At 57.4% G+C, this 114,481-nt stretch carries 108 protein-coding genes, 2 tRNA genes and 1 pseudogene (2 of these 111 only partly in view); 83 read left to right on the top strand and 28 right to left on the bottom strand.

From position 1 onward, the window contains the following. Window positions 1–80: the 5' portion of a phospholipase A2 family protein gene (locus DXZ77_RS01665; protein ID WP_115029466.1), read on the bottom strand. Its footprint begins 502 nt before the window's first position; the window shows 80 of its 582 coding nt (coding positions 1–80); it begins with the start codon at window positions 78–80; its stop codon lies beyond the left edge, outside the window. Between the two features lie 170 nt (window positions 81–250). Next, the gene (locus DXZ77_RS01670) at window positions 251–508 is read right to left on the bottom strand and encodes a hypothetical protein (RefSeq protein ID WP_147279153.1); all 258 of its coding nucleotides are present in this window, start codon (window positions 506–508) and stop codon (window positions 251–253) included. Window positions 509–861: 353 nt separating this feature from the next. Between DXZ77_RS01670 and DXZ77_RS01675 the strand changes: the two genes are divergently transcribed. The 6 genes from DXZ77_RS01675 to DXZ77_RS11650 all read left to right on the top strand — a co-directional run bounded on the left by DXZ77_RS01675 (window position 862) and on the right by DXZ77_RS11650 (window position 7,408). After that, entirely contained in the window at window positions 862–2,664 is a 1,803-nt protein-coding gene (locus tag DXZ77_RS01675; RefSeq protein WP_371666984.1) for an acetolactate synthase large subunit, read from the top strand. Between the two features lie 26 nt (window positions 2,665–2,690). Next, on the top strand, window positions 2,691–3,200 hold the full coding sequence (gene ilvN / locus DXZ77_RS01680; protein ID WP_115029471.1) for an acetolactate synthase small subunit: 510 nt from the start codon (window positions 2,691–2,693) through the stop codon (window positions 3,198–3,200). Between the two features lie 105 nt (window positions 3,201–3,305). Continuing rightward, window positions 3,306–4,313 (top strand): ketol-acid reductoisomerase, encoded by a 1,008-nt coding sequence (ilvC, locus tag DXZ77_RS01685; protein ID WP_115029473.1) that lies wholly within the window; start codon window positions 3,306–3,308, stop codon window positions 4,311–4,313. A gap of 249 nt (window positions 4,314–4,562) precedes the next feature. Next, complete coding sequence (locus DXZ77_RS01690; protein ID WP_115029475.1) at window positions 4,563–6,008, top strand: glycine hydroxymethyltransferase; 1,446 nt, start codon at window positions 4,563–4,565, stop codon at window positions 6,006–6,008. 111 nt (window positions 6,009–6,119) lie between these two features. Next, a complete protein-coding gene (locus tag DXZ77_RS01695) occupies window positions 6,120–7,208 on the top strand; it encodes a branched-chain amino acid aminotransferase (protein ID WP_115029477.1) in 1,089 nt (362 codons plus the stop codon). Next, on the top strand, window positions 7,187–7,408 hold the full coding sequence (locus DXZ77_RS11650) for a hypothetical protein (RefSeq protein WP_147279154.1): 222 nt from the start codon (window positions 7,187–7,189) through the stop codon (window positions 7,406–7,408). Before DXZ77_RS01695 ends, DXZ77_RS11650 begins: the two co-directional genes overlap by 22 nt. Before the next feature lie 15 nt (window positions 7,409–7,423). Here DXZ77_RS11650 and DXZ77_RS01700 read toward each other — a convergent pair whose 3' ends face one another. Beyond that, on the bottom strand, window positions 7,424–8,305 hold the full coding sequence (locus tag DXZ77_RS01700; RefSeq protein ID WP_258553069.1) for a 3-methyladenine DNA glycosylase: 882 nt from the start codon (window positions 8,303–8,305) through the stop codon (window positions 7,424–7,426). A 198-nt stretch (window positions 8,306–8,503) separates the two neighbouring features. Between DXZ77_RS01700 and DXZ77_RS01705 the strand changes: the two genes are divergently transcribed. The 3 genes from DXZ77_RS01705 to DXZ77_RS01715 all read left to right on the top strand — a co-directional run bounded on the left by DXZ77_RS01705 (window position 8,504) and on the right by DXZ77_RS01715 (window position 11,531). Next, window positions 8,504–9,286: a fumarylacetoacetate hydrolase family protein gene (locus DXZ77_RS01705; RefSeq protein ID WP_115029479.1), complete on the top strand. Its 783-nt coding sequence runs from the start codon at window positions 8,504–8,506 to the stop codon at window positions 9,284–9,286. Between the two features lie 122 nt (window positions 9,287–9,408). Further along, window positions 9,409–10,125: a purine-nucleoside phosphorylase gene (gene deoD, locus DXZ77_RS01710; protein ID WP_181815990.1), complete on the top strand. Its 717-nt coding sequence runs from the start codon at window positions 9,409–9,411 to the stop codon at window positions 10,123–10,125. Beyond that, window positions 10,122–11,531: an MFS transporter gene (locus DXZ77_RS01715; RefSeq protein WP_115029483.1), complete on the top strand. Its 1,410-nt coding sequence runs from the start codon at window positions 10,122–10,124 to the stop codon at window positions 11,529–11,531. The genes deoD and DXZ77_RS01715 overlap by 4 nt, the downstream gene beginning before the upstream one ends. A 65-nt stretch (window positions 11,532–11,596) precedes the next feature. On the opposite strand, the gene DXZ77_RS01720 is transcribed toward DXZ77_RS01715, so the two are convergent. The 3 genes from DXZ77_RS01720 to DXZ77_RS01730 form a co-directional block, all read right to left on the bottom strand. Beyond that, window positions 11,597–12,535: a sugar-binding transcriptional regulator gene (locus DXZ77_RS01720; protein WP_115029485.1), complete on the bottom strand. Its 939-nt coding sequence runs from the start codon at window positions 12,533–12,535 to the stop codon at window positions 11,597–11,599. Window positions 12,536–12,620: 85 nt separating this feature from the next. Beyond that, window positions 12,621–13,838, bottom strand: a complete 1,218-nt coding sequence (locus tag DXZ77_RS01725) for a NupC/NupG family nucleoside CNT transporter (protein WP_115029487.1) — start codon at window positions 13,836–13,838, stop codon at window positions 12,621–12,623. After that, on the bottom strand, window positions 13,838–14,290 hold the full coding sequence (locus tag DXZ77_RS01730) for a cytidine deaminase (RefSeq protein WP_028327041.1): 453 nt from the start codon (window positions 14,288–14,290) through the stop codon (window positions 13,838–13,840). The genes DXZ77_RS01725 and DXZ77_RS01730 overlap by 1 nt, the downstream gene beginning before the upstream one ends. A 292-nt stretch (window positions 14,291–14,582) precedes the next feature. Between DXZ77_RS01730 and DXZ77_RS01735 the strand changes: the two genes are divergently transcribed. The 6 genes from DXZ77_RS01735 (at window position 14,583) to DXZ77_RS01760 (ending at window position 22,835) form a co-directional block, all read left to right on the top strand. Continuing rightward, window positions 14,583–15,896 carry a thymidine phosphorylase gene (locus tag DXZ77_RS01735; protein WP_115029489.1) on the top strand — a complete coding sequence of 438 codons (1,314 nt, stop codon included), beginning with the start codon at window positions 14,583–14,585 and terminating at the stop codon, window positions 15,894–15,896. A gap of 51 nt (window positions 15,897–15,947) precedes the next feature. After that, complete coding sequence (gene deoC, locus DXZ77_RS01740) at window positions 15,948–16,616, top strand: deoxyribose-phosphate aldolase (RefSeq protein ID WP_115029491.1); 669 nt, start codon at window positions 15,948–15,950, stop codon at window positions 16,614–16,616. A 108-nt stretch (window positions 16,617–16,724) separates the two neighbouring features. Further along, the gene (locus DXZ77_RS01745; RefSeq protein ID WP_115032394.1) at window positions 16,725–18,407 is read left to right on the top strand and encodes a phospho-sugar mutase; all 1,683 of its coding nucleotides are present in this window, start codon (window positions 16,725–16,727) and stop codon (window positions 18,405–18,407) included. A 125-nt stretch (window positions 18,408–18,532) separates the two neighbouring features. Then, entirely contained in the window at window positions 18,533–20,047 is a 1,515-nt protein-coding gene (gltX, locus tag DXZ77_RS01750; protein ID WP_115029494.1) for a glutamate--tRNA ligase, read from the top strand. Beyond that, window positions 20,044–20,790 carry an HAD family hydrolase gene (locus DXZ77_RS01755; RefSeq protein ID WP_258553070.1) on the top strand — a complete coding sequence of 249 codons (747 nt, stop codon included), beginning with the start codon at window positions 20,044–20,046 and terminating at the stop codon, window positions 20,788–20,790. The genes gltX and DXZ77_RS01755 overlap by 4 nt, the downstream gene beginning before the upstream one ends. 284 nt (window positions 20,791–21,074) lie before the next feature. Next, entirely contained in the window at window positions 21,075–22,835 is a 1,761-nt protein-coding gene (locus DXZ77_RS01760) for an alpha/beta hydrolase (RefSeq protein WP_147279155.1), read from the top strand. Between the two features lie 65 nt (window positions 22,836–22,900). On the opposite strand, the gene DXZ77_RS01765 is transcribed toward DXZ77_RS01760, so the two are convergent. Beyond that, window positions 22,901–24,601 (bottom strand): glutamine--tRNA ligase/YqeY domain fusion protein, encoded by a 1,701-nt coding sequence (locus tag DXZ77_RS01765; RefSeq protein WP_115029500.1) that lies wholly within the window; start codon window positions 24,599–24,601, stop codon window positions 22,901–22,903. A 173-nt stretch (window positions 24,602–24,774) separates the two neighbouring features. On the opposite strand from DXZ77_RS01765, the gene DXZ77_RS01770 reads away from it, so the two are divergent. Then, window positions 24,775–24,846 (top strand) — tRNA-Gln (locus DXZ77_RS01770). Between the two features lie 126 nt (window positions 24,847–24,972). After that, window positions 24,973–25,045 (top strand) — tRNA-Glu (locus DXZ77_RS01775). A gap of 152 nt (window positions 25,046–25,197) precedes the next feature. Here DXZ77_RS01775 and DXZ77_RS01780 read toward each other — a convergent pair. The 3 genes from DXZ77_RS01780 to DXZ77_RS01790 all read right to left on the bottom strand — a co-directional run bounded on the left by DXZ77_RS01780 (window position 25,198) and on the right by DXZ77_RS01790 (window position 31,800). After that, window positions 25,198–28,581, bottom strand: coding sequence for a pyruvate carboxylase (locus DXZ77_RS01780; protein ID WP_115029502.1), 3,384 nt, complete (start codon window positions 28,579–28,581; stop codon window positions 25,198–25,200). A 241-nt stretch (window positions 28,582–28,822) separates the two neighbouring features. Then, window positions 28,823–30,823, bottom strand: coding sequence for a glucose PTS transporter subunit IIA (locus DXZ77_RS01785; RefSeq protein WP_115029504.1), 2,001 nt, complete (start codon window positions 30,821–30,823; stop codon window positions 28,823–28,825). A 215-nt stretch (window positions 30,824–31,038) separates the two neighbouring features. Continuing rightward, window positions 31,039–31,800, bottom strand: a complete 762-nt coding sequence (locus DXZ77_RS01790; RefSeq protein ID WP_084441015.1) for an IclR family transcriptional regulator — start codon at window positions 31,798–31,800, stop codon at window positions 31,039–31,041. A 401-nt stretch (window positions 31,801–32,201) separates the two neighbouring features. On the opposite strand from DXZ77_RS01790, the gene DXZ77_RS01795 reads away from it, so the two are divergent. The 4 genes from DXZ77_RS01795 (at window position 32,202) to DXZ77_RS01810 (ending at window position 35,846) form a co-directional block, all read left to right on the top strand. Beyond that, on the top strand, window positions 32,202–32,531 hold the full coding sequence (locus tag DXZ77_RS01795) for a DUF6457 domain-containing protein (RefSeq protein ID WP_208303055.1): 330 nt from the start codon (window positions 32,202–32,204) through the stop codon (window positions 32,529–32,531). A 341-nt stretch (window positions 32,532–32,872) separates the two neighbouring features. Further along, window positions 32,873–33,274, top strand: coding sequence for an HU family DNA-binding protein (locus DXZ77_RS01800; RefSeq protein ID WP_028327031.1), 402 nt, complete (start codon window positions 32,873–32,875; stop codon window positions 33,272–33,274). Between the two features lie 306 nt (window positions 33,275–33,580). Continuing rightward, on the top strand, window positions 33,581–34,600 hold the full coding sequence (locus DXZ77_RS01805; protein ID WP_115029508.1) for an NAD(P)H-dependent glycerol-3-phosphate dehydrogenase: 1,020 nt from the start codon (window positions 33,581–33,583) through the stop codon (window positions 34,598–34,600). 70 nt (window positions 34,601–34,670) lie between these two features. Then, window positions 34,671–35,846 (top strand): D-alanine--D-alanine ligase family protein, encoded by a 1,176-nt coding sequence (locus DXZ77_RS01810; protein WP_115029510.1) that lies wholly within the window; start codon window positions 34,671–34,673, stop codon window positions 35,844–35,846. 80 nt (window positions 35,847–35,926) lie between these two features. Here DXZ77_RS01810 and DXZ77_RS01815 read toward each other — a convergent pair whose 3' ends face one another. Next, complete coding sequence (locus tag DXZ77_RS01815; RefSeq protein ID WP_115029512.1) at window positions 35,927–36,334, bottom strand: HsmA family protein; 408 nt, start codon at window positions 36,332–36,334, stop codon at window positions 35,927–35,929. A 167-nt stretch (window positions 36,335–36,501) separates the two neighbouring features. Here DXZ77_RS01815 and DXZ77_RS01820 point away from each other — a divergent pair, with 167 nt between their 5' ends. From DXZ77_RS01820 to DXZ77_RS01825, 3 genes are read left to right on the top strand one after another with little or no spacing between them, the layout of a single operon-like run. After that, complete coding sequence (locus DXZ77_RS01820) at window positions 36,502–37,365, top strand: sensor histidine kinase (RefSeq protein ID WP_220181577.1); 864 nt, start codon at window positions 36,502–36,504, stop codon at window positions 37,363–37,365. Then, window positions 37,326–37,637 carry an ATP-binding protein gene (locus DXZ77_RS12160; RefSeq protein ID WP_220181578.1) on the top strand — a complete coding sequence of 104 codons (312 nt, stop codon included), beginning with the start codon at window positions 37,326–37,328 and terminating at the stop codon, window positions 37,635–37,637. The genes DXZ77_RS01820 and DXZ77_RS12160 overlap by 40 nt, the downstream gene beginning before the upstream one ends. Then, complete coding sequence (locus DXZ77_RS01825) at window positions 37,630–38,289, top strand: response regulator transcription factor (RefSeq protein WP_258553071.1); 660 nt, start codon at window positions 37,630–37,632, stop codon at window positions 38,287–38,289. The genes DXZ77_RS12160 and DXZ77_RS01825 overlap by 8 nt, the downstream gene beginning before the upstream one ends. Window positions 38,290–38,295: 6 nt before the next feature. On the opposite strand, the gene DXZ77_RS01830 is transcribed toward DXZ77_RS01825, so the two are convergent. Beyond that, window positions 38,296–38,793, bottom strand: a complete 498-nt coding sequence (locus DXZ77_RS01830) for a DUF3515 family protein (protein ID WP_115029513.1) — start codon at window positions 38,791–38,793, stop codon at window positions 38,296–38,298. A gap of 57 nt (window positions 38,794–38,850) precedes the next feature. Here DXZ77_RS01830 and thiL point away from each other — a divergent pair, with 57 nt between their 5' ends. Next, window positions 38,851–39,861, top strand: a complete 1,011-nt coding sequence (gene thiL / locus DXZ77_RS01835; protein WP_115029515.1) for a thiamine-phosphate kinase — start codon at window positions 38,851–38,853, stop codon at window positions 39,859–39,861. A gap of 70 nt (window positions 39,862–39,931) precedes the next feature. Here the strand turns inward: thiL and rpmB are convergent, their stop codons facing one another. After that, window positions 39,932–40,126 (bottom strand): 50S ribosomal protein L28, encoded by a 195-nt coding sequence (gene rpmB / locus DXZ77_RS01840; RefSeq protein ID WP_115029517.1) that lies wholly within the window; start codon window positions 40,124–40,126, stop codon window positions 39,932–39,934. 356 nt (window positions 40,127–40,482) lie between these two features. Here rpmB and DXZ77_RS01845 point away from each other — a divergent pair, with 356 nt between their 5' ends. The 13 genes from DXZ77_RS01845 (at window position 40,483) to mutM (ending at window position 54,105) form a co-directional block, all read left to right on the top strand. After that, a complete protein-coding gene (locus tag DXZ77_RS01845) occupies window positions 40,483–42,174 on the top strand; it encodes a DAK2 domain-containing protein (protein ID WP_147279156.1) in 1,692 nt (563 codons plus the stop codon). Window positions 42,175–42,203: 29 nt separating this feature from the next. Beyond that, window positions 42,204–44,471, top strand: coding sequence for an ATP-dependent DNA helicase RecG (locus DXZ77_RS01850; RefSeq protein WP_115032398.1), 2,268 nt, complete (start codon window positions 42,204–42,206; stop codon window positions 44,469–44,471). A 5-nt stretch (window positions 44,472–44,476) separates the two neighbouring features. Continuing rightward, a complete protein-coding gene (rsmD, locus tag DXZ77_RS01855; RefSeq protein WP_115032400.1) occupies window positions 44,477–45,064 on the top strand; it encodes a 16S rRNA (guanine(966)-N(2))-methyltransferase RsmD in 588 nt (195 codons plus the stop codon). A 34-nt stretch (window positions 45,065–45,098) separates the two neighbouring features. Continuing rightward, the gene (locus DXZ77_RS01860; protein WP_147279157.1) at window positions 45,099–46,427 is read left to right on the top strand and encodes a sensor histidine kinase; all 1,329 of its coding nucleotides are present in this window, start codon (window positions 45,099–45,101) and stop codon (window positions 46,425–46,427) included. Further along, window positions 46,424–47,119: a response regulator gene (locus DXZ77_RS01865; RefSeq protein ID WP_115029523.1), complete on the top strand. Its 696-nt coding sequence runs from the start codon at window positions 46,424–46,426 to the stop codon at window positions 47,117–47,119. The genes DXZ77_RS01860 and DXZ77_RS01865 overlap by 4 nt, the downstream gene beginning before the upstream one ends. Window positions 47,120–47,330: 211 nt before the next feature. Continuing rightward, window positions 47,331–48,110: an ABC transporter ATP-binding protein gene (locus tag DXZ77_RS01870; protein ID WP_371666994.1), complete on the top strand. Its 780-nt coding sequence runs from the start codon at window positions 47,331–47,333 to the stop codon at window positions 48,108–48,110. 2 nt (window positions 48,111–48,112) lie between these two features. Beyond that, a complete protein-coding gene (locus DXZ77_RS01875; protein WP_115029525.1) occupies window positions 48,113–50,581 on the top strand; it encodes an ABC transporter permease in 2,469 nt (822 codons plus the stop codon). 186 nt (window positions 50,582–50,767) lie between these two features. Further along, window positions 50,768–51,271: a pantetheine-phosphate adenylyltransferase gene (coaD, locus tag DXZ77_RS01880; protein ID WP_115029527.1), complete on the top strand. Its 504-nt coding sequence runs from the start codon at window positions 50,768–50,770 to the stop codon at window positions 51,269–51,271. Between the two features lie 243 nt (window positions 51,272–51,514). Next, on the top strand, window positions 51,515–52,108 hold the full coding sequence (locus DXZ77_RS01885; RefSeq protein ID WP_115032404.1) for a YceD family protein: 594 nt from the start codon (window positions 51,515–51,517) through the stop codon (window positions 52,106–52,108). Between the two features lies 1 nt (window position 52,109). Continuing rightward, window positions 52,110–52,304: a 50S ribosomal protein L32 gene (gene rpmF, locus DXZ77_RS01890; RefSeq protein ID WP_115029529.1), complete on the top strand. Its 195-nt coding sequence runs from the start codon at window positions 52,110–52,112 to the stop codon at window positions 52,302–52,304. Window positions 52,305–52,318: 14 nt separating this feature from the next. Further along, entirely contained in the window at window positions 52,319–53,131 is an 813-nt protein-coding gene (gene rnc / locus DXZ77_RS01895; protein WP_028327012.1) for a ribonuclease III, read from the top strand. A gap of 37 nt (window positions 53,132–53,168) precedes the next feature. Then, on the top strand, window positions 53,169–53,324 hold the full coding sequence (locus DXZ77_RS12585; RefSeq protein WP_306747274.1) for a hypothetical protein: 156 nt from the start codon (window positions 53,169–53,171) through the stop codon (window positions 53,322–53,324). Continuing rightward, window positions 53,308–54,105, top strand: a complete 798-nt coding sequence (mutM, locus tag DXZ77_RS01900) for a bifunctional DNA-formamidopyrimidine glycosylase/DNA-(apurinic or apyrimidinic site) lyase (RefSeq protein WP_306746414.1) — start codon at window positions 53,308–53,310, stop codon at window positions 54,103–54,105. The genes DXZ77_RS12585 and mutM overlap by 17 nt, the downstream gene beginning before the upstream one ends. 240 nt (window positions 54,106–54,345) lie before the next feature. Here the strand turns inward: mutM and DXZ77_RS12325 are convergent, their stop codons facing one another. Further along, a complete protein-coding gene (locus DXZ77_RS12325; RefSeq protein ID WP_258553073.1) occupies window positions 54,346–54,657 on the bottom strand; it encodes a helix-turn-helix domain-containing protein in 312 nt (103 codons plus the stop codon). Between the two features lie 94 nt (window positions 54,658–54,751). On the opposite strand from DXZ77_RS12325, the gene DXZ77_RS01910 reads away from it, so the two are divergent. Together DXZ77_RS01910 and DXZ77_RS12650 are read left to right on the top strand one after the other, a co-directional pair. Further along, complete coding sequence (locus DXZ77_RS01910) at window positions 54,752–54,934, top strand: DUF2938 family protein (protein ID WP_115029531.1); 183 nt, start codon at window positions 54,752–54,754, stop codon at window positions 54,932–54,934. After that, window positions 54,922–55,110 carry a DUF2938 family protein gene (locus DXZ77_RS12650; protein ID WP_371666998.1) on the top strand — a complete coding sequence of 63 codons (189 nt, stop codon included), beginning with the start codon at window positions 54,922–54,924 and terminating at the stop codon, window positions 55,108–55,110. The genes DXZ77_RS01910 and DXZ77_RS12650 overlap by 13 nt, the downstream gene beginning before the upstream one ends. Before the next feature lie 9 nt (window positions 55,111–55,119). Here the strand turns inward: DXZ77_RS12650 and DXZ77_RS11980 are convergent, their stop codons facing one another. After that, on the bottom strand, window positions 55,120–55,629 hold the full coding sequence (locus tag DXZ77_RS11980) for a DUF3152 domain-containing protein (protein ID WP_181815991.1): 510 nt from the start codon (window positions 55,627–55,629) through the stop codon (window positions 55,120–55,122). 467 nt (window positions 55,630–56,096) lie between these two features. Here DXZ77_RS11980 and DXZ77_RS01925 point away from each other — a divergent pair, with 467 nt between their 5' ends. Then, a complete protein-coding gene (locus DXZ77_RS01925) occupies window positions 56,097–56,384 on the top strand; it encodes an acylphosphatase (RefSeq protein WP_371667000.1) in 288 nt (95 codons plus the stop codon). Between the two features lie 77 nt (window positions 56,385–56,461). On the opposite strand, the gene DXZ77_RS01930 is transcribed toward DXZ77_RS01925, so the two are convergent. Continuing rightward, entirely contained in the window at window positions 56,462–57,319 is an 858-nt protein-coding gene (locus DXZ77_RS01930; protein ID WP_115029538.1) for a hypothetical protein, read from the bottom strand. A gap of 187 nt (window positions 57,320–57,506) precedes the next feature. Here DXZ77_RS01930 and smc point away from each other — a divergent pair, with 187 nt between their 5' ends. The 5 genes from smc (at window position 57,507) to ffh (ending at window position 66,109) form a co-directional block, all read left to right on the top strand. Next, a complete protein-coding gene (gene smc, locus DXZ77_RS01935; protein ID WP_181815992.1) occupies window positions 57,507–61,181 on the top strand; it encodes a chromosome segregation protein SMC in 3,675 nt (1,224 codons plus the stop codon). 539 nt (window positions 61,182–61,720) lie between these two features. Then, on the top strand, window positions 61,721–62,080 hold the full coding sequence (locus DXZ77_RS01940) for a hypothetical protein (protein ID WP_115029542.1): 360 nt from the start codon (window positions 61,721–61,723) through the stop codon (window positions 62,078–62,080). A gap of 26 nt (window positions 62,081–62,106) precedes the next feature. Further along, entirely contained in the window at window positions 62,107–63,264 is a 1,158-nt protein-coding gene (gene ftsY, locus DXZ77_RS01945) for a signal recognition particle-docking protein FtsY (RefSeq protein WP_258553074.1), read from the top strand. A 341-nt stretch (window positions 63,265–63,605) separates the two neighbouring features. After that, complete coding sequence (locus DXZ77_RS01950) at window positions 63,606–64,379, top strand: hypothetical protein (RefSeq protein WP_147279159.1); 774 nt, start codon at window positions 63,606–63,608, stop codon at window positions 64,377–64,379. A gap of 47 nt (window positions 64,380–64,426) precedes the next feature. Next, window positions 64,427–66,109 carry a signal recognition particle protein gene (gene ffh, locus DXZ77_RS01955; RefSeq protein WP_115029548.1) on the top strand — a complete coding sequence of 561 codons (1,683 nt, stop codon included), beginning with the start codon at window positions 64,427–64,429 and terminating at the stop codon, window positions 66,107–66,109. A 63-nt stretch (window positions 66,110–66,172) separates the two neighbouring features. Here the strand turns inward: ffh and DXZ77_RS01960 are convergent, their stop codons facing one another. Together DXZ77_RS01960 and DXZ77_RS01965 are read right to left on the bottom strand one after the other, a co-directional pair. Continuing rightward, on the bottom strand, window positions 66,173–67,108 hold the full coding sequence (locus tag DXZ77_RS01960) for an NAD(P)H-binding protein (RefSeq protein WP_115029550.1): 936 nt from the start codon (window positions 67,106–67,108) through the stop codon (window positions 66,173–66,175). Window positions 67,109–67,113: 5 nt separating this feature from the next. Next, complete coding sequence (locus DXZ77_RS01965) at window positions 67,114–67,821, bottom strand: CPBP family intramembrane glutamic endopeptidase (RefSeq protein ID WP_115029552.1); 708 nt, start codon at window positions 67,819–67,821, stop codon at window positions 67,114–67,116. A 164-nt stretch (window positions 67,822–67,985) separates the two neighbouring features. Between DXZ77_RS01965 and DXZ77_RS01970 the strand changes: the two genes are divergently transcribed. From DXZ77_RS01970 to trmD, 7 genes are all read left to right on the top strand, one after another. Next, window positions 67,986–69,362 (top strand): cryptochrome/photolyase family protein, encoded by a 1,377-nt coding sequence (locus DXZ77_RS01970; protein ID WP_115029554.1) that lies wholly within the window; start codon window positions 67,986–67,988, stop codon window positions 69,360–69,362. A 37-nt stretch (window positions 69,363–69,399) separates the two neighbouring features. Next, the gene (locus DXZ77_RS01975; RefSeq protein ID WP_258553075.1) at window positions 69,400–70,509 is read left to right on the top strand and encodes an amidohydrolase family protein; all 1,110 of its coding nucleotides are present in this window, start codon (window positions 69,400–69,402) and stop codon (window positions 70,507–70,509) included. Beyond that, window positions 70,509–71,516, top strand: a complete 1,008-nt coding sequence (locus DXZ77_RS01980) for a GNAT family N-acetyltransferase (RefSeq protein WP_115032408.1) — start codon at window positions 70,509–70,511, stop codon at window positions 71,514–71,516. Before DXZ77_RS01975 ends, DXZ77_RS01980 begins: the two co-directional genes overlap by 1 nt. A 231-nt stretch (window positions 71,517–71,747) precedes the next feature. Continuing rightward, a complete protein-coding gene (rpsP, locus tag DXZ77_RS01985; protein WP_115029556.1) occupies window positions 71,748–72,224 on the top strand; it encodes a 30S ribosomal protein S16 in 477 nt (158 codons plus the stop codon). A gap of 2 nt (window positions 72,225–72,226) precedes the next feature. Continuing rightward, complete coding sequence (locus DXZ77_RS01990) at window positions 72,227–72,469, top strand: RNA-binding protein (protein ID WP_028326998.1); 243 nt, start codon at window positions 72,227–72,229, stop codon at window positions 72,467–72,469. A gap of 89 nt (window positions 72,470–72,558) precedes the next feature. Beyond that, window positions 72,559–73,101: a ribosome maturation factor RimM gene (gene rimM, locus DXZ77_RS01995; RefSeq protein ID WP_115029558.1), complete on the top strand. Its 543-nt coding sequence runs from the start codon at window positions 72,559–72,561 to the stop codon at window positions 73,099–73,101. 2 nt (window positions 73,102–73,103) lie between these two features. Further along, window positions 73,104–74,255: a tRNA (guanosine(37)-N1)-methyltransferase TrmD gene (trmD, locus tag DXZ77_RS02000; protein ID WP_115029560.1), complete on the top strand. Its 1,152-nt coding sequence runs from the start codon at window positions 73,104–73,106 to the stop codon at window positions 74,253–74,255. A 56-nt stretch (window positions 74,256–74,311) separates the two neighbouring features. Here trmD and DXZ77_RS02005 read toward each other — a convergent pair whose 3' ends face one another. Further along, window positions 74,312–75,217: an SDR family oxidoreductase gene (locus tag DXZ77_RS02005; protein ID WP_115029562.1), complete on the bottom strand. Its 906-nt coding sequence runs from the start codon at window positions 75,215–75,217 to the stop codon at window positions 74,312–74,314. 79 nt (window positions 75,218–75,296) lie between these two features. Then, the gene (locus tag DXZ77_RS02010) at window positions 75,297–75,941 is read right to left on the bottom strand and encodes a response regulator transcription factor (protein ID WP_258553076.1); all 645 of its coding nucleotides are present in this window, start codon (window positions 75,939–75,941) and stop codon (window positions 75,297–75,299) included. Window positions 75,942–76,083: 142 nt separating this feature from the next. Here DXZ77_RS02010 and DXZ77_RS02015 point away from each other — a divergent pair, with 142 nt between their 5' ends. From DXZ77_RS02015 to DXZ77_RS02065, 11 genes are all read left to right on the top strand, one after another. Continuing rightward, complete coding sequence (locus DXZ77_RS02015; protein ID WP_147279160.1) at window positions 76,084–76,851, top strand: hypothetical protein; 768 nt, start codon at window positions 76,084–76,086, stop codon at window positions 76,849–76,851. Between the two features lie 51 nt (window positions 76,852–76,902). Beyond that, a complete protein-coding gene (locus DXZ77_RS02020; protein ID WP_115029568.1) occupies window positions 76,903–77,577 on the top strand; it encodes a copper chaperone PCu(A)C in 675 nt (224 codons plus the stop codon). Continuing rightward, complete coding sequence (locus tag DXZ77_RS02025; protein WP_258553077.1) at window positions 77,574–78,833, top strand: Dyp-type peroxidase; 1,260 nt, start codon at window positions 77,574–77,576, stop codon at window positions 78,831–78,833. Before DXZ77_RS02020 ends, DXZ77_RS02025 begins: the two co-directional genes overlap by 4 nt. A 207-nt stretch (window positions 78,834–79,040) precedes the next feature. Then, a complete protein-coding gene (gene rplS, locus DXZ77_RS02030) occupies window positions 79,041–79,382 on the top strand; it encodes a 50S ribosomal protein L19 (RefSeq protein ID WP_115029570.1) in 342 nt (113 codons plus the stop codon). 366 nt (window positions 79,383–79,748) lie between these two features. Beyond that, a complete protein-coding gene (gene lepB, locus DXZ77_RS02035) occupies window positions 79,749–80,498 on the top strand; it encodes a signal peptidase I (protein ID WP_258553078.1) in 750 nt (249 codons plus the stop codon). Window positions 80,499–80,503: 5 nt separating this feature from the next. Beyond that, complete coding sequence (rnhB, locus tag DXZ77_RS02040; RefSeq protein ID WP_371667478.1) at window positions 80,504–81,298, top strand: ribonuclease HII; 795 nt, start codon at window positions 80,504–80,506, stop codon at window positions 81,296–81,298. A 16-nt stretch (window positions 81,299–81,314) separates the two neighbouring features. Then, a complete protein-coding gene (locus DXZ77_RS02045) occupies window positions 81,315–81,635 on the top strand; it encodes a DUF2469 domain-containing protein (protein WP_028326990.1) in 321 nt (106 codons plus the stop codon). Between the two features lie 111 nt (window positions 81,636–81,746). Continuing rightward, window positions 81,747–82,136, top strand: coding sequence for a YraN family protein (locus DXZ77_RS02050; protein WP_115029574.1), 390 nt, complete (start codon window positions 81,747–81,749; stop codon window positions 82,134–82,136). Continuing rightward, window positions 82,133–83,692 carry a YifB family Mg chelatase-like AAA ATPase gene (locus DXZ77_RS02055; protein ID WP_115029576.1) on the top strand — a complete coding sequence of 520 codons (1,560 nt, stop codon included), beginning with the start codon at window positions 82,133–82,135 and terminating at the stop codon, window positions 83,690–83,692. Before DXZ77_RS02050 ends, DXZ77_RS02055 begins: the two co-directional genes overlap by 4 nt. Continuing rightward, window positions 83,689–84,912: a DNA-processing protein DprA gene (gene dprA / locus DXZ77_RS02060; RefSeq protein ID WP_258553079.1), complete on the top strand. Its 1,224-nt coding sequence runs from the start codon at window positions 83,689–83,691 to the stop codon at window positions 84,910–84,912. The genes DXZ77_RS02055 and dprA overlap by 4 nt, the downstream gene beginning before the upstream one ends. A 76-nt stretch (window positions 84,913–84,988) precedes the next feature. Beyond that, window positions 84,989–85,966, top strand: coding sequence for a tyrosine recombinase XerC (locus tag DXZ77_RS02065; protein WP_306746435.1), 978 nt, complete (start codon window positions 84,989–84,991; stop codon window positions 85,964–85,966). 11 nt (window positions 85,967–85,977) lie between these two features. On the opposite strand, the gene DXZ77_RS02070 is transcribed toward DXZ77_RS02065, so the two are convergent. Then, window positions 85,978–86,763 (bottom strand): M23 family metallopeptidase, encoded by a 786-nt coding sequence (locus DXZ77_RS02070; RefSeq protein ID WP_115029579.1) that lies wholly within the window; start codon window positions 86,761–86,763, stop codon window positions 85,978–85,980. A 341-nt stretch (window positions 86,764–87,104) separates the two neighbouring features. Between DXZ77_RS02070 and rpsB the strand changes: the two genes are divergently transcribed. The 5 genes from rpsB to DXZ77_RS02095 all read left to right on the top strand — a co-directional run bounded on the left by rpsB (window position 87,105) and on the right by DXZ77_RS02095 (window position 91,382). Further along, complete coding sequence (gene rpsB / locus DXZ77_RS02075) at window positions 87,105–87,932, top strand: 30S ribosomal protein S2 (RefSeq protein WP_115029581.1); 828 nt, start codon at window positions 87,105–87,107, stop codon at window positions 87,930–87,932. 146 nt (window positions 87,933–88,078) lie between these two features. Next, entirely contained in the window at window positions 88,079–88,906 is an 828-nt protein-coding gene (gene tsf / locus DXZ77_RS02080) for a translation elongation factor Ts (RefSeq protein WP_115029583.1), read from the top strand. Window positions 88,907–89,139: 233 nt separating this feature from the next. After that, window positions 89,140–89,859: a UMP kinase gene (pyrH, locus tag DXZ77_RS02085; RefSeq protein ID WP_147279161.1), complete on the top strand. Its 720-nt coding sequence runs from the start codon at window positions 89,140–89,142 to the stop codon at window positions 89,857–89,859. 106 nt (window positions 89,860–89,965) lie between these two features. Next, window positions 89,966–90,523 (top strand): ribosome recycling factor, encoded by a 558-nt coding sequence (gene frr, locus DXZ77_RS02090; protein WP_115032416.1) that lies wholly within the window; start codon window positions 89,966–89,968, stop codon window positions 90,521–90,523. A 4-nt stretch (window positions 90,524–90,527) separates the two neighbouring features. Next, window positions 90,528–91,382: a phosphatidate cytidylyltransferase gene (locus tag DXZ77_RS02095; protein WP_115029587.1), complete on the top strand. Its 855-nt coding sequence runs from the start codon at window positions 90,528–90,530 to the stop codon at window positions 91,380–91,382. Window positions 91,383–91,402: 20 nt separating this feature from the next. Here the strand turns inward: DXZ77_RS02095 and DXZ77_RS02100 are convergent, their stop codons facing one another. After that, window positions 91,403–92,296: a hypothetical protein gene (locus DXZ77_RS02100; protein WP_115029589.1), complete on the bottom strand. Its 894-nt coding sequence runs from the start codon at window positions 92,294–92,296 to the stop codon at window positions 91,403–91,405. Window positions 92,297–92,494: 198 nt separating this feature from the next. On the opposite strand from DXZ77_RS02100, the gene rlmN reads away from it, so the two are divergent. Then, the gene (rlmN, locus tag DXZ77_RS02105; protein WP_115029591.1) at window positions 92,495–93,790 is read left to right on the top strand and encodes a 23S rRNA (adenine(2503)-C(2))-methyltransferase RlmN; all 1,296 of its coding nucleotides are present in this window, start codon (window positions 92,495–92,497) and stop codon (window positions 93,788–93,790) included. A 19-nt stretch (window positions 93,791–93,809) separates the two neighbouring features. Here the strand turns inward: rlmN and DXZ77_RS02110 are convergent, their stop codons facing one another. Continuing rightward, window positions 93,810–94,565: a FadR/GntR family transcriptional regulator gene (locus tag DXZ77_RS02110; protein WP_115032418.1), complete on the bottom strand. Its 756-nt coding sequence runs from the start codon at window positions 94,563–94,565 to the stop codon at window positions 93,810–93,812. Window positions 94,566–94,782: 217 nt separating this feature from the next. Between DXZ77_RS02110 and DXZ77_RS02115 the strand changes: the two genes are divergently transcribed. The 4 genes from DXZ77_RS02115 to DXZ77_RS02130 all read left to right on the top strand — a co-directional run bounded on the left by DXZ77_RS02115 (window position 94,783) and on the right by DXZ77_RS02130 (window position 99,730). Beyond that, window positions 94,783–96,447 carry an L-lactate permease gene (locus tag DXZ77_RS02115; RefSeq protein WP_115032420.1) on the top strand — a complete coding sequence of 555 codons (1,665 nt, stop codon included), beginning with the start codon at window positions 94,783–94,785 and terminating at the stop codon, window positions 96,445–96,447. A 63-nt stretch (window positions 96,448–96,510) separates the two neighbouring features. Then, the gene (locus tag DXZ77_RS02120; protein ID WP_115029593.1) at window positions 96,511–97,344 is read left to right on the top strand and encodes a (Fe-S)-binding protein; all 834 of its coding nucleotides are present in this window, start codon (window positions 96,511–96,513) and stop codon (window positions 97,342–97,344) included. After that, complete coding sequence (locus DXZ77_RS02125) at window positions 97,341–99,008, top strand: lactate utilization protein B (protein WP_051277466.1); 1,668 nt, start codon at window positions 97,341–97,343, stop codon at window positions 99,006–99,008. The genes DXZ77_RS02120 and DXZ77_RS02125 overlap by 4 nt, the downstream gene beginning before the upstream one ends. Next, the gene (locus DXZ77_RS02130) at window positions 99,008–99,730 is read left to right on the top strand and encodes a LutC/YkgG family protein (RefSeq protein WP_243888638.1); all 723 of its coding nucleotides are present in this window, start codon (window positions 99,008–99,010) and stop codon (window positions 99,728–99,730) included. The genes DXZ77_RS02125 and DXZ77_RS02130 overlap by 1 nt, the downstream gene beginning before the upstream one ends. 180 nt (window positions 99,731–99,910) lie before the next feature. Here the strand turns inward: DXZ77_RS02130 and DXZ77_RS11985 are convergent, their stop codons facing one another. Next, window positions 99,911–100,078, bottom strand: coding sequence for a hypothetical protein (locus tag DXZ77_RS11985; protein WP_181815993.1), 168 nt, complete (start codon window positions 100,076–100,078; stop codon window positions 99,911–99,913). A gap of 117 nt (window positions 100,079–100,195) precedes the next feature. On the opposite strand from DXZ77_RS11985, the gene dxr reads away from it, so the two are divergent. Next, window positions 100,196–101,389 carry a 1-deoxy-D-xylulose-5-phosphate reductoisomerase gene (gene dxr, locus DXZ77_RS02135; RefSeq protein ID WP_115029594.1) on the top strand — a complete coding sequence of 398 codons (1,194 nt, stop codon included), beginning with the start codon at window positions 100,196–100,198 and terminating at the stop codon, window positions 101,387–101,389. Window positions 101,390–101,484: 95 nt separating this feature from the next. Continuing rightward, window positions 101,485–102,912 carry a M50 family metallopeptidase gene (locus DXZ77_RS02140; RefSeq protein WP_115029597.1) on the top strand — a complete coding sequence of 476 codons (1,428 nt, stop codon included), beginning with the start codon at window positions 101,485–101,487 and terminating at the stop codon, window positions 102,910–102,912. Here the strand turns inward: DXZ77_RS02140 and DXZ77_RS02145 are convergent. Beyond that, window positions 102,854–103,600 (bottom strand): TetR/AcrR family transcriptional regulator, encoded by a 747-nt coding sequence (locus tag DXZ77_RS02145; protein WP_181815994.1) that lies wholly within the window; start codon window positions 103,598–103,600, stop codon window positions 102,854–102,856. The genes DXZ77_RS02140 and DXZ77_RS02145 overlap by 59 nt on opposite strands. Before the next feature lie 192 nt (window positions 103,601–103,792). Between DXZ77_RS02145 and DXZ77_RS02150 the strand changes: the two genes are divergently transcribed. From DXZ77_RS02150 to DXZ77_RS02175, 6 genes are all read left to right on the top strand, one after another. Continuing rightward, window positions 103,793–105,865: an MDR family MFS transporter gene (locus tag DXZ77_RS02150; protein ID WP_115029601.1), complete on the top strand. Its 2,073-nt coding sequence runs from the start codon at window positions 103,793–103,795 to the stop codon at window positions 105,863–105,865. A gap of 155 nt (window positions 105,866–106,020) precedes the next feature. Next, the gene (gene ispG, locus DXZ77_RS02155; RefSeq protein ID WP_115032423.1) at window positions 106,021–107,190 is read left to right on the top strand and encodes a flavodoxin-dependent (E)-4-hydroxy-3-methylbut-2-enyl-diphosphate synthase; all 1,170 of its coding nucleotides are present in this window, start codon (window positions 106,021–106,023) and stop codon (window positions 107,188–107,190) included. Window positions 107,191–107,250: 60 nt separating this feature from the next. After that, window positions 107,251–108,060 carry a TSUP family transporter gene (locus DXZ77_RS02160; RefSeq protein WP_258553080.1) on the top strand — a complete coding sequence of 270 codons (810 nt, stop codon included), beginning with the start codon at window positions 107,251–107,253 and terminating at the stop codon, window positions 108,058–108,060. Between the two features lie 51 nt (window positions 108,061–108,111). After that, window positions 108,112–108,960 carry a GNAT family N-acetyltransferase gene (locus DXZ77_RS02165; RefSeq protein WP_115029603.1) on the top strand — a complete coding sequence of 283 codons (849 nt, stop codon included), beginning with the start codon at window positions 108,112–108,114 and terminating at the stop codon, window positions 108,958–108,960. A gap of 145 nt (window positions 108,961–109,105) precedes the next feature. Continuing rightward, a complete protein-coding gene (locus DXZ77_RS02170; protein WP_115029604.1) occupies window positions 109,106–110,893 on the top strand; it encodes a proline--tRNA ligase in 1,788 nt (595 codons plus the stop codon). An 84-nt stretch (window positions 110,894–110,977) separates the two neighbouring features. Continuing rightward, complete coding sequence (locus DXZ77_RS02175; RefSeq protein ID WP_258553081.1) at window positions 110,978–111,847, top strand: ribonuclease HI family protein; 870 nt, start codon at window positions 110,978–110,980, stop codon at window positions 111,845–111,847. Window positions 111,848–111,927: 80 nt separating this feature from the next. On the opposite strand, the gene DXZ77_RS02180 is transcribed toward DXZ77_RS02175, so the two are convergent. After that, the gene (locus tag DXZ77_RS02180) at window positions 111,928–112,773 is read right to left on the bottom strand and encodes a VOC family protein (RefSeq protein WP_115029606.1); all 846 of its coding nucleotides are present in this window, start codon (window positions 112,771–112,773) and stop codon (window positions 111,928–111,930) included. Between the two features lie 254 nt (window positions 112,774–113,027). Here DXZ77_RS02180 and DXZ77_RS02190 point away from each other — a divergent pair. Further along, window positions 113,028–113,503: pseudogene (locus DXZ77_RS02190) on the top strand (1-acyl-sn-glycerol-3-phosphate acyltransferase). A gap of 5 nt (window positions 113,504–113,508) precedes the next feature. Here DXZ77_RS02190 and argR read toward each other — a convergent pair. Together argR and arcC are read right to left on the bottom strand one after the other, a co-directional pair. Next, window positions 113,509–114,123 carry an arginine repressor gene (gene argR / locus DXZ77_RS02195; protein WP_258553082.1) on the bottom strand — a complete coding sequence of 205 codons (615 nt, stop codon included), beginning with the start codon at window positions 114,121–114,123 and terminating at the stop codon, window positions 113,509–113,511. A gap of 10 nt (window positions 114,124–114,133) precedes the next feature. Next, window positions 114,134–114,481 carry the final stretch of a carbamate kinase gene (arcC, locus tag DXZ77_RS02200; protein ID WP_115029609.1) on the bottom strand. Its footprint extends 579 nt past the window's final position, so the window shows 348 of its 927 coding nt (coding positions 580–927); its start codon lies off the right edge, out of view — the gene reads right to left on this strand; it ends in the stop codon at window positions 114,134–114,136.

Raw genomic sequence — 114,481 nt, forward strand, 5'->3', positions numbered from 1 at the left:
CTAGCGAGTGTGAGTACTAGGGCGCTGGCTGAAAGGGCTGATAGGCAGACTCGTGCCAGGCGGGTGATATTGGTTTTCATAAAGATGCTCTTTCGGTGATTCCGGCGACAGACATGGTCGTCGAATCGCGGAGTGGCGAATGTGCAGTGAAGTATGCGTTGCCACTGGCGTGTGGTACTTGCCTGGTGTGGGTATTAGAGCTGCTAAGTGGTCAAAAGGAATTGCGCTGTTTTTAGATGTGTGAGTGGGTTTAGATGCCGTGAAGTAGGTAGGCCAGGGTGACGATGAGGGGAATGCCGGTCAATGTTAGGGCGGTGTTGAGCGCGGTGAGGGGAATGTTTTTAGCGCGCAGTCCCAGGATCGTGCCAGTGATGCCGATGAGCATGACCATGCCGAAGATGAACCAGGTGAGCCATACGAAGTGGGTGCCGCGGGAGACGGTCACGATGATGATGATCGCGTTAGCGATGAGGCACATCCAAGCAGCCTGCGAAGCGGATGGGCGCATTGAGGCTCCTTCAGGGGGAATCGCTGTTCTTGCCAAGGAACGGTAAACGGTATTGAGAGGTTCCGGTAGGTCTTCGTTATTAACGTCGAGTGAAAACTCCTGCGCAAGAGCAGGATGCGCTGATTGTTGCGGAAGTTTTTGTGACATGGATTTCGTGGGTGCGTGGCTGTGGTCAGTAATTACGCCTAGCGCTGCGGACCCGCAGGAAAAGAATGTGAAATCTATCACATATTTTGTTGCGTGGTGAGGGGTGATAAGTGACATGACAGATGAGACGTATCTGTCCGAACTTTGACAGGCTGTAGTGCCCATATGAAGGTTGTGAATTACACCCGAGGAAAGTGGGCACACCCGTGGCAAATTCACGAGCACCTCGCCCTTCGCCCCCGAAGGTGGCGAAGAACGCCGAACTGCGTAGCGACAGCAGTAAAGTCCACGCCGTCACGGGCGCTGAAAGTGTCGTCAAATCCCTTGAAGCAGTAGGCGCAGACGTCATCTTCGGGATACCTGGCGACGCCATCTTGCCTGTCTATGAGCCGCTACTAAACTCCACCACCTTGCGACACATCCTGGTGCGTCATGAACAGGCAGCTGGTCACGCAGCGCAAGGCTACGCCTGCGTCACCGGCAAGGTCGGCGTATGCATAGCTACCTCTGGCCCCGGAGCAACCAACCTGGTTACCGCAATCGCTGACGCCCACATGGACTCCGTCCCACTGGTAGCAATCACCGGGCAAGTCGCCAGTTCAGCCATCGGTACAGACGCTTTCCAAGAAGCAGATATTCGCGGCATCACCATGCCGATTACAAAACACAACTTCCTCGTCACCAATCCCAGTGACATCCCCGCAGTCATCGCATCCGCGTTCCATATCGCTTCCACAGGCAGGCCAGGCCCAGTCCTTATCGACATCACCAAAGACGCCCAGACATCACACACCGAATTCTCCTGGCCACCTAAAATCGACCTCCCTGGGTATAGACCAGCAACCAAACCTCACCAGCGACAGATCCGAGAAGCAGCCAAAATTATCGGCTCGGCACAACGCCCTGTTTTCTACTTCGGCGGCGGCGCCGTCCGTGCTGGTGCCGCGTACCATCTGCGCCGACTCATTGACCTGACCCAAATCCCCTGCGTCGCCACTCTCATGGGGCGCGGCGTTGTCCCCGATTCTCACCCTCTCCATCTAGGGATGCCAGGAATGCACGGCTGCGCCGCGGCAGTCATAGCCCTGCAAAAGTGTGATCTTCTTATTGCTATCGGTGCCCGCTTCGACGACTGCGTCACCGGAAAGCCAGCCACTTTCGCCCCTGCCGCCACAGTGATCCATGCCGACATCGATGCAGCAGAGATCGGCAAAAACCGAGCCGCAGATGTCCCCATCGTTGGTGATGCAAAAGCCGTCGCCATCGAACTATTAAGCGCACTAGGACACGAGGGTGCACTGGGTAATTACGCCCCCTGGCGTGAGGAAACCCACCAAATCGCGCAGCAATACCCTCTCGGATACAGCGTCACCGATGGTCAGCTAGCAGCACAATTCGTACTCGAACGGCTCTCTACCCTCGTTGGCCCCGAAGCCACATATGTTTCTGGTGTTGGCCAGCATCAAATGTGGGCTGCGCAGTTCATCACCTATGAACGTCCAGCCTCATGGTTGAACTCCGGGGGACTAGGGACGATGGGATATGCAGTCCCTGCTGCGATGGGCGCCAAAGTCGCCGAACCAGATCGCACAGTGTGGGCCATCGACGGCGACGGCTGTTTCCAAATGACCAACCAAGAACTCGCCACCTGCCTGGTCAACAACATCCCCATCAAAGTCGCCATCCTCAACAACTCCTCGCTGGGCATGCTGAGCACACGGCAGGGCCTGATTTATGGCCAACACGCCGCACCCGAAGCTGGAGCAGTGGGCGTGCCTGACTTCGTCAAACTCGCCGAGGCATATGGCTGCGCTGGCTTTAGATGTGAACACCCCAGTGAGGTAGATGCCACCATCACCGCAGCTATGGCTATCAATGACCGCCCCGTCGTTATTGATTTTGTCGTCGCACGTCAAGCCATGCAGTGGCCTATGGTCCCAGATGAGCTTTCGGACGAGGAACTGCGCTACGTCCGTGAATCTTCACCAGTGTGGGATCGTCTCGTCTGAGCTCGGAATGGAAGAAGGCTGCCCCCATGAAACGCCATATCTTGTCCGTGCTAGTCCAAAACCATCCGGGTGTTCTTGCTCGGGTGGCTGGGTTATTTTCCCGCCGCGGCTTCAATATCGATTCCCTTGCTGTTGGCCCAACAGAAGACCCAAAGGTTTCACGGATGACCGTGGTGGTCGATGTGGAAGACCTTCCGCTAGAACAGTTCACCAAGCAGCTCAATAAACTTGTCGAAGTACTGAAAGTGATTGAGCTCGATCTTGACAACACAGTCACCCGGCGCATCTTGCTCGTAAAAGTTCGTGTCGACAGCACCTGCCGTGCTGACGTGGTGCAGATTGCTGAGCTGTTCCGCGCTCGCATTGTTGATGTCGCTTCGGACTCGGTCACGATCGAAGCCACTGGCCGTCTAACGAAGTTGGATGCCTTGCTGGCACTGCTAGAGCCCTACGGTGTGAAAGAACTCGTGCAGTCCGGGATGGTTGCGATTGGGCGAGGATCCAAGGCGATTACAGACCGTTCCGGTAGGAACTGACTGTTTGCGGCGCCCACGACGGGCCGTGTCCTGCAACACTTTCCCCATACCCTCCCGGCGTTGCTCGGGACTGAGAGCTATTGAAAACGATGTGAGGAGCCAGACATGGCCGAACTGCTTTACGACGACGCCGACCTGACAATCATCCAGGGCCGCAAGGTCGCCGTCATCGGTTACGGCGAGCAAGGTCAGGCTCACAGCCTCAACCTGCGCGACTCTGGTGTCGATGTCCGCGTTGGTTTGCGGGAAGGGTCGGCCTCAATTGAGAAGGCGCAAGAAGAAGGACTTCGCGTGGTGCCGGTAGCGCAGGCAGCACAAGAAGCCGATGTCATCGTGCTGATGGTCCCTGACCACGAGCAGCAAGCGCTTTTCATGCAAGAGATCGCTCCTTACCTGCAAGCAGGTAACGCGCTCGTCTTTGCGCACGGGTTCGCTATTCGATACGGCTACATCCAAGCCCCCGCAGACGTGGACGTGTTCTTGGTTTCTGCCAAAGGGGCAGGAGATCTTGTTCGCCGTGAGTACGAGGACGGCCGTGGCGTGCCGGTGCTCCTAGCAGTTGAGCAGGACGCCACCGGGCAGGCCTGGGAGCTGGTGGCTTCCTACGCCATGGCTATGGGTGGATTGCGTGCAAGCGGCATGAAAACCACATTCGCAGAAGAGGCCGAGGCACACCTGTTCGCTGCCCAGGCCGTTTGTGGTGGAGGGCTTTCGCACCTGGTGAAAGCTGGTTTTGAAACTTTGGTTGAGGCCGGATATCAGCCGCAGGTGGCGTACTTGGAGTGCCTGCACGAGCTGAAGACAGTTGTCGATGTGATGGTTGAGCAGGGGCTGGCGGCACAGCGCCGCTCGGTTTCGGAGACCAGCGAATACGGCGATTACGTTTCTGGTCCGCGTGTGGTGGACGCGAACACGAAATCGTTGATGAAAGATGTCCTCGAGGACGTTCGTAGTGGTGCCTTCGCTGAGCGGTTCATTCAGGACCAGCAGGCAGGTGCTAGTGAACTCACTGAGTTGCGCGCCGCAGAAGAAAGCCACGAGTTGGAGACGGTGGGGACCCAGATGCGTCCGATGTTTCCGTGGATAGCTGCACGCGATGAGTACAGCGACTGATCTGCCGTGCGCTGACGTGGCAGGTGGAGCACTGGGGGCGCCGCACCATGGGCGCCCCCAGCGTCGCATCAGCGCTAGTGCATGAGCTGTTTGGGCGATCAAGGGACGATGAAGCCAATTCCCATAGCGTCGTGTGGGGTACGTTATCGATTTCACTTATGGATCTAGTGGCTACTTGCTGTTTGCGGTGAAGTTGTCCTCGATAAGCTCAGGATTGTCCGCCCCTGACCATCCAACGAGGAGCAGCCCGTGAGCGATACAGATCTCACTGCCCAGTCCACTGCGTTCCGTAACGCAATCAGCGTCGTTGAAGGGGTGGAGCCGCGTATCGCGCAGGCCATCCGATCAGAGCTTCGCGATCAGCGCAGTTCTTTGAAACTTATCGCGAGTGAGAACTACGCTTCCACGGCTTCCCTGTTGGCATTGGGTAACTGGCTTTCTGATAAGTACGCCGAGGGCACGATTGGGCACCGCTTCTACGCCGGATGCCAGAACATTGACACAGTCGAGAGCGTCGCAGCCGAGCACGCACGAGAACTGTTCGGTGCCCAGCATGCCTATGTGCAGCCCCACTCGGGTATCGACGCCAACCTTGTCGCCTATTGGGCCATCCTGGCTCATCGGGTTCAAACACCGGCGCTGGACAAGGCCGGGGTGAAATCGGTCTATGACCTTAGTGACGCTCAGTGGGCTTCGTTGCGTGCTGAAGTGGGTAACCAGCGCCTTATGGGTCTTGCTCTAGATGCTGGTGGTCACCTGACGCATGGGTACCGTCCAAACATTTCCGGAAAGATGTTTGATCAGCGTTGCTACTCCACAGATCCGCAGACCGGCGTGCTCGACTATGCGCAGGTTGCCCAGCAGGTCAAAGAGTTCAAACCGCTAATCCTCGTGGCGGGGTATTCGGCATATCCACGGCTGATCAACATGGCCAAGATGAAAGAAATCGCCGACTCTGTCGGTGCCGTGCTGATGGTAGATATGGCGCACTTTGCTGGCTTGGTCGCTGGCAAGGTCGCTATCGGTGAGTATGACCCGGTGGCCTACGCCGATGTTGTCACCACGACGACGCATAAGTCGTTGCGGGGTCCTCGCGGTGGGCTGGTGCTGTGCACGGATGAGTTCAAGGATGCTGTCGACAAGGGCTGCCCGATGGTGTTGGGTGGGCCGCTGTCGAACATGATGGCGGGTAAAGCCGTGGCCTTGGCGGAAGCGCGCAAGCCAGAGTTCCAGACTTATGCACGCAATATCGTTGACAACGCTGTCGCTTTGGCTGAGGGGCTGAAGAAGCGGGGGGCCAAGCTGGTTTCTGACGGCACCGAAAACCACATCGTTCTGCTAGATGTGGGTAGCTACGGCATCACTGGCCGGCAGGCCGAGGGGGCACTGCTGGAGTCCGGCATTGTCACAAACCGTAACTCGATCCCGAACGACCCCAACGGCGCCTGGTTCACCACAGGAATTCGTTTCGGCACACCAGCATTGACATCTCGAGGGCTGGGTGTGGCGGAGATGGACACCATCGCTGAGATGGTCGACACTGCGCTGAAGGCCACGAAGCCGGGCACGACGAGCAAGGGAGCCCCGAGCAAAGCGCAGTACGTCATGCAGGAGTCTGTTGCCGCTCGTGTTCACGCACAAGCCGATGAGCTACTTGCCCCGTTCCCGCTGTACCCAGAGGTTGATCTGGGCTGAGATAACGCGCGATCAACTCAGGGCGCATTGTGCTGCTTCTGTGACGAAGCTGGCTCAATGCGTCCTTGCGCATGTGATGGGGGACACAACGTCCACAATCAAGGAGAAACCATGACTGCTGCACTCGATTTCGCTGTAGAGCCCAATCCGAACCCAGCGATGCCGGAACAACGTGCCCAGATCCTGTCTGCACCTAAATTCGGTGCTTACTTCACCGATCACATGGTTACGGCGACATGGTCTGAGCAACTGGGGTGGCATGAGGGACGTGTTGGCCCGTATGCGCCGTTTAGTATCGACCCGGCTGCGGGGATTCTGCACTATGGGCAGGCTGTGTTCGAGGGGCTCAAGGCCTATCGCCATGAGGACGGGTCAGTGTGGAGTTTCCGCCCAGAGGCTAACGCTGAACGTATGGCTTCTAGTTGCCGCAGGTTGGCTCTCCCTGAGTTGCCAACCCGGGATTTCATCGAGTCCATCACTGCACTGGTGCAGGTCGATAACGCGTGGGTGCCGCCTTTCGAGGCGGGGGAGTCGTCTTTGTATTTGCGGCCTTTTGTATTCGCTAGTGAGGCCTTTCTTGGAGTGCGCCCGGCCCGGGAGGTCACCTATGCGCTGATTGCTTCACCTGCAGGGGCGTACTTTTCTGGTGGGGTTTCTCCGGTTACGTTGTGGATTTCGACGACATATTCACGGGCTGGGCGAGGTGGAACAGGAGCAGCTAAATGTGGTGGTAACTATGCCTCTTCGCTGGCCGGGCAGCTGGAGGGCATTTCCCGCGGCGCTGAGCAGGTAGTTTTTCTGGACTCAGAGACCCAAACTTTTGTTGATGAGCTCGGCGGCATGAACATTTTCTTTGTTTATCGCGATGGGCGTTTGGTGACACCGGAGTTGACGGGGGCAATTCTGGAGGGAGTGACGCGACGTTCGGTGTTGACTCTTGGCGCCGAGATGGGATTGAACGTCCAGGAACGCCGAGTTCCAGTGCAGGAGTGGAAAGACGGCGTTGCTTCCGGCGAAATTACGGAGGCTTTCGCCTGTGGAACTGCTGCGGTCATCACTCCCATCGGGGATGTTCTCTGGGAGGGAGGGGCAATGTCGCACGGCGCTCCGGTAGTGGCTTCGAAGATTCGCAGTACGCTTCTCGACGTTCAGTATGGACGGACCGAGGACGGCCACGGATGGATGAAGCGACTGGTGTAAAAGACGCTGTACGCACTGAAAGTGATTACACGAAAGGTCGATGGAAAGTTGCGCCTCAGCGGGCATCACAGCTGCTTGCCGCTACGGTAGCGATGACGATGGTCATGTTTTTGCTTTCGGAGTCATGGCTGTGGTTTTTGGCTATTCCGTTGCTGACATGGCTGGTGTACGGCTCCGGAGAATCCAACGATGCACGCTGAGAACCTGGCGTGAATTCACTTGTGTAATAGTGCTTCGCATGCCTGGATAAGCCGGGTGCGTAGTTCGGTGGCGGCGCTGGCGAGCTTGCGCTGTTGGGCTACGTACTCGGCACGTCCAGATGCTGTCTCGACACGTATGGGCGTGATGTCCAGGTTGCTCAGGTCGTAGGGGCTGGCCGCCATGTCTAGGTATCGGGCACGCATGGCGTGGTCGAACATGTCGATAACCAGTTCGCTGGGCACGGCAGGTAGTAGCGCCGCGGCATATCGGTATAGATCCATGCCTGCATGAAGACAACCAGGCTGTTCATGGTTGATCTGGGTTTCTCGTGTTGGATGATCTCGGTTCAAAGGCTGCGCTTGCGGTGTGAAAAACCGGAACGCGTCGTAATGGGTGCAGTTCACCGGCAGCGATTCGACTACCTCGTCTGTGCCCTCTGCGCCCAGACGCAAGGGGGCAGGATGTCTCCTCTGGTCAGCGTCTTGATAAACCATCGCCCACTCGTGTAATCCGAAGCAGGCATAGCTGGGGGTACGGGCCGCAGTGGCGGTGAGAAGATCACGCACGTAGCGCACAAATTTTCCCCGATTAGCCAGAAATGCAGGCACATCCACGTGCGTGAAGGTGTGGCCGTCACGTTCTTGGCTCACGTAGTAGCGCATGCGGCCATGCTCGGCAGCGTCGATCAATGTGATGTCGGGGCCAGGATGCCATTGGCGAAGCTGACCGGGAGTGTGCCGGTAATACACCCAGATGAAATCTTCGACAGCGTGTTTTTGGCCGCGAGAACGTCGCTCAAGGTGGGCGCGGGTACGTGCATCGACGCGCTCGTGATGTTCTTGAGCTGCGCGTCTCCACGCATCGGGCGACAAAACAGTGTTGGTCAGGGCAGACACCAGGTCAGAGTATCCAGCTCGCGCATGCACGCCCACTCGTGGTGAATTTGTTCCTCTGGTCCCACAGGAAGCCACGGACATTCTGTGAGCCAGCCTGAGCCGGGACGACCTTGCTTTCGTAGGCAACTAGGCTTCGCCAAGAGCTGACCAGGTGTGGCTGCATCCAGGCAGGCACCTATTGCATAAGAAGGGGAAGGCATGCGGATCGTTCGGTTTGTGCACGAAGATGAGGCGCCCAGCTACGGCGTTATCCAGGGAGATCCGGGTGAAGAGTGGATTGCTGCGGTGGCCGGTGACCCTCTGTACACACAAGTCACTGGTACCGGGCAGCGTTTCGAATTGGACCAGGTTCGTCTGGTGGCGCCGGTGCTACCACGCAGCAAAGTTATTGGTGTGGGACGCAACTACGCTGACCATGCCGCGGAATTAGGGAACGAGGTACCTGCGCAGCCTGGACTCTTCTTTATTCCGAATACTGCCGTGGCTGGTCCGGATGACCCAGTTGTGATTCCTCCTTTTGTTGAGGAAGTCAGTTTTGAGGCTGAACTAGCTGTGGTGATCGGCACGATGTGTAAAGACGTCCCAGCGGCCCGAGCTATGGATGTCATTTTTGGTTACACCTGCGCCAATGACGTCACTGCTCGTGATTTGCAAAAGACTGACCTGCAGTGGGCCCGTGCCAAGGGGCTTGATACCTTCTGCCCGCTTGGCCCGTGGATCGAAACAGACCTTGACCCTTCGGCGCTGGCTGTACGTAGCCGGGTTGATGGTGAGCTTGCTCAAGATGGCGCCACGAGCGACATGGTCTTCGATGTCGCGGCGTTGATCGAGTACGTTTCTGCTGCCTTCACCCTTTTGCCTGGAGACGTGATCCTTACCGGTACTCCTGCGGGAGTTGGTTCGGTCTGGGCCGGGCAGCGCGTGGAGATCGAGATCGAAGGGATCGGAGCTTTCTCTAACCCGTTTGTTCGCCGCGACTAATTACCTGCAGTGCGGCAAATGGTGACACATCGAACGAATGTGCCACCACAGACTTACGAATGTTCGCCCCGCGAGTATCGTCGTGGCATCCACAGCCTCCACCGTTGAAGGAGAGAAGTCGCGTGTCCTCCAAGAGCACCCCCCACATCAATCCCAAGGGCGTCGAGATCGCAGAAACCGTGTTGCTTCCTGGTGACCCGCTGCGCGCTAAATTCGTCGCCGAGAACTACCTCGAAGACGTTGTTCAGTTCAACGATGTCCGTAACATGCTTGGTTTCACCGGTACCTTCAACGGCACACCCGTTTCCGTGATGGGAACAGGCATGGGGATTCCTTCGATCAGCATCTACTCCTGGGAACTCGTCAACGTTTTCGGAGCGAAAAAACTGATTCGTATCGGCTCCTGTGGCTCTATGCAGAAGGAGATCGACCTTTACGACATCATCATTGCCCAGGCCGCTTCCACTGACTCCCGGATTCTCGAACAGTACGGTTTGCCGGGCACTTTGGCTCCTACTGGTTCATGGCGCCTGCTCAGCGCCATCACCAAGCAGGCTGAAGCCAACGGTGTACCGGTTCACGTAGGAAACGTTCTTTCCAGTGATGTTTTCTATAACGACGACAGCACCGTCAACGAACGGTGGGCCCGCATGGGTGTCTTGGGTGTCGAAATGGAAAGTGCAGGCCTTTACGCCATCGCAGCCCGCGCTGGCGTCGACGCCTTAGGCGTATTCACCGTCTCGGACAACCTTGTTACTGGCGGCAAAACCACACCCGAAGAGCGCCAGACTGCTTTCACCCGCATGATGGAGCTCGCCCTACCCCTGGCAAACGCATGAACACTATGAAAGAACACGCCCGCACCGCGCTGGATCCTCGGCGCGCTGTGCCGGTACTCCTGTTTGTTTTTGTTTTTTCCCTTGTCATCGATAACGGCTTTAAAACGATGACTGGGCCTATGGCTGCGGCATTGGGGATTAGCGCCAAAACCGCCAGCCTGCAGGCCTCTCTTGCCGGAGTGATCATCGGTATCGGCGCGGTAGTCTACGCCGCTCTTGCCGACTCAATCAGTATCCGTAAGCTCATGGTCACCGGTATTGGTCTGATCGCTGTGGGCTCTGTGATTGGTTTCGTGTTTTCGAACTCGTGGCCACTCGTGCTTGCCGGTCGTCTCATCCAGACGTGCGGACTGGCTGCTGCGGAAACTCTCTACGTCATTTACGTCACGAAGTACCTGTCAGAAACAGACCAGAAGAAATACCTGGGCTACTCCACGGCTGCGTTCCAGGCAGGGTTGCTTATTGGTGCGCTGACGAGCGGTTTCATTTCTGCGAACGTGTCTTGGACTGCCATGTTCCTCATCCCGCTCATTCTCGTTTTGACGATTCCAGCCATTCATAAGATGGTTCCCGAGGATGAGGCTTTCGAAGGCAACCTGGATCTTTTTGGTCTGCTCATTGTCGCGGTATTTGCAGCCAGCCTCATCATGTATATGCAGGAATATGCGCCTGTATGGCTGATCCCGGTGATTGTTTCGTTGCCATTGTTCGCTTGGCATGTGCGCAGTCATGAACGCGCTTTGGTACGTCCGGAGTTCTTCACCAATGGCTGGTACGTGACCGCTTTGGTCCTCGTTTTGATTATTTACACGGCACAGCTGGGCTACATCTTCTTGTTGCCTTTCGCTGCGAAGTCTTTGCACGGTTTGGGGCAAGATCAAGCATCGCTGCTCATGGTCCCAGGGTATGTATGCGCAGTTCTTGTCGGTATTTTCTCCGGGCAAATCGGCCGATTCCTCAGCTCGCGAGTGACCATTTTCACTGCGCTGGGAATGATTTTTTCCTCGCTAGTTCTGGGGGCTGTGCTGATGGAGGTCAGCCTGCCTGTTCTGGTGGTGTCGATCGTGTTGTTTGCTTCCGGTTTTGCGTTGATGTATGCGCCGCTGGTGAACACCTCTTTGCAGAAAATTCCTGCTGCTAAATCCGGTATCGCGATTGGGTTCTACAACCTCACGATCAATATCGCGATCCCGTTGGGTATCGCGTACACGGCCAAACTGCAAGACGTCGCCCCGACGTGGTTCGGTGCCTTGTCGCTGTCTCGTTCCCACGAAGGTCAGGTCTATTCGACGATTACCTGGGTGCTTGCGCTGGTGGCGTTGAGTGGCATGGTTATCTACTTCTTGTGCGACCGAGTGTTGGTGGCACGTGACAAGAGCGCTGCGGCTCAGGTGTCTGCTGCGTAAGTTTTGTGCATACGTGTGTGGTGCGGGATCTGGTCAGATCCCGCACCACACACGTATGCACGTATTTAGTAGTCGTTGTCGATGATGAGTCGGGCAGTGTCGATGTCAGTGGCCAAGTGTGTGGCGTAGCCAGCGCGTAGCGCTACTGCGAGTGCTTCTGCCTTTCTGATCCCACCGGCGACGAGTAGGCGTGTGTCTTTCTCGCGCAGCTTCTCCAAGGGGATGGCGATGGTGCGCTCATCGACGCTGCTGAGGAATGGTGAACCGGTTGAATCGAAGAATCGGGAGCAGATGTCGCCGATGGCATGGTCGAGGATTGCTTTTTCTTCGTTTTCGGTGAGTTGACCAATTTTGAGCAGGACAGATTCTTGAGATACCACTCCGACGGTGAAAACGGCCACGGTTGCTTCCAGGCCCAGATTGAGCAGCCTGCGAATGTGGCGGTCTTGTTCGACTAGGTGTTTCACTTCAGGGGAGTCGAATATGACCGGAAGAGGCAGTGGCCATGCGTATGCGTTGAAGGCATGCGTGAACATGGTCATGGTTTCGAGTTCATTGGTGGAGCGTGGTGTGAGAGAGATTCCACCTTTGAGCTGGATGAATTGCACACCGCGGCGAGGTTGAGGTTCTAGCGCTAGTGCGATTGAGTGCATGCTGCGTCCCCAGGCGATTCCAACAAGGTCACCGTCGGTAACGATGTCTTGGAGCATGCTTGCCCCGATGCGCCCTAGCTCACGTGTTAATTCAGGGTCGATGGGGTGGTCGTGGACGAGTCGCACTTCTTGTAGACCAAACCGTGTGCGTAATTCGTCGGCGAGTTCTGCGCCGCTTTCACGGGGGTCGTGGATTTCTACGGTGACGAAACCGCGGTCTTTGGCGTGTTGAATGAGTTTGCTCACTGTTGGGCGGGAGATACCCAGGCGCGTGGCGATTTCGTTTTGTGATAGCTCGTAGCGGTAGTACAGCTTCACAACTTCGAGGGCCTGCGAATCACGCGGTGTCATAAAGCAATTCTCCTGTGCAAAAGCACAGCGTCCCGCCGAGACCGTGAAGGTATCGACGGGACGCCTATCAAAGCGATCAGGGCTGTCAGCTCATGACAACGCCGACAATGGCGGCGTTGAGCAAGTTGGTGCACATACCGGCAAGCAAGGCCAGAGGACCAAGTTTGGCTACTTCGCCGCGACGCTCGGGGACCAAACTTCCGAAAGCACCGATCTGGATGGCGATCGAGGAGAAGTTCGCGAAGCCAGCCAAGGCGAAGCTGGAGATCAGTACTGCCTTGGGTGACAAGGTAGCAACCTGCTGGCTGAAGGCGGTGTAGCCAACGAACTCGTTAAGGACGGTCTTTTGACCGATGAAGTTGCCGACCAGTCCTGCTTCTTCCCATGGTGCGCCGATGACCCATGCGACGGGTGATAGAACGACACCGAAGAGGCCTTCGAGTGTCCATTCGGGGTGGCCGAACCAACCGCCGATGCCGCCGATGATCGCCGAGACCAAAGCGATGAGGGCAATGAATGCGATGAGCAGGCAAGCAACGCACACTGCGATGCGGCCACCATTGAGGGCACCGTTTCCGAGGGCGTCGATGACGTTGCGGGATTCGGTGTCGCGAACGTTGCGGACGTTGGCGTCAGCTTCTGGTTCCTCCATTTCGGGCATGAGGGCTTTGGCCATGATGAGCGAGCCAGGTGCGTTCATCACGCTTGCTGCCAGCAGGTAGGGCAGAGGCGCGCCGAGCAGGGAGTACCCGATCAAGGTGGAGCCAGCAACAGCTGCGAAACCACCGGTCATACAGGTGAACAATTCAGCTTTGGTGAGTTTGCGGATGTAAGGCGCGATCATGAGCGGGGCCTCGGTCTGGCCGAGGAAAATCACCGTTGAGGCCCACACGCCTTCGATTTTCGAAATGCCTAGGAGCTTTTGTAGCCCGGTACCGACGATGTCGACGAATAGCTGGATGACGCGCAGGTAGTAGAGCGCGCCGATCAGTGCTCCGAAGAACACGATGACGGGCAGTACGTTCAGAGCAAAGACGAACCCGTTGTTGTTGGTAGGCAGCAGCCCACCGAAGACAAATTGTGTTCCTTTATCGGTGAAATTGATTAGGGAAGTAAGCCCGCTAGCTACCCAAGAGAGTGCCTTGAATCCTGGTTCCCATTTGAGAACGAGGAATGCGAAGGCGACCTGCATGGCTAGGCCTACGGCGAGGGTGCGCCATTTGATGTGGCGGCGGTTGCGCGAGATGCCGATGGCGAGCGCGAAGATCAGGGCAATGCCGATAAGGCCTTGGAAGCGCTCCATTAGTTGTCCTTGTTTTCGTGAGTGGGCGTGGGGTTGAGCGATTCGGGACCGAAGCTGTGCGGCAGGAGGGTCTCGAAGGGAATCGAGATGGGTGTGCCGTCTTCGCTTTCGACGATTACGTCGATACAGCCGAATTCGCGGAGTACCTGGCGGCAGCCGCCGCAGGGGTAACAGGGAGCGCCACGCAAGCCGACGATGGCGACGGCCGCGATTGTGCGGTCAGTTTCGTCTGCAGCCACCATGGTGGATACCGCGCCACGCTCAGCACATAGGCCAAGGGGATAGGCGGCGTTTTCCACGTTGCAGCAGGTGACTACGCGCCCGCCGCCGGTGAGGAGGGCTGCGCCGACGGGGAAGGAACTGTACGGCGCGTATGCGCGCGATGCGGCCGTGCGTGCAGCTTCCAAAAGTTGGTCGGCAGTGGGGCGACTGCAAGGGGGTGAGGTGGTCATCGTCGTGCATCTTCCTGGCCGTCTCCGTCGACGGCTTCGTGTGGCTCATCACCGTTGACGAAGTCGTGATGTTCACTGTTTCGTCGTGGTTATGAGTGAGGGTGTGCTGCAAGAGTGCCGTACCGAACTTTTGTAATCAAGCTTGTTGACAAAAGTGCATGGAGGTTCACAGGATGGGTGGCAATCGCGGACGGGACACCAGTGCCCGGCACCGCCCGAGCGGCAGTCATCCAGACACCGGCACCATTCGCGACGGGTCCGAAGAAGCACTCGAGGCACATGGAGTGAAGTGATGGTTGAACCCCTGGATGCAGTAGATGTCATCCGCACCAAGCGCGACGGCGGCGAGCTGAGCGATACCCAGATTGCGTGGGTCATTGACGCCTACACGCGCGGCGTTGTCGCTGATGAGCAGATGTCTGCCTTGGCGATGGCTATTTTCCTCAACGGCATGAACCGCCGTGAAATCGCTCGTTGGACTCAGGCCATGATCGACTCTGGCGAGCGCATGAGTTTCGCGTCGCTGTCGCGAGGCACCACAGACAAACACTCCACCGGTGGTGTGGGTGACAAGATCACGCTTCCCCTTGCGCCGCTAGTTGCCACCTTTGGTGTGGCTGTTCCGCAGTTGTCTGGGCGTGGGCTTGGGCACACTGGAGGCACCCTGGACAAGCTCGAAGCTATCCCTGGTTGGCAAGCTGCTATCTCCAATGAACGCATGATGGAGATCCTCGAAGACGTCGGAGCTGTGATTTGCGCCGCAGGATCTGGTTTGGCCCCCGCAGACAAGAAGCTCTACGCCCTGCGGGACATCACGAGCACTGTGGAAGCTATTCCGCTGATTGCCAGCTCGATCATGAGCAAGAAAATCGCTGAAGGAACCGGCGCTCTCGTGCTTGACGTGAAAGTTGGCTCCGGTGCGTTCATGAAGAAAATCGAAGATGCCCGCGAACTTGCCCGCACCATGGTTGACCTTGGTACCGATGCGGGTGTGCGCACGGTGGCTTTGCTGACAGATATGTCCCGCCCGCTCGGACGCAAAATCGGTAACACGCTCGAGGTTGAGGAGTCCGTGGAGGTCCTTGCCGGTGGCGGTCCTGCCGACGTGGTTGACCTGACCGTTGCCCTGGCAGAGCGCATGCTCTCCTTAGCTGATGTCAACGTCGGACAAGATGAACTGCGTGCTGCCCTAGCCGATGGTCGCGCCATGGATACCTGGCGCCGAATGATCACTGCCCAAGGCGGCGATCCCGATGCAGCTATGCCACGCGCCACCTGCACTGAAGATGTCCTGGCCGAGAGCGATGGCGTACTCACCCGCCTGGATGCTCTTTCCGTTGGCGTTGCCAGCTGGCGCTTGGGTGCAGGACGCAGCCGTAAAGACGAGCCGGTACAGATGGGGGCCGGTATCGAAATCCACGTCGAGCCCGGCGCTCGCGTCCGCAAGGGAGACAAGCTCCTCACACTGCACACAGACACTCCGGAGCGCTTCGCTCGTGCCCTGGAATCTCTGCAAGGCGGATATGACATCGAAGATGGCGACGAGGCTCAGACACGGGCCGCTTCTTTGGCTGATCGCGACATCGTTCTGGAAACGGTGGAGTAAAGCCACTTTTGCCCGTACGTTCACCCAAACATCCCCCGAATAGGAGAGCGCATGCCCACCCGATCCGATGTGGCCCGCATGATCGACCACACCCTCCTCAAACCCGAAGCAACCCCCGCGCAAGTGGCCGAGCTTGTTGCCGAAGCCGCTGACTTAGGCACATTCTCTGTGTGCGTGTCACCGAACATGCTTCCCGTTCAGGTACCCCAAGGCGTGGCTGTGGCCACGGTATGTGGTTTTCCCTCGGGGGCTCACGCCAGTGAAGTCAAGGCCGCAGAAGCTGCTCGCAGTGTCGCTGACGGTGCTGATGAGGTTGACATGGTTGTCAACCTCTCCCTGGTCAAAACCGGGCGCTTCGATGAGGTTGAGGCTGACATCCGCGCAGTCCGGCAGGCGTGCCCTACCGAGGATGAACGCCCGGTTCTCCTGAAGGTCATTATCGAGTCTGCTGCGCTAACTGACGATGAGATCGTGGCGTGCTGCACCGCAGCAGAGCGTGCAGGTGCCGACTTTGTTAAGACATCTACTGGTTTCCACCCTGCTGGTGGCGCCTCTGTCGAAGCAGTCGCTTTGATGGCAAAGACAGTGGGCGGACGTTTGGGCGTCAAGGCCTCTGGCGGAATCCGTACGGCTGAGGCCGCGCTGGCAATGATTGAGGCTGGGGCCACACGTCTGGGCTTGTCGGGTAGCCGCGCTGTCCTGGACGGTATCGGAGGCTGAAAATCGGGCGGTTCAGGGTTGCGCGCGCCGTGCCTTGAACCGCCCGGTAGCTGTGCTTTCGGCGCGCATTCACAGCTGACTGTGGCATCACAAGCAAGGAGAAGCATGATGCGCCCCGAGGCAACACCTGAATTGATTGAGCATGCGCGTACGTGGGCTGCCCACGATCCTGATGAGTCTGACCGGGCTACGATCCTTGCGCTCGCTGATGCTGCGCAGGATGCGGATGAGGCCGCTGCGGCTGAGTTGGTGTCGCGTTTTTCTGGCCCGTTGATGTTCGGTACAGCCGGACTTCGGGCAGCGGTAGGTGCGGGGGAGAGCCGCATGAGTCGTGCTGTGGTGATTCGGGCCACGGCTGGGCTGGTTGCTTATTTGACGAAAGAGCTGGGGCAAGCCCCGACTGTTGTTTTGGGGTGTGATGCCCGGCATGGTTCTTCGCAGTTTCTCCGCGATGCAGCGCAGGTGGTTTCTGCTGCTGGGGGGACTGCTCTTGTGCTCCCGGAGAAGCTACCTACGCCGGTGACGGCGTTCGCGGTTCGTCGTTTGGGGGCTGATGCGGGTGTGATGATTACTGCATCCCATAACCCGCGGGAAGATAACGGGTACAAGGTGTATTTGGGTGGGCGTGCTGCTCGCGGTGCCGCCGAAGGGGTGCAGATTGTTCCGCCTGCTGACCGGGGGATTGCCGAATGCATTGCAGCTGCTCCTTTCGCTGATGAGGTTCCGCGTAATGAAGAGCGCGTGCAGCATGTTGAGTCGGCGTTGTGGGAGGAGTACGTGGATCGGGCTGCCTCGTTGGCGGTGAGTGATCCTGCGCCGATTCGGATTGTGTTGACGCCTATGCATGGTGTTGGTGGTGCGACTGCGGTGGAGGTGCTGCGCCGGGCGGGGTTCACCCATGTGCATGTTGTTCCTGAGCAGGCTGAGCCGGATCCAGATTTCCCGACGGTTGCTTTCCCGAACCCAGAGGAGCCTGGTGCTCTTGACTTGGCGTTGGGGCTGGCTCAGGAGGTAGAGGCGGATGTGGTGATTGCGTTGGATCCGGATGCTGATCGTTGTTCTGTGGGTACGTGTGGCCCGGATGGGTGGCGTCAGCTCACCGGTGACGAGATCGGCGCATTGTTGGGTGAGCAAGCCGCGGCAGATTCTTCGCGGGTGGGTGACACGTTGGCGAACTCGATTGTTTCGGGTCGGTTGCTGTCCCGTATCGCGCAGGCGCATGGGTTGCAGCATCAGGCCACGTTGACTGGATTTAAGTGGATTGCGCGTACCGAGGGGCTTCGCTTCGGGTATGAGGAAGCTATCGGGTACTGCACTGATCCGATGGGGGTTCGGGATAAAGACGGTGTGACGGCGGCGGTGCAGGTTGCTTCGCTGGTGTCGGCGTTGGCTAAGCAGGGTCGGAGTATTTCTGATGCTTTGGATGACCTTGCCCGTGCTCATGGGTTGCACGCGACGGCGCAGTTGTCGTTCCGAGTAGCAGATACGGCGTTGATTGCAGATGCGATGGCTCGGTTGCGCGCGACGCCGCCCAGTGCGTTGGCTGGGTCTGAAGTGAAGCAGGTCGTGGATTTGGCTGATGGGTATGAGGGGTTGGCTCCTACTGATGGCGTGTTGTTTATCACTGCTGATAACGACCGGGTGATTGCTCGTCCTTCAGGAACTGAGCCGAAGTTGAAGTGTTACTTGGAGGTTGTGGTGCCGGTTAGTGGTGAGCAGGTGCCGCGGGGTGAGGCTGCGCAGCGGTTGGAGCTGCTGAAGGAGGACATGCGCGCTGCGGTCGGTTTGTGATCGAGGCGGTGAGGCGGGGTGTCTGTTGTGGGCGTCCCGCCCCACTGTTGTGAGGGGTGAGGTTGCTTCGTGGCTATGGGCGGCGCTGCCTGGCCTTAGTGTGCTCGCTTAGACTTGAGAGCATCATGACGAACGATTCTTCAAACTCTGAAATCCTTCCGGTCGCTCCTCGTCTGCGTGTGGCTCCGAGCCCGACGGGGGACCCGCACGTGGGCACTGCCTATATGGCGTTGTTTAATCTGGCGCACGCGCGTAAACACGGTGGCGACTTTGTACTGCGGATTGAGGATACGGATCGCTCGCGGTATCGAGAGGACTCTGAGCAGCAGATTTATGACACGTTGGACTGGTTGGGGTTCACGTGGAGTGAAGGGCCGGATAAGGGTGGTCAGTATGCGCCGTACCGTCAGTCGGAGCGTCTTGATACGTATCGGCCGTATGTGGATCGGTTGATTGAACAGGGACATGCTTATTACTGCTGGTGTAGCTCTGAACGTTTGAAGGAGATGCGTGATGAGCAGGCCAGGACGAAGCAGGCGAACACGGGGTATGACCGGTTGTGTTACGGGAAGACGCGTGAGGAGCGTGCACAGTTGCCGGGGTTCACGGAGACCCCTGTGGTGCGGATGCTTATTCCTGATGATGTTCCACTGGTTTTTGATGACGTGATTCGTGGTGAGGTTAAGGCGCCTCGTCCGGACGATCAGGTCATTTTGAAGGCTGATGGGTTCCCCACTTACCACATGGCCGTGGTGGTTGATGATCACGAAATGGGGATCACGCATGTGGTTCGTGGCGAGGAGTGGATCAGCTCTACGCCGAAGCATTTGTTGCTCTACCGCTGGTTGGGGTTACCTGCGCCAGCTTTTGCGCATATGCCGTTGTTGCGTAATACGGATAAGTCGAAGATTTCGAAGCGGAAGAACCCGGCTGCGCGGTTGACCTGGTTTAAAGAGCAGGGGTATTTGCCTGAAGCGTTGGTGAACTTCCTGGCATTGTTGGCCTACCCCCCGGCGCGTGATGCTGAGGGGAATGAGGTTGAGGTTTTTTCGTTCCAGGATTTCACGGAGCGTTTTGAGTTTTCGCAGATCAGCCCGGTGGGTCCCATTTTCGATTTGACGAAGTTGGACTGGCTGAACGGTGTGTATATTCGTTCGCTTCCTGTGCCTGAGTTGACGGGGCGTTTGCTGCCGTTCTTGCAAGCTGAGGGGATTATTGGCCAGCAGCCGACGCCGCGTGATCTTGAGGTACTAGAGGGGGTGACGAAGCTGATTCAGCCGCGTTTGGTGCATTTGACGGGTGCTGCGCAGCAGGTGCGTCCGTTCTATATCGCTGATGAGGACCTTGAGGTGGCTGAGGACGCGAGGGCACAGCTGAAGGAATCCGCTCCGGAGGTTCTTGACGCCGCGATTGCTGCGCTTGAGGCGATCTGTGATGAGGAGTTCACGCACGAGCGAGTTGAGGCGGCATTGCGTTCTGCTGTGGTTGAGGCAATGGGCATTAAACCGAAGTTCGCTTTTGGTCCGGTGCGGGTGGCTGTTTCTGGTCAGAAAGTGTCACCGCCGCTGTTCGAGTCGATTGAGATTTTGGGTAAAGAGTCTGCGTTGAATCGGATGCGGTCGTTGCGGGCATCGTTGTGACGCGCGGCAGTGTGGATTGGTCTGCTCCGGTTCGGGCCCTGATCCTCGACATTGATGACACGTTGCTGGATACGCAGCAGGCGATGCGTCAGGCGTGTTGTCGTGGGGCGGAGGCTGCCTGGCCTAGGCAGGCTCCGCCGGTGTGGCAAGCGGTGTCGGATGTGTTTTACGAGGATCCTGAGGGCTATTTTGATGCCTACACGCGCGGGGAGCTTGACTTCTCGGCGATGCGGGAGTCGAGATATTTGCGTGCGTGTGACGAGGCTGGTCTTGGGGCCTCAGGGTTTGAGAATTTCGAGGCTGCGTATCAGTTGGCGTTTAAGCAGTCACAGACGGTATTTGATGATGTCGAGGATTTTTTTGGGGCTATCGAGGCTGCTGATGTTCCAGTGTGTTTTGTGACGAATTCTGGAGCTGAGCAGACGGATATGAAATTGGAAGTGTCAGGGTTGTCTGGGCGTGGCGCTGTTGTTACGACGGACACTTTGGGTGTGGGCAAGCCTGATCGGCGTGTTTTTGATGAGGCGTGTCGATTGATGGGTGTTGACCATGTTGACACGGTCTGTGTTGGTGACACGTTTAGTTCGGATGTTGTTGGTGGGCGTGGAGCAGGTATGCGGGTGGCGTGGTTACAGCGCCTGGATAGGCCTGCTCCGCGTCATGCGGAATGGGGGCGCCCGGTTTGTGATGAGGGGGTGCGAGTAGTTGGGTCGTTGCGTGAGGTGGCGACTTTAGTCAGGTAGCTTCTCATATGTTGAGAAGTCCTGTTTTTTCTCTATTGGCGAACGTTGAGATGAGCTTTCTGGACGTAGGTCCGAATGCGGTTTTCTCTTGGTGTGGGTTCGCTGAATTCTGGGGGATGAAACGTATCTAGTGGGTGGGTTCGTGTGTGCTGCCCGCGTGTAGATATTGGTGAATCTGCTGTTCACGGGGATTTATGTGGGCATTCAGGTTTCGTTCTGCGGGGATTTTCCTTGGCCCTCAAATGAACTCGACCGAAGGTGGGATCACGGCGCATGCTGTAGCTATGAAGTCCGTAGCGCGTTCGGCAGCTTTCACGCTGACAGCGATCACAGTTATAGCCGGTGGAGCCTTCACTGCCATCCCGGCCTCCGCTACCACTCCTGCGACCAGCGTGGTCGCGGATGGGAAAAAGCCCTCAGGGGAGAAAAAACCTTCAGGCGAGAAGAAGCCTGAAGATGAAAGAAAAGATGCAGACGGCCCCCACGCCGATCCGAATCGCAAGCCTGCACCGCTGAGCGTCAAGCAGGTTGGCAATGTCACTGTGCGTGACTTTGACTTGGGAAACCTGGAAATCGGTCCGGAAAAGAACAAGAAGAGTTTCATCACTCCTGTACGTGGCATCTTCGTTGCTCCGTCTAAAGCCAAGAATGCACCGTTGGTGTTGATGGGGCATTTGCGAAGCCCCTCATGTACGGGGGATATATTCGCCCATCCCTGCCCTAAAGGCACTACTGAGATGCGCTATGACCGCGGGATGACCTACTGGGCCCAGGCGTTGGCCGAGAAGGGTTACGCCGTGATTGTGCCGGATCTGAACCCAGTTTTTATTAACAAAGATCAAGATGGATATGACCAGCGCAAGGCTTGGTTGCGAGTGATGGAGCGAGCTCGTGACGAAGTACTGGCAGCTGATGCGGGCAAGAAATCGATCTTCGGTCGGGGGCTGCAAGACAGCATTGATCAGGCGCACACGGCTCTAGTGGCACACTCGCGCTCAGGTAGCTATATCGCAGACGCTCAGAAGGCGTGGGCCAAGTCTGTTGCTCCGCTGCGTTCGGTGATGGCCTATGCGCCTTCCCCGAACGACGGCAAGGATGACTTCGACTTCGAAGCGCCGGTGGACCCGAACATTCCGTATTTTTCGGTGAACGGTGATGAAGACGGAGACGTCAACCTCATGGATCCCAAGTGGTTGACCGAGCATGTGGGGCAGAAGCGCACAGCGTCGGCGTTGTCTGCGGTAGTCCCTGGCTACGGCCACAACTACATTAACCGGGAATTTAGTAGCCGGAAGATCGATGACCGCAAGAATAAAGATAAGAGTCTCCCGGGCGCCAAGGCGCATGAAAAGCTCATGATCGAAGCTTCGGCAATGTGGCTTGACAGCACTTTGCGCGGTAAATCGGGACAGATGCCGCTAAAGGCGGGGGAGCAGCCGCCAGCTACCATCGCAGGCGTTCCTACTTCGTGGCTCATGGTGACGAATGCGCCGAAGTACTCGTTCTTGTCCGGTGCAAGCGGTTCTGCTAAGGCGCTTGGCAACGGCACGGCACTTGCATGTCACAACTACCCAACGGTTGTTCCGCCTTTCGCGCGGGCTAAGGATGCGTGCCCAGATATTGAAGATGGCGTGTTGGAGAACAACTCGCGTCTCACGCGAGTGAAGTTGACTCCTGCTGGCGGGGCACGTTTCACCATCCCGGCGGCCGGGTCTAAAGGGGAGCCTACGGGCGTTTCTGATGTTGCTATCCACCTGAGTCCTTCCGGTAGCCGCAAGGACAAAGAAAAAGGTACGGCTATCCATGTCACGGTGCGGTTGGGTAACGGCAAGGTCTTCGAAACCGATATTCCTGCCACTCATTACGCTCTGAAAGACCGGAAATCGAAGCACGCAAACGGTGTGTACACAATCAAAACTGTGCGGGTGAAGCTGCCTGACTGGGTGAAGGACCAGAAGATCACCGCAGTAGACATCACTGGTGGTTTGAAGAACGTCAAGGGCGGGTCAGTCGACGTCCGTGCGATTGATCTAGTGCACCGTTGAGGGTGATGTAGTTACGCATTAAAAAAAACTCTGCCGCGCTCGTTGTGAGCGCGGCAGAGTTTTTCTTATTTCTTGGCGGCTTTGCGTTTTTGGATGTTGGCCCACTCGTCTTTGAGGCCGACTGTTCGGTGGAAAAGTAAAGATTCGTTCGGGTCGTGAGCGAAGTACCCCAGGCGTTCGAACTGAACAACTTCACCTGCGGGAGTTTCAGCAAGGCTGGTCTCGGCGATGGCGTCGAGGACTTCCCGGGAGCGGGGGTTGAGGTCGTCCATCACCTCACCGGTTTCGGTGCCGGGTGCGGCGGCGGTGAAGAGACGGTCATATAGGGCAACTTTGATGGGTGTGCCGTGTGCGGCAGAGACCCAATGCATGGTCGATTTCACTTTTCGGCCGTCGGGGGAGTTGCCGCCCTTGCTGGCTGGGTCGTATGTCGCGTTGATCTGGATTACGTTGCCATCTGCGTCTTTGACAACGTCGGTTGCGGTGATGAAGTAAGCGCCGCGCAGTCGTACTTCACGTCCGGGGGAGAGGCGGAAGAACTTTGGTGGTGGGACTTCTGCGAAGTCGTCGGTCTCGATGTATAGCTCACCAGAGAAAGCGACTTTGCGGGTGCCGTCGTCGAGGTTTTCCGGGTTGTTGACGACGTCGAAGTATTCGACTTCGGGGTTGCCGTCAGCGTCTGTTGGCCAGTTCGTGAGCACCACTTTGAGGGGGCGTAGAACAGCCATGCGACGTTGACTGGTGATGTTCAAATGCTTGCGTACAAATGATTCGAGCAGTTCGATGTCGTGACGGCTGTTTGCTTTGGTGATGCCGATGTATTGACAGAATTCACGGATGGCTGCGGCTGGGTAGCCACGGCGGCGGAGGCCACGCAGGGTAGGAAGGCGTGGGTCGTCCCAGCCGTCAACGGTGCCGTCGGTGATGAGCTGGCGAAGTTTTCGCTTGCTAGTAACGGTGTGAGTGAGTTCGAGGCGAGCGAATTCGGTCTGCCGAGGGGCTTCGTGGGGGATAGGCAGCTGAGAGAGGTACCAGTTGTACAGAGGGCGGTGTGTTTCGAACTCTAGGCTGCACAGTGAGTTAGTGACCCCTTCGATGGCATCGGACTGTCCATGTGCCCAGTCGTAAGTGGGGTAGATGTGCCATTCGCTTCCGGTGCGATGGTGGGCGACGTTTCGAATGCGATACATGACCGGGTCGCGCAGGCTCATGTCCGGCGATTGCATGTCGATCTTGGCGCGTAGTACGCGGGCGTTTTCGGGGAATTCGCCGGCTTTCATGCGACGGAGAAGGTCGAGGTTTTCCTCTGGTGAGCGGTCACGGAAAGGGCTTTCGATGCCGGGCTTGCCAAACCCGCCTCGTTGAGCAGAGATGGTGTCGATGTCTTGGTCGTCGACGTAGGCCAGGCCTTTGGTAACGAGAAGTTCTGCCCATTCATAGAGCTGCCCAAAGTAGTCCGAAGCATGCTTGAGGGGCATAGGGATGTCGAATCCGAGCCAGCGCACGTCATCGACGATGGATTCGACATATTCGGTTTCTTCGGTGTCGGGGTTGGTGTCATCGAGGCGCAGGTTGCAGGTGCCGTTGAAGTCGGCTGCGATACCAAAGTTGACCGTGATGGCTTTGGCGTGGCCGATGTGGAGGTAGCCGTTAGGTTCAGGGGGGAACCGTGTCTGTACCCGTCCATTAAATATCGCGTTCTCGAGGTCGCGATGGATCATGTCGCGGACGAAATCTCCCGGGATGGCTGGGTCAGATGCGGTCATACGGAAACCGTACACAAAGCGACGGCGCCAGTCTGAGTGACTGTGTCGACAGGTCGATTTGGTGACTAGCGTTATTCCCGGCTAATGTTTCTTCTCGGATCGGGCTTCCGGGCGGATCTTCCTCCTCTACGTGTTAGGGTGCAGGTTCCCCTCTCGGAAAAATCGATACCCCTTGGGGTATGGTGTAATTGGCAGCACGACTGATTCTGGTTCAGTTAGTCTAGGTTCGAGTCCTGGTACCCCAGCGCAGAGCTCTTCTTGCTGAAGAGTTCTTCTGATTCAAGCCCACAGCTTCAATCAACGGATTATGAACATCCGACCTGGTCAGGTAAAGTTCATGAAGTCGCTGAGCATAATCATGCAAAGCGAATGGCCCCGTAGTGTAGCGGCCTAGCACGCTGCCCTCTCAAGGCGGTAACGCCGGTTCGAACCCGGTCGGGGCTACAAATAAAAATAACCCCCGCTCACATGAGCGGGGGTTATTTTTATGCCACGACACGCAAACGCAGCATCATTAGTACCGCCAACCACACAACAAACGCCCCACCCGGTGGGGAATCCGAATAAACGAACTCCCCACCATATGAGGCAACTCCTCAGCTCTCCTTGATCACAAGCAGAAGATCCCCACCCTCCACCGCTTGCGTTTGTCCAATCGCCAGACGCTCAACTGTCCCCGCGACCGAAGCAGCAATACCTGCCTCCATCTTCATTGCCTCAATCGTGGCGACGTTCTGACCAGCTTCAATACGATCACCCTCAGTCACCGAGACCGTCACCACACCAGCAAACGGCGCCGAGACATGGTTAGCCAGAGAAGGATCAGCTTTCTCAGCAACCTTCACATCAACTTTGACATTCTCATCACGGACACGTACCGGCCGGATCTGCCCATTCACCGTCGCCATCAGTGTCCGATAGCCACGCTCATCAGCCTCACCGATCGATTCCACCGTCATCAGCAAAGTCTTACCCGGCTCCATCTCGACCTCATGCTCACGCCCCACCGCCAAGCCATGCCAAAACTCACGAGTCGACAACACTGACAAATCGCTATAGCGATCCCGCCGAGCTTGGAACTCCTTCGTCGGCCCAGGGAACAAAAGCCTGTTCAACGTGTTTTTAGGATCATCAGCAAGCGCCTGCTCATCTTCCTCCGACAGGGCTTCCTCCCGAGGCTTCACACTACGTCCTGCCAAAGCCTTAGAACGGAAAGGCTCTGGCCACCCAGCAGGCGGATCCCCAAGCTCCCCAGACAAGAACCCAATCACCGAATCCGGGATATCAAACTTGCTCGGATTTTCTTCAAAATCAGCCGGGTCAGCATCACGCCCCACTAACGCCAGAGCCAGATCTCCCACCACCTTCGATGAAGGAGTCACCTTCACAATGTGACCCAACATTCGATCAGCGGCGGCATACATCTCCTCCACCTCTTCAAACCGGTGCCCAAGCCCAAGCGCAATCGCCTGCTGCCGCAAATTCGACAGCTGACCACCTGGAATCTCATGCCGGTACACGCGGCCTGTCGGTCCCGGCAGCCCCGACTCAAACGGCTTATACAGCTCCCTAACTGCCTCCCAATACGGTTCAAGATCATTCACTGCCTCAAGAGAAAGCCCCGTCGGACGATCCGTGCCATCAGTGGAAGCAACCAACGCAGACATCGATGGCTGGCTTGTCGTGCCAGCCATCGAGGCAGATGCAGCATCAACCGCATCGACCCCAGCACTAATCGCAGCCAGCAACGTACCGATCTGCCCACCTGCAGTGTCATGGGTATGCAAGTGCACCGGAAGATCAAAGTTTTCCCGCAATGCTGTCACGAGCTTCGCTGCCGCTGGTGCACGCAACAAACCAGCCATGTCCTTGATAGCAAGCACATGCGCACCAGCCGACACAATTCGCTCGGCTAACTTCAAGTAGTAATCGAGCGTGTAAACACGCTCCCGCGGATCTAAAAGATTACCGGTGTAACACAACGCCACCTCCGCCAGTGACGTACCCGTGTTCCGGACCGCTTCAATAGCTGGGCGCATCTGATCCACGTCGTTAAGAGCATCGAAAATACGGAAAATATCGATCCCCGTAGCCGCAGCCTGCTCTACAAACACATTCGTAACCCGCGTTGGATACGGCGTATAGCCAACCGTATTGCGGCCGCGAAGCAACATCTGCAAGTTCATATTCGGCATGGCTTCACGCAACTTGGCCAGCCGCTCCCACGGATCCTCAACAAGGAACCGCAACGCTACGTCATACGTCGCCCCACCCCAGCACTCCACCGACAACAACTCCGGCGTTGTGCGCGCAACATGGTTCGCCACATGCAACAAATCGCGCGTACGCACACGAGTAGCAAGCAAGCTCTGATGAGCATCACGCATAGTCGTATCCGTCACCGGCACATCCGGGCGCGCACGCAACGCCGCCGCAAACTTTTCCGGCCCCAACTCACGCAACTCATCACGGCCCCCACGAGGCAACGGATCATTCACCGTCAACGCAGGCAACTTGCTCCGCGGCGAAAAAGTCGACGTGTTCGGCCCAAACGGTTGATTAACCGTCATCTCAGCCAAGTAGGTCAACAATCGCGTCCCACGGTCAGCAGACACCCGAGAAGACAACAATTCCGGATGCGCATCGATATACGACGTCGAAATCTCGCCCCGCTCGAAAGCTGGCTCATCGAGCAGCGCCTGAAGGAACGGGATATTCGTCGCCACACCACGTACCCGAAACTCCATCAGCGCGCGCCGCGCCCGATGCACAGCAGCCGAGAAATCACGACCACGACACGTCAACTTCACAAGCATCGAGTCGAAATGAGGACTAATCTCAGCCCCTACAAAAGCAGTGCCACCATCAAGGCGCACCCCAGAACCACCCGCAGAACGATACGTAGTGATACGACCAACATCCGGGCGGAACCCATTACGCGGATCCTCCGTCGTAATACGGCACTGAACCGCAGCACCGTGAGCCCGGATCTCCTCCTGGCACAGCCCTAAGTCCTCGAGCGTCTCACCCGCTGCAATTCGCAACTGGCTCGACACCAAATCCACATCAGTGATTTCTTCGGTGATCGTGTGCTCCACCTGAATCCGCGGATTCATCTCGATAAACACATAGCGGCCATCGGCCCCCACCAAAAACTCCACCGTGCCAGCGTTCACATAACCAATTTGCTTAGCGAACGCCACCGCATCCTGGCACATGGCCTCACGAACCTTCGGATCCAAGTTCGGAGCCGGCGCGATCTCAACGACCTTCTGGTGGCGTCGCTGCACCGAGCAATCCCGTTCAAACAGATGCACCACGTTCCCTGATGCATCCGCCAAAATCTGCACCTCGATGTGCTTGGGATCAATCACCGCTTCCTCGAGGAACACGGTCGCGTCACCGAACGCCGACTCAGCCTCCCGCATGGCCGCCACAATGGCCTCGCGCAGCGACCCAGCAGAATCGACACGACGCATGCCACGGCCACCACCACCTGCAACCGCCTTCACAAAGATCGGAAAACCAATCTCTTCGGCCTGCTTCAACAGCACATCAACGTCTGTGGTCGGCTCAGTGCTACGCAAAGTAGGCAGCCCTGCCCGCTTCGCGTTCTCAATGGCAGTAGCTTTGTTGCCCGTCATGTCCAACACTTGCGCAGACGGGCCCACAAAAGTCAGACCCGCCTGCGCACACTGGCGCGCCAGCTCCGGGTTTTCTGACAAGAACCCATACCCGGGATACACAGCCTCCGCGCCAGACTCAATAGCCACGCGCACAATTTCACTTGCATCTAAGTACGCCCGGACTGGGTGTCCCTCCTCACCGATCATGTAAGCCTCATCAGCCTTCATGCGATGCTCGGACCCACGATCCTCATATGGAAAAACAGCCACCGTCTTGATTCCCAACTCAGTAGCTGCACGAAATGCGCGAACCGCGATCTCACCGCGATTGGCCACAAGAACCTTGCTGAACATAGCTCTCCGATCTGTGCGTCTTGAGGCCAGCGTAAGCAAGGCCACACCAACCTTTTGTCAGTTGGGGCACTACTGCCCACCCTTGTTCGCCGAACAAGACAACACCCCAGTCCGCCACGGCCAGTGCCATAAACATCAAGCACCCGGATATAGCAACGGCCACCGCGGAAGAACCTCCACACGCTTTGAGGCTTTACCGAGATGGCCGTTGTACTGCTAACCCAGGTGCGTCACATCAGCACTACTGCTCTTTCTGTTTAACGACCATCACCAAGTCACCAGCCGCCTTCGGGCCAGGCGACGCCGGAACTACCTCACCCAACTCGTTGGTGTTCATGATCGTCATCATGATCGTGTTATCATACCCAGCGGCCTCTACCGAGGGGAAATCAACATCCACAAGAATGTCCCCGGCTTCCACGTATCCGCTCGGGGCAACAACGCGGTAGAAATGCTCTCCGCGCAGCTCGACAGTGTTGATGCCCACATGCACGAGCACCTCAACGCCTTCAGCGGTGCGGATCCCATACGCATGGTCACTGTCCTCCCCAGTGACAAGCTCACCACTGACCGGAGCGCACACACGTCCTTCTTCCGGAGCGATTGCCACTCCTTTTCCAAGAAGTCCAGCTGCGACAACCGGGTCAGTCACCTCAGAAAGTGGAATCGAACGACCCCTAACAGGGCAACGAATCTCCACGGCTCCCTCATCTGCTGCAGCCATCGCTAGGGGAATCGCAGAGGTCGCAGTCATCGGGATAGAAGAAGTCGACGTTTCTTCACTCGAAGTCACCACCTTGCTCACAATCGGATTAGAGCCAGTAATAGGACCGGCGCCAGGCAAGCGGATAAGCGCTGTTTCAGGTGAATGATCCGAAGACTTCACGTCTCGGCGCTCTCGCGGCGCGAAGACCAAAGTAAGTACGAATGCAATAATCGCCGCTGCAGCTGTACCAGCGATTTCAAGCGTGAAATCGCCAACCTCAGTGAAGTCTTTTAGCCCTAGCAGTGAGGGAACAGCGAATGAGTTCGAACCGCTACCGCCGCTAGCAGCAATAGCGCCGCCGATCGCTCCACCAAGCAGACCAAAGTAGAACGGCCTGCGCAGCGGCAAGTTCACGCCATAAACCGCAGGCTCAGTTACACCTGCGAACAGACCAGACAGCGCAGCCGGAACAGCAACACCACGCCGTTTGTTGCTTCGGCTACGGAATACGACAGCCAGCGTCGCAGCAGACTGGGCAACTACAGATGCCACTAGCGGGCCAGTGATCAATGTGTGTCCACCACCGGAAGCAAGCTCATTGGTGATGTGCAGAATCAAGCCCCAGTGCAATCCGAAGATGACAAACAGCTCCCACAAACCACCCAAGATAAACCCGGCTAGCCATGGAGTATCGCCAAAGAACCCCGTGATGAGGTTGGCCAGCAGGTTTGAGGTATGCACAGTTGCCGGCCCCATCGTAATGAGAACCAACGGCACCATGACCGTGATAACGATCATGGGGCGAACCACATCGCGCACTGCATCCGGTAGGACTTTGTTTAAGCCACGTTCCATGTATGACTGCAGCCACATGGCCAAGAAAATCGGGATGAAAGAGTTCGCGTACGTCAACATCACGACCGGTAGTCCGAAGAAGGACACCGACGTGCCTGCCTCTGCCAGCGATGCGATGCTCGGGTGAAGCAAAGCAACCGCGATAGCGACAGACGTAACCATGTCTGTCTTCAGCCACTTTGAAGCCGCCAGTGCCAAAAAGACAGGCAGGAAGTAAAACATCCCGTCGGCGCCTGCCGAGAGAATTGCGTAGGTTGGGCTTTCGGTTTTGATGATTTCGAACGTGGCCAGCGCAGACAAAACTGCTTTCACCATGCCAAGCCCAGTCAGCGCCCACACGATCGGCTGCATAACAGCACTGAACAATGCAATGAACCGAGCTAAGGGCCCGCCGCGGCGCTCGTCGACAGCGACAGCAGCCGCGTCATCTCCTACCAGTGCTGCGAACTGCGCAAACAGTTCAGGCACCTCATTGCCAATGACGATCTGGTACTGACCATTCGGGTGCCGGACGGCAATAACGCCATCCAGCTCTTTAATTGCCGCCGTGTCGGCCTTCGACTCGTCGGACAAATTTAATCGCAGCCGCGTGGCGCAGTGCGTATAACTTACGAGGTTTTCCCCGCCGCCGACCAGGCGCAAGATATCGCTGGCCAGCGTCTGAAAATCGACGGACCCCATCGTCCTCTTTCCTTTCCCTTCGCCCTTAAAGCGGGCATAAAAAAGACCTGAGGGCACACATGGTGCATCTCAGGCCATGCCTTCCTGAAACTTGGCTGGGGGCCACAGCTCCCCTCCAGCTATGAACCGATCCCAACCTAAGCCCGCCGGGGCGGCACCCACAAGCTCGGCACATTCAACAACCGTGGTGAGTGGGGGCCGTCACCCTGCAGGAATCAGTTTTCGCTTCGCTGTGCATTCTCAGCTGCGTGCATCTGGGCGTTGTGAGCTCGCTGGAGAACCTCGGTAAGTTTGTTGGCACCAGCCACCACTGTAGCGGCGTGGAGGCGCCCTGGTTGGCGAGATAGCCGCTCAATTGGCCCGGAGATAGACACTGCTGCAATAACTCGGCCAGAAGGGTTACGCACGGGTGCGGAAATAGAGGCAACTCCAGCTTCCCTTTCTCCGACACTCTGAGCCCATCCACGGCGGCGTACGCCCGAGAGAGTGGTTGCTGTGAAAGCCGCTCCCTGCAAGCCTCGGTGCAGTCGGTCGGGCTCTTCCCAGGCCAAAAGAACTTGCGCGGCAGAGCCAGCCTGCATGCTCAGCGTCGCCCCAACCGGGATCGAATCCCTTAGTCCCATAGGTCGATCTGCTGCTGCCACACAGATCCGCATGTCACCTTGTCGTCGGAATAGCTGGGCGCTTTCGTGAGTGTGATCACGTAATGCGGCCAGCACTGCTCCCGCTGCAGCTAGCAGTCGATCTTCTCCCGCAGCAGAAGCCAACTCAGCCAAACGTGGCCCCAGGATGAAACGTCCTTGCATATCTCGAGCAACCAGGCGGTGGTGCTCTAGAGCAACTGCAATTCGGTGCGCCGTTGGGCGAGCCAATTTAGTTGTTGCCACTAGTTGCGCCAGAGTCGCAGGGCCGCCTTCCAAAGCGCTCAACACGATGGCTGCTTTATCGAGAACTCCCACACCGCTCGAAGATTCCATGCATGCATCTTGCCGTCTCACCGCATGAGACGCAAGGCCTCCATAATTTGAGCCCTCATGAACCTGGGGTCACAGTTGCCGAATCCCCGCTCCCTCAGGTCGGTTCAGATCCGCAGACACCCCGAAAATTCACCCTCCTCAATCGAGCTACTCCCAAGCAAACCTGCATGGCCTACCACCTAGTCCACAGCGTGAATGACTATTACGTGCATCACACAATGCACCCCGCAAGGATGAGCAGAACACTCCGCTCTGTGCCTACTTAAGAATCAAGCAGACTGCTTTCCCGCTCCGGACCTGGCTTATCCCGCTGTCAGGAAACTCTTGTTGTCTTCGGGTATGTGCCCTGTGTAAAGGTAGAGAAGTAAAGACCACCAGCAGGTCAACAACGGAGGACGACCGTGGCCGATCACGATGGTCGCAACTGCTCATCGGGAGACAGAGCCGGTAAAACTCCCGCATCCGAAGCAGAAAAAATGCGCATCATGCACCTATGGCTCGAAGCGGTATGCCATGAGCTCAACCTCGATCCGAATCTTCTAAATGACATTGCTCAACCTGCTCTGAGTCTTATCAGCGACGTGGCACACGGTCCCTCTCGTCCCGGCGCGCCCATGACTGCGCTTGCTCTCGGTTTGGCGACCCAGCCAGGTGAGGGGCGTGATGAGATCGCTAGTCGTATAACCCGACTCGTGCAGCTCGCGCGCACCTGGGAGGCGCCCACCTCGTAACACGACGGGAAAACTAAAGCGTTGCGCAGCATAAAAAAGCAACGTTCGTATTCACGCGTAGCGGCTGAAAAAGCCTGCGACGTGCTCGTTTCCGTTCCCCCTTGTATACAGCCGCTCCTTGAATCCTCTGTCTGTCAGGCCAACTCGTGCCGATAGGGATCCGGGTCCGGCAGATATGCGGGACCGGTGAAACACACCGAATGACACAGCCTGCGTCAGCAGATGTAGGAGCTAGGACGTGACATGTACGCCATAGCGGGGAACTACCGCTGCGGCAATTGCGTGGCTACGCCCTCGGTTCGAGGGATCGAACCGGTCTTCTCTGGAGGGAGAGAACAAGAGTGAACAAGGCTGATCTGGTTGATGCCCTTGAGCATCGAATCGGAGGGAAGAAGGCAGCAGCAGATGCCATCGAGGCTGTCTTCGACGTAATTATCCGAGAGGTTGCGGCGGGCGGCAAGGTGGGAATCACCGGCTTCGGCACGTTCGAGCGAGTGGACCGCGCTGCTCGTACTGGCCGCAACCCGCGTACGGGTGAATCCGTGCGTATCGAATCCACCGCTGTGCCGAAGTTCCGGCCCGGCACCGCTTTCAAGATGTATGTCGCCGAACCGGAGACCTTGCCGAAGTCCGGCCCTGCTGCAGCCCGTGCCGCTGCTGGCACGGCCGCCGAGGTGCGTTCTCGCGCCGAGGCCACCATCCGCGCGAACAAGGCAAAGCGGAAGGCCGGCAAAAACGCCTGAGTAAGGCTTTGAAGCGTCCCCTCCCTTCCAGAGCCTGTATGTGCTCTGGTGGACGCGTATGGATCAGGCTTGTGAGGGTGCCCTTGTTCTTCCTGTATGGCAGAACAAGGGCACCCTCATGTTTGGGTGCCTGTTTGTGGAGGCCATGGTTGAGGTTCCTCGGAGCTGAAGAGCAGCTGCGGCCAACTATGGTGTACCGGGCGGCTGTGTTTTCCACCAGCGGTGGGGTTCTCCGGTGTTCTGAGGCCAGTCGTTGCTTCTCGTTATGCGTCAGGTACAGCGGAATCAGGGTAGAAGGAGCACGTCGTGGACACGGTAGCCGTTCTCGGGTCGGGTAGCTGGGGCACCGCGTTTGCCACAATCGTTGCGGATGCGGGAGCTCAGGTGCGTTTATGGGGGCGCAGGGCTGAGCAGGTTGAGCGAATCAACACCGCACACGAAAACTCGGACTATCTGCCTGGCGTCAAGCTTGCTCCTTCTATCGTGGCGACCACTGATCCAGCTGAGGCGCTGGATGGGGCAGAGATTGTGGTCGTGGCGCTGCCGTCGCAAAAAATGCGGACAACGATGACCCAGTGGAGCAATCTGGTTCCCTCTGATGCTGTGTTGGTGTCGCTGATGAAAGGCATCGAACGAGGCACAGGCCTACGAATGAGTCAGGTGATTTCACAAGTAGGCGGTTTTGAGGCTGAGCGGATTGCTGTCGTTTCAGGGCCAAACCTGGCTGGAGAGATAGCGGCGCGTCAGCCATCGGCGAGCGTGGTTGCTTCTGTCAGCGCAGCGACTGCAGAAATGGTGGCAGATGCATGTGCAACTCCGTTTTTTCGGCCCTACACCGATGAGGACATTGTGGGGGTGGAACTAGGCGGTGCCACGAAGAACGTCATCGCGGTGGCTGTTGGTGTAGCAGAGGGCATGGGGCTGGGGGATAACACGAAAGCCACCATCGTGACGCGTGGCTTGGCCGAGACTGTGCGATTGGGGATGGCGCTGGGGGCTGAGGCGGCTACGTTCTCAGGGCTAGCTGGGGTAGGGGACCTCATTGCTACCTGTATGTCGCCGTTGTCCCGTAACCATCGTGTTGGTGTGGGGTTGGGGCAGGGGATGAGTCTTGATGAAGTGGTGGAAAAAACAGGACAGACTGCTGAGGGTGTGGCATCGAGCCTGTCGATTTTGCAACTGGGTGCCCAACTTGGGGTGGAAATGCCGATTACGGAGGCCGTAGTAGCGGTTGTCCATGATGGTCAGCGTCCGCAGTTGATGGGTGATGTTCTTATGTCGCGGGTGCGTAAATCCGAGAAGCCAGAACAGCTACGTCGTCCGTGAATCAGATGTGCTGGGGTGTTTGTCTCGTGGGTCGGGCAAGGGGGACGTCCTCGTAGGTAAAGTGCGGCTGATGAGCACCGATGGCACTTTTCCCTCGTCCCCCCGTCCTCTTTCCTCGCGTACCGGGTCTGGTCGCGATGGACGTATTCGTGTTGCCATCGTCTTTGGTGGCCGTTCGAGTGAGCATTCGATTTCGTGTGTCACCGCTGGTGGTGTTCTTGGGGCGATCGACCGCGACCGGTTTGATGTAGTGCCGATTGGGATTACGCGCGATGGCCGATGGGTGCGCATGCCTGACGACCCTGAAAGCTTGAAGTTGGGTGGGCAGGAGCTGCCCGAGGTTACCGACGCAGATTCCTATGTCAGTTTCTCGCTGGAAGCTCATTCGAGCACTGTTGTTGAGGTGGCAGACCGCAAGGACGGCGGTCTGGAATCCCTTGGCGATATTGATGTGGTTCTGCCGCTGTTGCATGGTCCTTTTGGTGAGGACGGCACAATCCAGGGGTTGTTTGAGCTTGCCGAGATGCGTTATGTGGGCTGCGGTGTGCTGGCCAGTGCCATGATGATGGACAAGCATTGGATGAAGGTCGCTTTTGAAGCGGCGGGGCTACCTGTGGGGCCCTATCGCGTCATCACAGATAAGGCGTGGCGTATTGATGCCGAGGCAGCGCTTGAATCGCTGCAGGGGTTGCAATTCCCTGTGTTTGTCAAGCCTGCGCGGGCTGGTAGTAGTTTCGGGATCACGAAGGTTGACACCCCTGAAGGATTGCGGGAGGCCATTGAGGCGGCGCGCAAGCATGATCCGAAGGTGGTTGTTGAACAAGGCATCGTGGGTCGGGAAATTGAATGTGGTGTCTTGTCTGGCCATGGATTAGAGCCCAGCCGGGCAAGCATGCCTGGTGAAATCGTCGTTGCTGACCATGATTTCTATGACTTTGAGGCTAAGTACTTGTCCGAGTCGGACGTGACGCTTTCATGCCCAGCGAAGCTGCCAGAGGATGTCACAGCGCGGTTGCGTGAGTTGGCTGTGCATGCGTTTGATGCGGTGGAGTGTGAAGGGCTGGCGCGGTGCGATTTCTTCTATACACCTGATGGCGAACTCATCATTAACGAGATCAATACGCTGCCAGGTTTTACGCCGTTTTCAATGTTCCCGAGCATGTGGGCGGCGACGGGGCTGGAGTACTCCGACCTGATTACAGATTTGATTGAGCTCGCGTTGGAACGTCGAGCTGGTTTGCGCTGAAACACGAATGAACCGCTCGTGCCGATCCACTGTGTTGATGAGGTGGACGCGGTACGAGCGGTTCATTCGTGTGGAGGTGGTTAGTTCTTCATCATCGCGGCTGCCATGCCAGTGAAGTAAGGCACAAGCCATAGAGCCCAGACGCCCACGCTGAATCGGTGGAAAGTCACTTGTGCTTTGTGATCGCGGCGAATCAAGACGACGACAGCCCATAGAAGATGGATGGCCATGAGTACGAGGGCAGCTGCGCCGGTGACCTGCATAAGTTGAGTAAGGACGCTGGCAGCGCCGGTGGTGGCCAGTGTTGCGCCGGAGGCTGCGATGCGCCCCATGAGGAATGTTCCTGAGGCGTCGAAGGTGAGCCCGAGCGCAAACATGGCGGCGTGCCAAGGGCGCAGAACTCCGGCGCGGCGTTCTGCCCAGACACCGATGGTGTAGGCGATCAGGGCGCCCGTGATGAGGACGATGGCTGGGACGAGCAAAGGCATGTTGGGCTCCTGATGGGGGATAGCGTCCGTGCGAGTTGCAGCGGGTATGTATTCAGGTTCGGGTATTGGTGATGTTCGACACATCGGCCGGGGGAGTGGAGTTGGGTCATCCTTTTGGCTGATGTCGGTTCAGTTTTTTGCGAAAAGGTGCCGGTTATGGTGAGGGGGTGCATCACCGCTCTTTTCCGCCAGTAGCGCGGGAATTACTGGTTGGGTTGGATTTGCTAGTCGTGACGCTCACGGTGGTGGGGTTTTCGATTGGTGTGCGGCGTGGCGCTCAGATGTGGTTGCTGGTGAGTGCGGCGTTGCTGGTTCTGGGTGTGTACGCCGGTGGGCGTTTGCGGTTTCGCAGCGTGGATGTCTCTCGTTTAGATCGTCGTGGTGGGGATTTTTGGGAGATCGCTTGGGTGGTGGCCCTGGTGGTTTCGTGGGTGCTGTTCACGCTGGTGACACCTGCTGCGCTGTGGCTTTCTTTTGCGCTGATGCTGGTGCAGATGCATGTTCTTGGGCCGTTTGTTGGTGGTGGGGCGGTCGTGGTGACGGCAGGTTTGACGATTGCGCTGCAGGTGAGTGAAGGCACGGTTGGAGCTGGCTCGTTGGGGGGTGTTGTGGGGCCGATTCTTGGGGCGGCGTTGGCGATTGGGGTCGTGGTGGGGTTGGAGGCGTTGGCTCGGGAGGGGGAGGTGCGGGCACGCATGGTGCAAGAGCTTGCTGTTGCGCGTGAGCATTTGGCTCATGCAGAGCGCGAGCGGGCAGTTGCTGCGGAGCGGGAGCGGTTGGCGCGTGAGATTCATGACACGTTGGCGCAGGGGTTTGTGTCGATTGATTTGTTGTTGCGTGCTGCCCAGTCGGCGGATTCGTTGGATGCTGGTGAGGAGTTCGTGGAGCGGGCAGCGCAGACTGCGCGGTCAAGTTTGGAGGAGGCACGTCGTTTTGTTCGTGGTCTTGCTCCCGGTGATTTGGATGCCGGTGGGCTGGTTGCGGCGTTGCGGTGGAGTCTGCGTTGTTGCGTATTGCGCAGTCGGCGTTAGCTAATGTGCGTCAGCATGCGCAGGCCTCGTGTGTGGTTGTGACGCTTTCGTATGAGGATGAGCAGGTTGCGCTGGATGTAGTTGATGATGGCATTGGTTTTGATCCGGCTGATCCGCCGCGTAGCGCGGGAGGGTTTGGGTTGCGTGGAATTGCTTCGCGGGTGCGTGAGTTGCATGGCACCTCGGATGTTGAGAGCAGTCCATGTGGGGGCACAGCTGTGGTGGTGAGGATTCCTGTTGCGGGGGCAGAAAGTGAGCGGCGCAGTGAGTGAGGTACGTGTGGATGCGCAGGCTCGCTGCGTGCAGGTAGTGCTGACTGACGATCACCCGATTGTGCGGGCGGGGTTGCGTGTGTTGGTGGATTCGCAGCCGGATATGCGTGTGGTGGCGGATTTTGCGACAGCTGAGGAGTTGGGTGCGTGGGTGCGTGGTGGTGGGGTCGCTGATGTGTTGTTGGTGGATTTGCGGTTTGGGCAGGGACGGATGAACGGTGCGCAGGCCACGGCGCAATTGGTTGCTGGGGGTGCACCGCCAGTTTTGGTTCTTACGACATATGACACCGATGGGGAGATTCTTGCTGCGATTGAGGCGGGGGCTACTGGGTATTTGTTGAAGGACTCACCGACAGAGGAGCTGACGGCAGCGATTCGGGCGGCGGCTGCTGGTGAAGTCACGTTGGGGCCAACGGTGCAGCGCAGGTTGGTGGCGCGGATGGCTAGGCCTACTGCTCAGCTTTCGGTGCGGGAGAAAGAGGTTTTGGGGCTGGTGGCTGAGGGGGCGGGCAATGATGCGATTGCGGCAGCTTTGTTTTTGTCTAAGGCGACGGTGAAGACGCACTTAGCGCATATTTACGACAAGCTTGGGGTCAAGAGTCGTACGGCTGCGGTTGCGGCTGCTCGGCGTCAGGGGCTTCTCGAGCATTGAGGGTGCCTACATGCATTTGCCTTTGGTTTGGGGGATTTTCTGCACTGATGGGGCGAAGGCTGACAGGACGAGTGGCTCGGGGGCGTATTTTTTGGGTACGAGTACTTCGACGGCGGGGGACCTGCCGTAGCTGATGAACTGCATGCCATCGTCGAGGTGTCGAATGATCCAGTCCACGCCGTTGACGTCGATGCATTCGTCTGTGGTTGGTCTCGGTGAGGTGATGCCGCAACGGGCGATGATTGCAGGGCTTCCCCAGGCTGCAGATCCTTTCGGGTCTGAGGTGGTGGGGATGCGTGGGTGTCCGGATATGTCGTGGGGCCAGTTTTGGGTGACGGTGGTGCAGAGTTTTTCGTGTGCTCGGGGTGCGGCAGCGACGTCGATGGGGGTGTGTTGGGTAGTGGATATGAGTAGGGCGGCGGTGGAGCCCAGGGCGATGCTGAGCAGCCCGCCGACGAGGGCAAGAATGGGTAGGGCGCGTTTGGGGAGGCGAGGTGTTGGCATCGTCCTCCTTGAGGCAGGTGTAGGTTCGGGTTTTTGGGTGTTGTGCTAGGAGTTTTTGTGGCTGATTCGTCTTTATTCTCGCAGCCTCTGAGTTCTGTTTCTGAGGCTGAGTTGTTGGGGCTTGTGTTTCCTGTGTATGAGGCAGGTGGGGTTGATCGGTCTTTTGTGTCGGTGGGGGTGGGTGATGACACAGCGTGGGTGCGGACAAGTGATGGTGGGGTGTTAGTGACGACGGACACGATGGTGCGTGGGTGTGACTGGTTGGATGAGTGGAGTTCGCCGTATGAGGTGGGGGCAAAGTGTGCGGCGCAGAATTTAGCTGATATCGCGGCGATGGGTGGGGTGACGCGGGCGCTGCTTGTGACTTTGGTTGCAGATCCGGCTACAACTGTGGGGTGGGCGGTGGAGTCAGCGCGTGGATTGGCTGATGCGGCCGCTGCTGCTGGGGCGGTGGTTGTGGGTGGGGATTTGTCGTCGGCTCCGGCGGGCGTGGTCACCTTGTCGGTGACGGCATTTGGTGATGCGCAGGGGGGTTCTCCTGTGTTGCGCAGTGGTGCTCGTGCGGGAGATGTGGTTGCGGTGGCTGGGTCTTTGGGGTGTTCTGGTGCTGGGTTGGACGTGTTGGCGCGACAGGGGCGTGGTGGTGTTGTTTCTGAGCGAACCTCGGAATGTGTCCAGATGCATGTTTGCCCTAAGCCTCCGTTGAAGCAGGGCCCGGTTGCTGCGCGTGTGGGGGCGACATCGATGATTGATGTTTCCGATGGTTTGGTGATTGATGCTGGCAGGGTTGCTGCGGCTAGTGGCGTGGAGGTGGCTTTGTCCTGGGAGTTGCTGGAGCCGTTTGTTGAGCGTCTTGTTCCGGTTGTGGGGCAGCAACGGGCGGTGGAGTGTGTGCTTGGTGGAGGTGAGGAGCATTCGCTGTTGGCGACGTTTTCTGATGGGGAAGTGGTGCCGCCAGGGTGGCGCGTGGTGGGTGAGGTGTTACCTATTTCTCCTTTGGAGCGTGGCCGCGTCACTGTTGATGGTCAGTGTTCTGATGTTGTGACGTGGGATCATTTCGCTCGATAGGTCAGGTGAGTGTTCAAAAAAGGCCGTCACCCGGGTGTGGGGTGGCGGCCTTTTAGGGGTGCTGGAGAGGTCAGCGGGTAACTTTGCCAGCTTTGATGCATGAGGTGCATACGTTGAGGCGTTTGGGGGTCTTGCCGCTAGGGCCGACCAGGGCGCGTACACGCTGGATGTTGGGGATCCAGGCTCGGTTGGTGCGCCGGTGCGAGTGAGAGACGCTCTTCCCGAACTTCGGGGTCTTGCCGCAGATCTCGCAGTTGGCAGCCACGGGACACTCCTGATTAATCGATGTATATGGATTCGTGAAGACCGTCTAGTGTTTGCGGGTTCGCTCTTGCCGTGACAGATCTGACACTAAACGCCTGGGCGTAGCGTGATCGGTAATTCACGGTAGAGAAATTTACGTGTTTTACACGTTTGTTCATTTGAGTCTTGCCGCAAAACGCGACTGGCGGTCGAGCAGATCAATGCTAACGAATAGCGGCGGGGGGCCCAAATGAGTGTCGAATGTTTTGTGTTTCAGAGTGCTGGTGAGCGTGAGAGTGGTTCTCAAGGTGGTGCGTGTGAGGATGGGTGTTGGTGATTCCACGGTCGCGGGAGGTCAGTGCGGTGAAGTGCGTTGCTGTGCCATTGGAAACGCTTGATGAGCTGGCGTTTATGCGTTGGGGGGCCACTGCATTGGTGCGGCTGGAGGCTGCGGTGGAGGAGCTTAATGCTCTGAATGTTTTCCCTGTTCCTGATGGAGATACGGGTTCGAATTTGTTTTTGACGCTTTCGAGTGCACTCAAGGTGGGGGATGATGAAAACTCATTCGGCAATTTGGGAATGATTCTCGAAAACGCTGCGCGTGAAGCATTAATGTCAGCAAGAGGCAATTCGGGAGTAATTCTCAGTCAGTTGATGGTGGGATTAGCTGAAGAAATAGCACAGATCCCTCTCACAGAAGGGAGAGGGAGTGTGCAACCTAGCCAGTTGGCGCAGGCGCTGTGTACGGCTGCAAACAAAGCTCGTGAAGGTGTTCCACACCCGGTGCAGGGAACGATCCTGTCGGTGGCGGATGCAGCCTCGGCTGCGGCGATGAGAGCAGCATCTGCAGGCAAAAAGCTCGTTGAAGTCGTAGACGCTGCGGTGTTGGCTGCTGAAGATGCCTTAGCAGATACAACTGAGCAGTTGGAAGTGTTAGCACGGGCGGCAGTGGTCGATGCCGGCGGGGCAGGCTTGCTCGTGCTTTTGCGTGCGTTGAGTGAAGTGGTGCATCAGCGAGAGTCCGCGGAAAAAAACGTGAGTAAGGAACAGCGGACAGCTCTTTCGGAGGCTGCGTGTCCAGCATTATCGGTGGACCGCCTGGAATACGAGGTGGTTTATCGACTCCATCAGGTGTGCGCGATGAAGGTGAACGCGTTGGCGCAGGTGTTGGAGCAGCTGGGGCAGAGCGTTGTCGTTGCAGGCACCTCTGAAGTTGATGGGGTGCAAGAGTTGGTGACGGTGCATGTGCACACCGTTGACCCAGGAGCAGTAATTGAGGTTGCTTATCAGGTGGGGTTGCCACGGGATGTGCAGGTGGAGGCGCTACCTGCAGGTGACCAGGTGGAACCGGTAGACGTTCCCGCTGGATCTGAGTACGCAAAGAGTAGTGGCTTAGCGCTTATTGCCGTGGGTGCCGGACAAGGAGCAGCTGAGGAGTTGTCTCGTTGGGGTGTGATGACGGTAGAGCCGATCCCCGCATGGGCTGATTCCAGCGTGGCTTTCTCGCAGTTAAAGAAGGCTGTTATCAGGGCTGATGGTGATGTTGTTTTGCTGATGGTGACTGATGCCCGCTGGTGGGAGGTGGTAGAGAAGTTCGGGCAAGAGGCGCGGGAGTTGCGCTCGCAAGTAGTGGTGGTCAGGTGCGAGTCAGTCGTGGCTGTGTTGTCAGCGGTGTCGCTTTTTGATGCAGCTGCGGATCCGGTAGAGGAGGCAACGCGCTTGGCTCGTGGCGTGCGGGATATTGCGGTGGGGTCGGTGCGATGGAGTTGCTGGGGGTTCGCTGAAGTGGGATGTGAGATGAGCCGTGGTGATTTCTTTGGTGTGGTTGGAGCAGAGGTGGTTTCAGTTGGGGATGCGGTGAGTGTGGCGCGGATGGTGGTGGCGAGGTTGTTATTGGGGGTGCAGTCTCAGGGGCGTGAGCCTGAGGCTGTGGCTGTGTTGGTCGGGGCAGGGCAGGAGCAGCTGGCTGAGGAGGTTATTGGGTGGGTGGGGGAGCAGCTCCCTGAGGTGGAGGTGAGTGTGCTGCGTGTGTGTGGTTTGGAGCCGGTTCTTGAGTTTGGTGTGGAGTGAGGGATGGTGTGTGTGGGAAGGGGATCCGCATGAGTGATTGGTGGAGTTCTTTGCGGGGCATTTTGCCCGAGAAGTATGCGAAGGCGTTGATGCAGGCGCGGGGGATACACACTGCTGGCGATTTGTTGCGTTTTCGCCCGCGAAAGTTTGTTAGCCGTAATGGCGACTTGGGTGACTTGCATCCAGATGACTATGTGGTGTTTGTCGGGGTGGTGACCTCGGCATCGACGCGTAAGGCGGCTCCCAGAAGGGGGCGGCGTCCGATGACAATTTTGTCTGCGACGGTCAGTACAGGCCCCTGGGAGATGGGTTTGACGTTTTTTTCGGCGTTTCCGCATGTGCGGGAGTTGCGGGTGGGGCGTCGTGGGCTGTTTGCGGGGAAGGTGAGTACGTATAAGGGGCGTTGGCAATTAGCGCATCCGACGTATGAGTTTTTGCCTGATTCGGTGGGTGAGGATGGTGGCTCTGGTGGTGTGGAGCAGGAGTTTGCGGGTGTTTCGGGTGTGGGTTCGTTGTTGGAGCGGGAGCAGGTGCCTGTGTATCGGCAGGTGAAGGGGATGCCGAGTTGGGTGGTTTCGCGCGCGGTGGAGCAGGTTCTTGCGTCGGTGGATTTGCCTGATCCGTTGCCGGAGTCGTTGCGGTTGTCGCGGGGGTTGCGGGGGTATGCGCAGGCGTGGCGGGGGGTGCATTTACCTGAGGGACAGGAAGATTTTGCTGCGTGTGTGCGTCGGTTGAAGTATGACGAGGCGTTTGCGATGCAGGTTGCGTTGGGCAGGCGTAGGGCTGAGCAGGCGGCTTCTCCTGCGGTGGCGCGTTCGGTGTGTGCGGGTGGGGTGCTGGCGGCTTTTGATGCGCAGATGCCTTTTGCGTTGACGCAGGGGCAGCGGCGGGTGGGTGAGGAGATTGAGGCTGATCTGGCGTGTAGTCGGCCGATGAACAGGTTGTTGCAGGGGGATGTGGGGTCGGGCAAAACGGTGGTGGCGTTGCGGGCGATGCTGGCGGTTGTGGATGCCGGTGGTCAGGCGGCGTTGTTGGCGCCGACGGAGGTGTTGGCGCAGCAGCATTATCGGTCGATTTCTGCATTGTTGGGTCCGTTGGGTCAGGGTGGTTTGTTGAGTGGTGCTGTTGGGGGCACTCGGGTGGCATTGCTGACTGGCAGTGATTCTGTGGGGGAGCGGCGACGTTCGTTGTTGCAGGTGGCTTCGGGTGAGGCGGGGATTGTGGTGGGGACGCATGCGTTGTTGCAGGAGGGGGTGGTGTTTGCGGATTTGGGTTTGGTGGTGGTGGATGAGCAGCACCGCTTTGGCGTGGAGCAGCGTGATGCGTTGCGTGCTAAGGGGACGCAGATTCCGCATATGTTGACGATGACGGCGACGCCGATTCCGCGGACGGTGGCGATGACGGTGTTTGGGGATATGGAGTTGTCGGTGTTGTCGGAGTTGCCAGGGGGGCGTGCTGCTGTTCAGACAGCGGTGGTTGATAATCCGCGCTGGTATGCCCGTGCGTGGGAGCGGGTGGCTGAAGAGGTGCGTGCTGGGCGGCAGGTGTATGTGGTGTGTCCTCGGATTGGGGATGAGGTTGGCGTAGGTGGTGCGGTGGAGGAAGGTTTTGCTGCGGTGTGGGATGGCGTGGGCACTCGTGCTGGTGATCCGCTGGATGCGGGGGAATGTCAGCGTCCTGTGATGCGGGGTGTGGTGGAGATGTTTGCTGAGTTGCAGGGGGTTTCTGCGTTAGCGGGGGCGCGTATGGCTGTGTTGCATGGCCGTCTTCCTAGTGATGAGAAAGAGCGCGTCATGCGGGATTTCGCTGAGGGCAGGGTTGATGTGTTGGTGGCGACGACGGTGGTTGAGGTGGGGGTGGATGTGCCGAATGCGACGGTGATGGTGATTGTGGATGCGGATCGGTTTGGGGTTTCGCAGCTGCATCAGCTGCGTGGGCGGGTGGGGCGTGGGGGGCTGCCTGGGTTGTGTTTGTTGGTGACGTTTGAGCCGACGCCGGGTGGGCGGGAGAGGTTGGAGGCGGTGGCGGGCACGACTGATGGGTTTGAGTTATCGCGGTTGGATCTTTTGTCGCGTCGTGAGGGTGATGTGTTGGGTAAGCGTCAGTCCGGTGGAGGGGCGCAGTTGCAGTTTCTTCGGTTGTCTGGGCGTGAGGATGAGGAGATTATTGCGATGGCGCGCCAGGATGCTGCTAGGGCGTTGGATGAAGATGCGCAGTTGACGGGGTTTGTTGATCTTGACCGTATTCTGGACGATCACGTGGCGGCGGAGTCGGTTGATTTTTTGCAGAAGGGGTGAGCGGTGTGACTCGTATTGTGGCTGGCCGGTTTAGGGGGCGTCGTTTGGACACTCCGAAGGGGGATCGGACACGGCCGACGACGGATCGGGTGCGGGAGGCGTTGTTCAGTCGGTTGGATCATTTTGATGTGTTGGCTGGGGCGCGGGTTTTGGATTTGTATGCCGGGTCGGGGGCGTTGGCGTTTGAGGCGTTGTCGCGTGGGGCTGCGCAGGCGGTGTTAGTGGAGTCGGCGCGGCCGGTGGTGGCTGTTGCGGGGGGTAATGCGCGTGATTTGGGGGTGGCGGATGTGGTGTCTGTGGTTGCTGGTTCTGCGGTGACGTATGTGCCGCAGGTGGAGAAGGGGGCGTTTCAGGTGGTGTTTATGGATCCGCCGTATGAGGTGGGTAATGAGGTGATTGAGGCGATTTGTGGCCGTTTGGCTGTGCCTGGGGTGTTGGATCCGGATGCGGTGGTCGTGGTGGAGCGGTCGAGTCGTACGGCTGAGCCGGTGTGGCCGCTGGGGTTGGAGTGTTTTGATGGTCGGACATATGGGGAGACGCAGTTGTGGTTTGTGCAGCCGGTAGCGGTTGAGGAGGATACGACCCTGGTGTGACGACAGGGGTTGTGTTGGGCCCTACGGTGGTGTTGTGCGAGATCTTCCGTTGGTGCGTTCGGTGATTCGTGCGTATGCGTTGTGGCGTCGTGCGTGTGCGTGGTGGCGTAGCCATCCGATGGTGGCTGATGCGTTGTGGGCGTTTCCGGTGGGGTTGCTGGTGGTGGTGGACGTGACGGAAGAGGAGTTCAATCAGGGGTGGTTGCCGCCTGTTTTTTCTTCTGTGTGGGTTTTGGGTGGGTCAGTGGTGCCGTTGCTGTGGCGGCGGACTCGTCCGGATAGGGCGATGATGTGCGTCTTCCTTGGGTGTGTTGTGCAGCTTTTTATTCTGGACAGGGCGTATCCGGGGAATGTTTCTGCGTTGATCATGCTGTTTGCGGTGGCGGCGTATGGCAAGAAGCAGTTGCGGTGGTGGTGGTTGGGGGCAGCATTGGTCGGCTGCTTGCTGGGTGTGTATGACTGGCAAAAGGCTTCGTACGGGGGCCCGTGGCTGGCGGCGCTTGCTAATTACGTCATGACAGCAGTTTTCATGATGGGGTTGGTGGTTTCTTCGTTTGTGCCGGGGGCGTTGCGTCGACAGCGGTATGAGTTGGTGGAGTCTTTGCGGGAACGGGCTGCTTCGTTGGAGCGGGAGCGAGATTCGGTTTCACGGTTGGCGGTGCAGGAGGAACGCAACCGTATTGCGCGAGATATGCATGATGTGGTGGCGCATTCGTTGTCGGTGATCGTTGTGCAGGCTGATGGCGCGGCGTATGCGTTGGCTCATGGTGATCCGGCGACGGCGGGTCAGGTGGCTGAGCGGGCTTTGGGCACGATTGGTGATACGGCGCGGGGGGCGTTGAGTGAGACGCGGCGTTTGGTGGGGGTGTTGCGGCATGAGGGGGATGAGGTGGAGTATGCGCCGCAGGGTGGGTTGGATCGTATTGGTGATTTGGTGGCGCATGTGGATGCGGCAGGAACTCCGGCGACGTTCACGGTGGTGGGGGATCCGGCGCGGGTAGAGACTCTTGATGTGGCTGCGCAGATGGCGTTGTATCGGGTGGTTCAAGAATCATTGACGAACGCGTTGAAGCATGGTGGGGCTGGGGTGACGGTTGCGGTGGAGTTGGCGTACACGCCGGGAAAAGTGTCAGTGGCTGTAAGGGATACGGGTGGGGGTGTTTCGCATGATGATGGGCAGGGGCATGGGTTAATTGGGATGCGGGAGCGGATTGCTTCGGTGGGTGGTACTTTTTCGGCGCGTCCGCACTTTGGTGGCGGGTTTGAGGTTGTTGCGAGTGTGCCGTCTGTGGAGTCGGAGCATTCGTCGTCGTTGTTGGGTATGGCGCCTGGTGTTGGTTCTGATGGTGGAGGTCATTCGTGAGTGAGCCGATTCGGTTGTTGTTGGCTGATGATCAGGCGTTGATGCGTGCGGGTTTTCGGATGGTTTTGGATGCTCAGCCGGACATGGTGGTCGTTGGTGAGGTGGGGGATGGTGCTGCTGCGGTGGCTGCGGTAGCTGATCCTGGGACGGGGGTGGATGTTGTTTTGATGGATATCCGGATGCCGGTGCTGGATGGGGTGGGGGCAACGCGACGCATTGTGGAGTCAGGCTCTGCCACAAAGGTGTTGGTGTTGACGACGTTTGATTTGGATGAGTATGTGCATGCGGCTTTGCATGCCGGTGCGAGCGGCTTCTTGTTGAAAGACGCTGGCCCTGCGGAGTTGTTGGCGGCTATTCGTGCGGTGTTCGCTGGTGATGCGGTGGTGGCTCCGAGTGCGACGCGGCGTTTGTTGGAGCGTTTCTTGCCGGGGATGGGCAACGCAGATTCGGAGCGAAGTGTTGATAAGGAGCGCGTGTTGGCTCCCTTGACTGATAGGGAACGTGAAGTACTGGTGGCGGTGGGGCAGGGCATGAATAACGCCGAGATTTCGGCGAATTTGTTCATGGCGGAGGCGACGGTGAAGACCCATATCGGTCGGATTTTGTCGAAGTTAGGGTTGCGGGACCGGGTACAGATGGTGGTGTTGGCTTACGACACGGGTTTGGTTCGGCCGCGCCGTGGTGATGCTTGATCGTTGACGTTCAGGTACGACTTGGGTCGTACGTGGGTGGGGTTGACGTGCTCCTGGTGGGGTATGTGAAAACCAGACCGTAGCCCGATTCGGGGGGCGGTCGCGCTTCGTACTGTGGTTTTCATCATCTACCGATATCTACGGCGCCCCGGGGTCGGGGCGCTTCCGCTTGCCTGGACAAGGAGCGGACGTACAGATCAGGAGCAAGATCATGACCGCATCACCGGTGTCCGCTGCGTTGGATATGGACCCTGCGGAGAAGTTTGCGCAGCCTGCGCTCAAGGTTGAGGATCTCTCGAAGGTGTACGGCGAGGGGGAGACCCGTGTGGTGGCGTTGGACCATGTGGATGTTTCTTTTGGGCAGGGGCAGTTCACGGCGATCATGGGGCCTTCTGGGTCGGGTAAGTCGACGTTGATGCACTGTGCTGCCGGTTTGGAAGATGTTTCGGACGGGCATGTCTGGGTGGGGAATACTGACCTGACCACGTTGAATGACAAAGAGCTGACGAGGCTGCGCCGGGATCAGCTTGGGTTTGTGTTTCAGTCGTTTAACTTGTTGCCGACTTTGTCGGCGAAGGACAACATCCTGCTGCCGCTGGAGTTGGCCAGCCGAAAGGTGGACATGCAGTGGTTTGACCATGTTGTGTCGGTGCTTGGTTTGGGGGAGCGGTTGTCACACCGGCCTACACAGCTCTCCGGTGGGCAGCAGCAGCGAGTGGCGGTAGCTCGGGCATTAGTGATGCGCCCGAAGGTGATTTTCGCTGATGAGCCCACGGGGGCTTTGGATTCAGTGACTGGTCATGAGTTGTTGGAGTTTTTGCGGCATAGTGTTCGCGATTTGGGGCAGAGCATTGTGATGGTGACTCACGATCCGAATGCTGCGACGTATGCAGATCGGGTGTTGATTTTGGCTGACGGGCGGATTGCTGGTGATTTGCAGACGCCCTCTAGCGACCAGGTGCTGTCGGCTCTGCGTGAGTTGGGTGCGTGATCATGAAAACGTCGATGAAGATGGCCTTGGCCAGTGTTATTGGTCAAGGTAGGCGTTTGGCGAGTGTGCTTGTTGCTATCGCGTTGGGTGTTGCGTTCATGGCAACCACGTTGCTTGTGAGTAATTCGGTGCAGGCAACGTTGAAGCAGCGGGCTGCGGCATCGGTGGGTGGGGCGGCCGCGGTGGTTTCTGTCCCAGATAGTGGGGAAGGGCCTATTCCGGTTGCGTTGCCTTCTCAGGTGAAATCTTCGTTGCCGCAGGCCAAAGTGACTGCTATCGCAGGGGGGTTGACTTTTCACAGAACTCACACTGGTCAGCAGCCGCTGCAGCTGAAATCGTTGCCTGTGTTGGATGAGCGCACGAAGCTGGATTCGGGGCGGTTGCCAACAACTCGAGGAGAGATTGCTGTTTCTTCCGATGTCGCTGCCCAGCGTCAGATTCAGATAGGGCAGACCGTGGATTTTCTTTCGGGAGAGGCTGCCAAAGATGGCAATGGGGGAACTACTCCATTGCGTGTAGTGGGTGTGGTGTCGCCGGATAAGAGCGGTCCTGATGGTGTTGCTCCGTTGGCGTTTTCTCTGGATGACGATATTTGGGAGCTGACGGGCAGGACTGGTTTTCTCCAGGTGCAGGTGAATCTGCCTGACGTTGGTATGGAGGACGAAAAAACCAAAAAGCTGGTGGCGGGGCTTCCTGCCGCTGCTGGTTTGACGGTGCGCACGGGTGCTGAAGAGGTTGCTGAACGTCAAAGGCTTCTTGACTCGGGTATCAAGGTAGTCACCACGATGCTGCTGGGTTTTGTTGTTATCGCCATTTTCGTCTCTGCCTTGGTGATCTCTAACACGTTCTCGATTTTGATTGCGCAGCGTACGCGTGCGCTGGCGTTGATGCGTTGCATCGGCGCAGATCGTGCTCAGGTGCGCCGTGCAGTTCTTTTTGAGGCATTCCTTGTTGGGGTTATTGGCTCTGTTATTGGTTTGCTATTGGGTGCGGCCGTCGCTGCGATCGTCGTGTCGTTTGCGAAGGGGATAGATGGGCTGGTTCCCAGCGTTACAGCGGTTCTGGTGCCGATGTCTGTGGGTGTTGTGGTGACGGTGCTTGCGAGTTTGGCTCCAGCGCGTGCTGCAACACGGGTTGCTCCGATTGCTGCTTTGCGGCCTATTTCAGCGCAGGCTGAGGGTCGGGTTGCGCGGTTGCGCATCGTGATCGGGACAGCGCTGTTCGTTGCTGGGGCTATGTGCTTGGTGCTGAGCGCGCGTGGTAGTGGGATCCCTCTCGGTGTGGCCGGTGGAGTAAGTAGCTTCCTGGGTGTCATGTTGTTGACGCCGCTGGTGGTTCCTATGGCTGCGTCTGTAGTTGGTGCTCCGTTGCGAAGAGGGGGTGTGGCAGGCCGATTGGCAGTGGCTAACGCTCGACGTAACCCGGGGCGTGCTGCCGCCACAGCCAGTGCGCTGCTGGTTGGGGTCACGTTGGTGACGATGATGTTGGTGGGTGCTGCGACGGGGACGACATCGATCAATGCGTCACTGGATCGTCATTTCCCGGTTGATTCTCAGATTTCTGCTGAGGCCCCGCTGGGGCAAGGTCACGCAGACAAACTAGCGGCTACACCTGAGGTGGAGCGCAGCGGTCTGGGTAACTCGACGTCCGTCACAGTCAAATCAGGAAGTGTCACTATCCCGGATTCGGCGTTGGTGGGAGTTTCTGCTGAGGCTGCCAAGGTCAGCCGTCGTGCCGATGCTTTCACTGGACTGGCTGACGGGAAGATTTTGCTTCCCAGTGATGCGGGAATTGCTGATGGTTCGCCTGTGACTGTCACTACTGAGGGCGGCGAGACTCTATCTCTTACCGCTGTGGTTTCTTCGGGCGAGTTGGAGGCTTTCTACACCACGTTTAACAGTGTTCAACGCCTGGACCCTAAGGCTTTAAACCAAGTGTGGGTGCGGTATGCCGACGGCGTTGAGGCCTCGACTGGTGAGCGGAAAGTCGCTGAGTACTTGAGCGGTCTTCCAGGTGTTCGCGTTCAGGGAGCGGCTGCGGCACGCGAAAGCCTGCAGAAGATTATCAACATCGTGTTGCTTGTTGTTGTCGGATTGCTGGCGATGGCCGTAGTTATTGCTTTGGTTGGTATTGGCAATACTCTAGGTTTGTCCGTGTTCGAACGGACGCGTGAGTCGGGTCTTCTTCGGGCTCTAGGTTTGCCGAAGTCTGGCCTGCGTGCGATGTTCGGGCTGGAGGCGTTGGTGTTGACAGGTGTTGGTACAGCTCTTGGGTTGCTGCTGGGCATCAGCTACGGCATCGCTGGCTCATACGCTTTGTTGAATGATCTAGGTGGTGTCACCGTCGATATCCCCTGGGCACGATTGCTGTTGGTGGTCGCGGTGGCGTTGGCTGCTGGCTGGTTGGCTTCGGTTCTGCCTGCGATTCGTGCGGCAAAGGTTAGTGCGTCTGCGGCTTTGGCTTCAGAGTGAGTGCGTGGTCGGTTTCCTTCGCGTAGCCGACCACGCTTGACAGGTTTTCCCCTGCCGGGGAGTGCAGGGGAAAAGGGAACCGGTGTTTATCGGCACTGGTTTCTTCGGGCGGGGTTCGAGTGTCTGAGGATCAGGGGTCAGACATTCGAACCCCGCCTGTGTTGTGCAGCCTGTTACGGTCGGCGCATGAGTGAGCGTCTGATTCGTCGTGCTGCGTGCCCTGGTTCGTATGATCCGGTTACGTGCGGGCATCTTGACGTGGTTGCGCGAGCAGCTGCTTTGTTTGATGAGGTTTTTGTGGTGGTGTTGCATAACCCGGCCAAGCAGGGGCTGTTTTCTCCGGATGAGCGGGTGGCTTTGGTTGAGGCGGAGCTTCAGGAGCGGGGGCTTGCCGGGCGGGTGCAAGTGCGTTCTTATGCGGGCAGGCTTTTGGTGGATGTGTGTAGTGAGCTGGGGGTTTCTGCGATTGTGAAGGGTCTGCGGGGAGAGACTGACTATGCCTACGAGTTACCGATGGCGGTGATGAATAGGCGTTTGAGTGGGGTGGAGACGTTGTTTGTGCCCGGCAGTCCAGAGTTCGTTGAGGTGTCTAGTTCGCTGATGAAGGAGGTGGCCGGGTATGGGGGTGATGTCACGGGGTTGGTGCCGCCGCGGGTACAGGCAGCGTTGATGGAGCGTTTGAATTCGTAGTTCGGAGTTGGGTGATGCCGGTAAGTGCTGCTTGGCTTCGTTTTCCCTTGTTAATTGGGGCAGTGAAGAGTTGAAGCGTTTTGGGGGGCGTGGTTCTGCTGAGCTAAAATTGATATTCGGTCCGCGCATTGTCCCTAATCGCCTCGTTGATGCGGTTTCGCACCAAGAATCTCGAGCTAACGGGCCATGCTGAACCGACCGAAGCTGCAGGCTGTGAAGCCTCTGTTGGGAGTGAGTAATTCCATGACCGAGCTTGATCCGCACGGGCCTTTGGTGATTGATACCCGGCGCTTGAATCGCAGGGCTGGGTCGATGGTGGAAGATGCCTTCGATGCAGTTGCCCCCTCACGTATTGGCACTGATGTGCTGGGGGTTGAAGAAGGAACTCCTATGCATGTGGATTTCCGGCTGGAGTCCGTGATCGAGGGAATCCTCGTGAGTGGAGAAATGCGGGCGCGTGCTACCGGTGCTTGCGTGCGGTGCTTGGACGACATTGACGAGTCAGTCGATGTGAGCTTTCAAGAATTGTTCGCCTACGCCGATCGTGCCGCTCGTCATGAAAAGGTCGGTGATGAAGACGAGGACCAGCGGGTTATCGGGGGCGATTTAATCGATCTTGAGCCTGTCATCGTGGATGCGGTGGTGCTGTCGCTGCCGTTCCAGCCGGTGTGTGATGAGGACTGTCCTGGTCTGTGTTCAACTTGCGGAGACCACCTGTCGGAGGATCCTCAGCACTCACACGACCAGACCGATCCTCGTTGGGCTGCGCTGGCTCATCTCCGTCAGGAAGTTGCTCAGACCAGCGATGGTGACACCGATCCAGAGAAGAGGAACTGACGTGGCTGTCCCCAAGCGGAAGATGTCGCGCTCCAATACCCGTTCGCGTCGCGCGCAGTGGAAGACAAGTGTGTCCACGTTGGCTTCGTGCCCCACGTGTACACAGCCCAAGCGCCCGCATGTGGCTTGCCCGTCGTGTGGCGTTTACAACGGCCGTCATTATTCGGCCGCGGAGCGCTCCGAGCTCCAGGACTGAGGCCGTAGGTCGCGATGGCGTCAAAACACAAGACGACACATCAGCGGCGACCGGTTGGCGAGCTCACTGAGAAGATCGTTGCGATCATCGGTGGCACCGTTGACAGCGGCATCGTCGATCACGCGTTGACACACCGTTCGTACGCGTACGAGAACGGTGGTCTTCCTAATAACGAGCGCCTGGAGTTCCTTGGAGACTCGGTGCTTGGTCTGGTTGTGACTGAGTCTCTTTATGCCGATCATCCTGATTTGGCAGAAGGCCAGCTGGCTAAGTTGCGCGCTGCCGTGGTAAATATGCGGGCCTTAGCGAAGGTGGCTCGTGAGCTCGGCGTGGGCGATTATCTTCTGCTTGGTCGCGGTGAGGAAAGCACAGGAGGACGGAACAAGGCATCCATCCTCGCCGACACGATGGAAGCGCTTATTGGCACGGTGTACCTGGAAAGAGGCCTGGAGGGTGCACGCGTATTCGTTCACCACATCCTTGACCCACTGCTTGAAAAGTCAGCTCAGCTTGGTGCTGCTTTGGACTGGAAAACTTCACTCCAAGAGCTGTCCAGCGTGATGTCTATCGGTACTCCGGAGTACCGAGTCAGTGAAGAAGGTCCTGACCACGAGAAAGTTTTCACCGCCTCCGTTGTGGTGGGTGAAGAAGTGCTCGGCACCGGGGTTGGCCGCAGCAAAAAGCAAGCGGAGCAACAAGCTGCTGAATTTGCGTGGACGATGTTGAAGGAACGTCAAGAAAAAGCCGAAGCTGTTGTTTCCGCTACGGAGGCAGAGGTTGCTGAGGCAGTGGTTGACTCCGTTGAACAGGTGAATAAGAAGGGCTAGGCAGGGCAGCGTGCCTGAACTCCCCGAAGTTGAAGTTGTGCGTAGAGGTCTTGCCGATCATGTAGTTGGCAAGACCTTTGCACGTGTGTCTTTACGTGGCACCAGGGTGGCGCGCCGCCATGTCTTGGGCCCAGAGCATTTGAGTGCGCAGATTACGGGGGGCGCACGTACGAGCGGTGGACCGCCGGGGTAAGTATTTGTGGCTGGTGCTTGAACCAGCGCATGAAGTGGCAGCGCAGGGTTCTGCTCTTATGGCTTTGATCGTCCACTTGGGGATGAGTGGGCAGATGCTTGTTCAAGATTGTCACCGTGAAGCCCCCAAACACACCCATGCGCAGTTTTGGCTATCTGATGGCTCAGCGAAGAATCCTGCAGAACCCCTCTCCCCTGGGGGAAAGGTGCTGCGGTTTGTGGATCAACGCACGTTTGGTGGGCTGGCGCTGGCCGAGTTGGATTCCCCTAGCCAGGGGCATCCTTTCGGTGTGCCTGTTCCGGTAGCCCATATTGCTCCCGATCCGCTTGAACCAATCTTTGATGCAGAGCAGGTAAGCACACGGATTCGTGCATCGAATAGCGAAGTGAAACGGCGACTGCTCGATCAAGGGGTCGTTTCAGGTATCGGCAATATCTATGCAGATGAGTCGTTGTGGCGCGCAGGTATTCATGGCCAGCACCGCTCATCTTCCTTACGGCAGTCCGAGCTTGTTGCTCTTCTCGGCCATGCGCAAGATGTTATGCGTGATGCACTGGCCCAGGGCGGGACGAGTTTTGATTCGCTGTATGTGAATGTCAATGGTCAGAGCGGCTACTTCGACCGGTCCCTGGATGCTTACGGGCGCGAGGGTAAACCATGCAAACGATGCGGCACTCCGATGCGACGGATCCAGTTCACTAATCGAAGTTCGACATTTTGCCCGAGTTGTCAGCGCCTGCCCCAGGACGAGCGGCTATTGCCGAGCGACGTACGTAGGTGAAGTCGCTCGCCTTGGCTACTGAACATTGTCAGTAGTTCGACGGCTCGCTTGCCGACTGTGCCGAACCAGTAGGGGATTGCGGTGTCGAACTCGGCAGCTTCGCCTGGTTTGAGGATGAGGTCCTGGTCTCCCAGAAGAAGGCGGATCTGCCACTGAGCACGTACATCCATTCATAGCCGTCATGGCTTCGCAGAATGCAGCTCCTCGGGGGCTGGAATGGTCACCGTGTACGCCTGCGGATTATGGGGATGGTGGGTAAGACGGATAAAGGTTCGCTCCGCTGTCCGTTCTGGTGGGTTGCGGACGCGTGGATCGACGGACACGCGGTGGGGCAATCATTTCGTCGAGAGAGACGCAAAGTGCGGCGGAAATCGGCAGTAACAGTTTCAGGCTGGGTTTGCGTTGACCGTGTTCGAGTCGCGAAAGCGTGCTTGTCGAGATTCCTGTCAATGCAGAGAGCCTGGTCAACGAGACGTTCTGATGTTCCCGGAAGTGACGCAGCCTGGTGGGGATGAGCTCCAAAGTGGCAGTGATCGACGGGAGAGACTCCACAGCCAGAGCCTAGTGACGCCTTCCCAGTTTCGGCAACGATCCTTGCCGGAATGGCTGGGGCCGGTGAACGTGGCAGAAACCACGAGGAGGGTTCATGGAATTCAAACATCTTGGCCGCGGAGCATTTGCCCACGAATCGATCATGACCGCTAAACCAGTCGAGCGCGAGCATGAGATCGGCCTTGTGGCTCACTACGTCATCGGTTCGGGTTTGCCCTCGCCTTCGTTGCCGTGCGGCCGGGCTGGCTCAACAAGCTCACCCTGGTGCCAGCCATGACGGCGGGTCTTGCGACATGCGCAGCGGCCTGGCTGCTCATGCAACCTGCGTGGGGCATGGGCCTGGCTGCCTCCAAAGTTCCGGACCCGATGACGGCGCGACTGCGCACTGTGCGCACATGCGATGTACGGCCTGGGGACCTGGGCCTCGGCCCGGATGCCTACGGCCGTGTGTAGCGCTAAGAATTATCGGACGGATGCGACCTCAGCATCTGTGGGCCACCCATTGGCAACGCAGCCTTGAAGGCTTTTTGACTGCTGCTGCATGAGAGAAGCCTTATCACCGTTCTTGGCGCAGTAACGGTGCTTCAACCCAAGCCAGTGCCCGGTCTCATGGTTGAGAACCATGTGGTGGTAGGTGTCCAGCGATCCTTTAAAAGCAGGGGTTTTCTTGCGCCAATTGAGGTCATTAATGACTACGTATTTGCCTACTCGGCAGCTGAACTGCTTTTTGCACGAGGGGGAGAAGGAAGCAACGCTCTGTGGGGAGGCCAGGACGAGGGTGAAATCTGCTGGGGCGCTCGCAGGCACACGAACAAACCGATGGCTTGCCTTTTTCCACCCTCGTGGGTCGGCGTAGATCTTCGCGGCTTCGGCGGCGAACTGTTTCGTGTTTGTGAGGACTTTCCCGCGGGTAATGACTTTATAGGTGTGACGTTTGGTCTTTTTAACCGGCACAGCTGGGCGTGGGCTCACGTGAGAGCTGGAGGGCTTTGACGGGGTGCTGCCTGGCGTAGTTTTGGAAGCAGTTGGTGTGCTCGAAGAAGTACCCGAGCTGCTTGGTGCCGAGCCAGGAGGTACGGCTGCTGCTGTGTTCGATGGCGCAGCGGGTCGCTGCTGTTGCTGTTGAGAAGCTGGGCTGGAACACGCTGAGGCCAGCAGTACTGTGGCAAGGAGCGCAGCCATACCGCTGTTACGACGCACCCGAGGGTGAAGGAGTACTGCTACGGCGGTCAAATTCAAGTTTTTCAGCGTGCTCACCTCATGAGAAGCGTGTCTAACGTGCGGCTGCTCTTGGCAGGACGGGGATCAGAGTAGCCGCGCCACAAGAACTTTTACTGAGAAATAGCTGGTCGTGTGGGGCAGCTCAGGTTCGGTCGGCTACCGTTTGGCTGCAGCCGAATCTAGGTTGCCCAAGAGATCCCGGAGGAGATGAACAGCTGGTGAGCGTGGAAAAAGCGACGTTTTTTGTTTCCGGGCATGTGCAAGGTGTCGGGTTTCGTTGGTGGACAAAATCACAGGCACTGGAACTTGGGCTTGATGGCTTTGCTCGCAATCTGTGTGATGGACGTGTTGAAGTGGTCGCTCAAGGAAGTCCAGAGGCGATCGAGGAGTTAGGTGCGCGTCTGGCAGCGCAGCCGAGCCAGCACAGGCGCCCTGGCAGGGTGGAGGCAGTGATGACGCAGTGGGGCAGTGTTCGTCAAGATGTGGGACGGTTTCGTGAACTGTGAGGTTCACTAAGCCTCTGATGTAGGTGTGGGCGGCACCCCAACTGGGGTGCCGCCCACACCTACATCAGAGGCAGTAGTTATTTTTCTTGTGCTTCCGGAGTTTGAGGTTTCTTGATGCCTCCGAGAGCAGGCATCGTGGTGACTTCGCTTGTGGGTGGGGCAGTGATTGTGACGGACTTTCCGTACTCACTGAAGGTGGTTTCGCTCTTTGCCCCCGCGATGCCGATGTTCATCTTGTGAAGCTGCCCGTTGGCGTCCAAGAAGTAGTCATGCTGGTGCTTCTCGGCCCCTGCCGTTGGGTGTGCATGGGGTGCGCCGGTGGCCAGGTTCGCTGCTGCGTGAGGGTCGAGCTTCACTTTGTATTGGAAGACCTGGGTGCCGCTGTCATTTGATTGGCCGACGTAGGTGACGGACTGGATCGCGGCTTTCTGTGCTTGGAGTTGCTTGCTTAGGTCGAGCATGTCGGAGAGGTTTCCGCCGTTGGAGTGAAGAAGGTCTTCCAAGGGGGTTTTGATGTACTTGTCTCCGGTCAGGCCAGCTAGCTGTACGTAAACGTTTTGGTTGGCCATGATCATGTTCATGGTTTGCCCGCCGGTGGAGACAGTGCCTTTGAACTTGGGTTTGCCTTGCTCGCGTCCATCGACGTAGCCGTTCAGGGCCATTTCCGAGCCGGGCATGGTGGTTTTGGTGGAGATCTTGTAAGTCCCTGCCGCGACCATGCCTTTGTTAATCTTCTCGACGAAGGTGTCCTTATCGACGGAAGCGCCTGGTTGAGAATTGAACGGACCTCCTGCGCCCTGTGATTGCGCGGAGGATGAGTTGTTCTGGCCTGTGTTTCCGGTGTCGGACGAGCTGCCGCCGTTGCCGCAAGCACTGAGCGCAAGAGGCAGAACGAGGATCGTTGCCGCTGCGCGGAGCGTGAAACGCCGGTTCATGGAACTCCTTCAGGTCGGTGCCACGTATAGACGGCTGAATGTGTTGCTTGGCATGGCCAGCGTACGTTCCCGACCTCCTAAGTCGTGGAATCACTGCATACCGGATGTGTCGGCCCGCCCACCCCCAGAAAGGGTTGTGGATAGGCTCTCCACGTCGAAAGCCTTGCCAACGAGAGGAACTGCCCGGGTGTACGTCGCCAATCTCACCCTGCGTGGATTCAAGTCCTTCGCCTCGGCAACATCGTTCACACTAGAGCCGGGAATCACCGCAGTGGTGGGGCCCAACGGGTCAGGTAAATCGAACGTGGTGGACGCCCTCGCCTGGGTGATGGGGGAGCAAGGCGCTAAATCGCTGCGCGGCGGAAAAATGGAAGACGTCATCTTTGCCGGCACCTCAGGCCGCGCACCGCTAGGGCGAGCCCAAGTGACGATGACCATCGATAACTCCGATGGCGCATTACCCATCGACTACTCCGAGGTGACAATCTCTCGAACAATGTTCCGGGCCGGTAGCTCGGAGTACTCGATCAACGGCACAGCCTGCCGCCTTCTCGACATTCAAGAACTCCTGTCTGACTCAGGCATCGGTAAAGAAATGCACGTCATCGTCGGCCAAGGACGCCTCGATGACGTTCTGCGATCCACGCCGGAACAACGCCGCGGACTCATCGAAGAAGCGGCAGGGGTGCTCAAACACCGACGCCGCAAAGAAAAAGCACTCCGAAAACTGGAGACGATGGAGGTCAACCTCAGCCGCGTCGTCGACCTCGCAGGTGAAGTGCGTCGCCGTCTTGGTCCTCTAGGGCGCCAGGCAGAGACAGCTAGAAAAGCCGCCCTATGGCAGGCAGAAGTCAGGGACGCCCGCCTTCGCTTATATGCAGATGACTTGGTGCAGAAACAAGCCACCTTGACCCAGGAACAAGCCGACCACACAGCGCTACAAGCACGCGCTATCGAAGTCCAAGCCCAACTCGCACACGCCAAAGAAGCAGTTGTGGCAGCAACAGCGCGGGCAGGAGAAGTTACACGCGAAGCAGAAACACTCAACGAACAAACGCATCAACTGCAGGTACTGCGTGACAGGTTCGCCACCTACGGTCGGTTGGCAACAGAACGGTTGAACTCTCTACAACAGATGGAACGTGCCACGCACAACCACACGGGCAAAGACCCAGAAGCACTACGTGCCGAAGCACAAAAAGCACGCGAATTCGAACAAACTCTGACCGAAGAAGTCGAACAAGCGCGCAACGACCTAGAAACTATCCGAACAGAACGCAGCTCTGCCGAGCAAGCCCACGCCGAAGAAAGAGACCGTATCGCAGCTGTCACTAAAGCCCTTGCTGACAGGCGAGAAGGACTAGCGAAACTGGCTGGACAAGTAGCTGCAAAACAATCCCGCGTGGAAACTCTCGAATCACAGTGGGCCGCATCCCAGGCGCAGATCGAAACAGCAACGAAAAAAGCTGACGAGGCCGAGCAAGAACACCACGCTCTCCAAAAGCAGCTCTCAGCAGAAGAAAACGAATCCGACATCGAACGCCAGCTGGCTCGTGTCCGCGAAGAACACGCAGCGGCATTCCAAGCACTCAGCGAAGCCGAACAGCGCCACCGCCAAGCAATGAGTGAACGAGACCGCGCGCACGCCCGTTGTGAAGCATTCGAAATGGGACTGCGCAGCATGAGCGATTCGCAAGCTTTGCTAGCTCATGACGCCCCACCATCATGGGGAACCTTGGCATCCATGATCACCGTGAACAACGGGTGGGAAACCGCCATCGCAGCAGCTCTTGGCGCTGCAGGAGAAGCCGTCACATACCCGACGGTTGAACAAGCCATCGAGGGACTGACACACCTACGCACGGTAGGTGATGCCGGAGCAGCGATCGTGGTAGCCGACGACGAACTGCTACCAGCTGCTACACCAGAATCCGACTGTCCCGGAAAGCGAGCCATCGACCTACTCACTGCGAAACCAGATGTACACAGCGTGGTTGCCGCCCTGCTGGCAAAAACAGTCTGCGTCGAAACCGTTACTGAGGCCGTCGAATACCTGAGTGCCCACGCACCCTCGACACCACACCTACGTGTGGTTACTCGCGCGGGCGACATATTCGCACCCGGCCTCGTCCAGGCCGCCGGCGAGCCCGGTTCAAGCCGCATCGAAATCGCTGCCGCTCGTGATGAAGCCCACCGCCACCAAGAAGAAGCCTCTATTCGAGTAGAGCAAGCCGCCACAGTAGTAGCTGACGCCTCTTGCTTGGCCGAAACCCTGACCGATCGCCTCAAACATCTCACCGAAGAACTACGCAAAACAGACGCAGAGAAAGCAGCAAAAACAGCCAAACTCGCCGCACTGCAAGCAACCCTGCGAGCTGCTACCACCCAGGTGCAACAACTCACCGCCGCCGCTGAAAAAGCAGCATCCGCGCTCGCAGCAGACCGGGTCGCCCTCGAAGAAGTCCACGCCCGTCATGAAGCAGCCCTAGCTGCCCCCGAGACGGAGGAACCCTCAACAGAACAATTGGCTCGCCTCGAAGCTGCCGCATCAACAGCTCGAGCAGCAGAAACCTCCTGCCTGCTTAACCTACGAACCGCTGAAGAGCGCCTGCGCGCAAGTCAAGGAAGAGCAGACCGGCTCGAAGCCGCAGCCCGTGCCGAGGAAAATGCACGATCTGAGGCAGCTCGACGCCGCACCGTTCTGCAGAGCAAGATCCAAGCCACTGCCCTGCTGCGCGAAGCCGCTGAGCACAGCGTTGCCCGAATCACCACATCGATGGAGATCGGGACTAGCCGCCGTGATGGCATTGCCACCGAACGCCAACAGGTCGAAGAACACCTGGCCGCTGCGCGAGGCCGCACTGACCAACTTGCCGAAGAGCTACGCACCCTTACCGACACGGCACACCGTGACGAAATGGCGCGAGCTGAACTGCGCATGCGCATCGAGAATCTCCTCACCAAAGTGACCGAAGAGTTCGGCATTGGAGAAGATGTTCTCCTCGATGAATACGGCCCCGACAAGCTCGTCCCGCCGCTGGAAGTGGCTTCCGCTATGTCCACCGAAGCACCTGAAAATGCTTCGACTGCTGCTGAAGACTCAGGGAACACAGCAACACCGAGGAAAACCCGTCGCCGCAAAAGCGCCCAGATCCCCACCGAACCGCGCCCTTACGTCCGCGAAGAACAAGAAGCGATCGTCAAAGACCGAGAAAAGAAGCTCGCCAAACTAGGCAAAGTCAACCCGCTGGCCCTCGAAGAGTATGCGGCTTTGGAAGAACGGCATGCTTTCCTCAACGGACAGATCGAAGACCTGCGTGCTGGTAAACGAGATCTCCTATCGATCATCGCTGACGTTGATGACAGAGTACAGCGCGCCTTTATGGAGGCTTATGAAGACACCGCGCGCGAATTTGCTGGTGTTTTCTCCCGACTATTCCCAGGGGGAGAAGGACGACTAATCCTCACCGAACCGGACAGCCCGCTTACTACCGGTATCGAGGTGGAAGCTCGCCCGCCCGGAAAGAAAGTAAAACGACTGTCGCTGCTCAGCGGTGGGGAACGATCTCTGACTGCGATGGCGTTACTCGTCTCTATCTTCAAAGCCCGGCCGAGCCCGTTCTACATCATGGATGAAGTTGAAGCTGCTTTGGATGATGTGAACTTGGGTCGGTTGCTCATGCTCTTTGAAGAGCTACGTGAGTCCAGTCAGCTCATTGTCATCACGCATCAGAAACGCACCATGGAAAAAGCTGACGCGTTGTACGGCGTGACGATGCGTGGAGATGGGGTAACCCGAGTGGTCTCGCAACGGCTTCGGAATCAGCACGAATCACCAGCCGCAGATCGCGCCAGTGCGTGAGTAGTCCTCGTCGAGGCGCGCTGCGATAAGAAACGTGCCGACAAGTGAGACAACTACAAAGAAAAATCTGTCCGCTGCTCGCCGGGAGAACTTCGTTCACGACAGCGTGAAAAAAGGTCCTGGATGCGTAGGTGATGGGCTTGCCCGTTAACTAAGTAGCACGATCAATGAGCATGCAGTAGGCCTGTGAGCTAACCTTTTTCGGTTTTAAAGCGGCAGAGTTAGTTGAGGCCTAGCGACTATCTGAGTGCCGGAAAAGCTTGCGAACACCGCAGCTGTGGTGGGGGTCTGTGTCCCATTTATTGCCAAAGATGTGCCCGATCGTAACCGAATGTCGACACACTACATATCGCGAATTCGCCTCAGCCGTCGATGATGTAGTCATGGTGTCGCTCGTAATCTGGCTTCTGGCGGTGGCAGCAATAGGCACTTCAATCATGGTGATTGCCCTTCGATGGGCATCTAACTGCGGCAGAACACCATCCAAGGTGCATGTTCGCACTCAGGCACATAATGCCGCACGACGTAGAACTGCACCGGTGCGCACCGCTGACGAGAGGGAAGGTGACACCGGTCGCGGGCGACGGATATTCGCCGGTAGTAAGGCGCGTAAGCCAGCTGTCTGCGCAGCCCAGCTCGCGTGCGTTGAAAAAACTGAAATCGCCGTGAAGTCTTCTGTCGAGGTCAGCGCCAATAGTGAAGTGAACACCGAAAGCTGCGCGAACAGCGTGACTAAACCCGGCGAGCAGGCTGCGGCGCCGCTACCCAATAGCTCCGAACTCGGAAACGTTATTGACGCCCGCCAGCGGTGGAACGGCAATGTCCGCGCCGTCGACACCAACGCTCAGACAGCTACAGAGCACGAAGAAACTCCGACCGGGCTGCGCCGCGCCGAGTAAAGGCCCACCAGGCGATGCTCGCCTGGTTGACTGGTCCTGTGGATCAGATACTCAACGATTTCGGAGGAATTCTCCTCGCTGTCATCGGGGTGATCGTCATTGGCGTGGGGACGTTAGTCACGCTCCTCGGGCCAGGACGGCGCCGCCAAACCGAGCTCCCCCCAGCCAACACCGCACCGGAGCCGCCACAGCAACAAGACTTAAAACCTGTCGAACTTGAACAACCCGCGAATGCACGGGGACGAATACAGCAGTTACGTGTTCGCTTATCTCGGTCTAACTCGGCCCTTGGCCGTGGCCTCCTTACCCTCATCGCCGGGGGGCGCCTCGACGAGGAAACATGGCAGGACCTGGAAGACACCCTCATTGCTGCTGACCTTGGTCCCGAGGCCGCCTCCAGCATTGTGACTGCGCTACGGGAACGCGTTGCTGCTGAGGGCGCACAAGATGAGACAACGATCCGTGCTTGGCTTCATGAAGAACTCTTGCGCGTGGTTGATCCCACCATGGATCGACGTATTTCCAGTAGGCAAGTCGATGGCCGCCCGGCGGTCATTCTTGTTGTAGGTGTTAACGGGACAGGTAAAACCACCACCGTTGGCAAGCTTTCTCGTGTCATGGTGGCGGAGAACCGCAAGGTCACTCTCGGTGCCGCAGATACCTTCCGCGCTGCTGCTGCCGACCAACTCACAACATGGGGTCAGCGGGTTGGGGTGCCCACTGTTCGAAGTGACAAAGAAGGGGCTGATCCGGCTGCGGTTGCCTTCGAGGCGGTAAAAGCTGGTGCCGAAGCTGGTAGTGATGTCGTCATCGTGGATACAGCTGGGCGCTTGCATAACAAAACCAATCTCATGGATGAGCTAGGCAAAATTAAACGTGTCATCGAAAAGCAGAGCCCTCTCGATGAAGTACTGCTTGTACTTGATGCCACCACTGGTCAAAACGGCCTTGCTCAGGCTGAGGTTTTTGCCGAAGCAGTGAATATCACTGGAATCGTTCTCACTAAACTTGACGGGACAGCTAAAGGCGGCATCGTCGTAGCCGTTCAGCGCAAACTCAAAGTTCCTGTCAAGCTTGTTGGAATTGGTGAAGGTGCCGATGATCTTGCTCCCTTTGATCCGACTTCCTTCGTTGATTCCATCCTCGGACCAGACCCCGCCCGTAAGACCAACTTGCCTTCCTAGCAAGGCAACTCGTAATGCGGGGAATGTACCGGAGAAGCACAGCGGAATCACAGGATGAGCCTCTAACGTGGAACACGTGAGGGGATAAAAAGGGTGACAGCCCCGGCCGATCGGGCAATCGGCCGGGGCTTCTTTTTGCCATTTAGCGATGCGAAATATCTCTTACTGATGTCACCGAAAACACTTTTCCGCGACGCATACCAAGTACTTGAGTCCCCAAAAACACAAACACAACAGTCTTAAAACCCCGGTTCAGCACAATAAATGCCACTTCTACTGAATCTCACCTGTGCCATCACAGCAGTCACCACACCGAACAATCGGTCAGTGATGATGGATGGATGAGCCAGCACGGAGTCGGCCAGCGAATGGATCAACGCGTCACCGAAAAGCTGTCGATGACACCAGACCCACCACCGCAGAGGATCTTCCTCGCTGCCGGACTGCTCATCGCGGCTGGACTTCTCATGGCTGCCGCTGCCAGCAAAAGATGGTCTGCCTGCATAGGCAGTGACCTCACCGAAAAAACCTGCGGAGATCGCACAGGATCGGACTTTGATTTCTTTATCGTCTATCCCGTCACCGTTCACATTGCCCCCGCAGCATGGCTGTGCGGCATTGCCCTTGTCGCAGCCGCTGCCGCAATGGCCGCACTTCTCTACCGCAACTGCACTGTCAGCCGAGCCTGTGCCGCTATAACCGCAGTTATCCTGCTCTTAGGGGCTCTTATTACTTTCTGGGCAGCTCATACTGCCGTTCCGCAGCACATCGTTGCTTCCAACTTCTGGATAGACAGCTACCGATGGTGGGTATTTACCGTCGTCCTTCCGGTGACTGTATTCATCGCTCTATCTACCCGATTTTTCGCCCCCCTCGACTATGGGACCCGCCCAGTGCGGCGCCCGCCATCAGCTGCAGCACTTGCCATGTGGGGAAGCCTTTTCTTCACAAACCCTGTCCTATGTATTGCGGTGGCGGGATTCTTTCTCAGCGACGTTCATGGTGGAGTCACACCGTGGGCAGAGATGGTCTCGGCCCTAGCCTGCTTCGTCTCGGGGGCATTCGCGATCCTTGACGCCAAGCGTCATCAATACCGTCCAGTTGCCACATCTTGACCGCACCCATGTGGGTGCCGCCCCCGCCGGTCGAGTAGCCTGGGGCGGTGTTCAACTCTCTCTCGGATCGACTGACCGCAACGTTCACGAATCTGCGCGGGCGCGGCCGTGTGTCCGAGAAGGACGTCAACTCGACGATCCGCGACATCCGTATCGCCCTTCTCGACGCCGACGTAGCACTTCCCGTGGTGCGCGCCTTCACCAGCAACGTCCGTGAGCGCGCGCTCGCGGCCGAGGTTAATCAAGCCCTTAACCCGGGCCAGCAGGTTGTGCAGATCGTCCATGATGAGCTGATTGAAATTCTGGGGGCGCAGACCCGAGGGCTTCAGCTCGCTAAAAACCCACCAACGGTCATCATGCTGGCTGGTTTGCAGGGTGCAGGTAAAACTACTTTGGCGGGCAAGCTGGCGCACTGGCTTAAAGAGCAGGGACATACGCCGATGCTTGTTGCTGCTGACTTGCAGCGCCCGAATGCGGTGACGCAGCTGGAAATTGTGGGAGAGCGAGCGGGTGTGCCTGTTTTCGCTCCGGAGCGCGGGAACGTTGCTGGCTATGACGCTGCGGTGGAGTACGGCTCTGGCACGCGAGGGTATGGCGACCCTGTTGAGGTTGCGCGCCGTGGTGTTGAGGAAGCTAAGCATCAGCAGCGCGACGTAGTCATTGTTGACACTGCAGGACGTCTCGCTATTGACACTGAGTTAATGGCTCAGGCTCGTGATATTCGCGATGCTATCCAGCCAGATGAGACGTTGTTCGTCGTTGACGCCATGATTGGCCAGGCAGCTGTGGAGACTGCCCAAGCGTTCCTTTCTGGGGTGGACTACACCGGTGTTGTGCTCACCAAAATGGATGGTGACGCGCGTGGTGGTGCAGCGCTGTCGATTCGTTTCCTAACAGGTCGTCCCATCATGTTTGCCTCGACAGGCGAAAACATGACGGACTTTGAGGTTTTTCATCCGGACCGTATGGCCAGCCGGATCCTCGATATGGGAGATGTGCTTACTCTTATTGAGCAGGCGCAGAAGGCGTTTAATGAACGTCAGCAATCCAGCATGGCTCGTAAATTCATCGAAGCTGAGGACTTCACCTTCGATGATTTCTTGGAGCAGATGGCGGGCATCCGCAAGATGGGCTCGCTTAAGAGCTTGCTCAAAATGATGCCCGGTATGAATCAGATGCGTGATCAGCTGGATGCGCTGGATGAGCGAGAGTTTGATCGTGTTGAGGCGATGGTTCGCTCTATGACTCCCTATGAGCGCAGCCACCCGAAAGCTATTAACGGTTCACGGCGTGCACGTATTGCTCGTGGTTCGGGTGTGCATGTATCGGAAGTAAATGGGCTTCTGGAGCGTTTTGGTCAGGCACAAAAGATGATGCGCCAGCTGCGCAATGGTGGCGGCATGCCTGGTATGCCCGGGATGTCTGGTATGCCGGGGGCCGTAGGTGGCGGTAAGGGGAAGAAGAAGGGCAAAGCTGTCAAAGGCAAGTCCGGTAACCCTGCTAAGCGTGCACAGCAAGAGGCCGAGCTCAAAGCTAAGCGTGAAGCTGCCCGTCAGGCTGCTATCGATGCGGCTTTTGGCGGCGGCGCGGATGCTGAGACGACAATGGGAGCTCCTGGTGGGGCCTTCGGGGCTTTGGGAGGCGCTAAAAAGCAGCCGAGTGCCGAAGAGTTGATGAAGAACTTTGATCCAAACAAACTTCCGAAGAACTTCGGTGACTTTTTGAAGTGATCGGGTGAGGAACTTTCGCGCAGGCGCTGCTTTCTTCTCAGAAGAGCCGCGCCTGTGGCGTTTTCAGTGTTTTTTCTGGTCGGACATGGCTGCGCGAATGGCGTCGTCGTAGCTGGTGACTCCGCCAGGTGGTGTGCCGAGGTAGTCACGTATGTCGTTTTCTTTAGCGATGACATCGTGGACGAGGCTTCCCATAAGGGGGCGAGCTATTCCTGCGTCGATGGGGGTGACAAGGCCTACCCACCAGCTTGCGATGTCAGGTGTGAGCAGGGGGATGGGGAGCATGATGCGGGGAGTCAGTCTTGCTGCGGCTGCGTACCGCTTCATCATGTTTTCGTATGTGAGGATCTCGTCGCAGGCAATGTCGAAGGTGCGGTTTACATCGGAGGGAAGCGTGGCAGCACCGGCGAGGTAGTGCAGTGCATCTTTAATGGCGATGGGTTGGACTTGGTTACGTAGCCAGTTGGGCACGAGCATGAGCGGGAGTCGTTCAGTGAGATGTTTAAGCATCTGGTAGGAGACTGACCCTGCGCCGAGGACAACAGCGGCTTGCAGGCAGGCTGTGGGAACGGGGGAGTCGAGGAAGATCTGACCGACTTCAGCGCGGGAGGCCATGTGTTCGCTGAGGCGTTCGTGGTCGGGGTGGATTCCGCCGAGGTAGACAATTCGTTTCAGATGGGCACGTTCTGCAGCGTCGGCGAATGTGGTTGCCATTTTAACTTCTTGGGCACGGAAGTCTTTTGAAGAGTTCATGGAGTGCAATAGGTAGTAGGCGACGTCTGTGTCGGTCAGAGCGCGGTCGAGATCTTGGGGGGCTGCTGCGTCGCCTTCAATGATGGTGATGTTGTTTTTCCAGGGCCGATCATCCAGAGATGAGGCGTTGCGGGTGAGCACGTGAACGTGGTGCTTGTTGGCTAAGAGTTTTGGTACGAGTTCGCCGCCGATGTAGCCGGATGCTCCGGTGACAAGCACGTGGAGTGGTTGGGGCGTGTTGGTCATGTGGTTCACCTCAGGATCTGCAGTAGTGGGGGCAGGAGGAAAAGCATGGATCCGGACCAGCAGCAGTGCACGATGATTGGGCCCAGGATTCCTCCGGTGACGCGGCGTTGAAGTCCGGTGATGGTGCCCAGTAGTAGTGCGGCAAGGATGAGTAGAGGGATGCCGGAGGTTGCGGTGACGAGTACGTAGATGATGGTGCTGATGGCGACGGCGTGGCCTGGAGGTAGGGCGTCGTAGAGGGCGCCTCGAAAGTAGAGTTCTTCGCCGATGCCGTTGATGAGGGTGAGGAAGGCAACGATGAGCAGGTTGTTGCCGCTGGCATGGTTGAGCAGGTTGTCGACGGGGTTTCGAAGGGCTGGGATGTGTGCGATGGCTAGCGCCCCGGTGAGGAAGAGCGCGATGAGTATGGCGGCTAGGGTTAGAGATTGGATGATGGGGCTGCCAATAGTTTTTTTGCGTGTCCATGCGTGTCCGGCGTAGATGGGGCCGGAGATGGCTGCTCCAGCTACCCAAGTGAGGGCTAGTGCGAGAGTTGCCCAATGGAAGCTTGGGTCACCGGGTGGGATACGTAGGCTGATGGCCAGGATGCTGGTGCCTAGTGCCAGGGTGAGGGCCGCGGTGACGCGTCTGCGGGTGTATGTGGTGGGGGTGGGGTGGGTGTCAGGTACGGGGTTGAAGAGTGCAGCGTCGATGAATCGGCGCAATTCGCCCATGGGGTTCTCTCATGCGGTGGGGTCCTGGTGCGTTCTCGAGCGTAGACCTCGCGAGGGGAAGGGCTGCGTGTTTCCGTCGGGGTGTCTTTACGTGTGGCCTATTTAGTTGGGGTAGAGCGTTTTAGGGTGAACGGACGGCATTTTTCAGAAAGTGGGGTTCGGGGATGGCTGTGTCGGTTTTGTGGTTGCGCCGGGATTTGCGGATTGAGGATTTGCCTGCTTTGGGGGCGGCTGCTGCGGCCACCGATGGTGGTGTGGTTGTGCCGTTGTTTGTTTTAGAGACGCATTTGTTCAAGGGATGTGGTGCTGCTCGGTTGGCTGCACTGAGGGAAGCGTTAGTTTCGGCGCAGGAATCGTATGAGGGCAGGTTGTGCGTGCGTGTGGGGGATGCTGCGCAGGTGGTGCCTGAGGTGGTGCGGGAGGCTGGTGCGAGCAGTGTGCATGTGAGTGGGGAGTCCACGCCGTATGGGAGGGTCCGTGGTAAGCGGGTTTTGGAGGCGTTGGGTGAGGTACCGATGGTTGCGACAGGCACTCCGTATGCGGTTTCGCCGGGCAGGGTTCGCAAGAAGGACGGTACGCCGTACAAGGTGTTTTCGAGTTTTCATTCGGCGTGGCTGGATTGTGGTTGGGATCGCCCTTTTCCGGTGCCGCGAGGGCTTGATCTAGGGCATCGGTTGGATTCGGATGAGTATGAAGGGCTGTTGGGTGATGGGGATGGGCCTGAGGGGGTTGCGCATCCGGATGGATGGTCGCAGCGGTGGCAGGGGTTTTTGCAGGAGGGGATTGCTGAGTATGGGGATGAGCGGGATAGGCCGGGTGTTGATGGCACGTCGGGGATGTCTGAGCCGTTGAAGTTTGGTTTGGTGCATCCGCGGACGTTGCTGGCTGATGTGGCTGATTGTGCGGCTGCGGGTAGTGAGGGTGTGAGGACCTTTGTGAAGGAGCTTGCGTGGCGTGAGTTTTATGCGGATGTGTTGTGGCATAACCCAGATTCGGCGTGGCACGACCTGGGGGATGGGTTGGCTGGGATGGAATACGCGGATCCGCAGAAAGACGCGGTGACGGCGGAGTTGTTTGAGGCGTGGAAGGAGGGGGTTACGGGGTATCCGATTGTGGATGCGGGCATGCGGCAGTTGCGTGCGACAGGGTGGATGCACAATCGGGTTCGGATGATCACTGCGTCGTTCTTGACGAAGGATTTACACGTGTGGTGGCCCTATGGTGCGCGTTTTTTCTTGGAGCATCTGCGTGATGGGGATGTTGCTTCAAATAATCATAGTTGGCAGTGGGTTGCTGGTACTGGGACTGATGCGGCACCGTACTTTCGGGTGTTTAATCCGGTGAGGCAGGGGGAGAAGTTCGATCCGGATGGTTCGTATGTGCGTCAGTGGGTTCCTGAGTTGGCGCATGTGTCGGGTGGGGCTGTGCATATGCCATGGAAGGCGCCGGATGGGTATGCGTGTGGCTATCCGTTGCCGGTGGTGGATCATGCGCAGGAGCGTGCTGAGGCGTTGCGCCGGTATGAGGCTGCGCGTCGTTGAGAGGGCGAGTGGTGTTGGGTGGCGGTAGTTTCGTTGTATGAGCATGCGTGGTGTGGGACAGGAGTGGCGGGGGCAAGCTCTTCATCTGACGGGGCGTATTAATGTTTCGGCAGATGATGTGCGTGATGAGGTGTGGGTGGTTGGTGGGCGTATTACGTTTACGCGGCCTGTGGGGGTGGAGGTGGAGCGTATTTCAGGGCATGTATTGCCTGGCTTGGTGGACGCGCATTGTCATGTGGGGTTGGAGTCGCAGGGGGCGGTTGAGCGGGGGCGGGCGCTAGAGCATGCGTTGGCCGAGCGTGATGCGGGGGTGTTGCTCATTCGGGATGCGGGTAGTCCTGCGGATACGCAGTGGTTGGATGAGCGTGGTGATGTGCCTCGGATTGTTCGGGCGGGGCGTCATATTGCGCGGACGAAGCGGTATATCCGCAATTATGCGCATGAGGTAGAGCCGGAGTTGTTGGTGGAGTGTGTTCGTGGTGAGGCGCGTCGTGGCGATGGGTGGGTGAAGTTGGTGGGGGATTGGATTGATCGTCAGCGGGGTGATTTGTCGCCGTGTTGGCCTGTAGAGGTGCTTGGTGAGGCTGTGGAGGTGGCTCATGCGGAGGGTGCGCGGGTGACGGCGCATTGTTTTGCTGAGCAGTCGTTGCGTGATTGCGTTACGGCAGGGATTGATTGTGTTGAGCATGCGACGGGGCTTGTTGTTGACACGATTGAGGCGTTTGCTCGGGCTGGTATCGCGATTGTGCCGACGTTGGTAAATATTGCGAATTTTCCTGATTTTGCTCGGGCCGGTCGGGCGAAATTTCCTTCGTATGCAGCGCATATGTTGGATCTTTATGGACGTCGTTATGAGACGGTGAGCGCTGCGCATGAGGCGGGGGTGCCGATTTATGCAGGTACGGATGCTGGTGGTCGGGTGCCGCATGGTTTGTTGGCGTTAGAGGTTGTTGAGTTGGCTAAGACGCGGCTGGGCAATGTTGGTGCGGTTGGTGCTGCGTCGTGGGCTGCGAGGTCGTGGTTGGGGTATCCGGGTATTGAGGAGGGTGCGCCGGCGGATTTTGTTGTTTATTTGGATGATCCTCGTGAGGATGTGCGGGTGATGGTGAGGCCGCATTGCACTGTTTTGGGTGGGGTGGTGTGGTGATGTCGGGGCATCCGGCGAATCGTCCGGGGTGGGTTTCGCCGCCTGTTCGGGAGGTTTCTGGTGTGGTGAGGGAGCCGTTGACTGCTTGGGGTGAGCGGGTGTGGGTGGCTCCAGTGTGTGCGGGTGATCTTGAGCCGTATGGGCGTGCTTTGGCGTTGTCTGCGGATCGGATTCGGGTGTGGAATCCGGTGGATCCGCGGGATTTGGAGACGCATTTGCGGTTTCAGACGAGTGCGCACCGGACGTTTGTGATTCATGCAGTGGAGCCGATTGCTGGTGCAGGGCATGACATTGTCGGGGTGGTGAATGTGACGGGGGTGGTGCGCGGTCGTGCGATGAGTGCTGCGGTGGGGTACAACGCTTATGACCCGTATCAGGGCAGGGGGTTGTTTGCTGAGGGGTTTCGGTTGGTTGTTGATGTGGCGTTTGAGGCAGAACCTTTGGGGATGGGTTTGCATCGGGTGGAGGCGTCTGTGCAGCCGGGGAATGTGCGTTCGGCTGGTTTGTTGCGGTCGGTGGGGTTTCGGCGGAGGGGGTTTTGGCCTGCGTATTTGTGGTTGGGGGATGAGCGTGATGTGCATGCGTGGCGGGATCATGAGACGTATGGGATGACGGTTGAAGAGTGGCCTGCGGTGCCGTTTTCGGTGGGGTCGGTGCCGTCTCCGGTGGTTGTGGTTGGTCCGCAGTGGGGGGATGCGGGGGTTGAGTTGGCGGTGCAGTTGGAGGTGCCTTTTATTGCTGCAGGGGTGGTCGAAGCGTTGGGGGATGAGGGGTTAGGTGCGTTGTTGAGAGGTACTCGGGGGGCGGTGATTGAGCTGCCTCGTCCTACTGATGAGGGGCAGGTGCGTCGTGTCGAGGAGGCGATGAGGTCGGCGGGTGCTGAGGTGGGTGCTGAGTTGACTGTTGCTGGTGACGTTGCGCCGGTGGGGCGGCATCGTGTGGTGGCTTTGGCTTTGCGTGCGCGTTCTGATGCGCATGCTGCGGTTAGGGGGGTTTGCCCTGCTTAAGTGGAGTTTTGGCATGTCGTGGTTTGGTGATGTGTTGGTTGGGTCTTTTGTCTGGCAGAATGGTGGGCTGTACCCGCCCGGTCCAGGCCGCTCTCCGTTTCGCGCTGTGGTGTGATATTCGGATCGACTGCGCCGGGATTTCGGGCGCCTACACCCGAGGCGCGATACCCCGGATTTGTTCTGGTCCGGTCTCGCCGTGCCTCACGAGAGAGTTAAGGAAGTGGCACCCTCGTGGCAGTCAAGATCCGTTTGAAGCGTATGGGTAAGATCCGCACCCCGTTCTACCGCGTTGTAGTCATGGACTCGCGCACTAAGCGTGATGGTCGCGCGATCGAAGAGATCGGTGTTTACCACCCCACGAAGCAGCCTTCTGTGATTGAGATCGATTCTGAGCGCGCGCAGTACTGGCTGGGCGTTGGCGCTAAGCCGACGGAGCAGGTTGAGGCCCTGCTGAAGGTCACTGGTGACTGGCAGAAGTTCAAGGGTGAGGAAGGTGCTGAGGGCACCTACAAGACGGCTGAGCCGAAGCCCTCGAAGAAGGAGCTTTACGAAGCTGCTCTTGCTGCTGCTGACCAGGCTGACGAGAAGTTCGCGAAGAACCCTCCGAAGAAGGAGTCTGAGCTGCGTGCTGAGAAGGAAGCCGCTGCTGCTGCGGAGCCTGCTCAGGATGAGGCTCCGGCCGAAGAAGCTGAGAAGGACGAGGCCTGATCGTGCTTGAGGAGGCCCTCGAACACCTAGTCAAGGGCATCGTCGAGAACGACGAGGACGTCGTGGTTCGTAAGCGCCCTAATCGTCGTGGTGACGTGCTCGAGGTTCGCGTTCATCCCGAGGATTTGGGTCGCGTTATCGGCCGTTCTGGTCGTACGGCGAATGCGCTGCGTACGGTAGTCACCGCTTTGGCTGGTGGCCGTCAGGTTCGTGTCGACATTGTTGATACGGACCGCGAGTCCTGAGTTGTAGACGTTTGATTGACGGCGCTCCCGCGTTTGCGGGGGCGCCGTCGTCGTAGTGCAAGGGTTGTTGTTGAGGGAGGCGGGCAGGTATGCAGGTTCGGGTGGCGCGAATTGGTAAACCGCATGGTTTGCGGGGTGAGGCGACGGTGCAGTTGTTTACGGACTCACCGGAAGAACGTTTTGTGCCTGGGGCGAAGTTTGTGACGGAGCCGGTAGGTGCGGGGCCGCTGACGGTACGTAGCGCGCGAGTGCACAAGGGGATTTGGCTGCTGGGTTTTGAGGAGGCAGCTGACCGTAGCGCCGTGGAGTTGTTGCGTGATGTACGGCTGTTCGTCGAAGCCGGGGTAGAAGGCGAAGATGAGGTGGATGAAGGTGTGGAGGATGGTTTTTATGAGGCAGATTTGCTGGGGCTGGCGGTAGAGACTGTCAGCGGTGAGCGGGTTGGGGTGGTCAGTGCGCTTTATACGCGTCCGGCGCAAGATTTGTTAGAGGTCTCGTTGGGTGACGGTGGGCAAGCATTGGTTCCGTTTGTTGATGAGCTTGTGCCAGAGGTGGACTTGGCGGGTGGTCGTGTGGTGATTGATCCGCCTGTGGGGTTGTTGGAGCTAGGGCGTGAGCAGGATGGGGAGTAGTAGTGCGTATTGATGTCGTGACGATTTTTCCGGAGTACTTGGCACCGCTTGATTTGTCGTTGATTGGTAAGGCACAGCGTGAGGGTTTGGTAGATCTGCGGGCCCATGATTTACGGGAGGTGACTACTGATCGGCATCACACCGTTGATGACACTCCTTATGGGGGTGGTGCTGGGATGGTGATGAAGCCGGATGTGTGGGGTCAGGCTTTGGACCGGGTTCTTGCTGAGGCGGCCTCAGCTGACGGGGAGGGTAAGCGTCCTCGGTTGATCGTTCCTGGTCCTGGTGGTGTTCCTTTTTCGCAGGCTTTAGCTCATGAGTTGGCCGGCGAGGATCATTTGGTTTTTGCGTGTGGGCGTTATGAAGGCATCGATGAGCGTGTGTATGAGTATGCGCGGGGTGCCTTTGATGGTCGGGTGGACATTGTGTCGTTGGGGGATTATGTCCTCAATGGTGGTGAAGTGGCAGTGCTGACGATGACAGAGGCAGTGGTGCGGTTGTTGCCTGGTGTGGTGGGTAATGCTGAGTCTTTGGTGGAGGAGTCGCATGAGGATGGGTTGCTTGAGTATCCGGTGTATACGAAGCCGGCAACGTGGCGTGGCATGACTGTTCCTGATGTGTTGCTTTCTGGTGATCATGGCCGTATTGCGCAGTGGCGGCATGAGCAGCGTTTGATGCGTACGTGGTTGCGTCGCCCGGATTTGTTGCCGGCTTCTGCGGTGCCAGAGGTAGTTGCTGGTGGTTTGGAGGCAGCAATTAGTGTTGCTGTTCCTGGGGATGCGGGTGAGTTGTTTACGTTGGTCAAAGCGGTTGCGCCTTCAAAGGCGGATTCTTTGGTTGATGGTCAGGGTGGAGCAGTGACGCATGTGTGTCGCCTTGGTGGTCGCTTGGTGGGGATGGTGCGGCATCAGCGTGTGTGTGATGAGGCGGGTGTGGCTGTAGCGCGGGAAATTGAGGTGTTGGCAGTGGTTCCTGACCTGGTTCAGCGCGGGATCGGCAGGGCTCTTTTGCAGGTGGCTACTGGTGGTGATGGTCGGCGTTTGCCTGTGCGTTTGCCTGATCAGGCGGAAGATGGCCAGAGGGTCTCTGCTTTTATGCGGGCTTGTGGGTATCGTCCGGGGCGCAGGGCAGGAGAGTGGAGTCGTAAGAAGTAGGGAACAAGCGTGTGGCGAATGCTGGAGAGGATTAGCCACACGCTTGTTTTTTGGGTTTAGAAGATGGGTTTTCCGCCGGTGACTCCGATGACGGTGCCAGTGACGTAGGACGCTTCGGCGGGGCTGGCCAGGAAGACGAAAGCGCCGGCACACTCTACGGGTTGTCCGCCTCGACCTAGAGGGGTGTCTGTGCCGAAGGTTGGCATGGAGTCTCCGCCCTTAGTTGCTGGTTGTAGTGGTGTCCAGATGGGTCCAGGAGCGACGGCGTTGACACGGATTCCGCGGGGGCCGAGTTCGGCGGCGAGATTGGCGGTGAAGTTGTTAATGGCAGCTTTGGTTGCTGCGTAGTCGATGAGAGATACAGATGGGTCGTATGCCTGGATAGAGCTGACGTTGATGATGCTTGCGCCGTGGCTGAGGTGGGGGAGGGCTTGCTGGCAGATCCAGAATAGGGCGTAGAGATTGGTTTTCATTACTTGATCGAGTTCGCCGGTAGTGACCGAAGGTAGCCCTTCTTCACGACGTGCCCATTGGAATCCAGCGTTGTTGACGACGATGTCTAGGCCGTTGAGTTGGGCTGCTGCGTCTTCGACGATGCGGCGTGCGGTGGTTTCGTCTTGGATGTCTCCTGGCAGGAGGGTGCAGGTGCGGTTTTCGCGCTCGACCCAGGTGCGGACGTCCTGGGCGTCTTCTTCTTCGCTGGGGAGGTAGTTGATGGCTATGTCGGCGCCTTCGCGAGCGAATGCAATTGCTACGGCTCGGCCGATGCCTGAGTCGCCGCCAGTAATGAGGGCTTTGAGCCCAGTGAGCCTTCCATGGCCGACCCAGGTTTTTTCGCCGTGGTCGGGCAGAGGGGTCATTGCTTTGGTGTGTCCGGGGTGTTGCTGCTCTTGGGCGGGAAAACCGCCGTCGGGGGAGGCGAGTTGGCGGGCGGTTTTGTCGATGGCGTAGAGGTCGCTCATATCTCGATCCTGGCGAGATAGTTGGTGTCTTTCTACCTTCTTGGGGGGTGAGTCTTTCTGTTTAGCAAATGATTTGGCTTCAGATGCTGGTTCGTGTGCTCTGCGGCTGCATGCCGTTTTGGATTCCCCACAACACGGCTTGTGAACGACGCTCTACGCCCATTTTTCGGTATGCGGATCGGATGTAGGACTTCACTGAGTTGATGGATAGGTAACAGGATTGAGCGATTTGGTCGTTGGTGAACCCTTGGGTGATCAGGGCTACTACTTCTGCTTCTCGGGGAGAAAGGCCAGCTGTTTGACCTGGCCATTTCTTGATGACAGGTGTTGTGTGGTCGGGGTCTTGGACGTGGGTGTGTTCGCCTGTGTGAATGCTGATGAGTGCGTCGGCGAGCTGTTCAGCGCTTATGCGTTTGTCAAGGAATCCTGCGGCGCCTAGGGCTAAGGCTTGGCGGGCGTGGGCGTCTCGTGGGTCCCAGGAGTAAATGATGACTTTGCCGATGTAGGGGGCTTCGAGAAGGGGGATAACGTCGTTTTCGATATGGTTTCCGGCTGCGAAGGTGTCGAAGAGGGCAATGTCGACCCGGGAGCGGGGAGTGGTGTTGGTGGCGTGTTCGACCACTGTGATGCGCGGGTCACTGGCGAGTAAGTGGGCTACGCCCGCGACAACGATGGGGTAGTCGTTGACGATGGCGACAGTGATGGGAGTGGTGGGGTCTTTCACGAAAATCAGCATAATGTCCGCTTGGTCTAATCATTTGTTGATGAGTAGGTTCGTGGCGCGGTGATTCCGTAGCGGCCTGCCTCACATGCAAGCTGAAGTGATGCGCTGGTGAGGTGTAGCGCACACCTGACAGAATGCGCTTATGACCTGGCCTGTCCCTGCGCGTGCGCTGCGAGCGTGTGGTGTGGCTTCGTCGACCACGTTTATGGCGTTGTTTATGCACGCATTTGCTGGGGGTGGCGTGCCGCCTGTGCTCGTGGTGGTGGTGACATGGATGTGCGGTTTCCTTATTGCTATGCCGCTGGTGGGACGGTGGCGTGCGTGGTGGAGTGTTGCTGTTCCGGTGCTGGTGGGCCAATTCGCTTTTCACCTGTTTTTTGAGTTGGGTGCGCTAATACGCGCTGCTCATGAGGCTGGTGCTGCTGGGAAGGGTTATGCAGCGTCAGCGTGGATGAAAGCCGCGGATCTTCATGCTTTGTGTGCTTTGACGCGTAATGGTTCTGGTGCGGCTGCGTTACGGGGGCAGCTGCATCATGGTGCTGTTGTCCCCAACTCGGGGGGTGTTTGGGGCGTTATGTCCATGTCGCCGTTGATGGTGGCTGGGCATGTGTTTGCTGCTGCGGTATGTGTGGTGTTGGTCCGCAGCGGCGAAGAGTTGTTGATTCGTTTGCTGGAGTTGGGTGGCTCTGTTCTTGACGCGTTGCGTCCGGTGCTGTGCGTTGCGTGCCCAGTGTTAATGCCGGCGGCTGCGCGTGTGGCAGTGGGTACTGCCGCGGTCAAATCCGTGATGCTGCGGGAGTACTTGGCTGCGTGTCTTGTTCGTCGTGGTCCGCCGATCTGTGGGGGAAAAGAGAGGCTTCGTATAAGGCCTCTCGATATGCAAATCACTGCACATTCCCTCGGGGGCTGAGGCCCCCGGTCAAGAGATGAACCTCTTTGACCAGCCAGAAAGGCACAGTTCATGACTACTTTTTCTTTGTCTCGTTCGCGCAAATTTTCTCGACGTGGAGCTACTACCATCGCGGTCCTGGCTGCTGCGTTGCTTCTTACGGCATGTGGAGGTGGTGGCGACCATGGATCCAATCACGGTGCTGCGCAAACGACGCAGGCAAACGAGTCCAGCCCCATCAACGCGCACGATCCATGGGTGAAAGCGGCAGCTTCGGGAAATTCGGCTCTTTTTGGAACGCTTGCCAACAACAGCGATAAGGACATCACCATCACTGCGGTGAGTAGCCCTGCAGCTGGGTCAGTGCAAATGCATGAGACGAAGAAGGACGCTTCGGGCGCCATGGTGATGAGTGAGGTCAAGGGCGGTTTTAAGATTCCTGCGCATGGTCAGCATGAGCTCAAACCCGGTGGTGACCACATCATGTTGATGGGATTGAAGGGGGAGTTGAAGGCAGGTGAACAGGTCGAGTTCACTGCAACGACCAGCGATGGCAGTTCTTTCAAAGTTGCTGCGCCAGTGAAGGATTTCAGCGGCGCGAATGAGAACTATGACCACGGCAAGGCGTCCCCGAACGACCACGACCATGGCGGTCATGACCACAGCGACCATGACCATGGCAAGCATGAGGGCCATGACCACATGCACGGCTCTGGGAAAGCTACTTCCTCGGCGGCGCATTCGTGACGGACGAAGAGTTTGGTGTGACTCCTTCCCGGCGTTCGTTCCTCTCAACGGGAGCGATCGCCGGGTGGGGGGCGGCGACAGCTTTTGGGCTTGCTGGGCTTGCCCGAGCTGAGGCAGGGGGACAGCGGGCAGATAGCCGCCCAGACCAGGCCACCCCTGCTACTGATACCCCGCATGGAGGGGACACGATTGCGTTTTATGGCGAGCATCAGCCGGGAGTGGATACTCCGGCACAGGCTCATGCCAATTTTGTGGCGCTTGAACTCGATGACGACATTGATAAGGAAGGGTTGCGCCGTCTCATGCGCATCCTGACGGATGATGCGGCTCGTCTTATGGCGGGGCGAGGTGCGTTAGCTGACAGTGAGCCGGAATTAGCTGCCTTTCCTTCGCGGTTGTCAGTGACGTTCGGGTTTGGTCCTGAGTTTGTGCGCCGCGCTGGAGGGCAGGGGCCTGGTTGGTTGCGTCCTTTGCCGAAGTTCAAGGTGGATCGGCTTGAACCTGAGTGGAGCGGTGGGGATCTTTTTCTCACGATTGGGTCTGATGACCCGACGGCTCTTTCGCACGCCACGCGCATGCTCCTGAAAGACACACGGAGTTTTGCGACAGTGAAGTGGATTCAACCGGGGTTTCGGCATGCGCGTGACACGCTGGCACCTGGTACGACGATGCGTAACTTGTTCGGTCAGGTCGACGGCACGGTGAACGCTTCTGCGGGAACACCTGAGTTTGCGCGTCAGGTGTGGATCCCAACAGGTCCGTTTGCGGGTGGGACGGGCGTTGTTATTCGTCGTATCCGCATGGATTTGGATACGTGGGATGAGGTTGATCCTGCGGCCCGGGAGCACAGTATTGGTCGTCGTATCGATAATGGTGCGCCTTTGACGGGCAAGCATGAGCAGGATGAGCCAGATTTCTCGGCTGTTACTGAGAGTGGGTTTCCTGTTATCTCGCAGTTCGCGCATATGCGCCGGGCCCGCAGTGGTGATCCACGTCACAAAATTGTGCGTCGTGGCTATAGCTATGAGGTCCCAGTGTTGGCAGGGCAGAAGGATGCTTCTGGAATTGGTACGGATGCTGGGCTTATTTTTGTTGCCTACGCCGCAGATGTCGATGCGCAGTTCGTTCCTATCCAGCGCCGTTTGGATGAGGCAGATTTGTTGAATACGTGGACTACGCCGATCGGTTCTGCTGTTTTTGTTATCCCGCCTGGATGCAAAAAGGGCGGTTATATTGGCGAAACCTTGCTCGAGTAGCTTCGCGATTTTCCGAGGAGTGGCTCGTCTGGCAAACTTGTTTCCTGTAGAGCGTCTCAAAGCCCCTGCCGCAGGGGGAGTGGGGTACGGGTCACATTGTGACTGCGGATACCCATGAGGCTGGGACGCTTCCCACCAATCTGTTTATTGAGGTCTTTGTGGCCTTGTGAGAACTGCTGCAGCCTGCGGTGCAGCGAGGAGAATTTGATGCAGAAGCTCGATGTAGTTGATGTCGCCAGCCTTCGTGATGACATCCCGGAGTTCCGCGCCGGTGACACAGTCAAGGTTCACGTGAAGGTTGTTGAAGGTAACCGTACTCGTGTCCAGGTGTTCCAGGGCGTTGTGATCCGTCGCCACGGTGCTGGTGTTCGCGAGACCTACACCGTTCGTAAGGTCAGCTTCGGTGTTGGTGTGGAGCGTACTTTCCCGGTCCACACTCCTATCGTGGAGAAGATCGAGGTTGTCTCCCGCGGTATCGTGCGTCGCGCCAAGCTGTACTACCTGCGTAACCTGCACGGTAAGGCAGCTAAGATCCGCGAGAAGCGTTGATCACGCGCTGACAGGTTTTTAGGTGAGGGGGCCGCGGGCGAGGTTTCGCTCGCGGCCCCATTGCATGCCCGGCCGTGAACCCTTTAGGCGGGATCTTCGTTTACTGCTAGAGACATCAATGCAGGTGTTTATCTGCGGCTTCGTGGGCTGCCCACAGATATACGGGGTACGGTTCCAGCAGGCCAATTGCGTCGATGGGCGCAGATCGGGGACACAACGACGATGAGTAATACGCACAATTCGCCAGAACATGGTGGCGAGACCGGCACGCGAGGGGATAACCGCGGTTTTCGGCGTAGGCCAAACCGTTCGTCGTCTCCTGGCGGAGGCAACAGCACGAGTGTGCTGGGGTCAATGTGGGCGTTTGTGCGTGAACTAGTGATCATTGTCGTATTTGCCTTGATCATCTCGTTCATCGTGAAGACGTGGTTACTGCAGTCTTTCTATATCCCTTCTGGATCCATGCGTAATACCTTGATTGAGGATGATCGTGTGGTGGTCTCGAAGCTGACGCCGGACCTTTTTGATATCAAGCGTGGCGACATCGTGGTGTTCGAGGATCCCGGTGGCTGGTTGCCGCCATCGATGCCGCGTCCACGTTCCGGGGTGGCAAAGGTACTCAGTTGGGTTGGGGTTCTTCCTGAGGATGAAGGGAATCACCTGATCAAGCGGGTCGTGGGGCTTCCTGGCGATCATGTGGAGTGCTGCACAGCGGATGGAAAGTTGACTGTTAATGGTCAACCGATCGACGAACCGTATGTTTTCCCTGGTACGCCGCCGAGTAGTGTCACCTTTAACATCACTGTTCCGCCTGGAAAATTGTGGGTGATGGGCGATAATCGTGACCATTCGAGTGACTCACGGTTTCATGACAAGCCTTCGAGTAATGGGACGGAAGGGTCTGTGCCGATCGCTAATGTTGTGGGCCGGGCATTTGCTGTGATCTGGCCGCTGAACCGTGCAACGTGGTTGAGCGATTATCCGCAAGTTTTCTCGAAAGTTCCTAACGCATCACATAATCCGTCAAAAAGATCATCTGCGGTGAAGGAAGAGAAGGGGTCGCATAGCGCCCCGCTGGGTAACGGAAGCACCCCGCATGCTTCCGCCGTACGGTGACAAAGCTGACTTCGGCAGCTCCTACGTTGCGTCTCGAACGAGCGCAGATGAGGCAGGGTGCTGCGCTCGTTGCTGGGATGGATGAGGTCGGTCGCGGCGCTTTGGCTGGTCCGGTCAGCGTTGGTGTGTGTGTCGTAGACGCCAATACACGCAGCGCTCCGGTTGGTTTGCGTGATTCCAAGCTCATTTCTCCAACGGTTCGTGAACGCCTTGTCGAACCTATTCACCGTTGGGCTTGTGCATGGGCAGTAGGGCATGCAGAGCCAGAAGAGATAGATGAGCATGGGATCATGGCTGCGTTGCGGCTAGCTGGTCGGCGAGCACTTGCTGCTTGTGGCGTGAATCCGGATTTGGTGATTCTGGACGGCAAGCACGACTGGTTGACTGATCCTTCTACCGTGGGTCTTTTTTCTGCGCTTCCTGCAGATGTTGAGGATGCCAGCGCATGTAGGTCAGGTGTGCCCCCGGTTGTGACGGTGGTGAAAGGGGATCGGACGTGCTCTTCAGTGGCCGCTGCAAGCGTGTTGGCCAAGGTAGAGCGTGACGGCATCATGGTTGAGCGTTCTGCCAAACATCCTGTGTATGGCTGGGATGTGAATAAGGGGTATGCCAGTGCGGCGCATCGAGCTGCGTTGGGTCGCATGGGTGTCTCTGAGGAGCACAGGCGTTCGTGGAACCTGGGCACATGTCCCACAGGTGTGGTGGGATCAGATGTGGCAGTCGTGCCTGAAGCGCAGACCAGCGTTGCTGGGTGTGGCACACTCCCACAGCGGGGCGCACAGTCGCCGGATCACACGTGAAGAAAGGTGAGTGCGCATGAGCGCCGAGGATCTCGAGAAGTATGAGACCGACATGGAGCTGCAGCTCTACCGTGAATACAGGGACGTTGTCGGGCTGTTTTCCCACGTCGTGGAAACCGAGCGTCGTTTTTACTTGTGTAACTCGGTGGATGTGAAAGTACGTAGCGATGGTGGCGAGGTTTATTTCGATGTTTCGATGAGCGATGCATGGGTGTGGGACGTTTACCGCCCGGCACGGTTCGTCAAAAACGTCCGTGTAGTGACGTTTAAAGATGTGAACATTGAGGAACTCGCAAAGAATGACCTCGAAATCGCAGACGAAGATTTCGGCGCCTGAACTCGTTTCACGGGGTTCTTGTCCCCAACCTGTTCACCTGTCCCCAAGGCACATCTGAGGTCAGCGGAACCACTGCCTGAGTCGTGAGGCTGTCAGGTGGAGGTGATCCACATGGGATCAATCGCTGCCCGCAGTAGGCGGGCATTGGGGGCTTATGGTGAAGAGCTCGCGGTCCAGCGCCTGGTGTCTGCAGGCATGGAAATTCTGGCGCGTAACTGGAGATGCAGTGCCGGTGAGTTTGATGTCGTTGCGATCGATGGCAAAACGCTTGTCATCGTTGAAGTAAAGACACGGCGAAGTACGCGGTTCGGTTCGCCGATTGAGGCCGTAAACGCAGAAAAGCTCACTCGGCTTAGGCGTTTAGCGTCGGCCTGGTTTGCAGAGCATCCGAGTGGTCGAGGCACTCGTCGTTTTATTCGCTCGGTGCGCATCGATGTCGTTGCGATTTGGATGAATGATTCAGGTCCTGCGCGTATCGAACACCTGGTTGGTGTGTCATGACTGGCCTAGGAAGAACGTGTGCAGCGACGCTGTTTGGGCTTTCTGGGGCTTTGGTTCAGGTCGAGGCGGATGTTTCGCCAGGTCTTCCAACTTTTTTAGTCAGTGGCATGCCGGATGCTGCTTGCCGCCAGGCTACTGAACGGGTCAAGGCTGCCGTTATCCATTCGGGGTTTCCTCGCTTGGATTGTCGAGTAGTTGTGAACCTTTCCCCCGCGTCACTGCCCAAAACCGGGGCTGGTTTTGATTTGGCAATTGCCATGGCTGTATTGGCTTCGCAGGAGGCGCTACCGCCCGAAACCATTGATCGAGTTCTTCATATCGGAGAACTTGGTCTTGATGGGGCATTGAAACCCATATCAGGGGTGCTTCCTCTCGTGCTGGAAGCCGTCTCGCAGGGGTGCACTACGGTGCTTGTTCCGCCAGCGAACGCTGCTGAAGCTGCTCTGGTTAGTGAAGCGCGTGTATTCGAGGTGAGCAGTCTTGCTGAGGCGGTGAAATTCCATCTCGTTGGGCGTACAGGCAATGATGCATGCGCCCAAGTTGGATTTTCGCCTGTGCAAACTGAGCTCAGCAGTGCACCTGTACCTGTTATCAGAGATATGTCTGATGTTGCTGGCCAGGAAGAAGCTCGTTTTGCCCTAGAAGTTGCTGCAGCAGGCGGGCACCATATGGCTCTTGTTGGTCCTCCTGGAGCAGGAAAAACTTTGCTCGCAGAGTGTCTTACTGGTTTGTTACCACCTCTGAGCGATGCTCAGGCATTGGAGTCAACGGTTGTGCACAGTGTGTTGGCCAAGCTTGATAATGCTGGTTTGGTCAAACGAGCACCTTTTGTAGCTCCTCACCACGGAGCCTCGGCGACTGCTCTCATCGGAGGCGGCGGCAGCGCAGGTGCCGTCCGTCCGGGGCTAATTTCGTTAGCTCACAATGGGGTTCTTTTTCTCGATGAAGCACCTGAATTCAAGCCCTCAGTGTTACAGGCACTTAGGCAACCCTTGGAATCTGGCGAGATTGTTGTTGCCCGAGCCCGTGGTTCAGCGAGGTTCCCAGCACGTTTCCAGCTCGTCCTTGCCGCTAACCCATGCCCGTGTGGGAACGCCTTCGGTAAAGGTGCTCAGTGTCGCTGTTCTTCGAAGGCACAACGTGACTATTTAGGTCGTCTGGCGGGCCCGCTGTTGGACCGTGTCGATGTGCAGCTTCAGGTACAACGCGTCTCCAGAGCAGCGCTACGAGCGCCACGAGCAGAGAGCTCAGCGGTGATTGCGCAGCGAGTGAAGAGAGCACGAGAAAGACAAAACCATCGATGGGAAAAACAACCGTGGAGCCTTAACGCGCATGTGCCTGGGCCACGTCTGCGTGACGGAGAGTTTCAGCTACCTGCCGCTGCTACCAGTGACATTGACCGCGCACTTGACCGGGGGGCTCTCACATTACGGGGGTATGACCGCGTTCTGCGCTTGGCTTGGACTGTGGCTGATTTGAGCGTAAAAGATCGCCCAACCCGTGAAGACGTTGGATTAGCACTCGGTCTACGTTCGCGTCTGGGGGCAGCTGCATGAAGAGTTCTAAACGAGCCTCTCTAGAGAGAGTGCAAGCACCCTTGGATGCTGAAGATATTGCAGCTCGAGTTCTTGGCGTCGACACAGTTACGGATTTCACGGCAACTGGCTCACCCGAAGCTGGGCTGGATCGTATGGCGCGAGCTGCGTGGACTCGTTTGGCAGAACCGGGGAATGTATGGGCGCATGCTTTGATTCAGCTGCTCGGCCCCGTACAGGCGCTTGCTGCTGTGGCTACGCGTCATGAGGAAGTAGTTCAACAATTCACTCCTCGGCTCGCTGACCTGAATGTTCTCAGGGATTTCGATATTGCGCGCAGGTACGGTGCACGTCTCATTGTTCCTAGTGATGATGAGTGGCCAAGCGGTCTTGCTGACTTGGAGGTGCCTCCCGTTGCTTTGTGGGCACGAGGACCCCGACAAGCAGCTGAGGTATGCAGCGGATCTGTGGCTATTGTGGGCGCACGCAACTCTACGGATTACGGGATAAATCAGTCGGGCGATCTGGCCTGGTCTCTGGCTGAGCGCGGTCGTGCTGTGGTTAGCGGTGCAGCATACGGAATCGATGCTGCAGCACATCACGGTGCGCTTGCAGCACACGGAACAACGGTTGCGGTGTTGGCCTGCGGTATCGACAAACAGTATCCGGCAGCTAATGCACAGATGCTGGCCGAGATTGCGCAGACCGGACTCATTCTTAGCGAGGTCGCTCCAGGTAGCGCTGCATTAAGAAGTCGTTTCCTGCAACGTAATCGCCTTATCGCGGCTGTCTCAGCGGGCACAGTAGTTGTCGAAGCAGGGCTACGGTCTGGGTCGCGAAACACCGCAGGTACTGCTGCTTCCTTGGGGCGTGTCGTCATGGCGTTCCCTGGGCCGGTGACTTCGATGGCCTCGGCGGGATGTCACGTAATGATTCGTGATGGCATGGCCACTCTCGTCACCGATGTGGATGAGGTGCTCGAACTGATTAGTCCAGTGGGGGAGCAGGCTGCAGCAGAAAAGCTAGCTCCTTCTACGGTCATTGACTCACTGGATGCATCAGATGCAGCAGTACACGATGCGCTGTCGGCGCGCCCGCGAAGCGTGGGCAAGATCGCCACCATTGTCGGTATGGGAACGCGCGAGGTTCTTACGAGTTTGGGGCGACTTGAACTGGAAGGATTCGCCATAAACAGCAACGGTCAATGGCGCCGCCCGCCAGGCAGTCGAAGTATCGGATAGCTCGAAAAACCGTGAATATCTAGCGGGTCCGCCTAGCTTTCTTGCGCTGGGTGGACCCGCTGTGCATCGTGAAGTGGTGACTGAACCGACTAGCGACTCGAGTAGTCGCGGCACAGCTGAGAAGAGCCTCGAGGGTCGAACGCAGGAGATCGTGGCAGATTTTCTCGGCTTTCTTAAACACCATCGTGGCAAAGAACGATCCCCACATACGTTGCGCGCATATGACACGGATCTTCGTTCCGCGATGCGCCATGCAGCGCAACGAGGACATAAGTCAGTTGAAGATATTGATGTTGATGACGTACGAAGTTGGTTAGCTCAAGCAGCTGAACAAGGAAAATCACGAGCTACTCTCGCCCGCCGAATTGCGGTATTGCGTACCTTTTTCCGGTGGGCTCGTGATGCAGGTGTAGTGCAGATTGACCCGACTCTACGGATCCGTAGCCCACGTCGATCACAACACTTGCCCAAGGTTCTCAAAGAACGTCAGGCCATCAGGCTCCTGACGACTGAGTCTAATGACACAAATAAGTCGGCAGCCGTGCGGGCTAAAGCGCTCCGTTCTCGAGATGCTGCTGCGCTTGAAATGCTTTATGCCACCGGTGTTCGGGTTCAGGAGTTGTCTGGACTTGATATTGACGATGTTGATCTTGAGTCACGTACTGCTGTGGTTGTTGGTAAAGGAAACAAACAGCGCAAAGTTATTTTTGGTGAACCTGCAGCACAGGCGTTGCGTCGGTGGCTTTCTATGCGCTCGCACTTGGCGAGTAAGGAAAGCGGGGCAGCTTTATTTTTGGGCGCACGCGGAGGCCGTTGGGGGGTGCGACAGATACGTGATGCAGTGCATGCAGCGGCGGCACGGGCTGAGGTTCCTGATATTTCGCCCCATGCTTTGCGGCACAGCGCAGCTACGCATCTTCTTGATCATGGAGCTGATTTGCGTGATGTGCAGGAGCTTCTTGGTCATGCTTCGCCGGCCACTACTCAGATTTATACGCATGTGTCCACGGCTTGTCTGCGGGCTGTTTTCGAGCAGGCGCATCCGCGGGCGTGAGAATGAATTGTTCAACGTAACGGTAGGAGGCGAACCTCGCCGATGAGGGTGAGGGGGTCGATGTATTCAGCGTTTTTGATCGCTCCCCAGTGCAGGCATGATTTGGGTGCGCAGTGAGCGGCAAATGGAGCAATGTGTCCGATGACTTGACCTGCTTTGACGACGTCCCCAGTTTTAACTGTGGGGATCACAGGTTCATAGGTGGTTCGGATGCCTCGTGCGTGCATGATTGACACGGTTGATTTTGTGGCAATTTTGCCTGCATAAAAAATTTTTCCGTTGCTCGCTGCTAGAACAGGGGCGCCTGCGGCTGCGGCGAGGTCTACGCCTCGATGCCCAGGAAGCCAATTTTGTGCGGGTTTATCGAAGCCACGTAAAACATGGGTAGATCCACGTAGAGGAATGCGATACGGAGCGGGAAGCAGCGCAAGCATGTTTTCCATGTTTTTCTTTGCATGTCGCCCGGAAGCAGCTGTTCCTGCTCGGGCGGATGTGCCTGCGCGTGCTGCGCCTTGCCCAATGGCGGCTGCTTGACTTGTTGATGCGGTTACCTGTTTGCCTAGTGCGCGTGCAGCAACACCTTCAAGTTCTTTGGCTACACCGGATCCAGCTAAGCGTGTGAGAGTGCCTCGAGCGGCTCCTGTGGCGACTGACTTCACGACCTGGGTGGCGACTGTGCGTGCAATGGCAGTGCCAACTACACGTACGCCGGTGCCAACGAGAAGGGTTCCCCATCCCGCGGGGCCAGTGGCAATGGTGAGAGCGATGAGGGCGATGGTGATGGGGTCGAGGCTCACGTAGGTGATCGTGGTTGGTGGAGTGAATGTATGAGTGGGGAAAGTTGCTGTCTGTGGATGGGAAGGCGGGTTGGGGACTGACAGTTCTCGTGCGAGAGCGCGCTGGCGTCGCGGGGCAGTGGCTGCTGGCGTTATGATGTTTAAACCTGTGGCGTGTGCGCTGCAGGAAATCGCGTGTCGTTATTCGCCAGTAACTTCCGGTGTTTGTGCGCCAGAGAAGGAATGGTGGGGTTTCGCCTTCGGTCCGGGTTTTTCTCGGTGGCGGTTCTCTCGACACCAGGGACTTAGCCGCAATTCCGCGGATAAGTCGTCAACCAAAACGAGTATCAGGAGGCTTCGGCATGGCCGTCGTCACCATGCGTCAGCTCCTTGAGAGCGGCGTCCACTTCGGACACCAGACCCGCCGTTGGAACCCGAAGATGAAGCGCTTCATCATGACCGAGCGCAACGGCATCTACATCATCGACTTGCAACAGTCGTTGACCTACATCAACGATGCATACGAGTTCATCAAGCAGACCGTTGCTCACGGCGGTCACATCTTGTTCGTCGGCACGAAGAAGCAGGCGCAGGAAGGCATCGAAGAGCAGGCAACTCGCGTGGGTATGCCCTACGTGAACCACCGCTGGCTCGGTGGCATGCTGACCAACTTCAGCACCGTCTCTAAGCGTCTGGACCGCCTCAAAGAACTTGAGGCCATTGACTACGACGATGTTGCAGGCTCGGGCCACACCAAGAAAGAGCTTCTCGTTCTGCGTCGCGAAAAAGACAAGCTGGAACGCACGCTCGGCGGTATCCGTGACATGTCCAAGGTCCCCTCTGCCGTGTGGATCGTGGACACCAAGAAGGAACACCTTGCCGTTACCGAGGCGCGCAAACTCAACATCCCGATCGTCGCGATCCTGGACACCAACTGTGACCCCGATGAGGTCGACTACGCCATTCCGGGTAACGACGACGCTATCCGTTCCGTGACGTTGCTGACCCGTGTCGTTGCTGACGCTGTGGCCGAGGGGCTCATGGCTCGTAACTCTGGTGGCGCAGCTGCTGGTGAGCAGGCCGAGCCGATGGCTGAGTGGGAGCGAGAGCTGCTGGCTGGTGAGCAGGCTGATGCACCTGCCGAGGTAAAGAGCGAAGACCAGGACACGGCTGAAGAAGCCCAGGCCTGAGCCAGTTTCGACCGTTCATGGCGTGTTCTTGAGCATGTGAACGCTGCCGTTGTGGCTCGTAATGGCCATTGTTGGACGTAACAACTTTGACGACGGTGGTCGCGACGATAGTCGCGACCACCGGTACGAGAGAGAGTGATTGGTAGATGGCTAACTACACCACCGCCGACATCAAAGAAATCCGCGAAAAGACCGGCGCGGGCATGCTCGACGTCAAGAAGGCTCTGGATGAGGCTGAAGGTGACAAGGGCAAGGCTGTTGAGCTGCTTCGCGTCAAGGGTCTGAAGGGCATCACGAAGCGCGAAGGTCGCTCGGCCTCCAATGGCTTGGTTGCTGCCAAGGTTGAGGGGAACATTGGCACCCTTGTCGAGGTCAACACCGAGACGGACTTCGTTGCCAAGGGTGAGAAGTTCATCGCTATGGCTGACCAGATCCTGCAGGCTGCTGCCGCCAGTGGCGCCGCCGACGTTGAGTCTCTCATGGAGGTTGACGTCGAAGGGCAGCCGGTTAAGAAGCTGATCGAGGACAACGCTGCTGCGATTGGCGAGAAGATGGAAGTACGTCGTGTTGCCCGCATTGAGGGTGAGCACGTCGTTTCCTACCTGCACAAGACGAACCCTGATCTTCCTCCGCAGGTTGGTGTTCTCTTCGCTTTCTCTGGTGGTGACGAGCAGATTGGTCGCGATGTCGCGATGCACATTGCTGCGTTCTCCCCGTCTGTCTTGACTGAGGATGAGATTGACGAAGAGACGGTCGCTAACGAGCGTCGTATCGCTGAGGAAACGGCTCGCGAGGAAGGTAAGCCCGAGCAGGCTCTGCCGAAGATCATTGAGGGTCGCGTTAAGGGATACTTCGCTGAAAACGTCCTTCTTGACCAGAAGTACGCTAAGGATCAGAAGAAGACAGTTGCCAAGGTTCTGGAAGAAGCCGGAGCAACAGCTATCGGCTTTGCTCGCTTCCGCGTCGGTTCCTGATCTCATAGTCGTGGGTAGGCCTACTTGGTATGAATAAGTATTTTTTGCTGAGTAGGTTCCCTTTCCCTTTGTTTCTTTAAAATAGGCAGCAACGGGAAATCTTTTAAGAAGTGATCCGCCTTTATTGGTGGGTCACTTCTTTTGTGTGAGCGGCTTCTTTGTATAAGTCGCTTGTGGTTCGCCATGCGTGGCAACATGGTTTGAATTGGTTCGCCGATGTGGGGAGATTTTTCGTGAGTGCTCGTGCATACAAACGTGTTCTGCTGAAGCTGTCTGGGGAAGCTTTTGGTGGTGGGGCTGTAGGCGTAGATCCAGATGTTGTTCGCGGAATTGCTGCGCAGATCGCTGTAGCTGTTCGAGAAGGTGTTGAAGTAGCGGTCGTCGTGGGCGGAGGTAACTTCTTCCGTGGCGCAGAACTGCAGCAGAAGGGTATGGATCGTACCCGTGCTGACTACATGGGCATGCTTGGCACCGTGATGAACTGCCTAGCTTTGCAGGATTACCTAGAGAAAGAAGGAATCCCCACTCGCGTGCAGACTGCCATCACGATGGGACAGGTCGCGGAACCCTACATACCCCGCAAAGCTATTCGACACATGGAGAAGGGGCGTGTCGTTATTTTCGGTGCGGGCGCAGGAATGCCTTTCTTCTCCACGGATACGGTCTCCGCTCAGCGTGCGCTTGAGTGCCATGCCGACGCAGTTCTCATGAGCAAAAACGGTGTAGACGGTGTCTACACCGGTGACCCAAGAACAGACGCAACGGCAGTTAAGCTGGATCGCGTCAGCTACAGCGAAGCGATCAGCCAGGGTCTCAAAGTTGTTGATGCGGCCGCTTTTGCCTTGTGCCGTGAGAACAAAATGCCGATGGTTGTCTTCGGTATGCAGGAGGAGCAAGCCATTACCCGGGCGCTGCGTGGTGATGAGATCGGTACCGAGGTCTACAGCGCTTGATGGAGGCGGGTAGAGTCTGATGCAGGAATGCTGAGCTGCTTAGGTGTTCTCCGATATCGCCGGGGGCGAGCAGTCTAGTCAGTCGATAACGCAGAAGGGGTCGCACATGTTGGATGACACGATGCTCGAAGCCGAGGAAAAGATGGAGAAGGCTTTGGAGGTCGCCCGGGAGGAGTTCTCCAACATTCGTACTGGTCGTCTTTCCGCAGGTCTGTTCAACAAGATCATGGTCGACTACTACGGTGCTCCGACACCTTTGCAGCAGCTCGCCTCTGTGCAGATTCCAGATGCGCGCACCGTGCTTGTGACTCCCTATGACCGTAGTTCGCTAGGAGCTGTGGAGAAGGCTCTGCGTGACTCGGATCTAGGGCTTAACCCGAGCAATGATGGCGTCGTTATCCGAGGGATTATGCCTGCGCTGACTCAAGAGCGCCGCAAGGAATACATCAAGCTCGCGAACCGTAAAGGTGAAGACGCGAAGGTTTCTGTGCGTTCTGTACGTCGTCACGCTAAAGACGCCATCGACAAAGCTGTTAAAGATGGCGAGGTCGGTGAAGATGAAGGTACCCGATATGAAAAAGATCTTGAAGCGTTGACGAAAAAGTTCGTTGAGAAGGTTGACGCCCTCCTGAAGGGTAAAGAGGCAGAGCTACTCGAGGTCTGATCGGGTGAATGCACCTGTTGTGGAACCCTCATCGCCACCTGAGAAAAAGTCGAAAGGGGGCCGGAATCTTCCGGTCGCTGTCGGCGTGGGGGTGGCGTTGGGGGTTCTTGCTCTTGCTTCCTTGTTTGTGGCGCCTTGGGGATGGCTGCTGCTCTTAACTCCAGCGATCGTGTTTGCGGTGCTGGAGTTAAGAAACGGCTTTGTGGCTGGTGGTCATGAGGTGCCATTAGTTCCAGTGGTGGTGGGGGCATCCGTGATGCCGTTGGCTGCGTACCTAGGAGGTCCGGCGGCGCTGTTGGTGATTTTTGGTGTGGAAGCTGGCGCGGTAATCGTCTGGCGAACGCTGATCGGTCACCTGCGTACAGGGATACGCGATATCGGTAGCGGTGTTTTTGTGCTGGGTTATGTGCCGTTTCTTGCCTCATTTACGGCATTAATGTTGACAGCCCCTGAAGGGCATTGGCGTGTAATCGCATTTGTCCTTGTTACTGTTTGCAGCGATATTGGTGGTTTTATAGCCGGTGTGCGCTTTGGGAAAACTTCGATGTCACCATCGGTGAGCCCTCATAAATCTTGGGAAGGTTTTGCCGGTTCGGTAGTAATGTGTGCTCTTGCCGGGGCAGTGATGTTTGCATTTCCATTGGGGGCAGCCTGGTGGCAGGGCGTGCTCTTCGGGGGTTTGCTAGCTATGTGCGCCACACTGGGTGATTTGACCGAGTCGATGCTCAAGCGCGATCTAGGCATTAAAGATTTCGGAAAAGTTTTACCGGGGCACGGTGGACTAATGGATCGCATGGATTCTTTGTTGGTGTGCGCCCCGGTGGCATGGATAGTTATGGCAGCTTTGCTGCCAGCGTGAGAGGAAAACTGCTCCCTCACTCAGCGGTCGAGAAGCTCTGACAGTGCGGGGGGTACGCGAATGGCGATTTGCCCCCGTTCGTGTGTTGTCAGCGGAGTAAGTGTTTCCAGATGCTCACCGTGTGCCCAATAGACGTGGGGACTGGTAGCTCCTGAGTCTTTGTAGCCATTGCGAGCGAAGACACTCATTGGGCCCACCGACATGAGGGAGCTGACGTTATCAACTATGCGCAGCGCGAGGTGATGAGCATTTGGTACAGCCACAAAGACACCTTTGCTGAGGTCACTTCCTGGGTGAAGAAGGCGCGAAACACGGGGTAATTCGATGGCCAAGCTGGCCACTGATAAGGAATCGCCTAGAAGGCCAGTGAAGGTGAGTCCTTCGGTGGTTTCGAAGTGGCGTACTTCGATTTCTTCTCCAATATCGGCCAAAGTGTGTACAAGATTGTGGCGAGCTACTTCGACGAGTTCTTCAGGAGAACCTAGATGTGCCAGGTCGGTTGCCGGTGGAGCTATGACAGCCTCCGGCGTACTGACAGTAAGGAGCTCAACAAGCCCGGGGGCGTAAGCGCGAACGTGGGTCAGGTTGCTGAGCGAGGGAACATCTTCGATGTCGGCCAGCTGTAGTCGCAGTGATGACAGTACAGTCTTGTCGTCTGGGGTGGCATTTCCTGAGGGGGAAAGGCCAGGTATGCGGTTGGCTGTGCCGTACAGAGGTAGCCACGCATGTTCTGCCGGCGTCGGGCGGCTGTTAGTAAGGGGACGGGGATATTTTTCGTGCTCGCCTTTAAGGACGAAAGGGGCGACTGTTGGTGTGCGTGGTTTGCGTCGTTTGGCGGATGTTCCCGCGCTAGTTGCCTTGGGGCGTGATCGCCGCATGCGTCCTGCGAGGCGGCGCCACAAGCTTTCCGTCATCGCTGTACCTTCACTTTGAGCTGTTGTGGGCGTTCACGTTTTGATCGCCCATTCTGGGGTGAACATTGTCTTCGGGGAAGGGTAATCCCCGGATGTGGAAGCAATCGTTGAGTTATCTGTGAGCTTAGGTGGTCACTTGAGGTAGGTCTCGAGGGGCCGCGTTGTCGAGGATTGCGGCTTCCTGCGAGAATAGCTGTGATGAACAGTGAGAATGTGACTAGTAGTGAGCCGCTTCAAGGTCAGAGTAGCGGTGCGCAGGCGCGGCCAGGTTTGGCGCGCAGGCGCCCTGGGCCTGGGCAGATTACATTGTCGGCGCCGGGTAACCTCTTGCCGCGCACACATCTCGCTGATCTTGATATGGCAGGACGGGTGGCCCTGTTGAAGGAAGCTGGATACCCCGGTTTCCGGGCGAAGCAGCTGTCCACCCACTATTTTTCACATTTCACGACAAACCCTGAATCAATGACTGACCTTCCTCAAGGATCCCGGTCAAAGATCACAGAAGCAGCCTTTCCTTCGCTGTTGGAGAACGTGCGTGATTTGGTCGCTGACAACGGGCGCACAGTCAAGTCTGTGTGGCGGCTTCATGACGGAGCGCTCGTCGAAAGTGTGTTGATGCGTTATCCGCGCCGCGTGACTATGTGTATTTCAAGTCAGGCCGGTTGTGGAATGAATTGTCCGTTCTGCGCTACCGGACAAGAAGGTTTCACTCGGAACCTCTCGACTGCTGAGATTGTTGAGCAGGTACGGATGGGAGCAGTGCTGCTGCGATCAGGGCGTTTCGCAGGTCCAGAAGGTGGCGAATCGGGATCTGCGGGAGCAGAGGCATTCGCTAACCCCGACGATGATGAGGCCTACCCTCTGGCAGATGCTCATGAAATAGCCACAGCACCATTGCGGGTAAGCAATGTTGTTTTCATGGGGATGGGCGAGGCGCTTGTGAACTACAAACGCGCCGTGGCGGCGATTCGCAGGTTGATCGCTCCAGCTCCCGAGGGCTTTGGGATGAGTGCGCGTGGCATCACGATGAGCAGTGTGGGTCTGGTGCCCGGAATTAACAGACTCGCCGCTGAGGGGTTGCCGGTCACGCTAGCGCTGAGTCTGCATGCCCCCGACGACGATCTGCGGGATGAACTTGTCCCGATCAACAATCGGTACAAGGTCGCTGAAGCACTCGATGCTGCCCGGGCCTATTTCGATGCAACGGGCCGTCGAGTTTCGATCGAATACGCGCTCATCAGAGACATGAATGATCAAGCGTGGCGCGCCGATTTGCTGGGGGAGGAGCTTACGCGTCGAGGTAAAGGTTGGGTGCACGTCAACCCCATTCCGCTTAACCCTACTCCTGGATCAAAGTGGACAGCTTCCCGTCCCGGTGTGATGCAGCAGTTTGTTGAGCGCCTGCGGGCACATGGGGTGCCAACAACCATCCGAGACACGCGTGGAAGCGACATCGACGGCGCATGCGGACAACTCGCTGCTGCTACCAGTTGAAAGTGAAGTGACTACTCAGCTAGTTCGAGTGATAGTGCAGTTGTTCGTAAGCAAGACGAATATGACTTTCGACAGCTTCAGCTGCTTGAAGAGCGTCGCCTTTTTCAATTGCAGTGAAGATGGCTTCGTGGCCTGCACACAAGCTAGCTGAGCGAGCATGCCAGTCTTCTTCATCATCAAAACTATGCATTATTGGGCCTGTCATCGTCTCCCGAATAGCTGTAGTCAATTCAGTGACAAGCCTGTTATGGCCTGCAGCAGCCACAAGAACATGGAATTGTGTGTCCAGCTCGTTAAACCTGTCGCGCGGTGTTGAGGGGTCGGCCATTTCATCAAGAACCTCACGCATTTTCGCGAGATCTTCTTTGGAAGCCTGTGACGCCGCTAGTCTGGCGCTTCTGCGTTCTAAAGGGATACGAGCCTCTAAAACTTCTGGTACTGAGAAGTGGGAAAGATGCACGTGTAAGCGAAGGATGCGCGTAATTGCCTCGCTCGACATGGTCGTGACGAACGTCCCCCCGTCTGTTCCGACGTCGGCAGAGACCACACCTTGCGCTTCTAGCGTGCGCATTGCCTCTCGCACGCCAGCTCTGGAGACACCCAACATTGTCGCAAGCTCACGTTCTGCAGGAAGTCGGTCTCCTACCCGTAGCCGCCGAGCCACGATTTGTTCCTCAACCTGGGCGATGACCTGCTCGTAAGCCTTCTTTTTGGTGACGGGGTGCCAGGAAGGGCCAGGCGTGTCAGCAGCCCCATCCTGGGCCTTGTGTGCCATGCAAATCCTCCAGAATTTGAGCCAGCGGTGGGAATCGTTCACGATCATTCTCGCTCGATGGTGGCGTGACACACGACACTTGAGCGATTTAGTACCCACGCCATGATGCATGACCGACCGCAATGTCCTTTAATGGTCGGACCAAAGCAGTGGCGCCCATCACCCGGCCCAACTACGGGTAGCCCTCCGCGGCGCCCCCATGGACAACGGAGTTCTCATGCTTCCAGCCCTTGCGGCATTCACGCCCAATCCCAGTCCCCTCCCATCGCAGTGGCTCTCGGCGCTTGTGGCCGCCATCCCGATCATGGTGATGCTTATCACTTTGGGCGGCCTGCGGTGGAAGGCACATATCGCTGGTATTACCTCATGGGCAGTGGCCCTGGTCATCGCGGTTACAGTCTTCTCCATGCCTGTCGGCATGGCCCTGTCAACCAGTGCGCACGGCTTCATTTACGGTCAATTCCCCATCGTATGGATCCTGCTGTGTGCCATCTGGATGTACCAGGTGACCGTCATCTCCGGAAGGTTCGACGATCTGCGCCGTACCTTCTTCCTGATCAGTGATGACCCCCGCGTGCTCGGTATGCTCATCGCCTTCTGCTTCGGTGGACTTCTCGAAGCGCTCGCAGGTTTCGGTGCGCCGGTAGCCATCGCCACAGTCATGCTCATCGCTATCGGGTTCTCAAAACTACGCGCAGCGGTCGTGGCTTTGCTTGCCAACACCGTTCCAGTTGCTTTCGGTGCTGTCGGGCTTCCCATTCTTACCGCCGCCCAGGTAAGCGGTGTAGGCGTCACTGAGGTCGCCATCATTACCGGTCGCGTATGCGCACTTCTCGGTCTCCTTGTTCCCTTACTCCTCCTATTCGTCATGGACGGTAAAAAGGGTGTCACTCAATGCTGGCCGTTCGCCATCCTTATCGGTGTGATCTTCGGCGCCACAAAATGGATCGTCTCTGCTACACCGCTCTATAACCTCACAGAGATCTTCGCGGCCGTTATCACCGTTGCTGCAGCCATTGCCTTCCTGCGCTTTTGGAAGCCCCGCGGTGGCGAAGAAGCCCTTGCCCGTGTTGGGGCTCCGATGGATCCGAGCTTGGAAGAACAAGCACCTGCTCGCGTTGCTGATGACAACGAAACTCTTACCGGCGGGCGTATCTTCATGGCGCTTGTGCCATACATCCTTGTCATCGTTGTGTTCTCCATCGCAGCCATCCCGGCTGTTCACAACGCCCTAGTTGCCACCAATCTCAAGCTTGCATGGCCCGGCCTGCAGGAGCTCATGAGCGTTTCTGGAAAGCCCTCTGGCCATGCCACCTACACCATCGCTTGGCTTTCTGGCCCCGGTACCCTGCTTGCCCTGGTCGCAATCCTCGTCGGAATCATTTACAAGGTTTCGTTCAAAGAGATCTTCGCTGAGCTTTGGCGCAACGTTGTCAAGCTGCGTTTCACGATGCTCACCATCGGCGCTGTTGTTGCTCTTGCTTACGTCATGGGTGACTCCGGTCAGACATACGCTCTTGGCCTCTGGGTTGCTGGTGCAGGCGCTGTGTATCCCTTCTTGGCTCCGATCCTGGGCTGGATCGGCACCTACGTCACCGGCTCTGACACTTCAGCCAACCTGCTCTTCTCCCCGCTACAGGCCAGCGTTGGAGACCAGATCGGTTACAAAGGTCTGCTGGTCGGCACCGGTGCCGCAGGTGGCGTTGTCGGCAAGATGATTTCTCCGCAGTCTCTGGCCATCGCCGCTTCTGCGATCGGGCTAGCTGGCTCTGAATCCGTCATCCTGCGCCGAGTTATTAGCTGGAGCCTCATTCTGCTGGTGTTCATGTGCGTCGTTTCGGGCCTCATGTCCACCCCTGTCCTTGCGTGGCTGCTTCCGTAATAGTCAGCTTCCCCGTGCACCCCGGGGAATCAACCCACCCGACACCACCTGGAGAACGAGAACATGACCACAGCCGCACCCTCCTCACCGGCCGGCACCCGGCCAGGTGAGGGACTCACCGTCGCGCTGTTCGCAACCTGTGCCAACGACGCGATGTTCCCTAACACCCCCAAAGCAGTGACCACTTTGCTGGAGCGCCTGGGCGTGAAAGTGACCTTCCCGCAGAAACAAACGTGCTGCGGACAGGCCTTCACGAACTCGGGTTACTTCGACGAGACTGTTCCGCTCGTTCGTAACTTCGTTAACACCTTCAGCGACTACGACTACATCGTGGCCCCGTCTGGTTCCTGCGTAGGCTCTGTGCGCGACCAGCACACGATGCTTGCTGAACACGCTGGTGACAGCGGGTTGCGTCGCGAAGCAGCTGACATCGCCTCCCGTACATATGACATCTCTGAGTTCCTCATTGATGTCCTAGGAACGGTGGATGTTGGCGCTTACTTCCCGCACAAGGTCACCTATCACCCGACTTGTCACTCTGTCCGCATGGCCAAAGTTGGAGATCGCCCGATGCGTCTTCTCCAGGCAGTGTCCGGCATTACCGTGTTGGAACTCGAAGACGCGGACCGTTGCTGCGGATTCGGTGGCACATTCTCGATGAAGAACCCGGATGTGTCTGTTGCGATGGCCGCAGATAAGGCTCGTCACGTTGCAGATACTGGAGCGGAGTACCTCGTCGCAGGAGACAACCTCTGCCTCTTGAATATCTCCGGCGTACTCGGACGCAACAACGCCGGTATCCGTCCCGTCCACCTCGCCGAAATTCTTGCCTCAACCGAAGAGGCACAGTTCACCCCCGGGTCTTCCCGGGCCTCACGGGAAGGAGTGCGCAAATGAGCACCACGTTCATCGGTATGCCAGCACTTCCGCGCGACGCCGAGGGCCGTTTGACTCCTTCGCCGCCGCCCGGAGAGTTGATCAACTCGGATGCCTTCCCCTCAGCAGCCAAGGTACAGCTAGGCAAGCCAGTGCAGCGGGGCAACTTGCACACCGCTATGACCATGATCCGAGGCAAACGTGGTCGTGTCGTAGCAGAGCTAGACAACTGGGAACAGCTTCGTCGCGCTGGTGAATCAATTAAGAACCGCACCCTGCGGCACCTAGACCAGTACTTGGTCCAGCTAGAAGAGTCACTTACTGCAGCAGGAACAACTGTTCACTGGGCGCGTGACGCAGCCGAAGCGAACGAAATCATCGTCGGTCTCGTTAAAGATGCACTCTCCCAGTACGCAGTCAGCGAGGGTGAAGGTACCGAGGCAAACAACGGTGACGTTACTTACCCTGAGGTCGTCAAGGTTAAATCCATGGCTACCCAGGAAATTGAGATGAACGAGGCCCTTGAAGACGCGGGCATCGCAGCCTGGGAGACTGACCTCGCTGAGCTCATCGTGCAGCTTGGACATGACAGGCCAAGCCACTTCCTCGTGCCAGCTATTCACCGCAACCGCAGTGAAGTGCGCGAGATCTTCCTCGACGAGATGGGTACCTATGGCCGTCCTGCTCCCGAAGGTTTGGACTCCGAACCAGCCCACCTTGCAGAGGCTTCTCGCCAACACCTGCGCGAAAAGTTCCTGCGCGCCAAGGTAGGTATCTCCGGAGCTAACTTCGCAGTTGCTGAAACTGGAACTCTGGCGGTTGTCGAATCCGAAGGTAACGGCCGTATGTGCCTAACCCTGCCGGAAACTCTCATCAGTGTTGTCGGCATTGAGAAAGTTGTCCCGACGGTTGAAGACCTTGAGGTTTTCCTTCAGCTGCTGCCGCGTTCGTCTACTGGTGAGCGAATGAACCCTTACACCACCCTATGGACGGGACCGGGCGGAGATAAGGGCGGCGAAGACGGCCCCAAAGCCATGCACGTGGTCCTTATCGACAACGGCCGCACCAACGTTCTCCAGGACAAACACGGTCGTGAGGCACTGCGCTGCATTCGCTGCACCTCCTGCCTGAACGTATGCCCTGTCTATGAAAAGGTCGGTGGTCACGCCTACGGGTCGGTGTACCCAGGACCAATCGGCTCGATCCTCACCCCGCAGTTGCGCGGAACATCTTCCAAGGTCGATCGCTCTCTACCATTTGCCTCCACCCTGTGCGGCGCGTGCTTCGACGTGTGCCCTGTGCGCATCCCGATTCCGGAGCTACTCGTCTACATGCGCAACAAGGTTGTTAGCGCCAAAAAGGCCGAAGCGAACGCCAAGTTTAAGAAGAAGCGGCTTGCCCGCCCCTTCATTGCCCACACCGAGCCTGCTCTCATGGCTTCTGCAGCCTGGATGATGTCAGACTCCCGCCGTTGGAAGACCGCTACCAACATGAGTGGTTTCGGTGGTCGCAGCCTCGGCAAGTTCACCGATCACATCGGCGCTATTCCCGGACCGCTCTCTCGCTGGACAGGAGCAAGGAACGTGCCGGTGCCTCCGGCGGAATCGTTCCGTAGCTGGTGGAACCGTGAGCACGGTGACGATGACACAGCTGGCACGAATGGCGAGCGCAAGGGAGAAAACTGATGAGCACGGATTTGCAACGCCCTGACCTCACCGCGGGTGCGCCGCACACGCCAGGAATGAGCGCTCGTGATGAGATCTTGGCGCGTATCCGCCAAGGGCTGACCGATGTACCTGCTGATGTGTCTCCGGCTGAGGACACTCCGGTGGATTGGGAATATGGGCAGGCCAACCCACAGGTAGATGACGTGGTTGATCGATTCGTTGAGCGTGTCGAGGACTACAGGGCTACGGTCGCTCGGTGCGCACTTAAAGAGATCCCCGCTGCCATTGCTGAAGCTTTGCGGATCACTGAAGCAAAAAGTGTCGTACTGCCAGAAGGCATTGATGCTTCGTGGCGAGCTGCAGTGGAGAAGTTTGGTGTACCAGTAAGCACCGATGGCCCCACTGCTGGGGCTCGAACTCGCGCTGAGCTGAACTCCACGCATGCTGTTGTCACGGCGGCTCGTGCTGCAGGTGCTGAGTCGGGAACGATCATGCTTGACCACGCTGAAGACCAGGGACGTCGTGCCCTCACCTTGCTTCCTGACATTCACGTGTGTGTAGTTACTACCGACCAAATCGTCAGCGATATTCCTGAGGCCACGGCTTTGGTTGCCCCCTCATTACGTGCGGGCAATCCAGTGACCTGGATTAGTGGCGGTAGCGCTACGAGCGACATCGAGTTGTCTCGTGTTGAAGGTGTGCACGGTCCTCGGACCCTCTACGTCATCGTGGCTGGCTAATTCTGTTCTATGCGAGCCGCTGTGAGGCATAGCTCAGCGGCTCGCGCGAGCGGAGCTCGATAACCATTCAACGTAGCTAGGCGCCCAGACTCTTTGAGGTCTGGGCGCCTAGCTACGTTGAAAAGCCCTTACCGGTCGATGTGCCTTGCAATGCAAGAGACCGGGCCGGTGATTAGCTTGCTAGTTCTGTTGGGCGTGGTACTGGGCAATTTTGGCTTCACGTTCTGCTTTCAAACGGTGCAGCGGGTCGTTATCGCCAAGTTGGGCAGGGCCGAATATGCTCATTGCCACTCTGCGGATGTTCCACCAGAGGCGGTAACCGAGGGAGAGCCCGTCTTTGTTTGCCATGGGTTTCCTTTGAACGCAGGTAAAAGATGGAAAAGGGTTTCGAGTAGCCTACGCGTCGAGAAGAGGGGATGGGAGATAATCCAAGCTTGTTTGGCGTCTAGGTGTGCATGACACGATGTGTTGGTGACAACACAACGAACAGTAACTCTGCTGGGATCCACTGGGTCGATCGGTACGCAGGCAATAGATGTAGTCCTACGTAATCCAGATCGATTTCGTGTGACGGGTTTGGCTGCTGGTGGTGGGCAACTGGGGGTGCTTGCTGAGCAGGTTGCCCAGCTTGATGTCGATGTGGTTGCGGTTGCGCAGGGCTCAGTAGAAGAAGTGCATGCAGCGCTGCGAGCAGCTGGTGTGCAGCGGATGCCTGAGGTGCTAGTGGGGGGTGAGGCGGTGGCAGAGGTTGCTGGTCGGCCCGTGGATGTGGTGGTCAACGGCATTACGGGATCGATTGGTTTGCGTCCGACTCTTGCTGCGCTCCAGGCTGGAAACACCTTGGCGTTAGCCAATAAAGAGTCGCTGATTGTGGGGGGTGATCTTGTTAAAGCGGCGGCGAAGCCGGGACAGATCGTGCCAGTAGATTCAGAACATTCGGCTCTGGCGCAGGCGTTACGTTCTGGAAAGGGTAGTGAGGTTGCCAAGCTTGTGGTGACAGCAAGCGGTGGACCTTTCCGCGGACGGCGCCGCGCAGAGCTTGTTAATGTCACACCGGAGGAGGCTTTGGCTCACCCAACATGGAATATGGGGCCAGTGGTAACTACTAATTCGTCCACGCTTGTCAATAAGGGCTTAGAAGTTATTGAAGCCCATCTGCTCTTCGATATTCCTTTTTCGTCTATCGAAGTGACTGTGCATCCTCAATCAATGGTGCATTCAATGGTTGAGTTTGTTGATGGATCTACGATTGCTCAGGCATCGCCACCGGATATGCGGTTGCCGATTGCTTTAGGAATGGCATGGCCAGATCGTGTTCCGGCAGCGGTAGCGCCATGTGACTGGTCTAAAGCGAGTACGTGGGAGTTCTTCCCTCTGGATGAAGAAGCATTCCCTGCGGTGGCATTGGCTCGCCGTGTTGGGGAAATGGGAGGGACATACCCCGCTGTATATAACGCTGCCAATGAGGTGTGTGTTGATGCTTTCCATGATCGCCGTATCGGTTTCTTGGAGATTGTGGACACGGTGGAGCTAGTGGTGAACCGGTGGCATGAGGCGGTTCAGCGGGCAGAACAGCCAGGCAACGCTGATGATGTAGCTGGGGTGCTGGCTGCTGATGCGTGGGCGCGTGACGTGGCGGGATCAGTTATCGCTAGGTGATCGTTGCACAATCGGTACAGGGTGTGAGCTTCACGGTCGATCAGTCGTAGGAGCTTTTTCGTGCAGGAATTCGCTGGAAGAAGGAGTCGACGGCCATGATGTTTGTTTTTGGTGTGCTGTTCATGGCTTTTGCGATTGCAGTGTCGATTGCGTTGCACGAGATTGGACACCTGGCGCCGGCGAAGAAGTTCGGTGTTGCGTGCCGTGAGTACATGATTGGGTTTGGGCCAACTTTGTGGTCTCGCCAGTGGGGAGAGACCACGTATGGGGTCAAAGCCATACCACTAGGTGGGTATGTGCGGATGATCGGTATGTACCCACCTTCGCGGGCAGAGCAGGAGCGCGTTCGTGATCGTGCAGAGGGTCTGAATGTTTCTGAGCGTAGCGAGAACGCTTTGGCTGCTGATGAGCAGTCAGGCCGCACTCGTAGCGGGCGTGTGTGGCCATGGTCAGGGATGGTTGCGCAGGCTCGTGAAGCGTCGTTGGCTGAAATTCGTCCCGGTGAAGAGAACAGGGTTTTCTATAAGCTGTCGGTTCCCAAAAAGCTGACCGTCATGTTCGGTGGCCCGATGATGAATCTGGTCATTGCCGGGGTGGTGATGGCAGGAGTGTTTACTACACACGGTATTGCTGAGTCAGTAGGTGCCAAGGTTGTTTCCGTGGCTCAGTGTGTGCGACCGGTGGTGGGCGCAGGAGCCCAAGATGCGACGAAGCCGTGTACCGCGGCAGATACGCCTTCACCTGCGGCAGCAGCAGGTCTTCGTCCTGGTGACCAGTTTGTATCGATTGATGGCCACCAGGTGAGAGGCACTGTGGATGTGGCTACCGCTGTGCGTCCTGCTGCTGGACGCACTGTGGATGTGGTGGTGGAGCGTGGCGGTCAGCCAGTGACGCTCAAAGTCACTCCGATCGCGGTACAGATGCCGCGAGTTGATGATCAGGGGCGGGTGATTGTTGATGCTCACGGGGCGCCCTTGACTGAGAAAGCTGGATACATGGGTATGACAAGCACACCTGTCAGCGCATTCGTTCCGCAGCCGCTTACGGCGGTTCCCGGGTTCCTATCCGATGCAGTGGTGCAGACGGTGAGGGTAGTTGCGGTATTGCCAGCCAAGTTGTTTGGTGTGTGGCAGGCAGCTTTTTCCGGTGCTGAGCGGGATGCTAATAGCCCGATGAGTGTGGTGGGTGTTGGGCGTATTGCCGGTGAGGTAGCTGATGGTCGGGTGGCGTGGTTGTCTGATCCGGGAGCGATGTGGGCGGCGATGTGGATGCTGGTGGCGAGTTTGAACATTGCGTTGTTTGTTTTCAACATGATTCCGTTGTTGCCACTGGATGGTGGGCACATGGTGGGAGCGCTGTGGGAGGGGATCACGAAGGTGGTGGCGCGAGTGCGTCGTCGACCTGACCCTGGATATGTTGACGTTGCCAGGGCTATGCCGTTGGCGTATGCAGTGACGTTGTTGTTTATTGGGATGGGGGCGTTGCTTGTGTATGCGGATGTGGTGGCTCCGGTTCGGTTGTAGCTTCTGTGTTTTTGGTGGTGGTGTCTAGGCCACTGCGCAGTGAGTCGAAGCCGCGTTCGAAGGTGTCGATAGCGCTTTGCAGGGAAAGGTCATGGTGTGCGCGTGTTACCCAGGTGGCACGGGTGACGCCAACTGCAGTGATAGCGAGTAGGGCTGCGCGCATGTGGATTTCGACCTCGGAGCTGTCTTTTTCGCTGTGCGCCAGGCGGGGGATGAGAGCTTGGGTGAGAGCTTTTTCGGTTTCGACGACCAGGTTCATGCTGGTGGTTGCAAGTTCGGGGTATTGCGTGAGTATGCGGCGGCGTTTTGTGTGGAATTCGTCGTCGAGATGGGGAATGTCGATGAGGGGGCGTAGGGCGTTGCGGAGTGCGGTGAGGGGGGGATAGGTGACTGGCTGCTGCTGGAGAGCTGTGATTATGCGTTCAGTGATATCGGAAGAAATGCCGAGGATGGCTGCTTCTTTCGAGCGGTAGTAGTTAAAGAGAGTGCGGGGGGAGACGTCAGCTTGGGCTGCGATGGCTTCGATAGTGAGGGATTCGAGGCCGTGCTGGTGAGCGAGTTCGATGGCGCTGCGGTGTATTCGCGCGCGTGTTTCGCGTTTTTTGCGTTCTCGGAGTCCTTCGGTTTCTGGGGTGATGGACCGATGGGATGGGGTGAGGTGATGCGTGGGGTTGGTTGTGGCGTCCATATTCGTAGTATACGTAGCATTAGTGAAATTTTGCAGACGTGCACATATGCTGTAGGTGTGCGTCATGTGAGGGCCCGTTGGTGCTGACGATGTCCGTTAGTGCTGATTTCACTGTGCAATACGCCGCATCGCAGATCCTGACGCCTCATTGGAGAGGTTCGAGGAAAGGCGCCCTAGTCAGAAAGTTCCCATATGTCAGCCAGTGTTACCACCCCATCATCAAGCGATTTTCGTCTTGATCCCGCAGGCAGAAGAGTCTTTGTCGGCTTGCTGCTAGGAATGCTTGTCTCGTCGATTAGTCAGACGATTGTCGGGCCCGCTATTCCGCGAATTGTCGCTGAATTGGGCGGCATGGAGTACTACAGTTGGCTTGCTACTACGGCCATGCTGGTTACTGCTGTCTCTGTGCCGATTGTTGGAAAGTTATCTGACATTTATGGGCGTCGCCGTTTCTTTCTCGCCGGTCTGGCTGTCTTCATGCTCGGTTCTGTCCTATCCGGAGTTGCGACAAATTTTTGGTTCCTTGTTTTCACGCGAGCGGTCCAAGGTCTTGGTATGGGGGCGCTTATGCCTCTGGCTCAGACGATCGTTGGGGATATTATTCCCCCCCGGTATCGTGGTAAGTATCAAGGGATAATGGGGGCAATTTTTGGATTTACGTCCATTGCTGGCCCCCTTGCTGGTGGATATATTACCGATCATGTTGGATGGAGGTGGCTTTTCTATATTCCTCTTCCTCTTGGAGTAGTCGCTTTTTGGTTTATCGCGCGTTTCTTTGAGCCTGAGCAGAAGCGTATTGAGGCGAAGATTGACTATGCTGGATTCGGGACGCTTACTGTTGGTCTTGTTGCTCTACTTGCAGCCACAAGCCTTGGCGGCACGGCTTGGCCTTGGGGTTCAGCGCAAATTATTGGGCTTTTTGTTTTCGGTGGTATATCCCTTGCGATATTTGTTGCAGTAGAGAAGAAAGCTGAAGAACCGGTTATTCCACTGCGACTTTTCAAAAGCTCTATTTTTACTCTCTCTAATATTGCCAACTTGACTGTGTCGATGCTCATGTTCGGCATCCTCATCTATGTGCCGGTTTTCGCTCAGGGTGTCCTGGGCATGAGTGCTGGACAGTCGGGTGCCGTGCTGGTCCCAATGAGTCTCGCAATGGTGATCATTTCGGTTATTGTTGGCGGAATCGTTACTCGAACAGGTAAATACAAAGCGATCACGTTGATCGGGATTGCTCTTATGGGTGTGGGAATTTGGTTATTGACAAAGCTCACGCCAGATTCTTCACATTTCCAACTCGCGTTTTCTACCGTTGTGTTTGGTGTCGGCTTGGGGTCGTGCATGCAAATGTTCACCCTTATCGTGCAAAACGTTGTTCAACGCCGAGACCTCGGAGTAGCAACCGCTACAACACAATTTTTCCGCAGTACAGGTGGAACGATCGGAATAGCCGTATTCGGTACGGTTCTTACCACCCACATGGGGCCAGCAATCGCAGCTCGCATGCCTGGTAATGCGGCCCACATGCCAGGAGGGCACCTCAATGCAGGATCCGTCCTCGACCCATCAACCCTGGCTAAGCTGCCTCCCGTAGTTGCTAATGCAGTCCGCTATGGAGTAGCAGACGCAATCCATGATGTGTTCACTACCGGGATTCCACTCGTCGTCCTCGCTCTCCTCGCCGCCGCATTCATCAAAGTGGTGCCGCTGCGGACTAACAACCACGCCGGCACTGAAGTTGCACGCGACATGCTCGACACCATGAGCCAAACCGCTGAAGGTGGTGTTGCCTCACCACGCACTCCCACTGCTAGTGAACGCACCTATGAGCGAGTCCTCGGGCTGAAGATTGGTCTCCTTATCACTGAAGCAGAACGATCCGATCGCGAATTCCTCCGCTGTGCAGTAGAGCAAGTTGGGAGCGGAGACTTCACGCGAGGCAAGATGCTTCTTGAATCAGCAGCAATCATGTTGGTTAGTGAAGACAGTGCCGAAATCATGCGAAATGAGCCATCCGCAGTCGAACTATCGAAACTCTTATCTCGACCGAACGGGCTGCTTGGCGAAGAACTGAGCGCCGAGATTGCTCTAGCTGCTGCTCGTGTGGAAGCTCGTGTGGCGGACAAACAGACAGAGCCACCTGCTGTTCCCTGCCCTGAAGGAGCTGAAGGTGTGGATATGCGCAAGCTAAGAAAAGCTGTCGATACGGTGAATGCTGCTCTTCTCGTCGATCTATCCCGGGCAGATCTCGCCGACAAGGCATAACGAGCCTCATGACAAGCAAAGAGCGGAGCCCGCTCGAATGGGTCAGCCCCTCCAGTCTTTTCACCGCTACGGCAGAGTTGAATGTGTCTGGAGGGGCTGCCGTCTAGTACGAGCAGGTGATGCCGTGGATCAACCGGTGCGCCATACTGGCGCTTATGAGCGTCAATCTCGGAATCCCATCACCTGCTCCTCGCACGCCGGAGCCATCTGTCGCGCTGCTCAACCCGCGTCGGAACTCCCGTAAAATTGAGGTTGGGACCGTGGGAGTCGGTGGCGATGCTCCCGTCAGCGTACAAACGATGACAACCACCAAAACTCATGATATCGGCGCCACTTTGCAACAAATCGCCGAACTCACCGCGGCTGGATGTGACATCGTCCGTGTTGCCTGCCCAACAGACAAAGATGCCGAGGCTCTCCCCATCATCGCGGCCAAGTCAAACATCCCGGTGATCGCAGACATCCACTTCCAACCCAAATATGTCTTCGCCGCGATTAAAGCTGGTTGCGGCGCAGTGCGCGTCAACCCAGGCAACATCAAGAAGTTCGATGACAAAGTAAAAGAGATCGCCCAGGCAGCGAAGGAACACGGTACCTCCATCCGCATTGGCGTCAACGCTGGATCTCTCGATAAACGCCTCTACGCTAAGTACGGTGCACCAACCGCTGAGGCGCTCGTCGAGTCAGCCGTTATGGAAGCAGCGCTCTTTGAGGAGCATGACTTTCATGATTTCAAAATCTCTGTGAAGCACCACGACGTCATCACTATGATCCGCGCCTATGAAATGCTTGCCGAACGCGGTAACTGGCCACTGCACCTTGGCGTCACCGAAGCAGGTCCAGCCTTCCAAGGCACAATCAAATCTTCGGTCGCTTTTGGGCACCTTCTAGCCCAAGGCATCGGCGACACCATCCGCGTCTCCCTATCTGCTCCACCGGTCGAAGAAGTCAAAGTTGGTACCCAGATTCTGCAAAGCCTGGGACTAAAACCCCGCAAACTCGAAATCGTTTCCTGCCCCTCTTGTGGCCGTGCCCAAGTAAATGTCTACGAGTTGGCCAACTCAGTCAGCGACGCTCTTGAAGGAATGACCGTGCCACTGCGGGTCGCCGTCATGGGATGTGTCGTTAATGGTCCCGGCGAGGCACGCGAAGCCGACCTTGGAGTGGCATCTGGCAACGGCAAAGGCCAAATCTTTGTGCGGGGACAAGTGATCCGTACTGTGCCCGAAGATCAAATCGTGGAAACTCTCGTCGAAGAAGCAAACCGGATAGCCGCAGAGATGGGCGAAGGAGTCGAGGGGACCCCAGTTGTATCTGTTTCCTAACTTGTAGCAGAACACAGGCGTTTACCAGTGGTGATGGAGCGTCGGCGATAGCATCAGCGCGTGCTTGCCGACGCTCCCTGCCTTTTCAACGACCTTGGCTCTCTGGGAGCTGCGCCGCTCATGCTGCTACTGGTCGCATCCTTTGCTGCCGGTTGGGTAGATGCTGTCGTTGGTGGCGGTGGACTCATTCAATTGCCGATGTTGTCGATCCTGCTCCCGCACGCAGCAACTGCACAGATCCTCGCGACGAACAAAATTGCTTCGGTGTTCGGCACACTCGCCAGCGCCACGACATACATACGCCGCATTAGCCTCGACCGCAGCACCGGTGCCTGGCTCGCACCCACAGCTCTCATAGGATCCGCCGCTGGCGCGGCAGTAGCAGCAGCCATTCCCCGCAGCGCATTTGATCCCATCATCGTGGTCGCACTCACCGTTGTTGGGGCGTACACAGTGATGCGCCCTCATGTCGGAACAAGCGATCCTGCACCGCGCGGAGACACCGGTCACATCGTCACTCTCGCTTGCATCGGCATCGCAGTTGGTTTCTACGACGGAGCGCTCGGCCCAGGGACGGGATCTTTCTTCGTTATCGCTCTTGTTTCCTTCGCCGGACAAAGCTTTCTAGGAGCCAGCGCTCACGCGAAGATCGCTAACGTAGCCACAAACATTGCTGCACTTGTTGTTTTTGTTCCTCAAGGCGCCGTTATGTGGTCTTTGGGCCTAGTCATGGCTGCGGCCAATACGGCTGGTGGATACGTCGGTGCTCGAACAGCTGTGGCTCGAGGTTCGGGCTTCGTGCGGGTTGTGTTCCTTGTTGTTATTGCCGTCTTGTCTGCCACTCTTGTCATGAAAATTATTCACGGCTAGCAGTAACTTTTCGGTCGCGAAAAACGCTCTCCGCCATGGATAATGACGCCTATGTTATGGACCTCGCGCACTGTTCGAAGCCTTGGGCGCGGTGACATCGACGAGGCCCTGGCACTGCTAGCAAAACATCCTGTTGAGAATGTTTATCTCGCTGCTCGGCTACAAGAACTCGACCTTTCCCGTGGCGAAGGACACGCTCTGGTGTATGCACCAAAGGGGCGAATCGAAGCAGTCTGCTGGATGTCAGCCAACATCGTTCCGAGCGCAGGATCCATCGAGGGTGCAGTGGCCTTCGGTGGGCGCTTGCGTAGACATCAACAGCGCTTTTCCTCCATCTTTGGTCCTGCAGATGTCGTCACAGCTTTATGGTCGCAAATCCAGGCTTTTTGGAGACCACCGATTGAAGAGCGACTTCATCAGCGTCTGATGGCAGTTGGTCCCGAAAAAGCTCTTACTGCCACTCCGGATAAACATGTGAGAGTCGCTCACCCTGACGAACTCGACATCATCGTTCCTGCTGCTGAGGCTATGTTCATTGAAGAGATTGGATATGCCCCTTACAGCGATTACGCAGGAAGTCTTTCTTACCGAAGCGCTAATCTGGCCCTCATTAGACGCGGCCACACCCTTGCCGCAATCGAAGATAGTCAGGTCATTTTTAAAGCGGAGTTCGGTTCGGTGGCTTTAGGGGCATGTCAGCTTCAAGGTGTCTGGGTAACGCCTACCCGGCGTGGCCAGGGGGTAGCTGTCCCGGCGCTCGCGGCGTGTGTTGAGTATGCCCGTGCTCATGTCGCACCTGTTGTGACGTTGTACGTCAATGACTACAACGTGCCAGCTGTTGCTGCGTATCGACGTGTGGGATTCGAGGAAGTGGGCGAATTCGCCACCGTTTTGCTGTGACTCTTGGGGTGAGAGAGCATGGAGCCCTCCTGCGCAGCTCCTGGTGGACTGTAGCTGTGCGCTGTTCTGGGCTGGCGAGCACTTAAGCTAGTTGTCAACCACAGTTGTCTTCTTTGCCAGTGAGGCCCACGTGAGCGTTACGCGCATGTCAAATCTTTTCCTGCGGACTCTCCGCGATGACCCATCTGACGCCGAGTTGCCAGGGCATCGCAAACTCGTCCGTGCTGGGTACGTTCGTCGCTCTGCGCCAGGTGTGTACTCGTGGATGCCACTGGGGCTACGGGTGCTTCGCAAAGTTGAGCAGATCGTACGCACTGAGATGAATGCGATTGGTGGGCAGGAGCTGCTGTTTCCTGCTTTGTTGCCACGTGAGCCTTATGAGGCAACGAATCGGTGGAGTGAATACGGGGAAAATCTTTTCCGAGTGAAAGATCGCAAGGGAGCCGATATGCTCCTTGGCCCTACTCATGAGGAAATGTTCACCCTGGCCGTTAAGGACATGTACAACTCGTACAAGGATCTTCCTGCCACTCTCTACCAATTCCAGAACAAGTACCGTGATGAAGCGCGTCCGCGCGGTGGTTTGTTGCGTGGACGTGAGTTCTTCATGAAGGACTCTTACTCGTTTGATATTGACGACGCTGGTCTCGAAGCCGCATATCAGCGCCATCGTGAGGCGTACATTCGCATCTTCAAGGCGCTGGGACTTGAATTCGTCGTCGTGAAGGCCACTTCTGGGGCGATGGGTGGCTCTGCAAGTGAAGAGTTCCTCGCAGTTTCTGAGAATGGCGAAGACACGTTCGTGACGTGTGACGAGAGCGGTTACGCAGCCAACGTAGAGGCAGTCGAGGTGCCTCGCGCCGCTGCAGTTGCTGCTGATGTTGTGGCCGCCACTGGGCCCGCGCAGCAGATTGACACTCCGGATGCCCCAACTATTGAGTCTCTTGTTGATGTTTTGGATCAGGTTGTTCCTGAGCATCATGGGCGTGCGTGGAGTACTGCTGACACGTTGAAGAACGTTGTCGTCATGCTTGCGTACCCCGACGGCACTCGTCGCCCGCTTGTTATTGGTCTGCCTGGTGACCGCCAAGTCGATGCTAAACGTCTTGAAGCGCAGGTTGTTCCAGCTGAGGTGGAGGCATTCACCGACGCGGATTTCGCTACGTGGCCTGCCTTGGTTAAGGGGTACATCGGTCCGACTGCTTTGGGACCCAACTCGGGCTTGGATCCCGAGGACCCTCAGTACATCCGTTACTGCGTAGACCCTTCTGTTGCGCAGGGCAGCGCCTGGGCAACAGGTGCCAATGTGGCTGGTGCGCATGTGATCGACCTTGTGCTTGGTCGTGATTTCGACGTGGATGGTGTCATCCAGGCTGGTGAAATCCGTGATGGTGACCCCAGCCCCGATGGTGCTGGTTTGCTGCGCGCTGCTCGGGGTATTGAGATGGGGCATGTCTTCCAGCTTGGTCGCAAATATGCTGAGGCTCTTGGCCTTAAAGTTCTCGACGAGAACGGCAAGCTTGTGACTGTGACGATGGGGTCCTACGGGATCGGAGTTTCCCGAGCAGTAGCTGCTTTGGCTGAGGCAAACGTTGATGACGCGGGGCTGGTATGGCCACGCAATGTTTCCCCCATGGATGTACATGTTGTTGCCACGGGTAAGGGTGAAACGATTTTCCAGACCGCGCAGAAAGTGGTTGATGACCTCTCTGCTGCTGGCATCGATGTCTTGTATGACGACCGGACTAAGGTGAGCCCTGGCGTTAAGTTCAAAGATGCTGAGCTGATCGGTGTGCCCACGATTGTGGTGCTTGGTAAGGGGCTTTCAGCAGATGTTCCTGTCGCTGAGATTAAAGATCGCCGCACGGGTGAGCGACGAGAGGTGCCGCTTGCTGAATTGGTTCAGCAGGTGAAGTCTGAGATCAGCGGTTGATGTTGAGCACCTGGCGGTATGGCGCTCGCACTTTGTGCTGTGCCGCCAGGTGAGGCACATCTTTGGATAAGAAGGAACAAACACGTGACAGATCGACTTATCGCAGCCGCTGACGGTTCTGCGCTTGGAAACCCAGGCCCAGCAGGTTGGGGCTGGTACATCGATGACAATCGGTGGGCTGCGGGTGGATGGCCGCATGGTACGAACAACATGGGTGAGCTCATGGCTGTTCTCGATTTGTTGCGTGCGACGCGTGAAGCGGGGCCGTTGACGATTTACTGCGATTCGCGGTACGTCATCAACTCGATCACGAAATGGATGCCGGGATGGAAGCGCAAAGGATGGAAGAAAGGCAACGGCCAACCAGTTCTCAACCTTGATTTGATGCAGGGGATTGACGCTGAGCTCAACGGCGGTATCCAGCGGGATGTCGAGTTTAAATGGGTGAAAGGTCATGCCGGGCATGAGTTGAACGAGGCTGCGGACCGCTTGGCCAATGGCGCTGCAGTTGCTTATTCGAAGGGCACTGAGCCGGATCCTGGACCCGGTTTGGATGGGCCCTCAATGGGTGTCGAGCCTGCTTTCGCTGCTTCTGGTCAAGGAACGCTATTTGGTGATGTAGAGCAGGACGAAATTGATGTGGTGGTCGATCTAGAACGGGCGCTCTTGGAAGATGACGTGCGGGCTAGTAGCCGCATGCTGGAGCGTTTGTTACATCCACAGTGGGTGAGGGTGGAGTCTTCGGGGGCTGTGCTTACCAGAGCTGAAGCTGTGCCTGGGTTGGCTCCTGCAGGGACTGATCTGGAGCTGTTGGCGGCTGAGCGTGTGTCTTTGGATGTTGTTCTGTTGCGGTGGCGGGGGTGCACCGATGGTGGTACTTCGCTGCATTCTTCATTGTGGCAACGGGTGGAGGGTCGGTGGCGGCAACGTTTTTCTCAAAGCACCTGGGAGTAGTGAGCTACCTGGTGGGTGAGTCACTACTCCCAGTTTTATAGCTGTGTGCTGTTCAGAATGAGCATTCTGTATGTGGATGTTTAATTTTTGGGCGGGACAGAGCAGATCTGGAAAGCGGCCCCTTGAGGGTCGGTGACTGTGGCTACGCGCCCGAAGGGTGAGTTGATGGGGCCATCGAGTAGGGTGCCGCCTTGTTCGGTGATAGCTGTGATGGTTGCGTCGGTGTCGGTGACGCCGACGTACATGCGCCAGTAGGAAGACATGGGGGTGGTGAGCCATGGGGCTTCGCACATGCCTGCGCTGGGGCCTGCTGGGGTGTGGTTAATTACGTAGCGTATGGAGGTTTTTTTGGGGGGAGTGGGAGTGTATGTGGGCATGTTGTTGTTGCCTGTAGCGCTTGTCATCCAGTGTGGGGTCCAGCCCAGGGCGGTTGAGTAAAAGTTCAGGGCTGTGTCGAATTCGTTGGTGACGAGTTCGAACCAGACAGGCACATTGGGTGCCGCGGTTGCTTCGATTCCATTGAAGTTACCTGGTTCCCATAGTCCGATGGTGGCCCCTGTTGGGTCGTTGATGAGCCCCATGGAGCCGAGTTCGCCTACTGGCATGGCGGGGAAGACGATGGTGGCGCCTGCCTGTTCTGCACGGCTAAGGGTGGCTTCGATGTCGGTGGTGGCGAGGTAGATACCCCATGCGGTGGGGGAGTGAGGTTCGGTCAGGGGGCCTTCTGGACCGATAAGAGTGGACATGGCTCCGCCGATAGCTGCGTTGTTGGAGCGGATCATGCGGTATTGACCAAAGTCGTCACCGGTGTTGCTGAATTTCCATCCAAAGATGGCGTGGTAGAAGGCAGTGGCTGCGTCGATGTCGTGGGTTCCTAGGTCCATCCAGATGGGGCTGCCGTCGGTGTGTGCGATGGGCGCGCTCATTTCAGATTCCCTTCGTTGTGCCTTGCTCGCGGAGTGTGATGGGTATTTGTTTCTTCCACGGTGGCAGTTGAGGGTGTGGTTGCGGTGGAGGAGCGAGGTTGGGCGTGGTGTGTTTCGCCTAGGGTGTCGTCATGTTTTTACGTGTTCGTGTGTTGTTCGGCCGGGCGATTCTTGCGGTGGCGAGGGTTCGCTTGGTTGATGAGGATCCGGGGAAGCATCGTCCGTTTGTGATTGTGGCTCCGCACACCAGCTATATGGATCCGGTTTTGCTGTTGGGGTTTACCTGGGCGACGGGATATAACGTTCGGGCGATTGTGGAGAAAAAGTTTTTTGTGGGGCCGTTTGATTGGTTGTTTCGCAAGTTGGGGGGATCCCGATCGACCGGAAACGGCCTATCGGGGTAGTCGAGGAGATCACGGCGATGTTGGCTGACCCGAACGTGTGCGTGGTGATTGCTCCGGAAGGAACGCGCTCTGCGACGGAGTTTTGGAAGAGTGGGTTTTACCGGATTGCGCGTTCTGCTGGTGTTCCGGTGACGTGTGGTTTTGTGGATATGCGGCGTCGAGTAGGTGGTTTGGGCCCAACGTTTGAACTGACGGGGGATGTGGCTGCGGATATGGATCGGATTCGTAGTTTTTATGAGGAGATGACGGGGTGGAGGGCAGGTAAGGAGTCGCGGGTGAAGTTGCGTAATGAGGTCGAGGGCGATTTGCGGTTATGTGAGGGGTGAAGGGTTTAGTGGTTTATGCGTCCGTTGTTGGGAGCTTCGGCGGATGAAAGGTGAACGAATTGGTGTGCGATGCGGGCGGCTGATTCTTCGTCGATGGCGGGGATGAGGATGGTGTCGTCTCCGGCGACTGTGCCTAGGACGCCTGGGAGCATTGCGTCGTCGATGGCTGAGGCGAGTAGTTGTGCGGCGCCGGGTGGTGTTTGCAGGACGACGTCGGTGTGGGCGTAGGCGATGGAGACAACGAGGTCTGCTGTGAGTTTGCAGAGTCGTTGGGTGAATCGTGAGGTGAGGCCACTTCCGTCTTCGAGTCGCATTTGTCCGGGTGCGCCTGCTTCGGGGATGACGTAGACCTGGGCTCCTCCGGCGGCGCGCATTTTGGTGGCGCGCATTTCTTTGAGGTCGCGCGAGAGGGTGGCTTGGGTGACGATGACGCCGTGGGCTTCGAGGGATTTGCTGAGTTCTCGTTGTGAGTGGATATGGGTGGCGCTGATGATGCGGGCGATGAGTCGGTGGCGTGCCGCTTTGGTTCGGGCGGCCATGTCCATCTGGTAGCGCCTTTCTTTGGAGGTGTGTAGGGGGTGGTGGGGCAGGTCATGTGTGGTGTGCGTGACCTGCCCCACCTTTGGTTGTTTAGTTGTTGGGGTATTCGCCGGTGGGGGTGATGATGGTTCCGGCGGTGCCGGCCATGATCGCTACGGCGTCTTCGAGGCGTCCGATGGCGGCCATTTTTCCGGTGTTTTCGACGAACGTGGTGACTGCGTCGACTTTGGGTCCCATGGAGCCGGCAGGCATGTTGAGGCTGCGTAGGTCTTGGGGAGTGCAGCGGTGGATTTCTTTTTGGTGTGGGGTGTTGAAGTCGGTCATGACGGCGGGGACGTCAGTGAGGACGAGGAATGCGTCGGCGTTGACATGTTCGGCGAGCATGCGTCCGGTGGCGTCTTTATCGATGACTGCTTCGATTCCGGTGAGTTTGCTGTT

This window comes from Dermatophilus congolensis (assembly GCF_900447215.1).
GTDB lineage: Bacteria > Actinomycetota > Actinomycetes > Actinomycetales > Dermatophilaceae > Dermatophilus > Dermatophilus congolensis_A.

What these genes read in the sequence shown, in the direction of transcription:
- DXZ77_RS01670 (WP_147279153.1), bottom strand. Translation starts at nt 508, where the DNA reads ATGCGCCCATCCGCTTCGCAGGCTGCTTGGATGTGCCTCATCGCTAAC.
- ilvN (WP_115029471.1), top strand. Translation starts at nt 2,691, where the DNA reads ATGAAACGCCATATCTTGTCCGTGCTAGTCCAAAACCATCCGGGTGTT.
- ilvC (WP_115029473.1), top strand. Translation starts at nt 3,306, where the DNA reads ATGGCCGAACTGCTTTACGACGACGCCGACCTGACAATCATCCAGGGC.
- DXZ77_RS01695 (WP_115029477.1), top strand. Translation starts at nt 6,120, where the DNA reads ATGACTGCTGCACTCGATTTCGCTGTAGAGCCCAATCCGAACCCAGCG.
- DXZ77_RS11650 (WP_147279154.1), top strand. Translation starts at nt 7,187, where the DNA reads ATGGATGAAGCGACTGGTGTAAAAGACGCTGTACGCACTGAAAGTGAT.
- DXZ77_RS01705 (WP_115029479.1), top strand. Translation starts at nt 8,504, where the DNA reads ATGCGGATCGTTCGGTTTGTGCACGAAGATGAGGCGCCCAGCTACGGC.
- DXZ77_RS01715 (WP_115029483.1), top strand. Translation starts at nt 10,122, where the DNA reads ATGAACACTATGAAAGAACACGCCCGCACCGCGCTGGATCCTCGGCGC.
- DXZ77_RS01720 (WP_115029485.1), bottom strand. Translation starts at nt 12,535, where the DNA reads ATGACACCGCGTGATTCGCAGGCCCTCGAAGTTGTGAAGCTGTACTAC.
- DXZ77_RS01725 (WP_115029487.1), bottom strand. Translation starts at nt 13,838, where the DNA reads ATGGAGCGCTTCCAAGGCCTTATCGGCATTGCCCTGATCTTCGCGCTC.
- DXZ77_RS01730 (WP_028327041.1), bottom strand. Translation starts at nt 14,290, where the DNA reads ATGACCACCTCACCCCCTTGCAGTCGCCCCACTGCCGACCAACTTTTG.
- DXZ77_RS01735 (WP_115029489.1), top strand. Translation starts at nt 14,583, where the DNA reads ATGGTTGAACCCCTGGATGCAGTAGATGTCATCCGCACCAAGCGCGAC.
- deoC (WP_115029491.1), top strand. Translation starts at nt 15,948, where the DNA reads ATGCCCACCCGATCCGATGTGGCCCGCATGATCGACCACACCCTCCTC.
- DXZ77_RS01745 (WP_115032394.1), top strand. Translation starts at nt 16,725, where the DNA reads ATGCGCCCCGAGGCAACACCTGAATTGATTGAGCATGCGCGTACGTGG.
- gltX (WP_115029494.1), top strand. Translation starts at nt 18,533, where the DNA reads ATGACGAACGATTCTTCAAACTCTGAAATCCTTCCGGTCGCTCCTCGT.
- DXZ77_RS01760 (WP_147279155.1), top strand. Translation starts at nt 21,075, where the DNA reads ATGAAGTCCGTAGCGCGTTCGGCAGCTTTCACGCTGACAGCGATCACA.
- DXZ77_RS01765 (WP_115029500.1), bottom strand. Translation starts at nt 24,601, where the DNA reads ATGACCGCATCTGACCCAGCCATCCCGGGAGATTTCGTCCGCGACATG.
- DXZ77_RS01780 (WP_115029502.1), bottom strand. Translation starts at nt 28,581, where the DNA reads ATGTTCAGCAAGGTTCTTGTGGCCAATCGCGGTGAGATCGCGGTTCGC.
- DXZ77_RS01785 (WP_115029504.1), bottom strand. Translation starts at nt 30,823, where the DNA reads ATGGGGTCCGTCGATTTTCAGACGCTGGCCAGCGATATCTTGCGCCTG.
- DXZ77_RS01790 (WP_084441015.1), bottom strand. Translation starts at nt 31,800, where the DNA reads ATGGAATCTTCGAGCGGTGTGGGAGTTCTCGATAAAGCAGCCATCGTG.
- DXZ77_RS01810 (WP_115029510.1), top strand. Translation starts at nt 34,671, where the DNA reads ATGAGCACCGATGGCACTTTTCCCTCGTCCCCCCGTCCTCTTTCCTCG.
- DXZ77_RS01815 (WP_115029512.1), bottom strand. Translation starts at nt 36,334, where the DNA reads ATGCCTTTGCTCGTCCCAGCCATCGTCCTCATCACGGGCGCCCTGATC.
- DXZ77_RS01830 (WP_115029513.1), bottom strand. Translation starts at nt 38,793, where the DNA reads ATGCCAACACCTCGCCTCCCCAAACGCGCCCTACCCATTCTTGCCCTC.
- DXZ77_RS01850 (WP_115032398.1), top strand. Translation starts at nt 42,204, where the DNA reads ATGAGTGATTGGTGGAGTTCTTTGCGGGGCATTTTGCCCGAGAAGTAT.
- DXZ77_RS01870 (WP_371666994.1), top strand. Translation starts at nt 47,331, where the DNA reads ATGACCGCATCACCGGTGTCCGCTGCGTTGGATATGGACCCTGCGGAG.
- DXZ77_RS01875 (WP_115029525.1), top strand. Translation starts at nt 48,113, where the DNA reads ATGAAAACGTCGATGAAGATGGCCTTGGCCAGTGTTATTGGTCAAGGT.
- coaD (WP_115029527.1), top strand. Translation starts at nt 50,768, where the DNA reads ATGAGTGAGCGTCTGATTCGTCGTGCTGCGTGCCCTGGTTCGTATGAT.
- DXZ77_RS01885 (WP_115032404.1), top strand. Translation starts at nt 51,515, where the DNA reads ATGACCGAGCTTGATCCGCACGGGCCTTTGGTGATTGATACCCGGCGC.
- rnc (WP_028327012.1), top strand. Translation starts at nt 52,319, where the DNA reads ATGGCGTCAAAACACAAGACGACACATCAGCGGCGACCGGTTGGCGAG.
- DXZ77_RS01910 (WP_115029531.1), top strand. Translation starts at nt 54,752, where the DNA reads ATGGAATTCAAACATCTTGGCCGCGGAGCATTTGCCCACGAATCGATC.
- DXZ77_RS01930 (WP_115029538.1), bottom strand. Translation starts at nt 57,319, where the DNA reads ATGAACCGGCGTTTCACGCTCCGCGCAGCGGCAACGATCCTCGTTCTG.
- DXZ77_RS01950 (WP_147279159.1), top strand. Translation starts at nt 63,606, where the DNA reads ATGAGCCAGCACGGAGTCGGCCAGCGAATGGATCAACGCGTCACCGAA.
- DXZ77_RS01960 (WP_115029550.1), bottom strand. Translation starts at nt 67,108, where the DNA reads ATGACCAACACGCCCCAACCACTCCACGTGCTTGTCACCGGAGCATCC.
- DXZ77_RS01965 (WP_115029552.1), bottom strand. Translation starts at nt 67,821, where the DNA reads ATGGGCGAATTGCGCCGATTCATCGACGCTGCACTCTTCAACCCCGTA.
- DXZ77_RS01970 (WP_115029554.1), top strand. Translation starts at nt 67,986, where the DNA reads ATGGCTGTGTCGGTTTTGTGGTTGCGCCGGGATTTGCGGATTGAGGAT.
- DXZ77_RS01975 (WP_258553075.1), top strand. Translation starts at nt 69,400, where the DNA reads ATGAGCATGCGTGGTGTGGGACAGGAGTGGCGGGGGCAAGCTCTTCAT.
- DXZ77_RS01980 (WP_115032408.1), top strand. Translation starts at nt 70,509, where the DNA reads ATGTCGGGGCATCCGGCGAATCGTCCGGGGTGGGTTTCGCCGCCTGTT.
- rimM (WP_115029558.1), top strand. Translation starts at nt 72,559, where the DNA reads ATGCAGGTTCGGGTGGCGCGAATTGGTAAACCGCATGGTTTGCGGGGT.
- DXZ77_RS02005 (WP_115029562.1), bottom strand. Translation starts at nt 75,217, where the DNA reads ATGAGCGACCTCTACGCCATCGACAAAACCGCCCGCCAACTCGCCTCC.
- DXZ77_RS02015 (WP_147279160.1), top strand. Translation starts at nt 76,084, where the DNA reads ATGACCTGGCCTGTCCCTGCGCGTGCGCTGCGAGCGTGTGGTGTGGCT.
- DXZ77_RS02020 (WP_115029568.1), top strand. Translation starts at nt 76,903, where the DNA reads ATGACTACTTTTTCTTTGTCTCGTTCGCGCAAATTTTCTCGACGTGGA.
- rplS (WP_115029570.1), top strand. Translation starts at nt 79,041, where the DNA reads ATGCAGAAGCTCGATGTAGTTGATGTCGCCAGCCTTCGTGATGACATC.
- DXZ77_RS02045 (WP_028326990.1), top strand. Translation starts at nt 81,315, where the DNA reads ATGAGCGCCGAGGATCTCGAGAAGTATGAGACCGACATGGAGCTGCAG.
- DXZ77_RS02050 (WP_115029574.1), top strand. Translation starts at nt 81,747, where the DNA reads ATGGGATCAATCGCTGCCCGCAGTAGGCGGGCATTGGGGGCTTATGGT.
- DXZ77_RS02055 (WP_115029576.1), top strand. Translation starts at nt 82,133, where the DNA reads ATGACTGGCCTAGGAAGAACGTGTGCAGCGACGCTGTTTGGGCTTTCT.
- dprA (WP_258553079.1), top strand. Translation starts at nt 83,689, where the DNA reads ATGAAGAGTTCTAAACGAGCCTCTCTAGAGAGAGTGCAAGCACCCTTG.
- rpsB (WP_115029581.1), top strand. Translation starts at nt 87,105, where the DNA reads ATGGCCGTCGTCACCATGCGTCAGCTCCTTGAGAGCGGCGTCCACTTC.
- tsf (WP_115029583.1), top strand. Translation starts at nt 88,079, where the DNA reads ATGGCTAACTACACCACCGCCGACATCAAAGAAATCCGCGAAAAGACC.
- frr (WP_115032416.1), top strand. Translation starts at nt 89,966, where the DNA reads ATGTTGGATGACACGATGCTCGAAGCCGAGGAAAAGATGGAGAAGGCT.
- DXZ77_RS02100 (WP_115029589.1), bottom strand. Translation starts at nt 92,296, where the DNA reads ATGACGGAAAGCTTGTGGCGCCGCCTCGCAGGACGCATGCGGCGATCA.
- rlmN (WP_115029591.1), top strand. Translation starts at nt 92,495, where the DNA reads ATGAACAGTGAGAATGTGACTAGTAGTGAGCCGCTTCAAGGTCAGAGT.
- DXZ77_RS02110 (WP_115032418.1), bottom strand. Translation starts at nt 94,565, where the DNA reads ATGGCACACAAGGCCCAGGATGGGGCTGCTGACACGCCTGGCCCTTCC.
- DXZ77_RS02115 (WP_115032420.1), top strand. Translation starts at nt 94,783, where the DNA reads ATGCTTCCAGCCCTTGCGGCATTCACGCCCAATCCCAGTCCCCTCCCA.
- DXZ77_RS02120 (WP_115029593.1), top strand. Translation starts at nt 96,511, where the DNA reads ATGACCACAGCCGCACCCTCCTCACCGGCCGGCACCCGGCCAGGTGAG.
- DXZ77_RS02125 (WP_051277466.1), top strand. Translation starts at nt 97,341, where the DNA reads ATGAGCACCACGTTCATCGGTATGCCAGCACTTCCGCGCGACGCCGAG.
- DXZ77_RS02130 (WP_243888638.1), top strand. Translation starts at nt 99,008, where the DNA reads ATGAGCACGGATTTGCAACGCCCTGACCTCACCGCGGGTGCGCCGCAC.
- DXZ77_RS11985 (WP_181815993.1), bottom strand. Translation starts at nt 100,078, where the DNA reads ATGGCAAACAAAGACGGGCTCTCCCTCGGTTACCGCCTCTGGTGGAAC.
- DXZ77_RS02140 (WP_115029597.1), top strand. Translation starts at nt 101,485, where the DNA reads ATGATGTTTGTTTTTGGTGTGCTGTTCATGGCTTTTGCGATTGCAGTG.
- DXZ77_RS02145 (WP_181815994.1), bottom strand. Translation starts at nt 103,600, where the DNA reads ATGGACGCCACAACCAACCCCACGCATCACCTCACCCCATCCCATCGG.
- DXZ77_RS02150 (WP_115029601.1), top strand. Translation starts at nt 103,793, where the DNA reads ATGTCAGCCAGTGTTACCACCCCATCATCAAGCGATTTTCGTCTTGAT.
- ispG (WP_115032423.1), top strand. Translation starts at nt 106,021, where the DNA reads ATGAGCGTCAATCTCGGAATCCCATCACCTGCTCCTCGCACGCCGGAG.
- DXZ77_RS02165 (WP_115029603.1), top strand. Translation starts at nt 108,112, where the DNA reads ATGTTATGGACCTCGCGCACTGTTCGAAGCCTTGGGCGCGGTGACATC.
- DXZ77_RS02170 (WP_115029604.1), top strand. Translation starts at nt 109,106, where the DNA reads ATGTCAAATCTTTTCCTGCGGACTCTCCGCGATGACCCATCTGACGCC.
- DXZ77_RS02180 (WP_115029606.1), bottom strand. Translation starts at nt 112,773, where the DNA reads ATGAGCGCGCCCATCGCACACACCGACGGCAGCCCCATCTGGATGGAC.